The organism is Pseudokineococcus lusitanus, from assembly GCF_003751265.1.
In the GTDB taxonomy this organism is placed as follows: domain Bacteria; phylum Actinomycetota; class Actinomycetes; order Actinomycetales; family Quadrisphaeraceae; genus Pseudokineococcus; species Pseudokineococcus lusitanus.
The window spans coordinates 57,672-155,133 of record NZ_RJKN01000009.1; the positions used below are offsets into that span (position 1 = coordinate 57,672).

Here is a 97,462-nt window from a genome sequence, read left to right on the forward strand (position 1 = left end):
CCTGGGCGGCGCCCGTCGTGATGGTGTCGACGTTCTGCATCTGCTCGTTCACCTGCGTGACGGCCGTGGTCGTCTCGGTGATGAGCGGACGGGTGTCGTCGGAGAGGCGGCGCACGGCGGCGCCCGCCTCGTCGAGGACCTTGCCGAGCTTGAGCAGCGGCACCGCGAGCAACGTCACGAGCACCACGAACGCGACCGCGGCGATGAGGCCCGCGATGTCTCCTCCGGTCATACCGGTCCCTCCAGGTCGGTCCGCGCGGACCCGGGGCGGCGCCGGTCCCCGACGTGCGCGGGGTCCGCGGCGGCCGCCGGCGGTGCGCGGGCACGGCGATCTCCGCCCCGCTGCCGAGGCGCGGCGCGACCCTACCGCGCGGCACCGCCGGGGCGGCCGGAGCCGGGCACGACCCGCGGCACGACCCACGGCACGACGGGGCCCGGGCGGGACGTGGTCCCGCCCGGGCCGGCGCCGGGCGCGTGCTGCGTCGTCGGGGACGTCAGCGCGAGTAGTACTCGACGACCTTCGAGACGTCGCAGGTCACGGGCACCTCGTCGCGGACCGACGGGCGCAGGACCTCGACGCGCAGGTCGGCGATCTCCACGCGCAGGTACGGCGGGACGGCCGGCAGGACGTCGCGGTGCGCGCCGGCGGCGGCCACCTGGAAGGGCGGCAGGGCGCGGCTGCGCGGGGCGATCTCGACGACCTGCCCCGGGCGGACGCGGTACGACGGCTTGTCGACGCGCTGCCCGTCGACGACGACGTGCTGGTGGGACACGACCTGGCGGGCCTGCGCCACGGTGCGGGCGAGGCCCGCGCGCAGCACGACGGCGTCGAGGCGGCTCTCCAGCAGCTGGACGAGGACGTCGCCCGTGCGCTCCGGGTGGCGCTTGGCCTCGTCGACGGCGCGGCGCAGCTGCGCCTCGCGGATGCCGTACTGGGCGCGGAGCAGCTGCTTCTCGCGCAGGCGCAGCGCGTAGTCGCTCTCGGTGCGACGTCGCGCCCGGCCGTGCTCGCCCGGCGGGTAGGGGCGCTTCTCGAAGTGCGCGACGGCCTTGGGCGTGAGCGCCATGCCGAGGCGGCGCGAGAGGCGCACCTGCTTGCGCGAGCGGGTGCTTGACGGGGTGGACGACACGGGCTGGCTCCTGGGGTCGGGTGCTGCGGCGGGCGGTGGTCGGGCGGGGCGCCCGGTCGGCCCGGACGGTTCCTCGACGCAAGACCTTAGGCTAGCCTTCCCTCCCATGACCACCACCGCCCCCGGGGCCGCCGTCGTCGCCGCCACCGCGCTGTCCGGCTGCGGCGCGGCCACGCTGACGGCCGCCGAGACCGGCGAGGCCGTCCCCGTCGTGCACGCCCGGACCGCGGCCGGGGTCGTCGTGCTGCTGGCGAGCCGCGAGGGCGTCGAGGCGCTGGGGCTCGACCCGGACGGCTGGGGCGGGACGGCGGACGACGCCGTCGCCGAGCTGTCGGTCGTCGTCGAGGCACCGCTGCCGGACCTCACGGTCCCGCGGGCGCACGTCGTCGTGCAGGGCTGGGTGTCGCTCCTGCCGCACGAGCGCCTCGTCGAGGCGGTCGGCGCTGTCTGCGCGCTGGGCGACCTCGCCGAGCTGCGCGGCCAGTGGCCCGACGGCCGCCTCCTGCTCCTCGACCCGGCCGCGGCGCGGCTGCACTGGGCCGAGGGCTGCGCCGAGCTGCCCGTCGAGGACCTCGTGGCCGCGACGGCGGACCCGGTGACGCTGCGCGAGGCCGAGGTGCTCGCCCGGGTCGAGGCCGAGCTGGGCGACCGGCTCGTCGACCTCGTCCGCGCCATGGGCCACGCCCACCCGGCGCCGGGCGCCCGCCCCTCCGCGGAGGACGCCTCGCGCGACCTCGGCTCCGTCGTCGAGGTCCGCTGCGTCGGGGCCGACCGCACGGGCATGGTGCTGCGGTGCCGCAGCGAGCGGCCGTGGGTCGCCGTGGCCGACGGCTGCGGCGGCCGCCGCGACGGCGCCGCCTGCGCCCCCGGCTGCGAGGCCTCGACGACGGCGACGCTGCGCCTGCTCTTCCCCTCCCCCGTCGCCGACGCGGCCGCCGCCGTCGACGCGCTGGCGCTCCTCGTCGTCGGCGCCACCTCGGGTGCCGCGGCCTGCTGCCCCTACGCGCCGGGCCGCCGTTCCTGACGACCGGGACCGACGCGAGCAGGCGTCTGCTCGCGCTCCCGGCACCCGGAGAGCGCGAACAGGCGCCTGTTCGCCGTCACGGCCCCCCGGAGGGCGCGAACAGGCGCCTGTTCGTCGTCACGGGCCCCCGCGGGGCGCGGACAGACGCCTGCTCGTCGCCGGTGACCCCGGCTCAGGGCCGGGCACGGCCGTCCAGCACCGCGCGCAGGCGCTCCAGCCGCGCGCCGATCTCCCGCTCCGCGCCCCGGTCCGTCGGCTCGTAGTAGCGGCGGCCGGCCAGCGTGTCCGGCAGGTACTGCTGCGGCGCCACCCCGTGCGGCGCGTCGTGGGCGTACACGTACCCGACGCCGTGGCCCAGCCGCGCCGAGCCGGCGTAGTGCCCGTCGCGCAGGTGCGCGGGGACGACGCCCGCCCTCCCGGCCCGCACGTCGGCGACCGCGGCGTCCACGCCGAGGTAGGCGGCGTTGGACTTCGGCGCCGTCGCCAGGTGGACGACGGCCTGCGCCAGGGTGATCCGCGCCTCCGGCATGCCGAGGAGCTGGACCGCCTGGGCCGCGGCGACGGCCGTCTGCAGCGCCGTCGGGTCGGCCATGCCGACGTCCTCGCTCGCGGCCACGAGCACCCGCCGGGCGATGAAGCGCGGGTCCTCCCCCGCCTCGAGCATCCGCGCCAGGTAGTGCAGCGCGGCGTCGGCGTCGGACCCGCGCATCGACTTGATGAAGGCGCTGATGACGTCGTAGTGCTGGTCGCCGTCCTTGTCGTAGCGCAGCACCGCCGCCTCGAGCGCCCGCTCGGCGTGGTCGAGACGGACGGGCACGGGGGCGTCGTCGTCGAGGCCCGCCTCCCACGCGTCGGCCGCGGCCGCACCGGCGGCCGCCTCGAGCGCCGTCAGCGCGCGCCGGGCGTCCCCGCCCGCCAGCCGGACCAGGTGCTCGAGCGCGTCGTCGTCGAGGGCGACCTCCCCGGCGAGCCCGCGCTCGTCCTCCAGCGCCCGGCGCAGGAGGGCCCGGACGTCCTCGGGCTCCAGCGGCTGCAGCGTGAGGAGCAGCGAGCGCGACAGCAGCGGGCTGATGACGCTGAAGGACGGGTTCTCGGTCGTCGCCGCCACGAGGACGACGAGCCCGTTCTCCACGCCGGGCAGGAGCGTGTCCTGCTGGGCCTTGGTGAAGCGGTGGATCTCGTCGAGGAAGAGGACGGTGCGGCGCCGGTGGAGGTCGCGCCGCTCGCGCGCGACGTCCATGACCCGACGGACGTCCTTGACCCCCGCCGTGATCGCCGACAGCTCTTCGAACGCGCCGCCGCTCGCGCGCGAGACCACGTGCGCGAGCGTCGTCTTCCCGGTACCGGGCGGGCCCCAGAGGACGACGGACGACGGCGCCGCGCGCGTCACCCGCCGCGGCCCGCCCCCCGCGGCCCCGGGCACCGCCTCGGCGAGCGAGTCGACGAGGCGCCGGAGCGGCGAGCCGCCCCGCAGCAGGTGCTGCTGGCCGACGACCTCGTCGAGGTCCCGCGGGCGCATGCGGACGGCCAGCGGCGGCCGCGCGCCGCCCCCGCCCGGCGCCCCCGCCGGGGCGCCGTCGTCGTCCCCGCCGAAGAGGTCCGGCCCGCTGCCCAGCACGGGCCCAGGCTAGGTGCCCCCGCACCTCGGCCGGGATCCCGTCCGGACCGCCCCGGCGGACCTGCACGACCCGTCCGTCGGCGTCGGCCGAGGCGTCCGACCAGGGCGACCGCCCGGGCCCACGGACGGGTGCAGGTCGGCCCGCGCCCCGCCCTACGGTCGGACGATGACCGACCAGCCCTCGACCTTCCGCCGCGTCATGGTCTTCCTCGGCCTGGCCTACGACCCGGCGGCAGAGCCGCGGGGTGCCCGAGGGCCGTCCCGGTACAGCGTCGGGACCTCGGTCTCCCGTCGCCTCGACGAGGACCTCGACGAGCTGAGGGCCCGGGTCGAGGAGCTGGAACGACGGCTCGGCGGCTGACCGCGAGCCGGTACCGGGCCGCCGCGGGCCGGGTGCGAGCATCGGCGGCGTGCTGCGCCCGACCCTCCCGGACGACCCGTTCCTGCGGTGGCACCTCTCCCCCGACGCGGTCCACGCCACGTGGGTGCGCGGCGGGGCCACGGGGGTGCTCGCCGACCGGCGGCGCGGGCGCTCGCTCGTCGTCGTCGGGGACCCGGGCGACGCCGCGGACCTCGTCGCCGAGGTGCTCGAGGAGGCGGCCCCGCAGGTGACGACGCTCGTGCGGGGCACCCTCGACGTCCTGCGGGAGCGCGCGCCGGGCGTCGCCGCGCGGCTCGTCGGCGGCGACGACTGGGACTTCTTCTGGACGGGCGCCGCACCGCCGGAGCCCGTCCCGGGCGAGGAGGACGTCGCCCGGCTCGCGGTCGGCGGGGCCTCTGGCTGCGGCGCCGACGACGCCGCGGTCGGCGCGCTCCTCGCCGTCGCCAGCGACCGCCCGTCGGCCCGCCCCGGTGACGCCCACGCCGGACGCTGGTGGGGCGTCCGCGGCACCTGCGGGCTGCTCGCCTGCGTGGCCGCGACGACGGAGGACGGCGGGCCGGCGCCGCACCTCGCCGCGCTGGCCACCCACCCGCGCCACCGGGGCCGGGGCCTCGGCGGGGCGGTGACGGCGGCGGCCACCCGCGACCTCCTCGCCACCCACCCCGTCGTCACGCTCGGCATGTACGCCGACAACGTCCGCGCCCGCCGCGTCTACGAGCGGTTGGGCTGGCGCTGCTCGCACCGCTTCAGCTCGCGCCTCGTCCGCGGCGCCCGGCGGGCCCCGGTACCGGGCTCGCCGCGCCCGGCCTGACGGCGCGGACGTACGGTCGGGAGGTGACGTCCCCGGCAGAGCCCGCCCCCCTCTCCGCCTCCCCCGCCCCGGTCGACGCGACCGAGCTGCTCCTCGACCCCGTCCCGCCCGCCGACCTGCCGACGACCCTCGGTGCCCTGCGGGCGTCGGGCCACGTGCTGCGCGGCGTCCGCGAGGAGATGCGCGAGAACCTCCTCGCCGCCATGCGCGCCGGCACGACCGCCTCGGAGCGCTTCCCGGGCGTCGTCGGGTACGAGGACACGGTGCTGCCCGAGGTCGAGCGGGCGCTGCTCGCCGGCCACGACCTCGTGCTGCTCGGCGAGCGCGGCCAGGGCAAGACCCGCCTCGCCCGCACGCTCGTCGCGCTGCTCGACGAGTGGACGCCCGTCGTCGCCGGCAGCGAGCTCCACGACCACCCCTACGCGCCCGTCTCGGCCCGCGCCCGCGCGCTGGCGGCCGAGCACGGCGACGACCTCGAGGTCGGCTGGCTGCACCGCAGCTCGCGGTACACGGAGAAGCTGGCGACGCCGGACACGAGCGTCGGCGACCTCGTCGGCGACGTCGACCCCGTGAAGGTCGCGCAGGGCCGCAGCCTCGGGGACCCGGAGACCATCCACTTCGGGCTCGTCCCCCGCGCCCACCGCGGCATCTTCGTCGTCAACGAGCTGCCCGACCTCGCCGAGCGCATCCAGGTCGCCCTGCTCAACGTGCTGGAGGAGAGGGACATCCAGGTCCGCGGGTACGCGCTGCGCCTGCCGCTGGACCTTCTCGTCGTCGCCACGGCCAACCCCGAGGACTACACCAACCGCGGGCGGATCATCACGCCGCTCAAGGACCGCTTCGGGGCCGAGGTCCGCACGCACTACCCGCTCGACGTCGAGGCGGAGGTGGCGCTCGTCCGCCAGGAGGCGGCGCTGGCGGCCGAGCTGCCCGACGTCCTGCTCGAGGTCCTCGTCCGCTTCACCCGGGCGCTGCGCGAGTCGCCCGCCGTCGACCAGCGCTCGGGCGTCTCGGCCCGCTTCGCCGTCGCGGCGGCGGAGACGACGGCGGCCGCGGCCCTGCGCCGCTCGGCGCTCGTCGGGGAGAGCCCCGCCGTCGCCCGCGTCGGGGACACGACGTCGGTCGTCACCACGCTGCGCGGCAAGGTCGAGTTCGAGGCCGGCGAGGAGGGGCGCGAGCACGACGTCCTCGAGCACCTGCGGCGCACCGCCGTCGCGGAGGTCTTCCGGCGGCGCACCCGCGGGCTCGACCTGTCCGGCATCACCGCGGTGGTCGCCGAGGGCGCCACGGTGGAGACGGGCGAGCTCGTCCCGTCCGCCGACGTCCTCGCGTCGGTCGGCACCGTGCCGGGCCTCGCCCAGGTGCTCACCGCCTTCGGCTTCGGCGACGAGCCGAGCGCCCCCCAGGCGGCCTCCGCGGTCGAGCTCGTGCTCGAGGGGCTGCACCTGCTGCGCCGCCTCGGCAAGGAGGTCGTCGACGCGCCCGGCGGCGCCCGCACGCTCTACGGCGGCTGACGCCGCTCCCACCGCTCCCGCACCGCCGCACCACCGGAGGTCGTCATGGCCCGCTTCTCCTACGGCGCCTGGGCCGGCGGGCCCGACCCGCTGGCCGGACCGCTCGACGTGCGCGCCGCCGTCGACGCCCTCGGCCGCGAGGTCATGGAGGGCCGCAGCGTCCGCGAGGCCCTGCGCGACCTCCTCGAGCGGGGCGCCGACGGCCGCCGCGGCCTGCGCGACCTCGCCGCCCGGGCGGCGCGGCGGCAGAAGGAGCTCCGGCGCTCGGGCGACCTCGCGGGACCGCTCCGCCGGGCGCGCGAGCAGCTCGCCGCCGCGCTGGACGCCGAGCGCGAGGCCCTGGCCATGGACGACGACCAGGGGGCGCGCGACCGCGAGCAGCGCCTCGACGACCTCCCCCGGGACACCGCCGAGGCGGTCCGCGAGCTCGAGGACGACGCGTGGCGCAGCCCCGCCGCGGAGGCGCTGTACCGCGAGGTGCGCGAGCAGCTGCGCGACGACGTCCTCGGCGCCCAGTTCGCCGGGCTCCGCGACGCCCTGGCCGCGGCCCGCGAGGCGCGCCGCGCGGCCGCCGAGGGCGGGGACGCCGACGGCGCGCGCGCGGAGCAGGCCGCCGCCATGGCGGCGACGAAGGACATGCTCGCCGACCTCAACGCGCTGCTGTCCGCGCACGCCCGCGGCGAGGACACGGACGCGCAGTTCCGGGACTTCATGGACCGCCACGGCGAGGTCTTCGGCGACGACCGGCCGGGGACGGTCGAGGAGCTCGTCGACGAGCTGGCGCGCCGGCAGGCGGCGACCGCCCGGATGCTCGCGTCGCTGTCGCCCCAGCAGCGCGCCGAGCTGTCCGACCTCATGGCCGACGCCCTCGGCGACGCCGGGCTCGAGGCCGAGATGGCGGCGCTCGCCGACAGCCTGCAGGCGCTGCGCCCCGGCCTGGACCGCACCTCCCGCGAGCGCTTCCGCGGCGGGCAGCCGATGTCGGTCGGCGAGGGCACCGACGCGCTGGCCGAGCTGGCCGACCTCGACGACGTCGGGCAGTCCCTGGGCCAGGACTACCCCGGCGCGACCCTCGACGACGTCGACGTCGAGGCCGTGGAGCGCCAGCTGGGCGCGGGCGCGGCGGCGGACGTGAGGGCGCTGCAGCAGCTCGACGCCGAGCTCCGCCGCCAGGGCTGGCTGGCCCGGGACGGGGCCGACGGCCTGTCCCTCACCCCGAAGGCGCTGCGCCGCCTGGGCCAGACGGCGCTCGACGCCGTCTTCTCCCGCCTGCGCGGCGGGGACCGCGGCGGCCACGACGACCGCTCGGCCGGCGCGGCGGGAGAGGCGACCGGCAGCTGGCGCGAGTGGCAGTTCGGCGACGAGCAGCCGCTCGACGCCGTCCGCACCGTCCAGCGGGCGGTCCTGCGGACGGCCGGCGAGCAGCAGACGACCCGGTCCGGGGCCGTCGCGCTGGAGGTCGAGGACTTCGCCGTCGTCGAGACCGAGCGCCGTACGGCGGCCGCGGTCGCGCTCTGCGTCGACCTGTCCTTCTCGATGGTGCAGGAGGGCCGCTGGGCGCCGATGAAGCAGACGGCGCTCGCGCTCGCCCACCTGCTCGCCACGCGCTACCCGGCGGACCAGCTGCAGGTCATCGGCTTCGGCCGCACGGCCGTCGAGCTGACGACGGCCGAGCTGGCCGCCGTCGAGCCGTCCGGCGTGCAGGGCACCAACCTCCAGCACGCCCTCGCCCTGGCCCGGCGGCACGTGGCGCGCCACCCCGGCCTCGACCCGGTCGTCCTCGTCGTCACCGACGGCGAGCCGACGGCGCACCTCGAGGACGGCGAGGCGGTCTTCTGGTGGCCGTCGCTGCCGGAGACCGTCGAGGCGACCGTCCGCGAGGTCGACGCGCTGACCCGGATGCGGACGCCGATCAGCACCTTCGTCCTCGGCGACGACCCGGGCCTGCGCCGCTTCGTCGACGCCCTCGCCCGCCGCAACGGCGGCCGGGTGCTGGCGCCGTCGGCGGACCGGCTCGGGGAGTACGTCGTCAGCGACTACCTGGCCTCCCGCGCCGGGGGCCGCTGACGCCGGTCAGCGCGAGAGGTCGTCGCGCCAGGCCAGCCACTCGCGCAGCGGGCCGAGGTCGAAGTCGGGCCCGCCGGTGCCCACGGTGAAGAGGGTCACGCCGGCTCCGAGCAGCGCGTCGCCCGACGCAGCCGGGTCGCCCTCGACGCCCGCCGACCGCTCGACCTCGCGGGGGTCGCGGCCGAGGTCGCGGCAGTAGCCGTCGAGGACCTCGCCCTTGCGGGCGACCGTCGCGGGGTCGCCGAAGGAGTGCCAGATGTCGGCGTGACGGGCGACCAGCGGCAGCGTCTTCTTCTCGCCGCCGCCGCCGATCATCACGGGGATGTCCCGCAGCGGTGCCGGGTTGAGGGCCGCCCAGCGGGCCTCGATGCGCGGCATCGCCGTCGCGAGGTCGGCGATCCGCCCCCCTGCGGTGCCGAACTCGAAGCCGTACTCGTCGTAGTCGCGCTGGAACCACCCGGAGCCGATGCCGAGGAGCAGCCGGCCGTCGCTGACGTGGTCGACCGTCCGCGCCATGTCGGCCAGCAGGTCGGGGTTCCGGTAGGAGTTGCAGCTGACGAGCGCGCCGATCTCCACGCGCTCGGTGGCCTCGGCCCAAGCGCCGAGCATCGTCCAGCACTCGAAGTGCTTGCCGTCGGGCTCGCCGTACAGCGGGAAGAAGTGGTCCCAGTTCATGACGAGGTCGACGCCGGCCTCCTCCGCGGCCGCGACGGCCCGGCGGATCTGCGGGTAGTCGGCGTGCTGCGGCTGGACCTGCACGCCGATGCGCACGGGACGGCTGGGCGGGGGGACGGCGTCGTCGCTCACGCGGCCGACAGTACGAGCGCCGGGACGACGACGGGGCGGCCGGACGCCGACGGACGTGCCGTCGTCGTGCCGCCGCCCCGTCGGGGACCTGTCAGCTGGTGCCGCCGCGCTCCGGCGCCGTCGGGGACGCCGCCCCCGGGGCCGGCTCGGGACGCGCGTCGACGCCGGCCTCCTTGCGCTGCTGCGCCGTGATGGGCGCCGGCGCCGCGGTCAGCGGGTCGTAGCCGCCGCCGCTCTTGGGGAAGGCGATGACCTCGCGGATCGAGTCGGCGCCGGCGAGCAGCGCGACGATCCGGTCCCAGCCGAAGGCGATGCCGCCGTGCGGCGGGGCGCCGTAGGCGAAGGCGTCGAGGAGGAAGCCGAACTTGACGCGCGCGTCCTCCTCGGCGAGGCCCATCACCGCGAAGACCCGCTCCTGCACCTCGCGGGTGTGGATGCGGATCGAGCCGCCGCCGATCTCGTTGCCGTTGCAGACGATGTCGTAGGCCTGCGACAGGGCCGCGCCCGGGTCGGACTCGAAGCGGTCGCGCCACTCCGGCGTCGGGGCCGTGAAGGCGTGGTGCACCGCGGTCCAGGCGCCGGCGCCCACGGCGACGTCGCCGGACGCCGTGGCGTCGTCGGCCGGCTCGAACAGCGGCGCGTCGACGACCCAGACGAAGGCCCAGGCCTGCTCGTCGACGAGGCCGCAGCGACGGCCCACCTCGAGGCGGGCCGCGCCGAGCAGGCCCCGGGCCGACGTCGCCGGGCCCGCCGCGAAGAACACGCAGTCGCCGGGGACGGCGCCGACGTGCGCGGCGAGCCCGGCGCGCTCGTCCTCGGAGATGTTCTTGGCCACCGGCCCGCGGAGCTCGCCGTCCTCGCCGACGAGCACGTACGCCAGACCGCGGTGACCGCGCTGCTTGGCCCAGTCCTGCCACGCGTCGAGCTGCTTGCGCGGCTGCGAGGCGCCGCCGGGCATGACGACGGCGCCGACGTAGGGCGCCTGGAAGACCTTGAAGGGGGTGCCGGAGAAGTAGTCCGTGCAGTCGACGAGCTCCTGCCCGAAGCGCAGGTCCGGCTTGTCGCTGCCGTACCGCGCCATGGCGTCGGCGTAGGTCATGCGAGCGATCGGGCCGGAGATCTCGTGGCCGATCAACCGCCACAGGGCCGTCAGCACCTCCTCGGCGAGGGCGATGACGTCGTCGGCGTCGACGAAGCTCATCTCGACGTCGAGCTGGGTGAACTCCGGCTGCCGGTCGGCGCGGAAGTCCTCGTCCCGGTAGCAGCGGGCGATCTGGTAGTACCGCTCGACCCCACCCACCATGAGCAGCTGCTTGAACAGCTGCGGGCTCTGCGGCAGCGCGTACCAGGAGCCCGGCGCGAGGCGGGCGGGCACGAGGAAGTCGCGGGCGCCCTCGGGCGTCGAGCGGGTGAGGGTCGGCGTCTCGACCTCGGTGAAGGCATGGCCGTCGAGGACGCCGCGGGCGGCGCGGTTGACGGCGCTGCGGAGGCGCAGCGCGGCGGCCGGGCCGGAGCGGCGCAGGTCGAGGTAGCGGTGCTTGAGCCGGACCTCCTCGCCCACCTCGCCGGCGCCGGACGCCTCGACGGGGAAGGGCAGCGGGTCGGCGGTCGCGAGGACGGTGAGAGCCGTCGCGAGCACCTCCACCTCGCCGGTCGGCAGGTCGGGGTTCTCGTTGCCCTCGGGGCGACGTCGGACCTGCCCCGTGACCTGGACGACGTACTCGCTGCGCAGGTCGTGGGCGCCGGAGGAGTCGAGCAGCTCGTCGCGCACGACGACCTGGACGACGCCGGAGACGTCGCGCAGGTCGAGGAAGGCCACGCCGCCGTGGTCGCGGCGCCGGGCCACCCAGCCCGCCAGCACGACGGTGGGGTCCTCGGCGGCGGAGTGGTCGGCGCGCAGGCTGCCGGCCTCGTGGGTGCGCAGCACGGGGTGCGGTCCTCTCGTCGGGGGTCCGCCCGCGGCGGGCGGACGGCCCGGCGATCCTACGGGCGCGCCGCCGCCCGGCCCCGACGGCGACCGCCCCGGTCGCGGGCGGGGCGCCCGGCTCCGACGATGGCGCGGCAGGCCGGGCCCGACCCGGCCACCGAGCGAGAGGAGCGGCCGTGAGCGACCGCGGAGTCATCGACCCCTACGAGCACCTGCCGCAGGTGCCGTCCTTCACCGTCACGAGCGAGGACGTCGCGGAGGGCGAGCGCCTGCACGACCGGCACGCCAGCGGCGCCTTCGGCGTCGAGGGCGGCGAGGACGTGTCGCCGCAGCTGTCCTGGGAGGGCGCCCCCGAGGGCACGAAGAGCTTCGCCGTCACCGTCTACGACCCGGACGCGCCGACGGCGTCCGGCTTCTGGCACTGGGCCGTGGCCGACCTGCCCGCCACGACGACGTCGCTCCCCCGCGGTGCCGCGACGGGCGGGCTGCCCGACGGCGCCGTCCAGCTCCGCAACGACGGGGGCTTCGCGGGCTTCGTCGGGGCCGCCCCGCCGCCCGGCCACCGGACCCACCACTACTGGGTCGTCGTCCACGCCGTCGACGTCGAGAGCCTCGGCCTCGACGCCGACGCCCCGCCGGCGCAGCTGGGCTTCAACCTCTTCCCGCACACGCTCGCCCGCGCGACGCTCGTCGCGACGTACGACCGCCCCGCCTGACCGCCTGACCCGCCCCCCTTCCGACTTCGCTGCCGACGTCGTCGGACGCGGCCCTCCCCGGCCGACTTCGCTGCCGAAGTCGTGGGAAGGGGCGCCCGACGGCCGACGTCGGCAGCGAAGTCGTGGACGGAGGTGCTCTCCGACGTCGGCCGAGTTGCGGTGAACTCGGAACGCTTTCGGACAGGTGTTCGACGGACGGAGTAACCTTCGTCCATGGTGCTGACGACGCAGCCCTCGCTGCTCGACCTCGGTGACGACGCCGACGACGCTCCCGCCTGGTCGCTCGGCGCGGTCGCCGACGGGCTCGAGCGGCACGTGCTCGCGCAGGGCGCCTGGGTCGACGTCCGTCGTGGCTGGCTGCGTGGGTCCGACGGCATCCTCGCCACCCTCCTCGCCGAGGTGCCCTGGCGGGCCGAGCGCCGGCAGATGTACGAGCGCGAGGTCGACGTGCCGCGCCTCCTCCGCTTCTACGGCGAGGAGGAGGTCCTCCCGCACGCCTGCCTGGCGGCCGCCCGCGACGCCCTCTCGGCGCACTACGCCGACGACCTGGCGGCGGCCGGGCCGCTGCGGACGGCAGGCCTGTGCCTCTACCGGGACGGGCGCGACGGCGTCGCCTGGCACGGGGACCGCACCGGCCGCAGCCGGCGCGAGGACACGGTCGTCGCCATCGTCTCCTTCGGCGCCCCGCGTCCCCTCCTGCTGCGCCCGGCGGGCGGCGGCCCGACCGTGCTGCGGGTGCCGGTGGGCCACGGCGACCTGCTCGTCATGGGCGGCTCCTGCCAGCGGACGTGGGAGCACGCGGTGCCGAAGACGACGCAGCCCGTCGGCCCGCGCGTCAGCGTCCAGCTGCGGCAGCGCGGCGTCCGCTGAGCGCGACCGGTCCCGACCTCGGAGCCCCGGACGTCGGGGCCCCGGACGTCAGAGCCCCAGCGCCAGCTGGTCCCCCGCCGCCGCCGGGACGGACGCCGGCCGCGGCGCCCGTGACGTCGGCATGCTGCCCGTGGGGAAGGACGCGCCACCGCCGTCGTCGACGACCTCGTCCGGCCGGCGCAGCGCCCCGCCGCGGCCCGCGAGCCCGTGGCGCTCGAGCACCGGCGCGAGCCGCTCGTGGAGCCACGCCCGGTAGGCGGCCGGGACGTACGCGCCGCGCCCGTAGAGGTCGCGGTAGCGAGCCACCAGCGCCGGGTGCTCGCGCGCCAGCCAGGCCAGGAACCACTCCCGCGCCCCCGGCCGCAGGTGCAGCGGCACGACGGTGACGCCCGTCGCCCCGGCCGCGGCGACCCGGCCGACGGCCTCGTCGAGGTGCTCCTCGCCGTCGGTCAGCCAGGGGAGGACGGGCGCCACGAAGACGCCGCACGGCAGCCCGGCCGCCCGCACCCGGCGGACGAGCTCGAGCCGGGCGTGCGGCGAGGGGGTGCCCGGCTCCAGCGCCGCGTGCAGGCGCTCGTCCCACACCGCCAGCGAGACGCCGACGCCGACCGGGACCTCGCGGGACGCCGCCGCCAGCTGCGGCAGGTCGCGCACGAGCATCGTGCCCTTGGTGAGCACCGAGAAGGGCGTCCCGGAGCCGGCGAGCGCGGCGACGACGCCGGGCATGAGCGCGTAGCGCCCCTCCGCCCGCTGGTACGGGTCGGTCCCGGTGCCGAGCGCGACGTGCTCCCGCGCCCACGAGGGCCGCGCGAGCTCGCGGCGCAGCACCTGCGCCACGTCGGTCTTGACGACGACCTCGCGGTCGAAGCCCTCGCCCGTGTCGAGGTCGAGCCACGCGTGGGTGCCGCGGGCGAAGCAGTACACGCAGGCGTGGCTGCAGCCGCGGTACGGGTTGACCGTCCACCGGAACGGCATCGAGGAGTCCGCCGGCACGGCGTTGAGGACGCTCCGCGCCCGCACCTCGTGGAACGTCATGCCGGCGAAGGCCGGCGGCCGGACCGTCCGCTGCAGGCCGGGGATCGACGCGGCGAGGGCGCCCGCCGGGCCGAGACCGGGCAGGGCGCCGTCGTCGGCCGCCGTCGTCTGGCCGCTCCACCGCACGAGGGTATCGAACGCCTGTTCGACGGCGCCTGTCAACCCCGTGGCCCGGTCGGTCGGGATCAGGCGGGCGCGTCGCCCTCCCACCGCACCGAGGGCCGCAGGTCCTCGGCCGGCGGTGCCCACGTCGCCGGGTCGGCCGCCACCTGCTCGCCGGAGCGGATGTCCTTGACCTCGTGCGTGCCGTCCTCCTGGACGAACCACACGAAGGGCACCGAGCGCCGGTCCGCGTGCTTGATCTGCTTGCCGAAGCGGGCCGCCGTCGGCGCGATCTCCGTGGCCACGCCCCGGGCGCGCAGCGCCGCCGCGACCGCGGCCGACGCCGGCCGGTGCTCCTCGTCCGCCACGGCGACGAGGACGGCGGTGGGCGTCGGGCGGGACGCCCGCAGCAGCCCGCGCTGGAGCAGCGGCACGAGGAGGCGCGTGACGCCCAGGGAGATCCCGACGCCCGGGTACGTCGTCCGGCCGTCGTCGGCCAGGGCGTCGTAGCGGCCGCCGGAGGACACCGAGCCGAGGTGCTCGAAGCCGGTCATGCGGGACTCGTAGACCGTGCCCGTGTAGTAGTCGAGCCCCCGGGTGATCGACAGGTCCGCGACGACGCGGAAGCGGTCCTCGCCGACGCCGCCGGCGCGCGCCTGGTCGGTCACCCCCGTGACGACGGCGGCGAGCTCGTCGAGCCCCTGCTCGAGCAGGTCGTCGCGGACGCCCAGCCCGCGGACCGCCGCGACAAAGCCGGTGCCGGCCTGCCGGTCGGCCGTGAGGGCCGCCAGGCGCAGGGCCGCGTCGGCCTCCCGCTCCCCCAGGCCGACGGCGCCCACGAGCGACGCCCGGACCCGCTCCGGCCCGACCTTGTCGAGCTTGTCGACCTCGCGCATGACCGCGGCCGTGTCCTCCACGCCGAGGCCCCGGTAGAAGCCCTCGACGAGCCGCCGGTTGTTGACCTGCAGGACGAGCGGCGGCAGCGGCAGGCCCGCGAGGACGTCGGCGAGGACGAGGGGCACCTCCACCTCGTGGTGCGGCGCCAGCGCCCCCGCGTCGACGACGTCGACGTCGGCCTGGCGGAACTCGCGGAAGCGCCCCTCCTGGGGGCGCTCCCCGCGCCACACCTTCTGCACCTGGTACCGGCGGAAGGGGAAGAGCAGCTTCCCGGCGTTCTCGAGGACGTACCGGGCGAAGGGCACGGTGAGGTCGTAGTGGAGCGCGAGGACGTCGTCGGCCAGCGCCCCCTCGGCGCCCTCCCCCGTCGCCGTGCCGGCCGTCATCTCCGCGAGGCGCCGGACGGCGTAGACCTCCTTGTCGATCTCGCCCTTGCGCAGCAGCACCGAGAGCGGCTCGACGGCGCGGGTCTCGACGTGGGCGAAGCCGTGCCGCGCCGCGACGTCGCGGAGCACCTGGAGGAGGTGGTCCTCGACGACCTGCTCGCCCGGCAGCAGCTCGGGGTAGCCGGACAGGGGGCGGGGCGTGCGGGCGGCCATCAGCGGGGCTCCGTGTCGTCGTCGTCGGTGGTGCGGGCGGGCCGGGCGGCGGCCTGCAGGAGGTAGGGGTTGGTGCGGCGCTCGTGCGCCACCGTCGTCGCGGGGCCGTGGCCGGGGACGACGAGCGCGTCGTCGGGCAGGGCCAGGACGACGTCGCGCAGCGTGCGAGCCATGAGGGCGCCGTCGCCACCGGGCAGGTCGGTCCGGCCGACGGAGCCGGCGAAGAGGACGTCGCCGGCCAGCACCGTCGTCGTCAGGCCCGCCGGGAGCCGCCCCGTCCCGTCGGGGAGCCCCCCGGCCGCCACGGAGGCGGCGTCGGGGACGTCGTCGACGACGTAGAGGGTCGAGCCCTCGGTGTGGCCCGGGGCGTGGACGGCGCGCAGGCGCAGGTCGCCCGCGACCACCTCGTCGCCGTCGGCGAGCCGCCGGACCCGCTCCGGCGGGGTCCAGGCGACCGGGCCGACCGAGGCGAGCAGCGCGGCCCGCAGCTGCGGCCCGAGACCGCCGACCGGGTCCTCGAGCCGGTACGCGTCGTCGGCGTGGAGGACGACCTCGCACCCGTGCTCGCGCGCGAGCTCGGCGGCCTCGCCCACGTGGTCGAGGTGCCCGTGGGTGACGAGGACGGCGACGGGACGCAGCCGCAGGTCCGCCAGCAGGGGGCGCAGACGGTCGAGGACGCCGAGGCCGGGGTCCACGACGACGCACGGGGCGGGGTCCCCGGACGGCGCACCGGGCCCGCCGGACGGCGTCCCGGCGGCGAGGACCGTGGTGTTGGTGCCGAGCACGGCGGCGGGGTCGGTCCGGAGGAGCACCGGGCGAGCCTACTGACAGCCGTGTGCCGCATAGACTCCGCGACGGTCCGCCGCGGGCGCCGCCCCCGACGCCCCAGGCGCGGGTCGGTCACCGCGGGCAGCGAAGGAGCACCCGGGAGGTCGAGCGGTGGCGACCGGCAAGCGCGAGCGCGACGAGGAGCGGCGGCGGCGTGCCGCCGAGCTGCGGCGCCGTCAGGAGCAGGAGGCCGCCCGGCAGCGCCGGAAGCGCCTGCTGCTGGCGGTGGGCGGCGGTGTCCTCGCCGTGGCGCTCGTCGTCCTCGTGGCGGTGACCGTCACGGGCGGCGACGACGACGAGCAGGCGGCGTCCCCCACGCCGTCCGCGTCCGCGCTCCCCTCCTCGAGCCCCTCTGCCGTGCCCGCGGACAACCCGTGCCCGGTGCCGGAGCAGGACGCCGTGACGGACCCGCCGTCCTTCGACGCCGCCCCCGAGCCCGGGTCGAGCGACGCGACGTCGGCCGTCATCGCCACGTCGTGCGGCGACATCACCGTGGAGCTGTACCCGGCCGAGGCGCCCCAGGCGGTCGCGAGCTTCGACTTCCTCGCCGGCGAGGGCTACTTCGACGGCACCGCGTGCCACCGCCTCGTCACGTCCGGCATCTACGTCCTCCAGTGCGGCGACCCGACGGCGACCGGCACGGGCGGTCCCGGCTACACCTTCGGGCCCGTCGAGAACGCGCCGGCGGACGACCTCTACCCCGCCGGCACCCTCGCCATGGCCCGCGTGGGCGGCGACGGGGACAGCAACGGCAGCCAGTTCTTCCTCGTCTACGAGGACTCGCCCATCCCGAGCGACGAGGCCGGCGGCTACACCGTCTTCGGCCGCGTGACGGAAGGGCTCGACATCGTGCAGACCATCGCCGAGGGCGGCAACGCCGCCGACGGGACCGCTCCCGCGCGTCCCATCAGCATCGAGGGAGTGACGACCCAGTGAGCGAGCCCGCAGGCCGCCCCGAGGACGAGGCCACCACGGCCACCGAGCCCACCGAGCCCACCGGGCCCGGGACGACGGAGGAGGAGCCCGTGACGACGACGGCCGACGCCACGCCCGACGCGACGCCCGGCGACGACGCCGCGGCCGCGCCGACGGAGCCCGCCACCACGCCGGCGGAGGTCGACGCCGCCGCGGCGGCGGACGGCGGCACGGGGAGCCCCGAGGCGGCCGAGGCCGCGGCGGGGCACGACACGCCCGCGGCCCCCACCGAGGACGCCTCCGCGGCGCCCACCGAGGGCGTCACCGCGCCGTCGGCCGGCCCGACCGACGAGGCCGCGACGGCGGACGCGGCACCGGCCGACGGGGTCGCGGACGCACCCGCCGGGACGGACGCCGCACCGACCGCCGACGGGACCGCCGACGGGACCACCGAGGGCGCCACCGAGGGCGCCACCGAGGGCGCCACCGAGGGCGCCACCGAGGGCGCCACCGAGGGCGCCACCGAGGGCGCCACCGCCGCGACCCCGGGCACCGCTCCCCGCCCGGCGCCCGGGCCGCGGCCCACGCCCGGCCGTGGCGCCCCCCGCCCCACGCCCGCGAGCACCGGTCCCGGCCGTCCGGCGCCGGGCCCGCGCGGGCCCGGCCGGCCGGGCGCGGCGCGCCCCGGCCGCCGGCGGGACGAGGAGCAGGGCGCGCCCGCCGTCACGGCGGAGCACGCCCCCGAGGACACCGCCCGCTGGGGCCGGGTCGACGCCGACGGCGTCGTCCACGTGACGACGCCGGACGGCGAGCGGGTCGTCGGCTCCTACCCCGACGTGCCGGCCGACCAGGCGCTCGCCTACTTCGGCCGCCGCTTCGCCGACCTCGTCGCGCAGGCCGACCTCGTCGAGCAGCGCCTCGCCGTCCCGGACGCGCCCGTCGGCGAGCTCCGCTCCGCCCTCGCCAAGGTCGGGCGTGCCGTCACGGACGCGACCGCCGTCGGCGACCTCGCGGCGCTCGGCGCCCGCGTCGAGGAGCTGGGGCAGCGCGTCACGCAGCGCGAGCGGGAGGCGAACATCGCCCGCGAGGAGGCGCGCACCGAGGTGCGCGCCCGCCGCGTCGCGCTGGTCGAGGAGGCCGAGGCGCTGGGCGAGGCCGACCCCGCGGGCGTGCAGTGGAAGTCGTCGGGCGAGCGGCTGCGCGCCATCTTCGAGGAGTGGCGCGAGCAGCAGCGCGCCGCCGGCACCGCCCGCCTGCCCAAGGGCGAGGAGGACGAGCTCTGGCGGCGCCTCAAGCACGCGCGCAACCGCTTCGAGCGCCACCGCCGGCACCACTTCGCCGAGCTCGACAGCCGTCACGGCGAGGCCAAGGCCGTCAAGGAGGGGCTCATCGCCGAGGCCGAGGCGCTGTCCTCCTCCCGCGAGTGGGGCCCGACGTCGACGGCGTACCGCCAGCTCATGGACCGCTGGAAGGCGGCCCCGCGGGCGGCGCGCAAGGACGACGACGCCCTCTGGACCCGCTTCCGGGCGGCCCAGGACGTCTTCTTCGCCGCGCGCGACGAGAAGGACGCCGAGCAGGACGGCGCCGAGCGGGAGAACCTCGTCGTCAAGGAGGCCCTCCTCGTCGAGGCCGAGGCCCTGCTGCCCGTCAAGGACCCGCGGGCCGCGACGGCGTCGCTGCGCGACATCCAGGACCGGTGGGAGGCCGCCGGGCGCGTCCCGCGGGCCGACCTCGGCCGGGTGGAGAAGCGGCTGCGCGACGTCGAGCAGGCCATCCGCGACGCCGACTCCGAGCGGTGGCGCCGCACCAACCCGGAGGGGCGCGCCCGCACGGACAGCGCGCTCGGCCAGCTGCAGTCGTCCATCACGGCGCTCGAGGGCGAGCTGGAGCAGGCCCGCGCGGGCGGCGACCAGCGCGCCGTCCGCCGGGCGGAGGAGGCCCTCGAGGCCCGTCGCGCCTGGCTCGAGCAGGTCCAGCGCGCCGCCGCCGACTTCGGCGGCTGACGCCCGACCACCGCACGGCCCCGGGGCCGTCGTCGCCGTCGAGGGGTGGGGACGACGGCCCCGCGGCGTCCCGGGGCACGCCACCCTGGGGGCGTGACGACGACCACCGCCCCGCCGCCGCCCGACGTCGGGACGGACCCGCTCAGGCGGGTGTGGACGGCGACGCACGCGACCCGCGGCGAGCTGGCGGCCCTCGTGGCCGAGGGGCTGCTCGTCCCCGCCCTGCCCGGCGTGTGGCTGCCGGCCGACCTCGTCCGCTGCCGCACCGCCCGGGCGGCCGCCGTGGCCGCGCTCCTGCGCACCGCCGGGGTCGGGACGACGACGGCCGGCCGGTCGGCCGTCGTGGCCGGGGCCGCGGCGGCGTGGGTGCACGGCTGCGCACGGGCGCCGCGCCGCGTCGACGTCCTCGTGCCCCGCGGCACGGGCGCGCGGGACGTCGGGCCGCACGTGCGGCTCCAGCGCGTGGCGGACCCGGTGGCCGGCGCCGTCCTCGTGGGCACGGCGGACGGCCCGCCGCTGGCGCTCACCGGACGCCGGCGGACCGCCGACGACCTGCGCGCCGCCGGCGCGGGACGCGTCTGCGCCGACCTCCGCGCCTGGCTGGCCGCGGAGGGCGCACTGCCTCCGCTCCCCCGTCAGCCCTCGGCGGAGCCCGTGGGCTGCTCGGCGCGGCCGCCCGCCCGGTAGACGTCGAAGACCCCGTCGACCCGGCGCACCGCGCCCAGCACGTGGTCGAGGTGGCTGGGGTCGCCCATCTCGAAGGTGAACTTCGACAGGGCCACGCGGTCGCGCGACGTCGTCACCGACGCCGAGAGGATGTTGACGTGGTTGTCCGACAGGACCCGCGTGATGTCCGAGAGGAGCCGGGCGCGGTCGAGGGCCTCCACCTGGATCTGGACGAGGAAGACGCTGTCGGTGCCGACCGACCACTCCACCTCGACGACGCGCTCCGGCTCGTTCATGAGCCCGGCGACGTTGCCGCAGTCGCGCCGGTGCACGGAGACGCCGTGCCCGCGGGTGACGAAGCCGATGACCGGGTCGCGCGGGACCGGGGTGCAGCAGCGGGCCACCTTCACCCACACGTCGTCGACGCCCTTGACGACGACGCCCGGGTCGCCGGAGCGCCGGCGCGGGGCCGTCCGGGTCAGCGGCACGACCGCCTCGGCGAGGTCCTCCTCGGCGCCGCCCTCGCCGCCGAGGGCGGCGACGAGCTTCTGCACCACCGAGGCGGCCGAGACGTGCCCGTCCCCGACGGCCGCGTAGAGCGCCGAGACGTCGGGGTGGTGGAGGTCACGGGCGACCGCGACGAGGGAGTCGTGCGACATGAGGCGCTGGATGGGCAGGTGCTGCTTGCGCATCGCCTTGGCGATGGCGTCCTTGCCCTGCTCGATGGCCTCCTCGCGGCGCTCCTTGGAGAACCACTGCTTGATCTTGCTGCGCGCCCGCGGGCTGCGGACGAAGGTCATCCAGTCGCGGCTGGGCCCGGCGCCCTCGACGCGCGAGGTGAAGACCTCGACGACGTCGCCGTTGTCGAGCTCGGACTCCAGCGGGACGAGGCGCCCGTTGACCCGCGCTCCCATGGTGCGGTGCCCGACGTCGGTGTGGACGGCGTAGGCGAAGTCGACGGGCGTCGAGCCGGCGGGCAGCGCGATGGCGTCGCCCTTGGGCGTGAAGACGTAGACCTCGGCGGCGTTGATCTCGAAGCGCAGCGACTCGAGGAACTCCCCCGGGTCGGCCGTCTCCTTCTGCCAGTCGAGGAGCTGCCGCAGCCACGCCATGTCGGTGCCGTTGCTGCTGCCGCCGGGCAGCGAGCCCTTGGCGCCGGTGTCGGCCGGGTCGCCCCCGCTGCGCCCGGCGTCCTTGTACTTCCAGTGCGCCGCGACGCCGAGCTCCGCTCGACGGTGCATGAGGTGCGTCCGGATCTGGATCTCGACGGGCCGGCCGTTGGGGCCGATGACCGTCGTGTGGAGCGACTGGTACATGTTGAACTTCGGCATGGCGATGTAGTCCTTGAAACGCCCGGGGACGGGCGTCCAGCGCGCGTGCAGCGCGCCCAGGACGGCGTAGCAGTCGCGGACCGTGTCGACGAGCACCCGGACGCCGACGAGGTCGTAGATGTCGGCGAACTCGCGGCCCCGCACGATCATCTTCTGGTACACGGAGTAGTAGTGCTTCGGCCGGCCCGTGACGGTGGCGCGCACCTTGGCCTGCCGGAGGTCGGCGGCCACCTGGTCGCGGACGACGGCGAGGTACTCCTCGCGCGCGGGCGCCTGGGCGGCGACGAGCCGCACGATCTCCTCGTACACCCCGGGGTAGAGGGTGGCGAAGGAGAGGTCCTCGAGCTCCCACTTGATGGTGTTCATGCCGAGGCGGTGGGCCAGCGGCGCGTAGATCTCGAGCGTCTCGCGGGCCTTCTTCTCGGCGGAGGCGGCGGAGACGTACTTCCACGTCCGGGCGTTGTGGAGCCGGTCGGCCAGCTTGATGACGAGGACGCGGATGTCGCGCGCCATCGCGACGACCATCTTGCGCACCGTCTCGGCCTGGGCCGCGTCGCCGTACTGGACCTTGTCGAGCTTGGTGACGCCGTCGACGAGCATCGCCACCTCGTCGCCGAACTCCGAGCGCAGCTGGGCGAGCGAGTAGGCGGTGTCCTCGACGGTGTCGTGGAGCAGCGCCGCGGCCAGCGTGGGGGCGGTCATCCCCAGGTCGGCGAGGATCGTCGTCACGGCGACGGGGTGGGTGATGTACGCGTCGCCGCTCTTGCGACGCTGCCCGCGGTGGCAGCGCTCGGCCACGACGTAGGCCCGCTCCACCATCGCGGTGTCGGCCTTGGGGTGGTTGGAACGGAGGCTGCGCAGCAGCGGCTCGAGCACCGGCGAGGTCGTCGACGGGCGCGAGCCGAGGCGGGCCAGGCGTGCTCGCAGGCCGCCCGCACCGCCGTCGTCGCCCCGCGCCGGGACCTGCTCGGGCTCGGGCCCGGTGGTCGTGCCCACCGCACCCGGGGTCTGCTCGGCCACGAGCACCTCCTCCACGCACCGGCCGGTGGGACGCCCCACGGACCGCTCCCCGCGAGGGTACGTCGTCCCGGGCGGCCGGCGCGGGGCGCACGCCGGGCCGGGCACGCGCGGTGCCCGGCCCGGCGTCGTCACGCCCGCGTCAGCCCGCGGCGTCGGCCTCGAAGACCTCGGTGCGGAAGGCCTGCTCCGGGCGCTCCTCGGCCACCTCGAGCACGACCGTCGCGGTGTGCTCGCGCCCGAAGCGGTCGGTCGCCCGCACCGTGACGGGGAGCGGGCCCACCGGCAGGTCGGCCGGCAGGGGCGCCCGCCACAGGTGGGACGTCCGGTCGGCGACGTTGCGGCCCGGCTGCGCCGGCCCGGGCCCGAACTGCGTGCCGCGGTAGAGCTGGTACCCCTGGGCGTCCTCGTCGCCCGAGGTGCTCTCGAAGCCGTGGCGCGCCACCTGCAGCTGCCGCGTCGCGGCCCACGGGTCGGCCCAGGCGGCGCCGGCGCGGACCTTCTCGCCCCGCGCCTGCTGCGTCCGCTCGGCCTCGACCGGCTCGCGGTCGCCGACCTGCACCGTGACGCGCGAGCTCGTGGCACCCGGCCCAGAGGTTGGTCACGACCCAGCTGTCGCCCTGCAGGTCGTCCCGGTCGACGAGCCGTCGGTCCCCGAGGTCGTTCGCGTTGACGGGCGGGGGCGTGCGGCCGCCCGCCTCGGCGCTGCGCCGCCAGTCGTCGAGGGTGCGGAACCAGCGTCGCCACGTCGGGCTGCTCACCGAGACGGACATCTGGTCGGCCTCGTCGCGGCCCACCCCGAGGAAGGTGTGCTGGTGCTCGGTGCCCTCGAGGTCGAGCGCGAGGTAGCCCGGGACGACGCCGTCGCGCTGCAGCGCCATCGGCAGGCCGTCGGCGTCGAGGTCGCCGGAGTACCAGTCACCGCTGACGGCGCCGGCCACGTAGTGGGGGAAGGGGAGCTCCCGGACGCCGACGGCCCGTCGCCAGCCGGCGAAGGAGTCGCCCGGCTCGAGCACCTCGAGGCTGTGGGTGTGGCCGGACAGGGCCATCGCCGGACGCCCCTCGAGCAGCGCGTATAGGTCGAGGACGTCGTCCGTCTGGTGCTGCGTCGACGTCGCGTCGGCGACCGAGACGAGCGGGATGTGCGTCGCCACGACGACGAGGTGGTCCTCGGGCACCTGCGCGAGGTCGGCCTCCAGCCAGGCCAGCTGCTCCTCGCCGATGACGCCGTTGTACGTCGGCCGGTTCTCGGGGTCGGCGCAGTGCGGACGCGTGCCGTCCGCGTCGTCCTCCTCGGGCGTGCAGGGGTAGCGCACGTTGTTGAGCCCGACGACGTGCACCCGCCCGATGTCGGTGGACCAGTACTCCGGGCCCATCTCGCGCTTGTAGGTGTCGAAGGCGTGGTCCGGGTCCGTCGCGTCGAAGTCGATGTCGTGGTTGCCGGGGACCGAGCGGACCGGGACGTCGAGGACGCCCATGGTCTGCTTGATGCGCGGGTACAGGCCGAGGTCGTCGCCCGCGACGTCGCCCAGCATGAGGACGCCGCAGGCGCCGACGTCGTCGCGCTCGACGAGGTCCCGCACCGCGCCGTCGCGGGCGTGGCCCACCTCGGCCCCGGAGTAGGTCTGGACGTCGCCGAGGACGGCGCAGCGGAAGGCCTCGTCCGCGGCCGGCTCGGCCTCGCTCCGCGCGATGGGGAAGTTGACCGCGGTGGGGACCGGGCCGGTCGGCTCGAGCCCGCCGTAGCGCAGCGGGGGCGAGCCGGCCGGCAGGTGGTGGTAGTGGAACTGCGGCAGGCCGTCGGCGTCGACGGGCACGTCCCAGCCGGCCGGCTTGGTGACGAAGGCCGTCATGCCGTCCCGCACGGGCAGCTCGTAGCGACCGTCGGCGTCGGTGACGACGACGTCGAGCCCGTTGGAGACGGTGACGCCGGCGACGCCCTCCTCGTCGCGCGCCTGCCGCGAGTCGCGGTCGACGTCGTCGAAGACCGTGCCGCGCAGCACGTCCGCGGCAGCGGTGCCCACGTCGCGGACCACCTCGACGCCGCCGACGTAGGCGGTGGTGGACCCGGCCGCCCGCTGCACGGCCGGGGACGTCTCCCGCGCGACGGCCCGCTGCGCGACCGTGGTCGGCGCCGCGGCGACGTCCGCGGCGTCCTGCGGCCCGTCCTGCGGGACGAGGACGGAGCCCAGCAGCGCCGCCCCCAGGGTGGACGCGGCGCCCACGCGCCACCACCCTCCCCGGGCGGTACGGCGGACGAGGTCGTGGACCATGGCGGGCTCCTCGGGTCGACGGCGCCACGGCCCGGGCGGGCGGGACGTCCGAGACGTCCCTTTCGCGGCATGCGCCAGCCCACAGGAGGGGCGGTGAGGAGCGGGTGGACCGGAGGTGTCGGTCACGTGCCGGGCAGACGGCGGACCGGTACCGGCGCCGCGGGCGGCGGCGGACGGTCAGAGCCGGAGCAGGCTCCGGACGTCCCGGCCGTGCTCCTCGAGGCGGGCCCGTCCGGGGAGGGCCGCCAGCTCGAGGAGGAAGGCCACGGAGGCGACCTCTCCCCCGGCGCGCTCGACGAGCCGGCAGGCCGCGTCCGCGGTGCCGCCCGTGGCGAGCACGTCGTCGCAGACGACGACCCGGGCGCCGGCGGGGAGCGCGTCGGCGTGCAGCTCCACCGTCGCGGTGCCGTACTCCAGCGCGTACTCCTCGGCGAGGACCTCGCGCGGCAGGCGGCCCGCCTTGCGGACCGGCACGAAGCCCGCACCGGCGGCCACGGCGACCGCCGCCCCGAGGACGAAGCCGCGCGCCTCGACACCGGCGACGTACTCGGTGCCCGCGGGCAGGGCGGCGGCCATGCCCTCGACCGCCGCGCGCAGGGCGCCGGCGTCGCCGAGCAGCGGGGTGATGTCCCGGAAGGTGACACCGGGGACGGGGTGGTCGGGGACCGCCCGGAGCAGCGGCAGGAGCCGGTCCTCCAGGAGCCCCGCCGGGGCCGGGGCGGCGTCAGCCACGGTCGTCCGCGCCCGGGCGCGGGACCCGGGTGGAGCCACCGCTGCTCGCGGCGACGGGCTCGACGGGCTCACGGCCCTCCGCCTCGGCCGCCCGGTGCTCGGCCACGAGGGCGTCGTGCGCCGTCACCGTGCCGTCGCGGCCCTTGAGGAACGCCAGGAAGGCGGGCGCCACGAAGAGCGACGAGTAGGCGCCGACGATCGTGCCGACGAAGAGCGCCAGCGAGACGTCGCGGAGCGTGCCCGCCCCGAGCAGGAGGGCACCGATGAAGAGGATCGCCGCGATGGGGAGCACGGCGACGACGGACGTGTTGATCGACCGGACGACCGTCTGGTTGACGGCGAGGTTGACCTGCTCGAGGTAGGTCCGCGTGCGCCCCTCGAGCACCCCCGACGTCTGCTCCCTCACCTTGTCGAAGACGACGACGGTGTCGTAGAGGGAGAAGCCGAGGATGGTGAGGAAGCCGATGACCGACGCCGGCGTGACCTCGAAGCCGACGAGGGCGTAGATGCCCACCGTCAGCGCGAGGTCGTGCACGAGCGCCACCATCGCGGCCCCGGCCATGGCGACGTCGCGGAAGTAGACGGTGATGACGAGCGTGACGATGCCGAGGAAGATCGCGAGGCCGATGAGGGCCTGCCGCGTGATGTCCGCGCCCCACGTCGGGCCGACGAAGGACGACGTGACGTCGGAGCGGTCGACGCCGTAGGCCTCCGCGAGGGCGTCGCCGACGTCGTTGGTCTGGTCGTCGTCGAGCCGCTCGGTCTGCACGCGGACGCTGCTCCCGCCGATGGTCGTCACGACCGGGGGCTCGGCGTCGGGGACGACCTCGGCGACGGCGTCGCGCGCCGGCTGCTCCTCCGTCGTCGCGGTGCCGGAGATCCGGTACTCGGAGCCGCCGCGGAACTCGATGCCGGGGTTGAGGCCCTTGATCGCGACGACGAGGACGCTGGCCACGACGAGGATCACGCCGAGGGCGAGCAGCCGGCGCCAGCGCCGGACGAAGTCGAAGGACGTCTTCCCCGTGTAGAGGTCGTTGCCGAGGGCGGCGAAGCTACGCACGGGTCAGCGCTCCGGGGTCGTCGTGGGGCCGGTCGGGCCGGTCGTGCCGTCAGGGGTGCCACCGGGGTCGTCGGTCCGGTCGTCGGCGCGCTCGTCGACGGCGATCCCGCCGTCGCTCGTCCGCGTGGCCTCCGCCTCGCGGGCCGCCCGGGCCTCCGCGGCACGGCGCTCGGCGATGGTGAGACGCTTCGGCGCGCCCGAGGCGGACGGGTCGTCCGGGCCGCCGGTGACGACGTCGGACCCCTCGCTGCTCGGCGCGGGCCGGTCGTCCGTCCCCGGCGCGATCTCCCGGCCGGACGACGGCCCCCGCAGCCGGCCGCGGCCGGCGTAGGCGGCGACGGTCGCCCCGAGGTGCTCGGCGTCGAAGCCCGACAGCTTGTGGCCCTCGCCGAAGAAACGGGTGCGCGCCAGCAGGCTCATCACCGGGTGCGTGAAGAGCATGACGACCAGGAGGTCGATGATCGTCGTGAGCCCCAGGGTGAAGGCGAAGCCGCGGACGCCGCCGACGGCGAGGACGTAGAGGATGACGGCGGCCAGCAGCTGGATGACGTCGGCGATGATGATCGTCCGCCGGGCCCGGGCCCAGCCGGTCTGCACCGCGGCGACGACGGACCGGCCCTCGCGCACCTCGTCCCGGACGCGTTCGAAGTAGACGATGAACGAGTCCGCCGTGACGCCGATCGAGATGATGAGGCCCGCGACGCCGGGCAGGCTCAGGCGGTAGCCCGAGGTCCAGCTGAGCAGGAGGATCGCCCCGTAGGACAGCAGCGCCGCGACGACGAGGCTGCCGACCGTGACGAGGCCGAGCGCCCGGTACTGCGACAGCGAGTAGAGGACGACGAGCCCGAGGCCGATGAGGCCGGCGAGGATGCCCCGCTCGAGCTGCTCGACGCCGAGGGTCGCGGAGATCTGGCTCTCGGTCTGCACCTCGAACGACACGGGCAGGGACCCGAACCGCAGCTGGTTGGCCAGGGCCTCCGTCGTCGTCCGGGTGAAGGTGCCGGAGCCGCCGTCGCTGATCTGCGCGGTGCCTCCCGTGATGGGCTGGGCGACGCTGGGCGCCGAGATGACGAGGCCGTCGAGGACGACGCCGAACTGGTTCTGCGGCGGCGGGAGCTGGCTGATGCGGCTCGTGATGTCGGCGAAGGTCTGCCCGCCGGCGTTCGTGAAGTCGAGGGTGACGACCCAGCCGCCCGTCGTGAAGCCCTGGGAGTTGGTCTCCTGCGCCGACGTCGAGCCGGTGATGTCCGAGCCGGCCAGCTCCACCGGGCCGAGGACGTACTTGGCCTCGCCCGTCTGGTCGCAGGTGACGAGGACGGCGTCGTCGGCGGTCTGGACGCCGCCGGCCCGGTTGGCCGGGTCGGTGCAGTCGAGGGCCGCGAACTGCTCCGCGACCTCCGGGGTGATCTGGGCGAGGTCGCTGCCCGTCCCCGTGGAGGGGTCGGCGGGCGCCGTCGGCAGGTCCGTCGGCAGGTCGGTGGGCGCGTCGGTCGAGCCCTCGGTCGGGGCGCCCGTCGTCGCGGGCGCGGGCTCGGCCGTCGGGACGGCCGGCGTCGCGGCCGCGAGGGCGGCGGGGACCCGGCTGCCGGAGGTCGACTCCGGGGTGGGCTCGGGGGCGGGCGTCTCGGTCGCGGGGGCCTCGGTCGCGGGGGCCTCGGTCGCGGGGGCCTCGGTCGCGGGGGCCTCGGTCGCCGGGGCCTCCGTCGCCGGGGCGTCGGTGGGCGCCTCCGTGGCGGGGGTCTCGACCGGCTGGCCGTCCTCGCCGAGGGGGGCGCCCGTGGTCGGGTCGACCGGCCCGGGCGCACCGACGGTGAGGACAGGCCGGAAGGTCATCTGCGCCGACTGGCGGATGAGCTCGAGGGTCGCCTGCTGCTCCGTCGGGTCGCCGGGGAGCTCGACGAGGATGTTCTGCTCGCCGAGACGCCCGACGGTGGCCTCGGAGATGCCGCTGCCGTCGACGCGCTGGCGGATGATCTCCACCGCGTCGTCGATGGCCTCGGGGGCGACGGTGCCCTCCTGCCCCGGCTGCGCCACCGGCGTGAGGATGACCTCGGTGCCGCCGGCGAGGTCGAGCGCGAGGCCGGGCGTCCACGACGCGTCGGAGAAGCGCGTGCCGGCGGCGACGGCGCCGAACATCACGGCGAGGATCGCGCCCAGGGCGACGAGGGTGCGGATCGAGCTGGTGCGGGTGCTGGCTGCCACGGGGGTCGTCCTCCGGGAGGCGGGAGGTGGCGCTGCCCGCCCCTCCCGGTGAGGTGTCGGGTCAGGAGGAGCGGGGCGTCCCGTCGGGGCGCTCGTCGGTGACGACGTGCTCATCGGCCACCTCGGCGTCCTCGGGGTCGGCCACGGGCTCGACCGTGCGGGCGATGGCCTGGCGCAGCCACCAGGTGCTGACGCCGGGGGCCACCTCGATCTCGACGCGGTCGTCGGTGACCTGCGTGACGACGCCGAACTGGCCCGACGCGGTCATGACCTCGCGGCCCGGGGCGATCTCCGCCTGCATCTGGGCGACGGCCTTGCGCTGCTTGCTGCCCCGGAAGGCGATGAGCAGCAGCGGCACGAGGAGCAGGAGCAGGATCAGCGAGTCCACGGGTGCGGGCCTCCGGTCGTCGGGGCACGACCCCCGCCGGGGGCAGGGGGCGTGCGGCGCGGGGTCCCGCGCGGGCGGTCGTCAGGGCGCCCCGGAGGGCCCGGACGGACCGGGCACCGGTGCGCCGCGCGGCGTCACTCTAACGGGACAGGCCGGGCGTCCCGGGACGTCCGGCGGCCCGCCCGTCGCGCCCGGGCGGCTCCTCCCCGGCCCCGTCGTCGGCCGCCGCGCCGGGCAGCCCCGGCAGCACGGCCTGCCCGGCCACAGCCGTCGGCGGCGGGACGAGGCCGAGGTGCTCCCAGGCCGCGGGCGTGGCGACGCGCCCGCGGGGGGTGCGGCCGAGCAGTCCCTCCCGGACGAGGAAGGGCTCGGCGAGGGTCTCGACGGTGTCGGGCTCCTCCCCCACCGCCACGGCGAGGGTCGACAGCCCGACCGGGCCGCCGCCGAAGCGGCGGCACAGCGCGAGCAGCACCGCGCGGTCGAGGCGGTCGAGGCCGAGCTCGTCGACCTCGTAGACGGCCAGGGCCGCGCGGGCCGCCGCGAGGTCCACGACGCCGGTGCCCCGCACCTGCGACCAGTCGCGCACGCGGCGCAGCAGCCGGTTGGCGATGCGCGGGGTGCCGCGGGAGCGCCCGGCGACCTCGGCGCCGCCGTCCGCCGTCAGCTCGACGCCGAGCAGCGCGGCGGAGCGCCGCAGCACCCGCTCCAGCTCGTCCGGCGCGTAGAAGTCCAGGTGGCCGGTGAAGCCGAAGCGGTCCCGCAGCGGTGCGGGCAGCAGCCCGGCCCGCGTCGTGGCGCCGACGAGGGTGAAGGGCGGCAGCGGCAGGGGGATGGCCGTGGCGCCCGCCCCCTTGCCGACGACGACGTCGACCCGGAAGTCCTCCATGGCGACGTAGAGCATCTCCTCGGCCGGGCGCGCCATCCGGTGCACCTCGTCGACGAAGAGGACCTCGCCCTCCTCGAGGGAGGACAGGACGGCCGCCAGGTCGCCGGCGTGCTGGATGGCGGGCCCGCTCGTGATCCGCAGGGGCCGGCCGAGCTCCGCGGCGACGATCATCGCCAGCGTCGTCTTCCCGAGACCGGGCGGCCCGGACAGCAGGACGTGGTCCGGCGCGCGGCCGCGGCGCAGCGCCGCCTCGAGGACGAGCGACAGCTGCTCCCGGACGACGCGCTGGCCGACGAAGTCCTCGAGCGAGGTGGGCCGCAGCGCCGCCTCGGCCGCGCGGTCGTCGAGGTCCGCGCCCGCCCCGACGAGCCGGCCGTCGTCCCCGCCGACGGCACGTCCCGCGAGCGCGGCCTCCTCGGCGGCCGTGGGGGCGGCCGCGATGTCCAGCTCGTGCGAGCCGTCGCCGGCCCGACCTCCGGGCCCGCCGCTCACCGGCCCCGCCCGAGGTGCCGCAGCGCGTCGCGCAGGACGCCCGCGACGTCGCGCGTCTCGACCTCGCCGTCGGCCGGCTGCACGGCGGCGACGGCGTCGGCGGCCGCGCGCGCCGACCAGCCGAGCCCCACGAGCGCCTCGACGACGGGCCCGCCGCCGGCCTCGGCGGCGGGCAGCGGCACGGTGGCCGGCGCGACGGGGGCGTCGCCCCGCGGCGGGCCGAGCCGGTCGCCGAGCTCGAGGACGAGCCGCTGCGCCCCCTTGCGCCCGATGCCGGGCACCCGGCACAGCGCGACGAGGTCCTCCCCCGCGACCGCGGCGCGCAGGCCGTCGGGGTCGTGGACCGCGAGCATGGCCAGGGCCAGCCGCGGGCCCACGCCGGTGACCGTCTGGAGCATCTCGAAGACGGACCGCTCGTCGTCGTCGGCGAAGCCGTAGAGCGTGAGGGAGTCCTCGCGAACCACCATGGAGGTCGCCAGCTCGGCGTCCTGCCCCTCGCGGAGCCCCGCGAGGACGGCCGGCGTCGCGTGGACGAGCAGGCCGACGCCGCCCGTGACGAGCACGGCGGCGTCGAGGCGGACGGCGGCGACACGGCCGCGCACGGAGGCGATCACGGGGCTCCCCCTGGGGGCCGGGCGGGCGGCGGGCGCCGATCCGCCGGCGTCGTCGGACGGGTGTTCGAGCCGAAGGCTAGAGGGCGGGTCCGACTCCGGGCGGCAGGGCGGCGCCCTGGCGCGTCGGGCGCCGCGCGGCGGCCTCGGCGGCCGCCCACGCGCGCTGGGCCGCCGTCGGGCCCCCGGCCGCGGCGGCGGGCACGGGGGCGCCGCCTCGCCACAGGTGGCACAGGGCCAGGGCCAGGGCGTCGGCGGCGTCCGCAGGACGCGGCCGCTCGGCGAGGCCGAGGATCCGCGTGACCATCGTCGTCACCTGCTCCTTGCCGGCCCGGCCGGAGCCGGTGACGGCGGCCTTCACCTCGCTCGGCGTGTGCATCCCCACCGGGACGCCCGCGCGGGCCGCCGCCAGGAGCGCGACGCCGGACGCCTGGGCCGTGCCCATGACGGTGCTGACGTCGTGCCGGCTGAAGACCCGCTCGACCGCCACGGCGTCCGGGCGGTACCGCTCGACCGCGGCCTCGAGCTCCACGGACAGCGCGAGCAGCCGCTCCGCGAGCGGCGCGTCGACGGGGGTGCGGACGACGAGGACGTCGACGAGCTCGGCCCGCCGCCCGGGCCGGCTGTCCAGGACGCCGACGCCGCAGCGGGTCAGCCCCGGGTCCACCCCCAGCACGCGCACGGCCCCACGGTCGCAGCCGGGGCCGCCGCCCGGCCGCAGGCGCGCGGGGCGGCGACGGGGCCCGGGACGACGACGGCCGCCGCCCCGAGGGGGGCGGCGGCCGTGGTCGTGGTCCGTCGGGCGGGTCAGCCGACCTGCTCGAGCACCTCGTCGCTGGCGTCGAAGTTGGCGTAGACGTTCTGGACGTCGTCGCTGTCCTCGAGCGCGTCGATGAGGCGGATGACCTTCTCGGCGCCCTCGACGTCGACCTCGACCTGCATCGAGGGCACGAACTGCGCCTCGGCGGAGTCGTAGTCGATGCCCGCCTCCTGCAGCGCGGTGCGCACCGCGACGAGGTCGGTGGCCTCGCTGACGACCTCGTAGACGTCGCCCACGGCGTTGACCTCCTCGGCGCCCGCGTCGAGGACGGCGACGAGGACGTCGTCCTCCTCCAGGCCCTCGGCGGGCACGGTGACGACGCCCTTGCGGGAGAAGAGGTACGAGACGCTGCCCGGGTCCGCCATGGCGCCGCCGTTGCGGGTGAAGGCGACCCGGACGTCCGACGCCGCACGGTTGCGGTTGTCGGTGAGGCACTCGACGAGGACGGCGATCCCGCCCGGGCCGTAGCCCTCGTACATGATCGTCTGGTAGTCGACCCCGCCGCCGTCGGCACCGGAGCCGCGCTTCACCGCGCGGTCGATGTTCTCGTTGGGCACCGAGCTCTTCTTGGCCTTCTGGATGGCGTCGAAGAGCGTCGGGTTGCCGGCGGGGTCCCCGCCGCCCGTGCGCGCGGCCACCTCGACGTTCTTGACGAGCTTCGCGAAGAGCTTGCTCCGCTTGGCGTCGACGACGGCCTTCTTGTGCTTCGTGGTGGCCCACTTGGAGTGGCCGGACATGCGGTGACCTCCTGCGCGTGGGGCCCGCCGGCCGTCCGCCGGGGACCGTGCCGCGGGCCCGGGGCGCCGGTGGCGCCCTCAGGCCGTGCGGACGACCTCGGCGAAGAGCCGGTGCACCCGGGTGTCCCCGGTGATCTCCGGGTGGAACGACGTCGCGAGCAGGTTCCCCGCCCGCACCGCGACGACCTTACCGGCGGCGGGCCCCGTGCCCACCCGTCCCAGCACCTCGACCCCGGCGCCGACCTCCTCGACCCACGGGGCGCGGATGAAGACGGCGTGGACGGGACCGGTGTCCTCGGGGCCCGGCGCCTCCCACCCGCGGTCGCTGACGCCGGCCACCTCGAGGTCGGTCTCGAAGGAGTCCACCTGCCGGCCGAAGGCGTTGCGGCGGACGGTCACGTCGAGGCCGCCGAGCGTCTGCTGGTCGGCGGTGCCGTCGAGCAGCCGGTCCGCGAGGAGGATCATCCCGGCGCAGGAGCCGTAGACGGGCAGGCCCTCGGCGATGCGGGCCACGAGCGGCTCGCGCAGGTCGAAGGCGCGGAGCAGCTTGTCGATGACGGTCGACTCCCCGCCCGGCAGCACGAGCCCGTCGACCGCGGCGAGCTCGGCCGGCCGGCGGACGAGGACGGCGCGCGTCCCGGCGGCCGTCAGGGCCGCCAGGTGCTCGCGGGTGTCGCCCTGCAGGCCCAGGACGCCGACGACGGGGGACGCGCTCACGTGACGCGAGGCTACGGCGCCCCGGGCGTGCGACGCTCCGCCGCATGAGACCGGCCGGCCCCGCCCCCTCGGACGACGACGGCCCGGCGGCCGCGGCGCCCCTGCTCGCCCGCGCCCACGAGCTCGACGAGGCCGAGCCCCTGCGGCACCTCCCGGGGCGGTACCTGCTGCCCGAGGGGCTGCTCTACCTCGACGGCAACTCCCTCGGCGCGCTGCCCGCGGGCGTGCCCGACGCGGTGGCCGACGCCGTCCGGCGCCAGTGGGGGGAGGGGCTCGTCGCCTCGTGGAACACCGAGGGCTGGTGGGACGCGCCCCAGCGGGTGGGCGACGCCGTCGGCCGCCTCGTCGGGGCCGCCCCCGGCCAGGTCGTCGTCGGCGACTCGACGTCGGTCCAGCTCTTCCAGTGCTACGTCGCGGCCGCGCGGATGCGGCCGGGCCGGCGCGTCGTCGTCGCCGACCCGGACGCCTTCCCCACCGACCTCCACCTGCTCTCCTCAGCGGCCCGCCTCGCCGACCTCGAGGTGGTGCCCGCGCGGCCGCACGAGGTGCCCGCCGTGCTGGCGGCCCGCGGCGGGGAGGTGGCGCTGCTGGCCCTCGCGGAGGTCGACTACCGGACCGGCGAGCGCTGCGACGTGGCCGCCCTCACCGCCGCCGCCCACGAGGTGGGCGCCCTGGCCCTGTGGGACCTCGCGCACTCGGTGGGCGCGACGGACGTCGACCTCGACGCCGCCGGGGCGGACCTCGCGGTCGGCTGCACGTACAAGCACCTGTCCGGCGGGCCGGGCGCCCCGGCCTGGGTCTACGTCGCGGCCCGCCACCAGCGGGACGTCGACCCCCCGCTGACCGGCTGGCACGGGCACGCGGACCCCTTCGCCATGGACGGCCGCTACGTGCCCGCCGACGACGTCCGCCGGATGCGGGTCGGCACGCCGCCCGTCCTGTCCCTCCTCGCGCTCGAGGCGGCGCTGGGGACCCTCGACGACGTCACCGCCGCGCAGCTGCGGGCGCGGTCGACGTCGCTCGTCGGGCTCCTCGTCGAGGCGCTGACGGCGCTCGTGCCGGAGCTGCCGCTCGCCGGCCCGGCCGACCCCGCCCGGCTCGGCGGCCACGTGGCCGTCCGCTCGCCCGACGCGTGGGGCGTCGTCCGGGCGCTCGCGGCGCGCGGCGTCGTCGGCGACTTCCGGGCGCCCGACCTCGTCCGGCTCGGCGTCGCGGCCACGACGACGACGCACGCCGACGTCGTCGGCGCCGCTCTCGCCCTGCGCGCGGTCCTCGACGCGGACGAGCACCGCGGCGCCGAGCACGCCGTCCGCTCGACGGTCACGTGAGCGCCGAACCCGCCGGGTCCGGGGCCGGTCGCACCGTCCTCGTCACCGGCGCCACCTCGGGCATCGGCTGGTACGCCGCCCGCGACCTCGCCGCGGCCGGCGCCCGCGTCCTCCTCGGGGCGCGCGACGCCGACCGCGGCCGCCGGGCGGCGGACGCCGTCCGCGCCCGGGTGCCCGGCGCGGACGTCGCCGTGGTCGTGCTCGACCTCGCCGACCTGCGCTCGGTCGTGCGCGGGGCGGCGGAGGTCGCGGACGCGGGGCCGTTGCACGCGGTCCTCGCCAACGCGGGCGTCACGGGCACGGACGGCCGCCGCACGAGCCCGCAGGGGCACGAGCTGATGCTCGCGACCAACCACCTCGGCCACGCGGCGCTCGTCGGGCTGCTGCTGCCGGCCCTCGTCGACGGCGGCCGCGGCTCGACGGAGGCCGGCCACGGCCCCGCCCGGGTCGTCGGCGCCGGCAGCATCGCCCACCGCTTCGTGCGCCCGCCGGCGGACGAGGACGGCTGGCAGTCGCGCGAGGACTTCGCCTCCTTCCGGGCCTACTGCCGCTCCAAGCTGGCCGTCCTCCTCCACGCCGCCGAGCTCGACCGACGGCTGTCGGCGGCGGGCCTGCCGGTCCGCGCCCTGGCCTTCTCCCCCGGCTTCGCCGTCGACCTGCTCGACACCGCCGACCCGCAGCCGCTCGCCCGCGGCGGCCCGCCGGGACCGCTCGTCCGGCGGGCGCTCGGGCCCCCGGCCCGCCTCCTGCGGCGGGCGGACCTCCTGCAGGGCAAGGCGGACGGCGCCCGGCCGGCCGTGGCCGCCGTCCTCGGGCCCTCCGCCACCCGCCCGTCCGGGGGCGCCGCCGTCGCGCACGTCGGCCCGCGGGGCCCCGCGGCCCTCGCCGGCCTCCCGGCGGTCCTGCCGACCGCGACCACGGTGGCCGACCGGGCTGCGGCGCAGCGGCTCTGGGACCTCACGGACGCCCTGGTCCGGCCCGTGACGGGCGCCGGACCGGGGCCGGCGGACGCTCCCGCGGGTAGCGTCGGCCCATGACCAGCGGTGGGCTCACGGTCGGCTACGCGGCGATGCTCGAGCAGCTGACGCCGTCGGACGCGGTGGCCCTCACGGCCCACGCCGAGGAGCACGGCTTCTCGGGGTGCATGGCCGGCGACCACTTCGCGCCGTGGGTGCCCCAGCAGGGGCAGGCCGCGAGCATCTGGCCCGTCCTCGCCGCCGTCGGCGAGCGCACGCGCGGCGACTTCGGCTCCGGCGTCGTCGCCCCGGGGTGGCGCTGGCACCCGGCCGTCGTCGCCCAGGCGTCGGCCACGCTCGCGGCGATGTACCCCGGGCGGCACTGGCTGGGCCTCGGGGCGGGCGAGGCGCTCAACGAGCACGTCGTCGCGCCGTACTGGCCCGAGGGCGGGGAGCGCTCCGCGCGGCTGTTCGAGGCGGTCGACCTCATGATCCGGCTCTTCGAGGCGTCCGCCGCCGGCAAGGACACGCGCTTCGAGGGCACCTACTACCGCCACGAGACGACGCGGCTCTGGACGATGCCGGAGCAGCGGCCCGACGTCCTCGTGGCGACGGCGGGCCCCCTCAACGCGGCCCGGACCGGCCGGCACGCCGACGGGATCATCACCGTCGGGGCGCCGGTCGAGAAGGTCGAGGGCCTCCTCGCCCGCTTCGACGAGGGCGCCCGCGCAGCCGGCAAGGACCCGGCGACGATGCCGAAGGTGCTGCAGCTGCACCTGTCGTGGGCGCCGACGCACGAGGAGGCGGTGCGGAACGCGCTCGTGGAGTGGCCGAACGGGGGCATGGCGTTCCCCAAGGCCGACATCCGCTCGCCGCACGACTTCGCGGCGATGGCGCGGCTCGTGCGCGAGGAGGACTTCGCCGGCCGGATGGTCATCTCCGAGGACCCCGACGTGCACCGCGCCGCGATCCAGCGCTACGTCGACCTCGGGTTCGACCGCGTGTACCTCCACGACGTCGGCCGCGACCAGCGGCGCTTCCTCGAGGTCTTCGGCCGGGACGTCCTGCCGGCCCTGCACCGCTGAGGGGACCGGGCCGGCGGGACGGCCTCAGGCGTCGCCGCAGCCGCTGAGCTCCAGGCCCCGCTCCCCCGACGCCACCACCTCGCCCTGCCCGGCCCGCGCGTCCGCCCACGGGCCGAGCCCTGCCAGCAGCGCGTCGCGCCCGGCCGCCTCGTCGAGGAGGACGCGGACGGCGACGCAGACCCGCGCCGGGTCGTCGGGGTCGGTCCAGGCGGTCCACGCGTCGCCCGTCCACGCGTCGGTAACGACGTCGGCGGGGTCGAAGGCGTACCCGCCCTCCTCCCCCGTCCCCACCAGCGGCAGCAGGGTCAGGCCGAGCAGCCCGAGACCGCCCGTGCCGAGCGCCTCGGCGCCGTCCGGCACCGGCGGGGCCTCGACGGCCGCGGCCGGCTCGAGCCCCGTCGCCGCTCCCGGGTCCGGCACCGCCGCCAGCACCTGCTCCGTCGTCGTCAGCGGGGCGGCCAGCAGCGCGTCGACGGCCTCCGGCCCCTCCTCCGCGACCGCCTCGACCGGCAGGTACCCGTAGTCGTAGGGGAAGAAGGCGAGCGCGTCGGCGAGGGGGTCCCGGGCGCCGTCGTCGGGCGGGGCCTGCGCCGCGTCCGCCTCCAGCGCGGCGTCGTAGGCCGCCCGGCCGTCGGCGTCGAGCGCGTCGTACCAGGCCCAGGCGACCCGCTCGGCGCTGCCCTCGACGACGGCGACCTCCGCCGTCCACTGCTCCGGCGTCCGCGGCGCGTCGAGCCGGGCGTCGAGGTCGACCTGCTGGTCGTCGAGGGCGTGCGTCAGCTCGTGGACGAGCACGCGCTCGACGAGCGGCGTCCACTCCTGCCCGCGCAGGAGCACCGACCCGTCGGTGCCGTCGTAGAAGCCGACGACGTCGGCGTCGCCCGCCTCCGCCGCGGCCCGGAACGCGGCGGCCGACGGCGTGAGCCCCAGCGCGGCGTAGGCCTCGGCGCGGCCGCCCCCGGGGTCGTCGAGACCGGGCGGCCCGTCGACGAGCTCGCCGCCGGTGCCCCCGTCGGCGTCGGCGCCCTCGCCGCCCGCGTCCGTGCCCTCGAGGGCCGCGGCGAACGCGGCGTCGTCGAGCGCCTCGACCGGCACCTCCTCGCGCCACGCGACGCCGCGCTCGCGGGCCACGAGCTCGCGCAGGCGCGGCAGCTCGTCGGGCAGCGCCTCCGCGACGGTGCGGCCCCCGGCGCCGGCGCCGGCGGCCCCCTCCTCGGTGGGCGCGCCGGCCGTCCCGCGCAGCTCCGCGGCGAGACCGGCACCGGCGGAGCCGCCGACGACGAGGCCGACGCCCAGACCGGTGCAGCCGCCCAGGACGAGGCCGACGCCGAGGCCGCCCGCGACGAGGGGCCAGACGCGGCGCCGGGGCGCGACGGGCGACGCGGCGACGCCCGCGGCGCGGTCGTCGTCGGGCAGCCGGGGGTCCTCAGGCGTCGTCGCCCTCACGCCGGTCCTCCTCGTCCCAGGCGCGGGTGCGCTCGGCGGCGGCCTCGAGCGCGCGGGTCGCCTCCTCCCGGGTCTCGTAGGGACCCATGAGCGTGCGGCCCAGGCTCTGCGGCCCGTGCTCCACCTCGCCCGTCTGCACGTTGTAGAACCACGCGGTCCGCTCGTCGGCCATGGGGCCATGGTGCCCCGGCGGGACGCCGGGCGGGCGGAGCCCGGGCCGTCGGCGTCCCCGCCCGCCGTGCGCGGGGATCAGCGGCGGCGCACCGCCCGGCGAGGCTCGTCGCTGCGGCGCCCCAGCTCCGCGACAGGGCCGGTGATCCGCCGGGCGCCGCGCAGGGCCTGCCAGGAGCTCTCGTGGGCGGTCGTCGCCGTGGGGTCCAGCCGGGGGTCGACGACGAGGCCCTTGTCGCCGCCGGACCGGATGTAGTGGAAGTCCACCTGCACCCGCTCGGGCGTCACGTCGAGGACGGCGAAGCCGTGGCCGATGCCCTCGAGGTGACGCACCCACGGGTTGCGCGCCTGGAAGGCCGCCGTCGTGCGCGCCGCCGCGGCCGCGGAGCCGAGGACCTCCTTGAACCCGTTGCTCGTCACCGAGGGGCAGACCATCTCCACGCCGGCCGAGCGACCGTCCGCCGCGTAGGTGGCGGGGTCGACGGGCAGGTCGACGGCCCACGAGGAGTGGATGTCGCCCGTGAGGACGACGGCGTCCGTCGACGCGGCGGCCATGGACGTGAGCAGCCGGGCCTGGTCGGCCTGGTAGCCGTCCCACTGGTCGGCGTTGAAGACCACCGGGGCGGTGCTGCCGGGCGCGTAGACCGGCGCGAGGACCGTCTGGTTGCCCACGAGGTGCCAGGCCTTGGTGCTGCCGGCCAGGGCGTCGACGAGCCAGTCCATCTGCTCCGGCTCGGGCAGGTGCCGCGACGGGTCGGCGAGGGCCGGGTTGGGCGCGCCCCCCACGGTGGCGGGGACCTGCTGCGAGCGGTTCTGCCGCGTCTCGACGACCGACAGGTCGGCGAGGTCGCCGAAGGAGAAGCGGCGGAAGAACTGGGTGCCGCGGTGGGCCGCGGGCTGCCAGCCCGCGGGCTCGCGGATCGGCATCCACTCCACGTACGCCTGGAGGGCGCGGTCCCGCCGCTCGAGGAAGTCGCCCTCGGCCCGCACGCCCTCCGGCTCGCCCGGCCCCGTGTACGGCGTGCCGGGGTCGTCCTGCTCCTCGTGGTTCTCCGCGCCCGTGGCGTACGCGTCGTTGGTGATCTCGTGGTCGTCGAAGATGACGACCCAGGGGTGCCGCGCGTGCGCGGCCATGGCGTCGGGGTCCGCCTTGTAGAGCGCGTGCCGCACCCGGTAGTCCTCGAGCGACACCATCTCGACCGCGGGCCGGTGGTCGCGCACGCCCACGAGCTCCGGGGGCCCGTAGCGGTCGCCGGACCCGGGGACGCCCGGCTGCGCGGGCGTGTTGCCGTACTCGTAGACGTAGTCGCCGAGGTGCAGGACGAGGTCGAGGTCGTCCCGGGCGGCGATGCCGCGGTAGGCGGTGAAGTAGCCGCCCGTGTAGTTGCTGCACGAGGCGAAGGCCAGCCGCAGGGCGTGGGTCGTCCCGGGCTCGTCCGGCGAGGTGCGCGTGCGGCCCACCGGCGAGACGGCTCGCCGGACGCGGAAGCGGTACCAGTACTCCGTGTAGGGCTCGAGGCCGTCGACGACGACCTTGACGGTGTGGTCCCGGCTCGCGTCGGTCCGCGTGGTGCCGCGGCGGACGACGTGCCGGAAGGCCTCGTCGGCGGCGACCTCCCAGACGACGTCGCGGGCTGGGCCGCGACCGCTGCCCGGGACCGCGTACGGCACCGGCGTGACGCGGGTCCACAGCAGCACCTCCGTGGCGGTCGGGTCGCCGCTCGCCACGCCGAAGCCGAACACCCCTCCACGCGAGGTGATGTCGCCGACCGCGGCCCGGGCGTCGGTCGTGGGGAGCCCCACGAGGCCGGCGGCGGCCCCGCCGAGCAGGACTCCCCGCCGTGACAGGTCGGGGCCCGTCCGGGCCGGGGCGGACGGGGCCGTGGGCAGCGCTGCGGTCACGTCCGAGGACGCTCGTCCGCCCCGACGTCCGCCGGGCGTCGCCGCGGTGAACGCCGGACGGCGGGCTCGCCACGGGTCGGGGCCGCGTGCCGGGCGGACGTCCGGCGGGTGACCGCGCCGCCCGACGGCGGACGGTGCTTGACTGCCGCCATGGCCGTCCCGACCACCGCGCCGCGCGGCGTGCTGCGACCCGGCACCGTCTCCCCGCGCCGTCCCGTGCCGGCGTCCGTGCCCCGCCCCGAGTACGTCGGCCGCCCGGAGCCCGCGCCGTCCACCGAGCCCGAGGTCAAGGACGCCGCCACCGTCGAGCGGATGCGGGTCGCCTGCCGGCTGGCCGCGCAGGCGCTCGCGGAGGTCGGGCGGCACGCCGTGCCGGGCGCGACCACCGACGACCTCGACGCCGTCGGGCACGAGTTCCTCATCGGCCACGGCGCCTACCCGTCGACGCTCGGCTACCGCGGCTTCCCGAAGTCGTTGTGCACGAGCGTCAACGAGGTGGTGTGCCACGGCATCCCCGACTCGACGGTGCTGGCCGACGGCGACCTCGTCAACGTCGACGTCACGGCGTACGTCGTCGTCGACGGCGTCGGGGTGCACGGCGACACGAACGCCACCTTCTGCGTCGGCGAGGTCGACGAGGAGTCTCGGCTGCTCGTCGAGCGCACCGAGGCGGCGACGCTCCGCGGCATCCGCGCCGCCGTCGCCGGCCGCGAGATCAACGTGGTCGGCCGCGTCGTCGAGTCCTACGCCCGGCGCTTCGGCTACGGGGTCGTGCGCGAGTACACCGGGCACGGCATCGGCACGTCCTTCCACTCCGGCCTCGTGGTGCCCCACTACGACGCCGCCCCGCTGCACGACGAGACCATCGAGGTGGGCATGACCTTCACCGTCGAGCCGATGCTGTGCCTGGGCTCCCCCGACAACGAGCTGTGGGACGACGGGTGGACCGTCGTCACGACCGACCGACGGCGCAGCGCCCAGTTCGAGCACACGGTGCTCGTGACCGAGGCCGGCCCCGAGATCCTCACGCTGCCGTGACCGCCACGACGGGCCACGAGGGCCTCCCCGCGCTGAGCGGCCGGGCGCTCGGCATCGACATCGGCGGCTCGGGCATCAAGGGCGCCCCCGTCGACCTGGCGGCCGGCGAGTTCGCCGAGGACCGCGTGCGGGAGGCGACCCCGCAGCCGTCCACCCCGGGCGCGGTCGCCGACGTCGTCGCCGGCATCGCGGCGCGCTGGCCCGAGGGCCCGCTCGGCGTGACCTTCCCGGCGGTCATCAAGCGCGGGGTCGCGCACACCGCGGCCAACGTCGACAAGGCGTGGATCGGCACCGACGTCGCCGAGCTGCTCCGGACGCTGACCGGCCGCTCGGTGCACGTCGTCAACGACGCCGACGCCGCCGGCGTCGCCGAGGCCCGCTACGGCGCGGCGAAGGGCGTCCAGGGGGTCGTCGTCGTCCTGACGCTCGGCACGGGCATCGGCACGGCGCTGCTCCACGACGGCGTCCTCGTGCCGAACACCGAGCTGGGGCACCTCGAGGTCGACGGCCACGACGCCGAGACGAAGGCCTCCGACGCCGCCCGGGACCGCGAGGACCTGTCCTGGAAGGACTGGGCCAAGCGGCTCCAGCGCTACCTCGAGACGGTCGAGGCGCTCCTGCAGCCGGACCTCCTCGTCGTCGGCGGCGGCGTCAGCAAGAAGAGCGAGAAGTTCCTGCCGCTGCTGGACCTGCGGACGCCGGTGGTGCCCGCCGGCCTGCTCAACTCGGCCGGCATCGTCGGAGCGGCGGCGCTGGCGGCGGAGGCGGCTGCGGCGGAGGGCGCCTCGGCCGGCTGACAGACCCCCTGACGACGAGAGGCCCCCACCGGTCGGTGGGGGCCTCTCGTCGTCGCGGGACGTGCTCCGGAGGTCAGGCGCGGGGCTCGCCCGTCGTCACGTCGTCCAGCGGGACGCGGACCAGACGGCTGCGCCGCAGCCACGGCGGCAGGAGCGCCACCGAGAGCAGCGCGAGGCCGTCGGCGTCGGTGGGCAGCTCGGCGTCGGGCTCCGGTGCGGGCTCGGCAGACGGCGGGGTCGACGGCTCGGCGCTGGGCTCGGGCTCGGCCGGGGTCGAGGGCTCGTCGGTCGGCTCGGGCTGGGCCGGGGTGGACGGCTCGTCGGTCGGCTCGGGCTGGGCCGGGGTCGTCGGCTCGTCGGTCGGCTCGGGCTGGGCCGGGGTCGTCGGCTCGTCGGTCGGCTCGGGCTGGGCCGGGGTCGTCGGCTCGTCGGTCGGCTCGGGCTCGGCCGGGGTGGACGGCTCCGGCGCCGGGGTCTCGACGGGCGGGGCAGGAGGTGTCGCGACCGGGGGCTGCTCGGCCGGGGGCTGCTCGGCCGGCGGCTTCTCCGTCGGGGGATCCACGACGACCGGGGGCTCCTCGGCCGGCGGCTCCTCGGCCGGCGGCTTCTCCGTCGGGGGATCCACGACGACCGGGGGCTCCTCCGTCGGCGGGTCCACGACGACCGGGGGCTCCTCCGTCGGCGGGTCCACGACGACCGGGGGCTCCTCCACAGGCGGCTCGACGACCGGGGGCTCCTCCACGGGCGGCTCGACGACCGGGGGCTCCTCCACGGGCGGCTCGACGACCGGCGGCTCCTCCACGGGCGGCTCGACGACCGGCGGCTCCTCCACGGGCGGCTCGACGACCGGCGGCTCCTCCACGGGCGGCTCGACGACCGGCGGCTGCTCGGGCGTGACCACCGGGGTGGTGGGCTCGGCGACCGGCGGCACCGGGTCCGCGACCGGCACGACCGGCTTGTCCGTCAGAGGCCGGTCGCCCGCGCCGGGCGGCACCGGCGCGAGGAGGTCGCTCTGGGAGCCGCTCGCGTAGTAGCTCTGGATGTCGAGGGGCGTGTCGGGACGTCCGGTGGCCCAGCGGGCCTTCTCGCCGTCGGAGCCGCCCGGCGCCGCCGAGGGCGCGAGCACCGACGCGGCGGTGGGCTGGGGGCGCGGGACGCCGTCCTCGGAGGCGAGCAGCGCGGTGTCGACGTAGACCATGCCGCCGGTCGCGGAGGCGACGGCGCCGTGGCCGGCGGCGACGAGGAGCACGATGCCGGCGCCGACGGTGACGACCTCGGCGGGGTTGCGACGACGGGCGCGTCCTGCGGCCATGCGTCTCGCCTCCCCTCGCCCCCGAGCTGCCCGGGTGGCGGGCTCGACGGATCGAGAGTAGCCCGGCGACGTCCGCGGGACCGAGGGTTCCGGGAGGCCGACGCGCCGCCCGGGCGGCTCCCTCACCCGTTCGGCGCACCTCCCGGTGGCGCCGGTGGTCGCCCCGGGCGGTCCCGGGGCGACCCGGCGTCGTGCCTGCTCAGGCGCCCTGCGACCCCGTCGCCGGCGGCGCCGCCTCGAGGTGGACGGCCTTGAGCGACGTCAGCTCCCCGAGCAGGTCCGGGCCGAAGCCCCTCCCCTGCCCGCTGGCCCGGCGCGGGTCGGCCGAGCCCCCGGGCGCCCCGCCGAAGACGGCGTTCACCTTGACCGTCCCCACCTCCAGCGTCTCCGCGGCCTCGAGGGCGTGCGCCGTGCTGGGCGTCAGCACCGTCGCCGCGAGGCCGTACGCCCCCGCGTCGGCCAGCGCGAGGCCCTCGGCGAAGGAGGGCACGCGCGTCACGGCGGCCACGGGCCCGAAGGTCTCCTCCGTCATGACCGCCATGTCGGCCGTGCAGCCGTCGAGCACGGTCGCCGGGTAGAAGGAGCCCGGCCCGTCCGGCCGCGCCCCGCCCGCGAGGACCCGTGCGCCGGCGGCCACCGCCGCGTCCACGTGCTGCTCGACGACGGCGCGCTGCCGCTCGTCGACGAGCGGGCCGAGACCGGTGCCCGGGTCGGCCGGGTCGCCGCAGCGCAGGCCGTCGGCGAGCGCGACGAGCTCGGCGAGGACGGCGTCGGCGACGTCCTCGTGGACGTAGACCCGCTCGACCGCGGTGCACAGCTGACCGGTGTTGGTGAAGGCACCGGTGGCGACCTGCTGCGCCGCCCACGCGGGGTCGACGCCCGCGTCGACGACGAGCGGGTCCTTGCCGCCGTTCTCGAGGAGGACGCGGGCCCCGCGGGCCCCGGCCGCCGCGGCGATCCGACGACCCGTCGCGGTGCTCCCCACGTGCGCGACGACGTGGACGCGCTCGTCGGCCACGAGGGCCGCGCCGGTCTCCCCGTCCCCGACGAGCACCTGCAGCACGCCCTCCGGCAGCGCCTCGGCGATGCGCCGGCCCAGCTCGAGACCCGCCCTGGCGGAGCGCTCGGACGGCTTGTGCACGACCGTGTTGCCGGTGACGAGCGCCGCCGCCAGCAGGCCCGCGGCCGCCGGGTAGGGGTCGTTCCACGGGGTCAGGACGGCGACGACGCCCCGCGGCTCCCGGCGGACGACGTCGACCGCGTCGACGGACCCGCCGAGGGAGCGGCCGGTGTCGAGGACGCCGGTGACGGCGGCCTCCTCGAGCAGCTCCGCCGCCACCTCCGCCGACGCCCGGGCCTGGCCGAGCAGGCGACCGGTGGTGCGCTGCAGCAGCGCCCCCAGCTCGTCGGCGTCGGCCCGGACGGCCGCGGCCGCGGCCCGCAGCGCGGCGGCACGGGCCGACGGCGCGGTCCGGCGCCAGGCGGCGCGGGCGGCCGACGCACCGGCCACGGCGGCCTCGACCTCGTCGGCCCCCGCGAGCCGCAGGGTCCCGGCGGCCTCCCCCGTCGTCGGGTCGACGACGTCGAGCGTCCGGTCCCCGCGCGCCGCGACGGCCCGTCCGCCGAGCACGTGCGTCGACGTCCCGGCCGGCCCGGCGGCGTCGCCGCCCGTCGTGCCGGGGGTGGCGACGGGGACGGCCGGTGCGGGCAGGGCGGGCTCGGGCGCCGAGGAGGAGGTCACGGGAGGCTGTTCTACCCGGTCGTCCCCCGGGGGCGCCCGTCGCCCGGGGCGCCGCGGGCCCCTGCGCGCCCGGTGGTCGGGGCCGTCGGTGCCGCACGGTAGGAAGTGCCCCATGCGCGTCCTCGGCGTCAACGCCGTCTTCCACGACCCCGCCGCCGCCCTCGTCGTCGACGGCCGCGTCGTCGCCGCCGCCGAGGAGGAGCGCTTCTCCCGGCGCAAGCACGGCAAGCGGCCCGTCCCCTTCTCGGCGTGGGAGCTCCCCGAGCACGCCATGCGCTGGTGCCTCGAGGAGGCCGGGCTCACGCCCGCCGACCTCGACGCCGTCGCGTACTCCTACGACGCCTCCTTCTGCCGCCCGGCGGAGGAGATGGGGCTGCAGGACCCGTGGGACCACCTGCGCACCACGTACGCCGAGAAGGCCGCCGGCTTCCTCGCGACGGCGCTGCCGGGCCTGGACCGCGACAAGGTCGTCATGGTCCGCCACCACGTGGCCCACGCCGCCTCCGCCGGCCTCGCCGTCGCGGGCGACTCGAGCGTCCTCGTGCTCGACGGGCGCGGCGAGCGCGGCTCCCACCTGGCGGGCCGGTACGTCGGCGGCCGCCTCGAGACGCTCGTGACGACCGACCTGCCCGACTCGGTGGGCCTCGTCTACGAGTCGCTCACGGACCACCTCGGCTTCCTCCGCTCGAGCGACGAGTTCAAGGTCATGGCCCTCGCCTCCTACGGCGAGCCGCGCTTCGCCGACGCGCTGCGGCCCTCGCTGCACGCGACGGGCGACGGCTCCTTCGTCGCCCGCGAGCCCGACTGGGAGCGCTTCGCGCCGCGGCGGGTCGACGACGGCACGTGGGGGGGCGCCCACGCCGACCTCGCCGCGTCGGTCCAGCTGCTCGTCGAGGAGCTGCTCGTCGACCTCGCCACGTGGCTGCACGGGCAGACGGGCGACCGGGTCCTCACGATGGCCGGCGGCATCGCCCTCAACTGCGTCGCCAACAGCCGGGTGTGGCGCGAGTCGCCCTTCGAGGAGGTCTGGGTCCAGCCCGCCTCCGGCGACTCCGGGACCGCCCTGGGCGCGGCCCTGCAGGTCACCGCGGACGCCGGCGTGGCCGTCGAGCCCATGCCGGGCGCCGACCTCGGCCGCTCCTGGTCCGACGAGGAGCTGGCGGCCTGGCTGCGGACGGCGCGCGTCCCCTTCACGACGCCGGACGACCTCGCGGGCGAGGTGGCCGACGTCCTCGCCGCCGACGGGGTCGTCGCGTGGTTCGACGGCCGGGCCGAGTTCGGCCCCCGCGCCCTCGGCCGCCGCTCGCTCATGGCGCACCCCGGCAAGGCGGAGAACCTCGAGCGCCTCAACGACGTCAAGGGGCGCGAGCAGTTCCGCCCCGTCGCGCCGATGGTCCTCGCCGACCGGGCCGAGGAGATCTTCGCCGACGGGCCGTTCCCGAGCCCGTACATGCTCTTCGTCCACCGCGTGCGCGACGAGTGGAAGGAGCGGCTGCCCACCGTCACCCACGTCGACGGGACGGCCCGCATCCAGACGGTCGACGCGGGGCGGACCCCCCGCGTGGCCGCGCTGCTGGAGGCCTTCGCCGAGCGCACCGGCCTGCCCGTCGTCGTCAACACGAGCCTCAACACCGCCGGCCGCCCCATGGTCGACGACCCGCGCGACGCCCTCGAGCTGTTCGGCTCGGCCCCCGTGGACGTGCTCGTGCTCGGCCCCCACCTCGTGCGTCGCGCGGACGCCTTCTCCGCCGCGTGACGACGGCGCCCCCGGCGGGCGCCGGCACGCCGGCGGCCGTCGTCCACGACGTCGTCGTCCCGAGCATCGGGCGGCCCAGCCTGCTGGCCCTCCTGCGCAGCCTCGCCGCGCAGGAGGGGCCGGCCCCGGCCGAGGTGGTCGTCGTCGACGACCGGCGCGACGTGACCGAGGACGGCGCCCTCGAGGCCGAGCTGCTGGACGCCCTCGGCGGCGGCGGCGCCCTGCCGTGGCGGCTGCGGGTCGTCCGCAGCCGCGGCGGCGGGCCCGCGGCCGCCCGCAACCTCGGCTGGCAGGTCACCGCCTCGCCGTGGGTGGCCTTCCTCGACGACGACGTGCTGCTGCCGGCCGGCTGGTCCCGCGGGCTGGCCGCCGACCTCGCCGCGGCGGGCCCGGACGTGGGCGGCAGCCAGGGCCGCCTCGACGTCCCCCTGCCCGCGGGCCGTCGCCCCACCGACTGGGAGCGCGGCACCAAGGGCCTCGAGACCGCCGCCTGGGCCACCGCCGACATGGCCTACCGCCGCGCCGCCCTCGAGGCCGTCGCCGGCTTCGACGAGCGCTTCCCGCGGGCCTACCGCGAGGACGCCGACGTCGCGCTGCGGGTCCGCCGCGCCGGGTGGCGGCTCGTGCGGGGCAGCCGCACGACGACGCACCCGGTGCGCCCGGCCGACCCCTGGGTGAGCCTGCGCGTCCAGGCGGGCAACCGCGACGACGCGACGATGCGGGCGCTGCACGGCCCGCGGTGGCGCGAGGTGGCCGAGGTCCCGCGCGGCCGCCTCCGGTGGCACGTGGCCACCTGCGCGGCAGCGGCTCTCGGGCTGGCCGGTGCCGTCGCCGGCCGACCGCGCCTCGCGGCCGCCGGCGTCGCGGGCTGGGCCGCCCTCACGGCCGACTTCGCCCGTCGCCGCATCGCCCCCGGGCCCCGGACCGCGGCCGAGGTGCGCGCCATGCTCGCCACGAGCGTGGCCATCCCGCCGGCCGCGCTCCGGCACCGCCTCGTCGGGACCCGCCGCGTGCGCGGCGGGCTGCCGTCCTGGCCGCCGCCCGTCGAGGCGGTGCTCTTCGACCGCGACGGCACGCTCGTCCACGACGTGCCCTACAACGGCGACCCCGCGCTCGTGGCCCCGGTCGACGGCGCCGCGGAGGTCGTCGCCGCGCTGCGGCGCGCGGGCGTGCTCGTCGGCGTCGTCTCCAACCAGTCGGGCGTCGCGCGCGGCCTGCTCACCCGCGCCCAGGTGGACGCCGTCAACGCGGCCGTGGACCGCGCCGTCGGGCCCTTCGCCACGTGGCAGGTCTGCCCGCACGGCCCGGAGGACGGCTGCCGCTGCCGCAAGCCCGGGCCGGGCATGGTCGAGGCCGCCGCCGCGGCGCTCGGCGTCCCGCCGGCGGCGTGCGCGGTCGTCGGGGACATCGGTGCCGACGTCGGCGCCGCCCGCGCCGCCGGCGCCCGCTCCGTCCTCGTCCCCACCCCGGTCACCCGTCGCCGCGAGGTCGAGGACGCGCCGCTCGTCGCCGACGACCTGGCCGGGGCGGTGCGCCTGCTGCTGCCCGGGGTCCTGTGACGGCCCCCGCGGCGCCGCGCGGCCGGGTGCTCGCCGTCCGGCTCGACAGCGACGGCGACGTCCTGCTCACGGGTCCCGCCGTCCGCGCGCTCGGGACGGGCGCCGACGGGCGGCCGCGCGAGGTGGACCTGCTCGTCTCGCCCGACGGCCGCGGCGCGGCGGCGCTGCTGCCCGGGGTGGCGCAGGTGCACGTCGTCCGCGTGCCCTGGAGCGGGTACCGCCCCCCGCCGCTCGACCTCGCCGCGGTCGAGGAGCTGCTGGCCTGGCTGCGCGGGCGCGCGCACGAGGAGGTCGTCGTCGTGACGTCCTTCCACCAGAGCCCCCTGCCGATGGCCCTGCTCGCCCGGATGGCCGGCGCGCCGCGCGTCGTCGGGACGAGCGAGGACTACCCGGGCTCGCTGCTCGACGTGCGGCACCGCCGCGGCGGCGGCGCGGACGGCAGCGGCGGCGGGCACGAGGTGCTCGCCGCGCTGGACCTCGTGGCCGCCACCGGCCGCGCGGTGGACGCCGACGACCCCGCGACCACGCGGCTCGCGGTCCGCGACGACCTCGTCGACGCCGCGGCCGCCGCGCTGCCGGCCGACCTCGCCGCGCTCGAGGCGCCGGAGGGGCGGCGGCGGCTCGTCGTCGTCCACCCGGGCGCCTCGGTCCCCGCCCGCGCGCCGTCGCCCGCGGTGGCCGGCGAGGCCGTCGCGGCCCTCGTCGCCGACGGGTGGGACGTCGTCGTCACGGGCTCGCCGGGCGAGCGGGCGCTCGTCGCCGACGTCGTCGCGCACGCGGCCGACGCCCCGGCACCCGCTGCGGGTCGGGCCGGCGCGGCGACCGGCCGGCTCGTCGACGCGGCCGGCCGCACCGACCTCGCCGGGCTCGCGGCGCTCCTGCGGGCCGCGCGCGCCGTCGTCGTCGGCAACACCGGCCCGGCCCACCTCGCCGCGGCCGTGGGGACGCCGGTCGTGTCCCTCTTCTCCCCCGTCGTGCCCGCCGAGCGCTGGGCGCCCTGGGGCGTGCCGGTGGCGCTGCTGGGCGACCAGGCGGCGCCGTGCGCCCTCTCGCGGGCCCGCGAGTGCCCGGTCGAGGGCCACCCCTGCCTCGCGCTGCGCGGTGGCACGGTCGTGGAGGCCCTACGGTCTGTGGTCGGCGCGGCCCCGTGAGGGCCCGTCGACCGCGCCCGACCTGCCCAGCCCCCCGCAGGTCCGGCGCGTGCACGGCCGGCCCGGGTGGTGGAGAAGACGCTCCCCGCGGACGGCTCACCGCGATGGGTGCCCCGAGCAGCCGCCGCGGGCCCGGAGGTCTGCAGAGACGAGGGGAGGACGCATGAGGGTCCTGCTGTGGCACGTGCACGGCTCCTGGACGACGTCGTTCGTCCAGGGCGACCACACGTACCTGCTGCCCGTCCTGCCCGACCGCGGGCCGGACGGCCGCGGGCGCGCGCGCACGTGGGACTGGCCGGCTGCCGCGCTCGAGGTCACGCCCGAGCAGCTCGCGGCGGACCCGCCGGACGTCGTCGTCCTCCAGCGCGCGCACGAGGCCGACCTGCTCCTCGCCTGGACCGGCCTGCGCGCCGGCGTCGACGTGCCCGTCGTGCACCTCGAGCACGACGCCCCCACGCAGCACGCCGCCCGCAGCCGCCAGCGCGCGGCCGACGGGCCGGACCTCGTCGTCCACGTCACCGCCTACAACGCGCTCATGTGGGACAACGGGTCGGCGCCGACGACGGTCGTCGAGCACGCCGTCGTCGACCCGGGGCCGCTGGCCACGGGCACGCGGGAGAGCCTCGGCGTCGTCGTCAACGAGCCGGTGCGGCGCGAGCGCGTGGCGGGCACGGACGTCGTCCTCGACCTGGCCCGCGACCTGCCCGTCGAGGTCTACGGCATGGGCATGCCCGCGCTGGCCGCGCTGGCCGCCGAGCGGGGGGTCCCCGTCGGCGGCGGGGCCGGCCCCGCGGGGCTGCTGGGCCTGCACGACGACGTCCCCCAGGCCGCCATGCACGCCCGGCTCGGCGAGCACCGCGCCTACCTCCACCCGTACCGGTGGACGAGCCTGGGGCTCGCCCTGGTCGAGGCCATGACCATCGGCCTGCCGGTCCTCGCCGTCGCGAGCACCGCGGCGGCCGACGCGGTCCCGCCCGCCGGCGGGGTCGTCTCGGCGGACCCCCGCGTGCTCGCCGACGCCGCCCGCCGCTGGCTCGTCGACCCGGCCGCGGCCCGCGAGGCCGGCGCCGCCGCCCGCGAGCACGCGCTGTCCCGGTTCGGGCTGGCCCGGTTCCTCGCCGACTGGGACGAGGTCCTCGACGCCGTCGTCGCCGGCGACCTGCCCCGCGCCGTCCGCCGCCGCACGGGGGTCGCCGCGTGAGGGTGGCGATGGTCTCGGAGCACGCGAGCCCGCTCGCCGCGCTCGGCGGCGTCGACGCCGGCGGGCAGAACGTCCACGTCGCCCACCTGGCGACGGCGCTGGCCGCCCGCGGCCACGAGGTCACCGTCTACACGCGGCGCGACGCGGTCGACCTGCCCGAGCGGGTGCGGCTGGCCGACGGCGTGGACGTCGTCCACGTCGACGCCGGCCCGCCGACCGAGGTGCCCAAGGACGCGCTGCTGCCGCACATGGAGGCCTTCGGGCGGGAGCTCGCCGCCCACCTCCTCGAGCACCCGGCGGACCTCCTCCACGCGCACTTCTGGATGAGCGGCGTCGCCGCGCGCCAGGCCGCCCGCTCCGTCGGTCTCCCGCTCGTCATCACCTTCCACGCCCTCGGCTCGGTCAAGCGGCGTCACCAGGGCGCGGACGACACGAGCCCGCCCTCGCGCGTGGCGGTCGAGGCCGGCCTCGTGGCCGACGTCGACGCCGTCCTGGCCACGTGCACCGACGAGGTGCGCGAGCTGGTGGGCTCCGAGGGCCGCGACGGGCTCGGCGCCGACGGGGCGGCCGTGCACGTCGTGCCCTGCGGCGTGGACGTCGCCCGCTTCACGCCCGAGGGCCCGGTGGGCGGTCCGCCGCGGCGGATGCCGCACCGCGTCGTCGTCGTCGGGCGCCTCGTCGAGCGCAAGGGCGTCGAGGACGTCGTGCGCGCCCTCGCGCTGGCGCCCGGCTCGGCGCTCGGCCGCACCGAGCTGGTCGTCGCGGGCGGGCCGCCCGCCGACCACCTGGCCATCGACGCCGAGGCGCAGCGGCTGCTCGCCGTCGCCGAGGAGGTCGGCGTGGCCGACCGGGTCCACCTGCTCGGCCGGGCCGACCACGGCGACCTGCCGGCGCTGCTGCGCAGCGCGGACGTCGTCGTCGCCGCCCCCTGGTACGAGCCCTTCGGCATCGTCCCGCTCGAGGCGATGGCCTGCGGCCGTCCCGTCGTCGGGTCGGCCGTCGGCGGGCTGCTCGACACGGTCGAGGACGGGGTGACGGGGGTCCTCGTGCCCCCGCGCGACCCCGTCGCCCTGGCCGCGGCCCTGGCCCCGCTGCTCGACGACCCGGCGCGCCGGCAGGCCTGGGGCCGTGCCGCCCGGGAGCGCGCCGTCGCCCACTACGGCTGGCCCGAGGTGGCCGCCCGCACCGAGGACGTCTACGCGGGCGTCCTCGCCCGCACGAGGCTGGAGGCCCTGTGACCGACGCCCCGCAGCACCCGCGCCCCGCCGACCCGCTCGTGCCGACGGACCCGGCCTCCGCCGCGGCCGCCGCGCCCTGGCTCGACGGCCACGTCGACGAGCTCGTCGCCGCCCTCGGCCGCCTGCGGCCGAGCGCGGCCGTCCTCCACCGCTGGGGCGCCGAGCTCGCCGGCGTCCTCGCCGGCGGGGGCCGCCTGCTCGCGGCCGGCAACGGCGGCAGCGCCGCCGAGGCGCAGCACCTCACCGCCGAGCTCGTCGGCCGCTTCGTCGACGAGCGGCGCCCGCTGTCGGCCATCGCGCTGCACGCGGACACCTCGAGCGTCACCGCCATCGGCAACGACTACGGCGAGCGGGAGGTCTTCGCCCGCCAGGTGCAGGCGCACGGCCGGCCCGGCGACGTCGTCGTCCTCCTGTCCACCTCGGGCCGCAGCCCCAACGTCCTCGAGGCGGCCGCCCGCGCCCGCGCCGGCGGGATGCGCGTGTGGGCCCTCACCGGCCCGCTGCCCAACCCGCTGGCCGAGCTGGCGGACGAGGTCGTCGGCGTCGACGCGCCGTCGACCTCGGGCGTCCAGGAGGGGCACCTCGTGCTCGTCCACGCCCTCTGCGCGGGCGTCGACACCGCGCTGGCCGCCGCGGACGCCGGCGGGCCCGTCCCCGCGGACGCCCCGGACGCCCCGGACGCCCCGGACGCGGCCGCCACGGGCACGACGCCCGACGGGCCCGTGGTCGTCGAGCCGTCCGACGACGCCCCGTCGGTCCGTCGCGGCGGCCGCCGCCGGCGGGTCGTCGTCGTCGGCGACGTGGTGCTGGACCGCGACCTCGAGGGGGTCGTGGAGCGGGTGGCGCCGGACGCGCCCGTGCCCGTCGTCGACCTCCGCCGCACGACCGAGAGCCCCGGCGGCGCCGGCCTCACCGCGCTGCTCGTGGCCTCGGGCCGGGCGGGCGGGGCGAGCCCCACGGCCGACGACGTCGAGGTCGTCCTCGTCGCCCCGGTCGGCGACGACGAGGACGGCGGCCGGCTGCGGGCCGCCCTCGTCGAGGGCACGGGCGACGGCGAGGGCCTCCGCCTGGTCGCCCTCCCCCACACCGGTCTGACCCGGACGAAGACCCGCGTCCGCGCGGCGGGGCAGTCCCTCGTCCGCGTGGACTCGGGCGGGCCGGGCACGCCCTCGGCGCCGGACCTCGACGAGCTGCGCGCGGTCCTGGCGTCCGCCGACGTCGTCCTCGTGTCCGACTACGGTGCGGGCACGACCCACGACCCCGGCGTCCGCGCGCTGCTCGGCGCGGCCGCCGCGTCCGTCCCCGTGGTGTGGGACCCGCACCCGCGCGGCGGCGAGCCCGTCCACGGCTGCGCCCTCGTCACGCCCAACCTCTCCGAGGCGGCCCGCGTCCTCGGCGGCGCCCCCCGGCCCGACGACGGCGCCGGCGCGCTCGCGCGCCGCTGGGCCGCGCGCGGCGTCGTCGTGACCGTCGGCGAGCGGGGCGCCTTCCTCGGCCTGCCGGGGACCGAGCCGCTCTACGTGCCCGCGCCCGTCGTCGCCGGCGGCGACCCGTGCGGCGCCGGCGACCGCTTCGCCGCCACGGCGGCGCTGGCCCTCGCCCGCGGCGCCGTCCTGCCCGAGGCCGTCGTCGAGGCCGTCGAGGACGCCTCCGCCTGGGTCGCGGGCGGCGGGGCCGCCGGCTGGCGGTCGCGCCGCGCCGCGGGCGCCCGTCCGGCACCGTCCGCCCCCGTCACCGCCCCGACGGCGACCGGCGGCGGCGACCCCGCCGAGCCGGCGCGCGCCGCCGACGTGGCCGGGCTCCTGGCCCGGGTGCGCGCCGCCGGCGGCACCGTCGTGGCCACGGGGGGCTGCTTCGACGTCCTCCATGCCGGGCACGTGGCGTGCCTCCAGGCGGCCCGCCGCCTCGGTGACGCCCTCGTCGTCCTCGTGAACTCCGACGCCTCCGTGCGCCGGCTCAAGGGCGAGGGCCGTCCGGTCCAGGCCCAGGCCGACCGGGTCCGGGTCCTGCAGGCGCTCGAGGCCGTCGACGCCGTCGCCGTCTTCGACGAGGACGACCCGCGCGAGGCGCTGCGCGTCCTGCAGCCCGACGTCTGGGCCAAGGGCGGCGACTACGGCGCGGCCGGCGCCGTCATGCCGGAGGCCCCCCTCGTCCAGGGGTGGGGCGGGCGGGTCGTCCTGCTGCCCTACCTCGACGGCCGTTCGACCACCGAGATCCTCCGTCGCGGGGCCCCCGCGACGGTCCCCGCCGAGCAGGAGAACCCGTGAGCAGCAGCACCACCGACCAGCCCACCACCGCCGGGGGGCAGGAGGCCGCCGTCGCGCTGCCGACCGGCCCCGCCGTGGGCCCCGAGGGCGGCATGGCCGGCCAGCGGGAGATCGGCACCGTCTACGTGACCGGCGGCTCGTCGGGCCTCGGCGCGGCCGTGGTCGAGGTCGTCCGCGCCCTCGGCGGCACCGCCGCGGTCATCGACCGCGCCGCCCCGGCGGCCGACGTCCCCCACGCCCTCGCGGACGTCTCGGACGCCGCCGCCGTGGAGCGCGCCGTCGCCGAGCTCGTCGAGCAGGTCGGCCCGCCCACCGCCGTCGTCACGGCCGCGGGCACGGACGCCGTCGGGCGCCTCGAGGACGTCCCGGCCGACCGGTGGGCGCAGGTCGTGGGCGTCAACCTCATCGGCACCGCGGCCGCCGTCCGCGCCTGCCTGCCGCACCTCAAGGCCGCGCGCGGCGTCGTCGTCACGGTGTCCAGCTCGCTGGGCCTGCGGGCCGCCAGCGATGCGAGCGCCTACTGCGCCAGCAAGTTCGGCGTCGTCGGGTTCACCCGCGCGCTGCAGCTGGAGCTCGCGGGCGAGGTGGGCGTGACGATGCTCGTCCCCGCCGGCATGCGCACCCACTTCTTCGACGGCCGCACCGAGCAGTACCGGCCGGGACCGGACGCCGACCTCATGGACCCGCGCGTCGTCGCCCACTCGGTCGTGCACGCGCTGCGGCAGCCCGTCGGCACCGAGGTGCGCGAGATGGTCGTCACCGTCTCGACCGAGCCCTCCTGGCCGTAGGCCGTGCGGACGGTCCCCCCGTCGCCCGAGGACGACCCCGGCACCCGTGCCGGGGTCGTCCTCGCGCTGCGCGCGCTCGGGCTGGGTGACGCCCTCACCGGGGTCCCGGCGCTGCGCGGCCTCCGGCGGGCCTTCCCCGGCGCGCACCTCGTCCTCGCCGGGCCCTCGGGACCCGGGGGGCTGCTGCGGCGCCGGGGGGTCGTCGACGACGTCCTGCCGGTCGACGGGGTGGCGGCGATCGCCGAGGACGCCGTCGTCGCCGCGGCGCACGAGCACCCTGCCGTGCTGCCGCCGGGCTGGCCGGTGGTCGCCGCGGTCAACCTCCACGGCCGCGGCCCGCAGAGCGCCCTCGCGCTGCGCGGGCTGCTCGACGAGCGCGGCGCCGACGGGGCCAGGCTCCTCGGGCACGCCTGCCCCGCCGCCGGTCTCGACGGCCCGGCCTGGTCGGACGACGTCGCCGAGGTCGAGCGGTGGGCCTCGCTCGTGCGGGCGACGACGGGCGCGCCCTGCGGGCCGGAGGACCTGCGGCTCGACGCCGCGGCGTGGCCGACGCCCCTGGCGCCCGAGCGGACGGCGCCGGGACCGGCGGAGGCGGCCCGCCCCGGACGCACCGTCGTCCTGCACCCGGGGGCCGCGTCGGGCTCCCGCCGCTGGCCGGCGTCGTGCTGGACGGCGCTCGCGGCGGCGCTCGTGGCGGGCGGGCGCGACGTCGTCCTCACCGGCTCGGCGGCCGAGGCGGACGTCACGGCCGAGGTGGCGGTGCGCGCCCGCGCCGTCGTGGCGCGCTCGGGCCCGACGTCGTGCGTGGTCGTCGACACCGCGGGCCGCTGCGACCTCGAGCAGCTGGCCGGGCTCCTCGCCGGCGCCCGCGCCCTCGTGTGCGGCGACACCGGGGTGGCCCACCTCGCCACGGCGCTCGCGACGCCGTCGGTCCTGCTCTTCGGGCCGACGAGCCCGGCGGCGTGGGGCCCCGCCGTCGACCACCACCTCCACCCGGTGCTGTGGCCCGCGCCCTCGGCGGCGTACCGCGGCGACCCGCACGGTGCCGCGGTCGACCCGGTGCTGGCCCGGACCACCGTCGACGACGTCCTCGGCGCCCTCGCCGCCCTGCCGGCCCGCCGCGCGGCCTGAGGTGGACGACGCCGTCCTGCCGCCCCCGCTCGCCACGACGACGCTGCCGGCGCGGACGCCGCTGCACGTCGGGCAGCTGTTCGGCCACCTCGCCGCCACGGCGGTGCCGGGCGTGGAGAGGTGGGTGCCCGCGCCGGGCGGCGGCGCCCTCGTCCGCACGCTGGCGCTGCCGGGCGGCCCGGCCGTCGTCGCCGCGCACGCCCCGGCGGGCGACGACGCCCCCGGCGGCGTCCGCCTCGACCTCCTCGGGGGCGACCCGGCGGACCTCGACGCCGCGGCCCGGGTGGTCCGGTGGTGGCTGGACCTCGACGCCGACCCGGGCGCCGTCGACGCCGTCCTCGCCGCGGACGGCGCCCTGGCGCCCCTCGTCGCCGCGGTCCCCGGCCGGCGGGTGCCGCGGGCCTGCGGGGCGGCGGAGTCCGCCGTGCGGACGGTCCTCGGCCAGCAGGTGAGCACCGCCGCCGCCCGCACGCACACCGCCCGCCTCGTGGCCCGCCACGGCGAGCCCCTGCCCGTCCCGGTCGCCGGGGCGACGCACCTCTTCCCCACCCCGGAGCGCCTCGCGGCCCTCACGGCCGAGGAGCTCGCGCTCCCCCACGCCCGACGCCGCACCCTCCTCGGCGTCGTGGCCGCGCTGCGCGAGGGCCTCCTCGACGTCCCCGTCGGCCGCCTCGACCCCGGCGCCCGGGCCGAGCACCTCGCCGCCCTCCTCGCGCTGCCCGGCGTCGGCCCCTGGACGGCGTCGACCGTGGCCCTGCGCGCCCTCGGCGACGACGACGCCTTCCTGCCCTCCGACCTCGGCGCCGTCGCCGGCGCCCGCGCGCTCGGCCTCGCCGACGACGCCCGCGCCCTCGAGCGCCGCTCCGCGGTCTGGTCCCCCGTCCGCGGCTACGCCCTCCAGCACCTCTGGGGCGCGGTCCCCCACGCCATCAACGCCCTCCCCGCCTGACCCGCCGCCCCCCTCTCTCGGCACCTGGGCGCCCATCTGCCCACCCCGGTCCCCTCACCCGGCACGTGGGCGCCCATCTGCCCACCCCGGTCCCCTGACCCGGCACGTGGGCGCCCATCTGCCCATCCCGGCGCCCTCACCCGGCACGTGGGCGCCCATCTGCCCACCCCGGCGCCCTCACCCGGCACGTGGGCGCCCATCTGCCCACCCCGAGCCCCTCACCCGGCACGTGGGCGCCCTCCTGCCCGTCGGTGCGCTGGGAGGGCGGACGGGGCGGGGCGCGGCGAGCATGGGGGGCGTGGACGAGGACCACCGCGCACACCTCCTGGCGCGCTACCGCGAGCTCGTGCTCGACCGGCTCCCCGCGCGCGGGCGGGCGGAGGGGTGGGCGGTGCAGGTCGACCACTGCGTCGGCCGGGTCGTCCTCGACAACACCCTCGGCGGGGCCTGGCGCGAGGTGCTGCCCGCCGGCCGCGGCGCCGCGTTCACCCGGCTGCCCCCGGAGGCGCTCGAGCGGGCCGTGGCGCTCGCCGAGCGCATGGACGCCGAGGGCGCGCCGCTCGTCGCCGAGCTCGACGCCCGCAGCCTCGCGTGGCGCGGGAAGCCGCCGAAGCGGACCCGCGGCGCGGCCTGACGCGGCCGACGGCGCCGCCCGGCCCAGGATGGGCGGGTGCACCCCGCCGACGACGACCTGCCCGCCTCCCTCGGCCCCGTCCGCTCCCGCCGTCCGCTCGGCGGGGGCGACGTCGGTGCCGCCGAGGAGGTGCGGCTCGCGGACGGACGCCGGGTCTTCGTCAAGCGGTACGCCCGCGAGGGCGGCGAGGAGATGGTGGCCTCGGAGGCGGCGGGGCTGCGGTGGCTCGACGAGGTCGACGGCGCCCCGCCCGTCCCCGCGGTCGTCGCCGCCGAGGGACGGGTGCTCGTGCTGGAGATGCTCGACGTCACCGGCGGCTCCTCGCTGGACGCCGCCGGCGAGGAGCTCCTGGGCCGAGGCCTCGCCGCGCTGCACGCCGCGGGCGCGGAGGCCTTCGGCGCCGTGCCGCCCGGTGCGTCGCCCGCGCTGGGCTCGCGCCGGCTGCCCGTCACCCCCACGTCGTCGTGGGCGTCCTTCTGGGGCGGCCAGCGCGTGCTCCCCCACGCCCGGGCCGCCGCCGACCGGGGGCACCTGTCCCGCGCCGACCTCGCCGCCGTCGAGGAGGCCGTCGACCGCGCCGAGGAGCTCATGGGCCCGCCCGAGCCGCCCGCGCGCTGCCACGGCGATCTGTGGTGGGGCAACGTCGTGCGCACGGCCGACGGCCGCCCCTGGCTGCTCGACCCGTCCGCCCACGGCGGCCACCGCGAGGCCGACCTGGCGCTCCTCGAGCTCTTCGGCGGGCTCCCCGCCCGCGTCGTCGCCGCCTACGAGGAGGTGACGCCGCTCGCGGACGGGTGGCGGGACCGCGTCGGCCTCCACCAGCTCCCGCCGCTGCTGAGCCACGCCGTGCGCTTCGGCGGCTCCTACGGCCCCGCCGCCGGCGCCGCGGCCAGGACCGCGCTGTGAGCGGGCGTCCGTCCGCCGCGATGTGGGCGGTGCTCGTCGTGGCGGTCCTCGCCCTCGCGACGGGTCTCGTCCTGGCCGCCACGGGGAGCTCGTGGGGGCTCCTGCTCGGCCTGCTGGGGGCCGCGGTGCTCGTCGCGCAGGGCGAGGTGGACCGGCGTCGCCGACGTCAGGCCCCGCCGCCGACGCCCGAGGACCTCCGGGACCTGCCCGCGGTGCTGGCCGCCTCCGGGCGGACGGCCGCGGTCCGGGAGCTGCGGGGCCGGCGCCCCGACCTGTCGCTCGGGGACGCCGTGCGCGCCGTCGACGGTCTCGACGAGCCCGAGGAGGGCGTCGCCCCCGGACGCTGAGGCCGGGGACGACGACGGGCGCCGCCCCGGCAGGGACGGCGCCCGTCGGGCGTGCGCGGGTCAGCGGGTCGGCGGGACCGCCCGGCCGGCACCGGGCACGACGGCGTCCCGGAACCACGCCACGGTGCGGGCCAGGCCGTCCGCCCAGTCGACCTCGGGCTTCCAGCCCAGCGCGGCCGCCGCGAGCGTCGTGTCGGGCCGGCGCACCTGCGGGTCGTCCACCGGCCGCCCGACGTGCTCGACCACCGACGACGACCCGGTGGCCGCGATGACGTCCTCGGCGATCTGCCGGACCGTCAGCTCCGTCGGGTTGCCGATGTTGACCGGCCCGGCGTGGTCGGACGCCGCGAGGGCGAGGATGCCGCGCACGAGGTCGTCGACGTAGCAGACCGAGCGGGTCTGCTGCCCGTCGCCGGCCACGGTGAGCGGCTCGCCCGCCAGCGCCTGCCGGATGAAGGTCGGGATGGCCCGGCCGTCGTGCGGGCGCATCCGCGGGCCGAAGGTGTTGAAGATGCGGACGATGCCCGTGTCGACGCCGTGCGTCTGCCGGTACGCCGTCGTCAGCGCCTCGGCGTACCGCTTGGCCTCGTCGTAGACGCCGCGGGGCCCGACGGGGTTGACGTGGCCCCAGTAGTCCTCGGGCTGCGGGTGCACCTGCGGGTCGCCGTAGACCTCCGACGTCGAGGCCAGGACGAGCCGGGCGCCCTTGTCCTTGGCGAGCCCGAGGGCGTGCATGGTGCCGATCGAGCCGACCTTCAGCGTCTCGATCGGCAGCTTGAGGTAGTCCACCGGGGACGCGGGCGACGCGAAGTGCAGGACGAGGTCCACGTCACCGGGGACGTGGACGTAGTCGGTGATGTCGCAGCGCACGAGCCGCAGCCCGGGGTGCTCGGACAGGTGCGCGAGGTTCTGCGGCGTCCCGGTGAGGAAGCTGTCGAGGCCGACGACCTCGGTGCCGCGGGCCAGGAGCTCCTCGACGAGGTGGCTGCCGAGGAAGCCGGCGGCGCCGGTGACGACGGCCCGCCGCGGCGGGTCGGCCCGCCCGGGGGCGGTGGGGAGGGGTGCTGCGGTGCTCACGGGCGGGCCGGCGCCTCAGGCCTGGTCGGAGAAGGCGGAGCTGACGCCGCTCGGGCCCTCGTACTCGCGGTCGGGGATGCCGCGGAGCGCCTCGAGCACGTCGTCGGGCGCGCCGCTGTCCTCGGCCTTCTTGACGATGGCGTCCTTGCCGGCCGGGTAGTCGATGCCGGACAGGTGCTTCTGGAGCTCGATGGGGTTCGGGCGGTTCGCCATGGTGTCCTCCGGTGCTCGTGCTGGATGCCTGCGGTACGGCGGTGTCCCTGCGGTGCGGCGGGCCCCGCGGGGGCGGCCCGGCCACGGGCGGCCCGGGTGCAGGGGGCCGGCCGCGCGCCACTCTGCCGTCTCCCCCCGGCAGCCGCGCGGCGGGTGCCCGCTAGCGTCCCCGCCGTGCCCGTCGAGCCCCCGTCCTCCCGCCCCGAGACCGCCGCAGGCCCCGCGCCGTCGGCGGGACGTCCTCTCGCGGAGCGCGTCACCGTCGTCGTCGTGAGCAAGGACCGCCGCGACGAGCTGCTGGCCAGCCTGCGCCGCCACGAGGCGCCCGTCGTCCTCGTCGACAACGGCAGCAGCGACGGCACCGTCGAGGCCGTGCGGCGCGAGCTGCCGCACGTCGACGTCGTCGCCCTGCCGGCCAACCGGGGCGCCGCCGCGCGCACGCTCGGCGTCGAGCGGGCCCGCACCCCCTACGTCGCCTTCGCCGACGACGACTCCTGGTGGGCGCCGGGCATGCTCGCCCGCGTCGCCGACCTCTTCGACGCGAGCCCCCGCCTCGCGCTCGTCAACGCGCGCATCCTCGTCGGCCCGGAGGAGCGCCTCGACGGCATCTGCGAGGTCATGGCGCGCTCGGCGCTCGGCACGGACGACGACCTCCCCGGCCCGTCGCTCCTCGGCTTCGTCGCCTGCGCCGCCGCCGTCCGCCGGGACGCCTTCCTCAAGGTGGGCGGCTTCGACGACGTGGTGTTCTTCCCCGGCGAGGAGGAGCGCGTGGCCTACGACCTCGCGGCGGCGGGGCACGGCCTCGCGTACGTCGACGACGTCGTCATCCACCACCACCCCTCCCCCCGGCGCGACGTCCGCGACGAGCGCGCCGTCAAGGTCGCGCGCGCGGCGTTCCTCACGGCGGTCATGCGCCGCCCGTGGCCGCACGTGGCGGGCTCCCTCGTCCGCACCGCCCGGCAGCGGCCCCGCGCCCTCTGGCGCGCGCGCACGTCGGTGCCCGCGGCCCTGCGGCAGCGTCGCGTCAACCCGCCCGCGGTCGAGGCGGGGCTGAAGGTCCTCGTCGAGGCCGGCTGAGCCTCAGCCGAGCACGGGCGGACGGCCGGCGAGCGGTCCGTCGGCCGCGGGCAGCCGACCGGCCCCCTGCAGCAGCACCGTCACGTCGTCACCGGGCACCGGACCGCCGACGAGCGCCTCGACGGTCGCCCGGCCCAGCGCCAGTGCCCCCGGCGGCACCGGGTGCTCGACGAGCAGGTCGAGCTGGTGGACGGCGTGCTCGACGGCCCACGTGGCGAGGAAGTCGCCGAGGAGCAGCACCTGCCCCTGCCAGGCCCGCGGGCCGTCGGGCGCCGAGGCCACGCCCCGCAGCACCGCCGCGCCGACGTCGTGGAGCTGGGCCACGGCGGCCGAGGGCCGCCCGTACGCGGACGTCCGCCGCCGCTGGGCGGTGATCTCGGCCACCGGGTCCTCGTCGGCCGCCGCGGCGGAGAAGGCCCGCCAGTACGTGGCCGCGTCGACCGTCGGGGCGTCGTCGACCGGGGACACGAGCCCGGCGAGGACCTCGTGCCACCCGCCGAGCACGTGGACGACGACGTCGAGCCGCGTCCACCCGTGGCACCGCGAGGCGCCGAGGAGCGCCATCTCGTCGAGCCCGTCGACGGCGGCGAGGAAGGCCTCGACCCCCGCGACGAGCGCGGGCCGGGCGACGTCGACCGTCACGGCGAGAGCCATGGGCGGACCGTAGCCGCGCGGTCCGTCTGGGTGACCTCGCTGGGGACGCCCACGCAGGGCGACCCGGGCGGCATCCTGGGCGGGTGGACGACGTCGCAGCCCGCCCGACCGGCGCCGCCGGGCTCCCTCCCCTGCCGCCGGCGCCCCCGCCGGTGAGGGTGGCCGGCGTCGTCATGTCCGGCCTGCTGCTGCTCGTCCTGGGCGGTCTCCTGGGCGGGTACGACCTTCTCGCCGTGGAGGACTCGCCGGGTCGGGCCTTCGTCGCGGTGCTCCTCCTGGTGGTCGGCGCCGCCATGGCCGGCCTGGGGCTGTACGTCCTCCTCCGTCGCCTCGACACCGTGCTCATCGCGCGGCTGCCGGAGCCCCCTGTCGACCCCGGGACGTCGTCGACGCCCTGACCGGAGCCGTCAGCGGTCCGACGCCCCGCGCTCGTCGGCGTCGTCCCAGCCGAAGAGCAGCCGCTCGACGACGGCCCGCGCCCGCCGCGTCCGCCGGCGGTGCTCGTCGTCGAGCGCCCCCGCGGAGCCCGCGGGCATGCCGAGGAGGCGGGCCACGCCCTCGAGGTCGTCGACGTCGGTCGGGACGACGTCGGTCGGCCGTCCGCTCCACAGGACGAGCGCAGCCCGCACCCGCGAGCACCACCGCCAGGCGTCGTCGAGGACCTCGGCGTCCTCGGCGCCCACGAGGCCCGCCTCCCGCGCCGCGGCCAGCGCCCCGAGCGTCGAGGTGGTGCGCAACGACCGCACGGCACCGGCGTGCTGCAGCTGGAGGAGCTGGACCGTCCACTCGACGTCGCTGATGCCGCCCGGACCGAGCTTGACGTGCCGCCGCGGGTCGACGCCGCGCGGCAGCCGCTCGGCCTCGACGCGCGCCTTCGTCGTCCGCACCTGCCGGACCTGCGCGTCGTCCAGCCCGTCGGCCGGGTAGCGCACGCCCTCGACGAGCGCCGTGAAGGCCGCGCCCAGCTCGGGGTCGCCCGCCACCGGCTCCGCCCGCAGCAGCGCCTGCGCCTCCCAGACGTCCGACCACCGCCGGTAGTACGTGGCGAAGGACGACAGCGAGCGGGACAGCGGGCCCTGGCGGCCCTCGGGCCGCAGCGCGGCGTCGACCTCGAGCGGCGGCTCGGGACCCAGCCCCTTGAGCAGCCGCTGCACCTCCGTGGCCACGGCGACGGCGACGCCCTGGGCGTCCGCCTCGGAGGCCCCCTCCCGCGGCTCGTGGACGAAGAGCACGTCCGCGTCGCTCGCGTACGTCAGCTCGTGCCCGCCGAGGCGGCCCATGCCGACGACCGCCATCCGCACGGGGAGCGGCTCCCCCACGCGCGCCGCGACCGAGCGCAGCGCGGCCGCGAGCCCGCCCTGCAGCACGGCCTGCGTCGCGGCGGTGAGCGCGTGGCCGACGCCCTCGAGGTCGAGGACCCCCGAGAGGTCGCCCACGGCCGTCCTCGTCATCTCGCGACGACGCACCGCGCGCGCCGCCATCGCGGCGCCGACCGGGTCCCGGTGGCGGGCGACGACGGCGCCGACCTCGGCCCGCAGCTGCGCGGCCGGCCGCGGCACGAGCTCGCTGTCCCCCTCGAGCCAGCGGGCCGCCTCCGGGGCCTGGAGCAGCAGGTCGGCCGCGAGCCGGCTGCCCGTGAGGAGGTTGGCCAGCCGCTCGGCGGCGACGCCGTCGTCCCGGAGCATCTGGAGGTACCAGTGGGTGCCGCCGAGCGACTCCGAGAGCCGGCGGAAGGACAGCAGGCCCGCGTCGGGGTCCGCGCCGTCGGCGAACCAGCCGAGGAGGACGGGCAGCAGCTGGCGCTGGATGGCCGCCCGCCGGCTCACCCCGCCGGACAGCGCCTCGAGGTGCCGCATGGCGCCCGCGGGGTCGCGGTAGCCGAGGGCCTGCAGGCGGGCCCTCGCGGCCTCCGGCGACAGCCTTGCGTCCTCGGTCGACAGCCGGGCGACGGCGCCCAGCAGCGGCCGGTAGAAGAGGCGCTCGTGGAGGCGCCGGACACGGGCCCTCGTCTCCTGCCAGCGCTCCTCGAGCGCCGCGGTGCCGTCGAGCCCGGCGGCCCGGGCCAGTCGGCGCAGGTCGTCCTCGGCCGTCGGCAGGACGTGGGTGCGCGTCAGGCGGGCCAGCTGGATGCGGTGCTCGAGCACCCGCAGCCAGCGGTACCCGCGCTCCAGGGCCCCCGCGTCCGCGCGGCTGACGTAGCCGTAGGCCGCCAGCGCGTCGAGCGCGGCCAGCGTCGTGCCGCTGCGCAGGTGCGGGTCCGACCGGCCGTGGACGAGCTGCAGCAGCTGCACGCTGAACTCGACGTCGCGCAGCCCGCCCGGGCCGAGCTTCAGCTGCCGCCCGGCCTCCTTGGCGGGCACGTGCGCCTCGACCCGGCGCCGCATCGCCTGGACGGTGCCGACGAAGCCGGTCCGGCCGGCGGCGGTCCACACCGCGGGACGGACGGCGTCGAGGTAGGCCGCGCCGACCTCGGCGTCGCCGGCGACGACGCGGGCCTTGAGCAGGGCCTGGAACTCCCACGTCTCGGCCCAGCGCTCGTAGTAGGCCCGGTGGCTGTCGACCGTCCGCACGAGCGGCCCCGCCCCGCCCTCCGGCCGCAGGGCCGTGTCGACCGGCCAGAGCGTGCCCTCGGCCGAGTACCCGGAGCAGTACGTGGCCAGGAGGCGGGCGAGCTTCTCGCCGACCGCCAGCGCGCGGTCCACCTCGACGCCCTCGGCGGGCTCGACGACGTGGACGACGTCGACGTCGCTGACGTAGTTGAGCTCGCGGCCGCCGCACTTGCCCATGCCGAGGACGGCGAGCCGGGCGGCGGACGCGTCCTCGCCCACGTCGCGCCGGGCCAGGGCCAGGGCCGTCTCCAGCGCCGCCGCGGCGAGGTCCGCCAGCTCGGCGCCGACGTCGCCGACGCGCCGCTCGGGCACCGGGTCGGCGAGGTCGCGGCCCGCGAGCGAGAGGACCCGGCGGCGGTAGGCGCGGCGCAGGTCGTCGCCCGTGGCGTCCTCGGCGGCGACGGGGGCGGCGTCGGCCGGGTCGGCCCCCACCCCGCGCAGCAGCTCGGCGCGCAGGCGGCCCGGCGGCACGGGCTCGTCGGGCTCGTGCAGGACGGCCGCGTCGCCGGGGTGCCGCACGAGGCCGTCGGCCAGCGCGGCGGACGCGCCGAGCACCGCGACGAGACGCTCGCGCGCAGGACCCTCCCCCACGAGGACCTCGACGGCCGGGGAGCCGTCGTGCTCGGCCAGGCGCGCGACGGCGCGCAGGGCGGCGTCGGGGTCCGCGGCGCGCGCGAGGAGGCCGACGAGGCGGTCCACGCCCTCGTCGCCGAGGCGCCGCGCCAGCGCGGCGGTCCCGGGCTCGGCCAGGAGCCGCTGCGCCGCGGCCGGGTCCGCGAAGCCGCGCCGGGCGAGCAGCCCGGTCGGGACGGCGGGCGCCGTCATCGCCGCCCCCCGGACGCGTCGCGCGCGTCCCGCACGACGGCGACGAACGCCGCGGCCAGCCGGTCCGCCGCCGCGGCCAGCCCCGGTGCGGCGGCGTCGACCTCGGCCACGAGCGCGTCGGCGTCGAGCCCCTGGGACGCCACGTCGGCCCGCCCCTCCGGCGTCCGCCACCAGCCGTCGACGACGGCCGCGCCGGCCTCGGGGTGGTGCTGCAGCCCCCAGGCGGGGCCGACCCGGAAGACCTGCACGACACCGTCCCCCGCCGCCACGGCGGGGTCGCCGCCGCGGGAGCGGGCCAGGACCCTGCCCCCGGGGGGCACCGCGAGCACGGCGTCCTCGTGCGACTGCACGACCCGCCACGCCCCGCCGCCGGGCGGGCGGGCCGCGCCCACCAGCGGGTCGTCGTCGGCGCCCGGCTCGACGTCGACGGCCAGCAGCCCCGTCTCCGGGCCGCCGGGGCACCGGCCCGTCCGCCCTCCCGTGGCCGCCGCGAGGAGCTGGGCCCCGAGGCAGACGCCGAGGGCGGGCGTGCCGTCGTCGACGCAGGCGGCCAGGAGCGCGCGCACCGCCGGGAGCCACGGCCAGCGCGTGTCGTCGCCGGCACCGGCCGTCCCGCCGAGGACGACGAGGGCGTCGTGGGCCGCCGGCGGACGGCCGGGTCCCCGCCGGCCGAGGGCGGCGGGCAGCGGCACCCCGAGGTCCGGCCGCACGACGTCGACGACGGCGCCCGCCCGCAGGAGGGCGGGCAGCAGCATCCCCGGGGGGCAGCACTCCTCGTGCTGGACGACGAGCACGCGGGGGGCGGGCCCCCCGACCCCGTCGGACGTCACAGCCAGGGCAGGAAGCGCTGCAGCTCGAAGGGGGTGACCTGGGCGCGGTAGTCCACCCACTCCGCCCTCTTGTTGCGCAGGACGAACTCGAACATGCTCTCCCCCAGCGTCTCCGCGACGAGCTCGCTCGCCTCGGTGAGCGCGATGGCGTGGTCGAGGCTGGCGGGCAGCTGCTCGATGCCCATGGCGCGACGCTCGGAGGACGTGAGGCGCGTGACGTCGTCCTCGGCCTCGTCGGGCAGCTCGTAGCCCTCCTCGACGCCCTTGAGCCCCGCCGCGAGGAGGACGGCCAGCGCCAGGTAGGGGTTGGCCGCCGAGTCGATGCCCCGGTACTCCACCCGCGCCGACTGCGCCTTGCCCGGCTTGTAGCGCGGCACGCGGACGAGGCCCGAGCGGTTGTTGTGGCCCCACGCGATGTCCGAGGGCGCCTCGGAGCCGCCCCAGAGCCGCTTGTAGCTGTTGACGAACTGGCTCGTGACGAGCGACGTCTCCTTCGCGTGCCGCAGCAGCCCGGCGATGAACTGCCGCGCCGTCGTGCTGAGCTCGTACTGCGCGCCCGGCTCGTGGAAGGCGTTGCGGTCGCCCTCGAAGAGCGACAGGTGGGTGTGCATGCCGCTGCCGGGCTGGTCCGCGAGGGGCTTCGGCATGAAGGACGCGAAGGCGCCGTGCTGCAGGGCCACCTCCTTGACGACCGTGCGGAAGGTGACGATGTTGTCGGCGGTCGTCAGCGCGTCCGCGTAGCGCAGGTCGATCTCGTTCTGGCCCGGGCCGGCCTCGTGGTGGCTGAACTCCACGGAGATGCCCATCGCCTCGAGCATGGAGATCGCGTCACGCCGGAAGTCCTGGCCGGCGCCGCCGGGGACGTTGTCGAAGTACCCCATCGTGTCGACGGGGACGGGCGGGTGGACCGCCACGCCGGGCCGCCGGCCGTCGCCGACGCTGTCGGCCGGGCTGCCCTCGAAGAGGTAGAACTCGATCTCGGGGTGCGTGTAGAAGGTGAAGCCCTTCTCCGCGGCCCGGGAGAGCACCCGCTTGAGCACGTTGCGCGAGTCGGCCATCGCCGGCTCGCCGTCCGGGGTGAGGACGTCGCAGAACATCCGGGCGACGCCCCCGCTGCGGGGGTCGCCGCGCCACGGCAGGACCTGGAAGGTCGACGGGTCGGGCCGGGCGATCATGTCGGCCTCGGAGACGCGGGCGAGCCCCTCGATCGAGCTGCCGTCGAAGCCGATGCCCTCGGCGAAGGCGCCCTCGAGCTCGGCCGGGGCGATGGCCACGGACTTCAGCCCGCCCAGCACGTCGGCGAACCACAGCCGCACGAAGCGGATGTCCCGCTCCTCGATCGTCCGGAGGACGAACTCCTGCTGGCGGTCCATGGGTCCCCTTCCACCGAGCGGGCGACGCGCGGGTCCCGCGCGTCGTCGTGCGCCGCGTGCGTCCGTCCGGGCGCCGGGCGGCGGCCGGCGCGCCGTCATCCTGCCAGCGGCGGCGCCGGTCCCGCGGCACGGCGTCCGGCCCGCGTCGCCGCCGCGCCGCCGCGCCGGGCCCGACCTACCGTCCGGAGGTGAGCGACGACCGGGCCGGGCGGCCCGCCACGCAGGACCCCACCCCCACCTCCTCCCCCGGCCGCACCGTCCCCGCCGGCGACCGCGGTGACGACGCACCGGACCCGCGGCGCTGGAAGGCCCTCGCGGTCTGCCTCGTCTCCGGCTTCATGACGCTGCTGGACGTCTCGATCGTCAACGTGGCGCTGCCCTCGGTCCGTGCCGACCTCGACGCCAGCGGCAGCGACCTCCAGTGGGTCCTCTCGGGCTACGTCCTCGCCTTCGGGCTCGCGCTCGTCCCGGCGGGGCGTCTCGGCGACGCCCGCGGCCGGCGGAAGGTCTTCGTGGCCGGGCTCGTCGTCTTCACGCTCGGGAGCCTGCTGTGCGGGCTCGCGCCCTCGGCGGGGGCGCTGCTCGCGGCCCGGCTGCTCCAGGGCGTCGGCGGCGGCATGCTCCAGCCGCAGGTGGCCGCCTTCATCCAGTCGCTCTTCCGGGGGCCGGAGCGCGGCCGCGCCTTCGGTCTCCTCGGCACCTCCATCGGCGTCTCGACCGCCGTGGGACCGCTGCTCGGCGGGCTGCTGCTCACCGCGGACCCGGACCCGTGGGCGTGGCGGCTGGTCTTCCTCGTCAACCTCCCTGTGGGCGTCCTCGGCCTCGTCCTCGCGCTGCGGTGGCTGCCCGCCGACCGGCCCGCCACCGGGCCCGACCGGCGGCGCGCGGACCTGGACGGCGTGGGCGTCCTCCTCCTGGCCGGCGCCCTCGTGGCCCTCCTCCTCCCGCTGCTCGAGCAGCCCTCCTCGGTCGTCGGCTGGCTGCTGTGGCCGCTGGCCGTGGGCCTCGGCGTCGCCTTCGTCGCCTGGGAGCGCGCCCGGACCCGGCGCGGCCGCGACGCCGTCGTCGACCTCGGCCTCTTCACCGGTGCCCGGGGCCCGGGCTACCGCAACGGCGTCCTCGTCGGCCTCGTGTACTTCAGCGGCTTCACGACGGTCTTCTTCGTCCTGTCGATCTACCTGCAGGACGGCCTGGGCATGACGCCGCTCCAGGCCGGCCTGACCCAGACGCCCTTCGCCGTGGGCGGGGCGGTGACCCCCGTGCTGGCCGGCCGCCTCGTGGACCGGTGGGGGCGCCGCCTCGTCGTGGGGGGCCTCCTCGTCGCCGTCGTCGGGCTCGCCGCGACCCTCGTCGTCGTGGCGGTGGCCGCGGGCTCGACGTCGCCGGGCACCCTGGGCCTCCTCCTCGCGCTGCCCCTGCTGGTCGCCGGCTCGGGCAGCGGGGCGGTCATCTCCCCCAACACGACGATGACGCTCTCGACCGTGGCGCCGGAGCGCTCCGGGTCCGCCAGCGGCGTCCTCCAGACGAGCCAGCGCATCGGCTCGGCCGTCGGGATCGCGGTCGTGGGCGCGGTCTTCTTCGGCGTGGCCGGGGGCGGTGCGGGAGCCGGCGGGGGCGGTGGGGGCGCCGGCGGCGGGGACCTCGCGGCCGGGCTGCTGGCCGGGCTGGCGGTGGCCACCGGTCTCGTCGCGCTGAGCCTCGTCCCGGCGCTCGTGGACCTGCGCGCCCAGCACCGGGCCGCGGCACGGGCGGCCCGGTGAGCCCTGGCTACGCTCGCCGCATGCCCTCGTTGCGACTGGCCCTGGCCCAGGTCGACACCACGGTGGGCGACCTCGACGGCAACGCGGCGCTCGTCCGGCGGGCCGCCGCCGACGCCGCCGCGGCGGGCGCGGACCTCCTCGTCCTGCCCGAGCTGGCGCTGACGGGCTACCCCGTCGAGGACCTCGCCCTCCGCCGCTCCTTCGTCGACGCCTCCCGCGACGCCCTCCACCGCCTCGCCGAGGACCTCGCGGCCGACGGCCACGGCGACCTCCCCGTCCTCGTCGGCTACGTCGACCGGGCCGAGGGCGCCCTGGCCGACGGCGTCGGCCCCTCCGGCCGGGGCCACCGCGAGGGCGGGCCCGAGGCCGCCGGCGGCGGCGACGAGGCACCGGGCGTGCCGAAGGGCCTGCCGCAGAACTGCGCCGCGCTCCTCCACGGGGGACGCCGGGTCGGCCGCTACGCCAAGCACCACCTGCCCAACTACGGCGTCTTCGACGAGTTCCGCGTGTTCGTGCCGGGCCGCGACCTCCTCGTCGCCCGCGTCCGCGGGGTCGACGTGGCCGTCGCGGTCTGCGAGGACCTCTGGCAGGACGGCGGCCCGGTCGCCGCGGCGCGGGAGGCCGACGCCGAGCTCCTCGTCGTCCTCAACGCCTCGCCCTACGAGCGCGCGAAGGACGACACCCGCCTCGCCCTGTGCCGCCACCGCGCGGCGCAGGCGGGCGCCGTGCTCGCGTACGTCAACGCCGTCGGGGGCCAGGACGACCTCGTCTTCGACGGGGGCTCGCTCGTCGTCGGCGAGGACGGCGCCGTCCTCGCCCGGGGCGAGTCCTTCGCCGAGCAGCTGCTCGTCGTCGACCTCGAGCTGCCCGAGGGCGCGGCGGAGCCCGCCGACGTCCCCGGCGTGACCCGCGTCGAGGTGTCGTCGGACCCGGCACCGGCCCGCGAGCCGGTGCGGGCCCCCCTGGCCGAGCCGCTCGACGACATGGCCGAGCTCTGGGCCGCCCTGGTCCTCGGGCTCGGCGACTACGCCCGCAAGAACGGCTTCTCCCAGGTGCTCTTCGGGCTCTCGGGCGGCATCGACTCGGCCGTCTGCGCGGCGCTCGCCGTGGACGCCCTCGGGCCCGGCGGCATGGTCGGCGTCTCCATGCCGAGCGGGTACTCGACCGCCCACTCCCGCACCGACGCCGACGACCTCGCCGAGCGCCTGGGCATCGACTACCGGCTCCACCCCATCGCGCCGATGGTCGACGCCTTCCTCGCGAACGTGCCGATGAGCGGCGTCGCGGAGGAGAACCTGCAGGCCCGCGTGCGCGGGACGCTGCTCATGGGCATCTCGAACTCCGAGGGGCAGCTCGTGCTGGCCACCTCGAACAAGAGCGAGCTGTCCGTCGGCTACTCGACGATCTACGGCGACTCCGTCGGCGGCTTCGCGCCGCTGAAGGACGTCGCCAAGACGGACGTGTGGCGCCTGGCCCGCTGGCGGAACGCCGCCGCGGAGGCCCGCGGCGAGCGGCCGCCCATCCCCGAGGCGTCCATCACCAAGGCGCCGTCGGCCGAGCTGCGCCCGGACCAGACGGACCAGGACTCCCTGCCCGAGTACGACGTCCTCGACGCGCTGCTCGAGGACTACGTGGTCCGCGCCATGGGTCGCTCCGAGCTGCTCGAGGCCGGGCACGCCCTCGCGGACGTCGAGCGCGTCGTCGGCCTCGTCGACCGGGCCGAGTGGAAGCGCCGCCAGGGCGCCCCGGGCCCGAAGACGACGGCCGTCGCCTTCGGCCGCGACCGGCGCCTGCCCATCACGACCCACTGGCGCGAGGAGGACGAGTGAGCGAGCAGCAGGCCCCCTACGGCGGGGCACCGACGACGGGGACGACCGGGACGGCGCCGGGCTCGGCGCGCACCCCCCGCGTGGTCCGCACGACGACGCTGCAGCGCTGGAAGGACGAGGGCCGCCGCTGGGCGATGCTCACGGCCTACGACGCGCTGACGGCCTCGGTCCTCGACGAGGCCGGCGTGCCCGTCCTCCTCGTCGGCGACTCGGCCGGCACCACCGTCCTCGGGCAACCCTCGACCATCGCCGTGACGGTCGAGGAGATGCTCGTCCTGACCCGCGCGGTCGTGCGGGGGACGCAGCGGGCCCTCGTCGTCGCCGACCTCCCCTTCGGCAGCTACCAGCAGGGGCCGGCGCAGGCGCTGGCCACCGGCGTCCGCATGCTCAAGGAGGGCGGCGCCGCGGCCGTCAAGCTCGAGGGCGGCACGGCGGTCGCCCCGGCGGTCCGGGCCCTCGTCGACGCCGGTGTGCCGGTCATGGGGCACGTCGGCTTCACCCCGCAGTCCGAGCACGCGCTCGGCGGCTACCGGGTGCAGGGGCGGGGCGAGAGCGCCGACCGCCTCGTGGCGGACGCCCTCGCCGTGCAGGACGCGGGCGCCTTCGCCGTCGTCGTCGAGATGGTGCCGTCGGCGGTCGCGGCCCGGCTGGCCCGGGAGCTGCGGGTGCCCGTCGTCGGCATCGGCGCGGGGCCGGGGACGGACGCGCAGGTCCTCGTCGTCACGGACATGGCCGGGCTCGGGGGCGGGCGCTCCCCCCGCTTCGTCCGCCGCTACGCCGACCTGCGCGGCGAGCTCGCCCGGGCCGCGACCGCCTACGTCGCCGACGTCGAGGAGGGCACCTTCCCCGCGGCGGAGCACGAGTTCGAGGACTGAGCGACCCGGCGGGCGCGCACGCCCGGCAGTAGAGGGAGGTGGTCGGCCGTGGACGGACGCGGCGTCACGGGGGTCGGCGTCGTCGGCGCGGGCACGATCTCCGAGCAGTACCTGGCCAACCTCGCCGCCTACCCCGACGTCGAGGTGCGGTCCGTCGCCGACCTCGACGTCGACCGGGCCGCCGCGCAGGCCGCCGCGCACGGCGTCCCGCACGCCGGCGGGGTGGACGAGCTGCTGGCGCGGGAGGACGTCGACGTGGTCGTCGACCTGACGGTGCCGGCCGCGCACGTCGAGGTCGGGCTGCGGGTCCTCGACGCCGGCAAGCACCTGTGGAGCGAGAAGCCCCTGGCCACGGACCGGGACGGCGCGGCCGCCCTGCTGGCGCGGGCCCGCTCCCGGGGGCTGCGGTGCGCGTGCGCCCCGGACACCGTGCTGGGCGCCGGCGTGCAGAACGCCCTCCGCCTCGTCGCCGCGGGCGACGTCGGACGGCCGCTCACGGCCACGGCCGTCTTCCAGACCCCCGGCCCGGAGTCCTGGCACCCGAGCCCCGAGTTCCTCTACGGGTCGGGCGGCGGGCCCCTCATGGACATGGGGCCGTACTACGTCACGGCGCTCGTCCACCTCCTCGGACCGGTCGAGCGGGTCACCGCGGTCGCCTCGACCTCCCGTCGGCGGCGGACCGTGGCCACCGGCCCGCGCGCCGGCACGTCCTTCGACGTGACGGTCCCGAGCCACCACGCCGCCCTCGTCGAGTTCGAGGGCGGCGGGTCCGCCCAGTGCACCTTCTCGTTCGAGCACGCGCGGGCGCGGACGGGCCTGCTCGAGCTGAACGGGACCGCGGGGACCGTCGCGCTGCCGGACGTCAACCGCTTCGACGGACCCACCCTCCTGTGGCGCGAGGGCTCCGCCGAGCCCGAGGAGCTCCTGCCGCCGGACGTGCCCGGAGGCCGGGGCATCGGCGTCGTCGACCTCGTGCGCTCGCTGCGCGCCGGGCGTCCCGAGGTCGCGTCCGGCGACCTCGCCGCGCACGTCCTCGACGTCCTGCTCGCCGTGGCCGAGTCGGCCGAGGCGCGGGTGCCCGTGGACGTCCGCTCCACGGCCGACGTGCCCCCGCCGCTCGACGCGGGATGGGACCCGACGCGACGGGGCGGGTGAGCGCCGGCCACGCCCCGGCGGGAGGTCGTCGGACCCCGCTGCGTGAGAGGCCTCTCACCCGCGTCTCATGCTCGCGCGGCGCCCGGCTGGTCACACTGCCGTCATGAGCCGACGTCTCCTCGTCCCCGCGCTGGCGGTCGTCACCGTCCTCGGCGCGGGCATCGCCATCGCGGAGGTCATCCCGGGCGTGTCCGGGCCGCCCGTGCTCGGTGGCCCCGTCGTCGCGGGCCAGGAGGTGCCCGGGGCCGTCGAGCCGTCGGCACCCGCGCCGTCGCCGTCCACGCCGTCGCCGACCACGCCCCCCACCGACCCGGCCCCCTCGCCCTCCCCCACGCCGACCGAGCCCCCCGCGGCACCCTCGCCCCCGCCGGAGCCCGAGCCCGTCCCGCCCGCGGCGGAGCCGTCGCCGCCGGCGCCCGAGCCCGAGCCGACCCGCGAGGCCCCCGTGGTGGTGCCCCCCGCACCGCCGGTCGAGTACGACGACTCCGACGACAGGGACGACGACGCGGACGACGACAGGGACGACACGGACGACACGGACGACGACTCGTCGGGCTCCGGCTCCGGCGGCTCGGACGACGACTCCGACGACGGTGACGACGACGCGGACGACGATGGCCGCTGAGACCTCCCGTCGCCGACTGCCCTCCCTCGGGGTCGCCGGCCGGCTCGTCGTCGCCGTCGTGGCGGCAGCCGCGCTCGGCATGCTCGTCGCCGGCCTCGTCGCGCTGTGGGTCCAGGAGCGGGTCGTGGAGCGCCGGGTGGACGCCTCGCTGGTCCAGGAGGTCGAGGAGCTCCGAGCCGCCGCGGCGGGCCGGCAGGACGGTGACCTCGTGTACTCCGACGTCACAGAGCTCCTGTCGGACGTGCTGCGTCAGAACGTCCCCGACTCCGGCGAGGGCAACATGGTCCTCGTCGACGGGGAGATCGCCCTCCTGCCCGGGGGCCAGCGGACCCTGCGGCTGGAGGAGCTCCCCGAGCTCCAGCGGCGGGTGGCCGGCCTGGCGGCCGCCGACGACCCCGTGATCGGCTCCCTCGTCGCCGACGTCGACGGCACCCCCACCGACCTGCGCTACGTCGCCGTCCCCGTCAGCGTCCCCGGCGACGCCCGGACCGGCGTCCTCGTCACCGCCGTCGACGTCGACGCCGCCCGCGCGCAGGTGCGCAGCGGCGCGGCCGCCTACCTGCTGGCGTCCCTCGCGGCGCTCGCCATCGTCGCGCTCGTGGGCAGCGCCGTCGCCGGCCGGCTCCTGCGCCCGCTGCAGCTGCTGTCCGACACCGCCCGTCGGCTCACCGAGGAGGACCTCTCGCAGCGCATCCCGGTGCGCGGCCACGACGAGGTCTCCGCGCTGACCCGCACCGTCAACGGCATGCTCGAGCGCCTCGAGCGGGCCTTCGTCGGCCAGCGCCAGCTCCTCGACGACGTCGGCCACGAGCTGCGGACGCCGCTCACCGTCGTACGCGGGCACGTCGAGCTCATGGACCCGGAGGACCCGGCGGACGTCCGCGAGACGCAGGAGCTCGCGCTCGACGAGCTCGACCGCATGCACCGGCTCGTCGACGACCTCGTCCTCCTCGCGCAGTCCCAGCGGCCCGACTTCCTGCGCTGGGGCGTCGTCGACGTCGACCAGGTCGTCGAGCGCACGCTCGACCGGGTGCGGGCGCTGGGGGACCGGCGCTGGCGGCTGGACGCCACGAGCGGTGTCAGCGTCCCGGGCGACAGCCAGCGGCTCGTGCAGGCGCTCATGCAGCTCACCTCGAACGCCGTGCGGCACACGGGGCCCGACGACGAGGTGGCGCTCGGCGCGGCCGTCGAGGGCGACGTCGTCCGCCTGTGGGTGCGCGACACCGGGCCCGGTGTCGCGGAGGCCGACAAGGAGCGGATCTTCGCCCGCGCGCAGCAGGGGCAGGCGCTCGCGCCGCGCCCGGCCGCCCGCGACGGGGAGACGGAGGCCGCCGCGCACGAGGGCTCCGGTCTGGGGCTCGCCATCGTCACCGCCATCGCGGAGGCGCACGGCGGCCGGGTCACGCTGTCGAGCACCGCGGGGGCGGGCGCGGTCTTCGCCGTCGAGCTGCCGCTGCCCCGCACCGCGGAGCCGGCGGCGGACGCCGACGACGTGGACGACACCGACGGGGCGGGCGAGGGGGACGCGCCGGCCGCCGCCGGGCCCGCGACCGCCACCCCGCCCTACGGTCTCCCCGTGACCAGCCCCGGGCCCTCGAGCCGTGACGCCGTGACGGGCCCCGTCCCCACGCCCTCGGGGCGGGAGCGCCGGTGAGCGTCGTCCTCGTCGCCGAGGACGAGCCGCGCATCGCGTCCTTCGTCGCCAAGGGGCTGCGCGCCGCCGGCTACACGCCGCTCGTCGTGGGCGACGGCGCGTCGGCGCTCGACCACGCGCTCGACGGCGACGTGGCGCTGGTCGTCCTCGACATCGGCCTGCCGGTGATGGACGGCTTCGAGGTGCTGCGACGCCTGCGCGAGCGCGGGAGCACCGTGCCGGTCGTCGTCCTCACCGCCCGGGGCTCGCTCGACGACACGGTGGCCGGCCTCGAGGGCGGGGCGGACGACTACATGGCCAAGCCCTTCCGCTTCGAGGAGCTCCTCGCGCGGATCCGCCTGCGCCTGCGCGAGTCCCGTCCGGAACCGGCCACGACGTTGCGGGCGGGCGACCTCGAGCTCGACCTGCGCACCCGTCGGCTGTCCGTCGGCGGCGGCGAGGGCAAGGAGCTGTCGGCCCGGGAGTTCGGGCTCGCCGAGACCTTCCTGCGCCACCCGGGGCAGGTCCTCACCCGCGAGCAGCTCCTCTCGCGGGTCTGGGGCTACGACTTCGACCCGGGCTCGAACGTCGTCGACGTCTACGTCGGCTACCTGCGGCGCAAGCTCGGCCCGGGACGCCTCGCCACGGTGCGCGGCATGGGCTACCGGCTGGACCCGCAGGGCTGACGGCGTGGGGGCACGGGGCCGGGACGGCCGGAGGACGGGGACGGCCCTCGTCGTCGGCCTCCTCCTCGTGCCGACCGCCTGCAGCGACGGCGTCCCCGGGCCGTCGTCGGGACCGGGCACCGCCGTGCCGGACCCGGGCGCCGACCTGGTCGTCGAGGTGCTGCAGCCGCGGTCGGCGGTCGCCGCCGGCGGCATGGTGCTGCGGGTCGTCCCCACGGGGACGACGCCGCTCGTCGTCCGCGGCGCCGCCCTCACGGGTGGGCCGCTCGTCGACGGCGCCCGCTGGGAGGCCGACGACGGCCCCCGTCGCGTCCGCCCCGGCCGCGCGCTGCAGCTGGACCTCGGCTCCCCCGCCACCGGCTGCCCCGCGGCGTCGGCGGGCCCGGTGGTGGCCCACCTCGAGGTCGGCGGCGAGGGCTCCGACGACGCGGTGACCGTCGACCTCGTGCCCGGTGACCCGCACGACCTGCTCGCCCGGACGGCCGCCACCGCGTGCCGGGCGGAGGAGGTCGCGGCCGTCGCCGCCGTGCGGCTCGACGCGGTCGAGCCGCCGGCCGCCGCAGAGGACCCCGCCGTCGTCGTCGTCCGCGTCGACCCGGAGCCCGACGGCCGCGGCACGCTCGACGTCCGGGCCGTCGGGAGCACGCCGCTGGTGTCGCCCGTCGGGCCGGACGGCCGTCCGGCGACGACGGCGCCGGTGGGTGCCCGCGTCGCCGCCGGCGACGAGCCACTGCTGCTCCGTGTCCCCGTCGTGCCCACGCGGTGCGACGCGCACGCGCTCGCCGAGGACAAGGTGGGGACGCTCGTCCCCCTCGAGGTCGCGGTGGACGACGGCCCCGCCGGCCGGCTGCTCCTGCCCGTCACGCCGGACGTCGCGGCCGACCTCGTCGGGTGGGTGGCGCGGCGCTGCGGGCTCGCGGGCTGACCCGGCGGGCGCCGGGCGTCGTCCTGACGCGCCGTCCGCTGCGCCGGCCCCCATGATCGTGGTCGTGGAGCCTCCGCCGCGCGCGACCCGGGACGCCCGGTGAGCAGCGGCACGCCCGGGGCCGTCACCCTCGAGGAGGGCGGCAGCCTGCTGCGGCTCGTCGGCGAGGTGGACCTCGACGTCGTCCAGCGGCTCCCGGCGGGGACCCGTGACGCCCTCGCCGACGTGCGGGTCGCGGACGTCGGCGGGCTGACCTTCCTCGACTCGACCGGCATGCACCTCCTCGTCGTCGCGGCCGTGGCCGCGCGGGGCCGCGGCGAGCGGCTGCGCCTGCGGGGCACGACGACGTCGACCGCGGAGCTCGTCCGCCTCGTGGGCCTCGAGGACATGTTCGAGAGCGAGCCCGCCGCCGACGCCTGACGACCTCGGCCCGACGGGCTGTGCCGTCCGGCTGACAGGCCGGCCACCCCTGCCCGAGGCTGCCCTCGTGACCTGGAGCAGCACCGACGCCCGCGTCCGGCGCCCGTGGGTCGCGGCGGCGGCGGCGCTCGTCGCGGCGGTCCTCCTCGCCCCCGTCGGCGGCTGGTCGGGCTGCGCGGGCGGGGCGGGCGGCTGCGTCGGGCGGACGCGCCTGCTCGTCGGCCCGGACGTCCCGACGTCGTGGCACGCCCCCGTGCTCGTCGTCGGTGCGCTCGCGGCCGGCGCCGGGGCCTGGTTGCTGCTCACCGTGGTGGCCCGCCGGGCCGCCCGCCGCGAGGGTCGGTGACCGGGACGGCCGACCCGGGGAACCGTCGACCCGCCGGCCCGCGTCGCAGCGGCATGCGACGGCGGGGCTACGGCGTGACGGCGGTGCTGGTGCTGACGACCGGGTGCGGGACGCTCCCTGCCGCGGACGTCGGCCCGCCCGGCTCCCCCGCCCCCGGCGGGACCGACCGCCCCGACGTCGTGGTGACCACCGGTCAGCCGGTGACGGTGCTCGACGACGGCGACGGTCCGGAGGCCTGCCTGGGCGCCGTCATGACCTCCCTCCCGCCGCAGTGCGGGGGCACCCCCCTCGTCGGGTGGGAGTGGGCCGACCACGACGGGCAGTACGAGACGCAGGCCGGGGTGCGGTGGGGCGGCTTCCTCCTCACCGGCCCCTTCGACGGGACCCGCCTCACGGTCGCGGAGGCCGTGCCCGCCGCCGCGTGGACGGGGACGCCCCCGCCCCCGCCGACGTGGGACTTCTCCCCGCCGTGCCCCGTCCCGCCCGGCGGGTGGTCGACGGAGCGGATGCCGCTCTTCGCGGAGGACGTCGTCTTCCGGGCGGCCGAGGCCCGCCCGGACTACGCCGGCGGCTGGGTCGACGAGCGCGAGTCGTACGACCCACCGCCCGGGGAACCGGCCGCGGACGCCCCGGAGCCGCAGGTGCTCCCGCCGGTCGTCACCATCAGGGTCACGGGGGACCCGGCCGCGGCCGAGGCCGAGCTGCGCGAGGTGTGGGACGGCCCGCTGTGCGTGACGTCGGCCGAGCGGACGGAGGCCGAGCTGTCCGCCGTGCAGGCGTCGCTCTCGGAGGACCTCGGGGACGGGCTCCTGCTGGCCGCGAGCGACGTCCTCACCGGCACGGTCGAGGCCACGGTGACCTTCGACGACGGCACGCTCCAGGCGGCCCTCGACGAGCGGCACGGCGAGGGCGTCGTCCGGCTCACCTCGGCGCTCCTCCCGGTCGGCTGACGCCGCACCGCCCCTCCTCCTCGAGGAGGAGGGGCGCTCCCCGGTTCGTCCCGGCGGAGGTGCCGGGCCCCCGAGCCGCGTCCATAGCGTCGCCGCGAGGGCACGAGAGGTGCTCCGCGAGCGGAGGAGACGACGTGATCGAGGTGCAGGCGCTGACCAAGCGCTACGGGACGACGACGGCGGTGGACGGGCTGTCCTTCACCGCCCGCCCGGGGGCGGTGACCGGCTTCCTCGGCCCCAACGGGGCGGGCAAGTCGACGACGATGCGGGTGGCCGTGGGCCTCGAGCGGCCGACGGCCGGCGGGGTCCTCGTCGACGGCCACCGCTACGCGGACCTCGCGGCGCCGGTCCGGTCGCTCGGGGCGATGCTCGACGCGCGGGCGGTCCACCCCGGGCTCACGGCACGTCGCCACCTGCGGGCGCTGGCCCGCACGCACGGCATCCCCCGCGCGCGGGTCGACGAGGTGGTCGGCCTCACCGGTCTGGAGGACGTCGCCGGGCGGCGCGTCCGCACCTTCTCGCTCGGCACGGGGCAACGGCTCGGCATCGCCGCGGCTCTGCTGGGCGACCCGGCGACCCTCCTGCTCGACGAGCCGATCAACGGGCTCGACGCGGACGGCGTCCTGTGGGTCCGCGGCCTGGTCCGGCGGATGGCGGCGGAGGGCCGCACCGTCCTGCTGTCGTCCCACCTCATGCACGAGCTCGCGCTCGTCGCCGACCGGGTGGTCGTCGTCGGCCGGGGACGGCTGCTCGCCGACACGACCCTCGACGAGCTCATGTCCCGTTCCGGTGGTGGCGGTCTCGTGACGGTCCGGTCCTCCGCGCCCTCGGTGCTGGCCGCCGCGCTGCTCTCCGGCGGCGCGCAGGTCGACGACGGCGGCGACGGGTCGCTCCACGTCCGGGGCGTCACCGGGGAGGAGGTCGGCGCGGTCGCCGCCCACGCCGGCGTCCCCCTCCTCGAGCTGGCCACCCGGGCCGGCTCCCTCGAGCAGGCCTACCTGACGCTCACCGCCGACGCGGTGGAGCACCGCTCGTCCAACGGGCGTCCCGTCGCCGGGGCCACCCGGTGAGCGCCGGCACGACCACCGTTCCGGGGCCCGCGCTGTCCACCCCCGGGCGGTACCGCGACGCCGGCCCGACGGCGCGGCGCGTCGTCGCCGCCGAGTGGGCCCGGACCACGGGCCTGCGCTCCACCGCGGTCCTCGCCCTGGCGGCCGCGGGGTGCTCCGGCGTCCTCACCGCCCTCTTCGCCGGGTCCGCCGCCGGCGACCCCGGCTTCGACCCGACCCGGCACCTGACGGAGGCGGCGCCGCTCACGGCCGTCCTCCTGCTCGTGCTGGGCGTCCGGCTCGGCACGGCCGACTTCCGCACCGGGGCCTTCCGGACGACGTACGTCGCCGTCCCGCGCCGCCTCCTCGTCCTGGCCGCCCAGGTCGTCGTCACGGCGGCGCTCGCCGGCCTGGTCGCCGTCGCCGCCGTCGGGGCGGCCGTGGTGGGCGTCCTGCCCGCCGGGGCCTCGCGGGGGATGCTCCCCGACCTCCTCGGCGACGGCATGCCCCGGGAGCTGGCCGCCTCCGCCGTGCACCTCGTCGCCATGGCCCTGCTCGGGCTCGGCGTGGGCGCCCTGGTCCGCCGTGCCGTCCCCGCCCTGGTGGCCGTCCTGGGGGCCGTGCTGGTCGCCCCCCTGCTCCTCGGTGTAGCCGCGGACCTCGCGTCCGACCCCCTTGCCGAGTCCCGGGAGCCGGCGGGGCAGGTCGAGGAGCAGCCCCTGGCGCTCACGCCCGTCGACGCCGGCGCACGGCTCGCCGAGGCCGCCGCCGGGAGCGCGACGGAGCCCGGCGACCTGCTCGGCCCGGCGGGCGTGCTGGCCGCCTGGGTGGTCCTGCCGCTGGTCGGCGCCGCGGTCCGGCTGCGGCGGTCCGACCTGTGCTGACGTCGGCCCCGACCGGCCCGGGCCGTGCCGGTGGGACGGACGGGCAGCCGGTCGCCGCGGTCACGCCCCTCCGCGTGCTCGCCTCCGAGGCGACGAAGCTGGTCGGCGCGGTGTGGTGGCCCTGGCTGCTCGGCGGCACCGTCGTCGTCACCGTGGCGGTCACCCTCGTGCTCGCGTCGTTCGTGCGACCGGAGGAGGGCGTCCCCGCGGCGCAGGTGCTCACCGCCGGCCACCCGGTGCTCGCGCTCGGCCTCCTGGGCCTCGGGGTCCTCGTGGGAGCCGGGGACTTCACCACCGGCGCCGCGACGTCGACGTACCTGGCCGTGCCCCGCCGTCTGCCCGTCCTCGGCGCCCAGGCCGTCCTCACCACCGGCGCAGCCGTCCTCACCGGGTCGCTCGCCGCCGCGGGCGCGGCCGTCGTCACCGACGGCGCCCGGGCCCGCGCCCTGCCCGGCGCACTGCCCGGCCCCGACCACCTGACGACCGTCGGGGCCGGCGTGGGTCTCGTGCTGCACGGGACGGGGCTCGCCCTCCTGGCCCTGGGCCTGGCCGTGCTCGTCCGCCGCCCCGGGCCGGCGCTCGTCGGGCCGGTCGTCCTGCTGCTGCTCGTGGACCCGCTGCTCGCGGCGGGCGCGGGACCGGTGACCGACGTCGTCCGGGGGCTGCTGCCGGCCGCCGGGACCGCGATGCTCACGGAGGCCGGGCCGCCCGTCGGGCCGCTGCGCGGCGGGCTCGTCCTCGCCGGCTGGGTGGCCGTCGTCACGGCTGCGGCGGCGTGGCGGCTGCGCACCCGGGACGTCACCTGATGTCGACCCGCCGGGGCCCCGACCGCCGGTGGGAGACTCGTGCCGTGGCGCAGCGGGTCGTCGGTCGGAGCCGGCAGGTGGTCCCGTCACCCCCCGTCCACCCCGCCGCGGCGGACGCGACCAGCACCGACCACGCGCCCGTCCGACGGTCGACGGCTCCCGCCCGGCTGGTGCGGGAGCACCCGTGGGTCGCCTCGGCGGCCGTGGCCGCGTCGGTCCTCGTCGTGGGCCTGCTCACCTCCGTCGTCGCCGACGGCACGGTCTTCGGCGCCACGGCGCTGGGGCTCCTCCGGGCCGACGGCCCGGTCGCCGGGCTCGCCGTCCCGGTGTGGCTCGCGGGTGCGGGAGCCGGCGCCGTCGTGCTCGCGGCCCGGCACGTCCGGCCGCTGACGGTGACGGTGACCCTCGCCGCGCTGGCCGTGCTGTCGCTCGCCCTGGGCGGGGTCCTCGGCGTGCTCGGGCTGTGCCTCGCGTGGTCCCTGCGGGCGGTCGCGAGCCAGCGCACCACCCGGACCGCGGTGGTCACCGCGGTCGTCGTCCTCCTCGTCGTCACGACCGCAGCCGTGCGGTGGCAGGTGCTCGGGCTGGCGGAGGTGGTCGCCTGGGGCGGTGCGGGCCCGCTCGCCAGCATCGGCGGTCCCCCGGTGCAGGACCTCGAGGTCCCCGACTTCTCCGCGGCCCGCCGGACGTGGACCGTCCTGCTCCTCGCCGTGCTGCTGGCGCTCGGCGTGGCGTCGGGCGAGGTGGTGAAGGACCGCCGCCGGCACGCCCGGGCCGTCGCCGAGCGCTGGGCGGCGCTGGCCCGCGAGCGCGACACGGGGGCGGCGCTGGCCCGCCAGTCCGAGCGGGCCCGCATCGCCCGGGAGATGCACGACGTCGTCGCGCACAACGTGTCGGTCATGGTGGCCCTGTCCGACGGCGCGCTGGCGGCCCTCTCCCGCGCGCCGGACCGCTCGCGGGAGGCCATGGCCGAGGTGTCGCGGACGGGTCGCGAGGCCATCGCCGACATGCGGAGCGTGCTCGGGGCGCTGCACGGCGACGACGACCGCGACCCGCTCGACGCCTCGACCGCCCCGACGAGCACCGACCTCCGCGCGACGGTCGAGCGCTTCCGCGCCGCGGGCCTCGACGTCGGCGCCGAGGGGCTCGGGACGCCGCTGCCCTCGGACACGGCCGCACGGCTCGCGGTGGTCCGCATCGTCGGCGAGGCCCTCACCAACGTCCTGCGACACGCCCCCGGGGCCCGGACCACCGTGCGGGCCCACCGGGACGCGACGACGCTGCGCGTCGAGGTGGTCTCGACCGCCGGCACCCGGGCCGCCGACGCCACGGGCAGCCGCCGCGGCGTCGTCGGCATGCAGGAGCGGGCCGCCCTCCTGGGCGGCCGGCTCGACGTCGGCCCGCTCGCGGACGGCGGCTGGGCGGTGCGCCTGACGCTGCCGACGTCGCCGGCGGCCCTGACCACCCCCGCACCGGCCGAGGAGCGCCCGTCGTGACCACCGTCCTGCTCGTCGACGACCAGGCGCTGCTGCGCACCGGGTTCCGCATGGTCCTCGAGGCCGAGGACGACCTCGAGGTCGTCGGCGAGGCCGCTGACGGGGCCGTGGCCCTGCGGCAGGTCGCCGCGCTGGCCCCGGACGTGGTCGTCATGGACGTCCGCATGCCCGGGATGGACGGCATCGAGGCGACCGCCCGCGTCGTCGCCGAGCACCCGGGCTCGAAGGTGCTGGTGCTCACCACCTTCGACGTCGACGACCACGCCTTCGCCGCCCTCCGGGCCGGGGCGAGCGGCTTCCTCCTCAAGAGCGCCGAGCCCGGGGAGCTCGTCGACGCCGTCCGGACCGTCGCCGCCGGCAGCTCCGTGGTCGCGCCCCGGCTCGTGCGGCGGATGCTCGACCTCTTCGCCTCCCGGCTGCCCGCTCCCGGCGACCACCCGCGGGAGGGCCTCGCGCCCGCGCTGCGGGCCCTCACGCCACGCGAGCTCGACGTCGTGCGCTGCGTGGCGTCCGGCCTGTCGAACGCCGAGATCGCCGAGCAGCTCGTCCTCTCGACGACGACGGTGAAGACCCACGTCGGGAACGTGCTGACGAAGCTCGGTCTGCGGGACCGGGTCCAGGTCGTCATCGCCGCGTACGAGCACGGCGTCGTCGGCACCGACCGGTCGTGACCGTCGTCGGCCCCGGGGAACCGTCCGGGGGCGGGCGGCGTCGCAGGGGCATGCGGAGGCGCGTGGTCGGGGCGGTCGCGGCAGGTCTGGTGCTCGCCGGGTGCGGTCAGCCGCCGCCCGGGGCGGCACCGGGGACGACGGACGAGGCACCGACGAGCGCGGCCGCGCCCGCCGGCGCCCTCACCACCCGCTCCCCCGCCACGGTCCTCGACGCCGGCGACGGCGCGCAGGTCTGCCTGGGCGGCGTGATGGAGTCGATGCCCCCGCAGTGCCGGGGCGTGCCGCTGGCGGGGTGGGACTGGGCCGACCACGAGGGCGCGTACGAGGAGGCGGGAGCGGTCCGCTGGGGCGACTTCACGGTCACGGGCACCTTCGACGGCACGACCCTCACCGTCACCGACGCGCTCCCCGGCGCCCTGGGGACCGGCACCGGCGACGTGCCCCGGCGGGACGTCGGGCCACCGTGCCCCGAGCCCGCCGGCGGGTGGGCCGACGACCCCCTGCCCCTCGTCGCCCACGAGGAGGTCCTCGCGGCGGCCCGGGCACGGGCCGACTACGCGGGCGGATGGGTGACGCACCGCGACCCGCGCCCGGCCGAGGAGATCGACCAGCTGCTCGCGGACGACCCCGAGGCCGGGCTCGTCCCACCGGTCGTCACCATTAGGGTCACCGGCGACCCCGCCGCCGCCGAGGCCGACCTCCGGCCGCTGTGGGACGGCCCGCTGTGCGTCACCACCGCCGAGCGCACGGAGGCGGAGCTCGTCGACATCCAGACGGAGGTCAACGCGGTCGACGGCATGCTCGGCTCGAGCCAGGACACCCTCACCGGCACGGTCGACCTCCAGGTCGTCCACGACGACGGGACCCTGCAGGCCGAGCTCGACGAGCGGTACGGCGCCGGGGTCGTGCGGGTCGAGTCCGCCCTCGTCCCGCTCTCCTGACCCGCCGGCCCGCTCAGACCGCGCGCCGCGCCGCGGTCGCCGGCTCGAGGCGACCGAGCTCGGGCGACGCGACGACCTGGATCACCAGCAGCCGGACGGCGACGAGGACCGCGGCGAGCAGGAGTCCCCCGCCGACGACCGGCAGCCCGTCGTAGCCGATGGACGCGCCGGCCGGTCCCGTCACCACGAGCCCCATGACGCCACCGGCGAGGACGGGGACGGCGAGGACGCCGGGGACGAGGGCCAGCAGGCCGCCCGTCACGAGCAGCCCGAGACCCACGGCGGCGCAGCGGCGCCGGGGGCGGCCGCCCGTCCCGGCCGCCGTCAGGAGCAAGGGGGCCGCGGCGAGCACCAGGACGGCGCCCATGACCCACAGGCCGCTTCGGACCTGCCAGGACGACCCGGTCGGCTCCATCAGCACCGCCGCCGCCGCGAGCGGCAGGGCGACCGCGCCCACCACGCCCGCCGGGCCGCGGGCCGTCAGGAGCGACGCGACGACGACCGCCCCCGTCAGGGCGAGCGCGGTGACGACCTCCGACGTCGCGAGGTCGGCCGGGACCCACGGGCCGTAGCGGGCCGAGCCCGTGCCCTGCAGCACGAGCACCGGGAGCGTCCCCGCCCCCAGGGCGCCCGCCCCCACGACGTACCCGCGACCGCCCGGGGCGTGGCCCCGTGCGCCGGGCGCCCGGGACGCCGTCAGCCCGCCCGCCGCGCCGGCGGCCCCCACCACCAGCAGCAGGGCGACGGCGGCGAGGAGGACGGGACCACCGTCCACCGCCCGTCCCAGCGTCGCGTTCGCGACGGCCGCCGCCACCACCACGCCCGCCGACGCCCGGGAGGCCGCCTGCCGCGGGAGCCGGGAGCACACCAGTGCCGTCCCGGCCGCGACGACGACCAGCGCGGCCAGCCGCGCGTCGTGCGCCAGCAGCGCCAGCTCGCCGTCGCCGGGCGTCTCCTCGGTGGACGCCCCCGCCCGCGCCCGGACCTCGCCGGCGTGGACGGCCGCTGCCGAGATCGCGGCGAGCGCCCAGGCGACGGCCCCCGCCCCCACGACCGCGAGCCCGGCGACGACGGCGGCACGACCTCGGGTGTCCACGGCGCGAGTCTGGACGAGGACCGCGCCCCGCGAGGGCCGTTCGCCGGAGCACACCCGACGACGCCGACCCCCGACCTCCCCGCCGGAACACCGACACACCTTTGTCGCCGGGGCCCCCTCAGGCTCGCCGCATGACCCAGGACACCAGCCCCGCCCCCACCACCGCCCGCTCGTCGCTGGACCGGTGGCTGACGATGTGGAACGGCGACGGCGCCCTCGCCCTGCAGCTGTGCGCCGACGACTTCCGCATCCACTTCGCCGTCACCGAGGCCGACGGCTCCACGCCCGCCGACGACATCCGCTCGGCCGAGGACTTCGCGCGGTACCTCGCCTGGTGGCACGGGCAGCACCCGGGCGTCGTCTTCACCGCCGTCGCCGACGCGGTCGACGGCGACCACGGCCGCCTCCTGTGGGACATGGAGGTCGGCGACCACGTCGTCGGGGGCGTCGACGTGCTCGACTTCGACCCCGACGGGCGGGTCCGCCGTGTCTGGTCCGTCGGCGGGCAGCGCAGCATGCGCAGCTGATGGACGTCCCGACCACCCCCGGCGAGGTCTCGGCGTGAAGCGAGCCGAACGGCAGTACGCCCTCGTCGACCTGCTCCGCGGAGCACGGCGACCGTGGTCCGCCGCTCGGCTCGCCGCCGAGTTCGGCGTCTCCACCCGCACCGTGGAGCGGGACATCGCGTCCCTGCAGGTGGCGGGGGTGCCGATCTACGCCGACCACGGCGCGACGGGCGGCTACTCGGTCCTGCGCGAGCACTCGCTGCCACCGCTCGCGCTGACGGCCGCGGAGTCGCTGGCCGTCCTGGCCGGTCTCGCGCTCCTCGAGTCCTCGCCCTACCGGCGGGCGGCCCGCCGCGCCCGCGACAAGGTCGCCGCCGTCATGGACGACGCGCACCACGCGCCCGTGCACGAGGTGCTCGGGCTCGTGCGGGTCGTCGACGCCGTGCCCCCTCCGGACGACGCCGCCCTCGTGGACCTCCTGCCGGAGGTCATCGCCGACCGCCGGGTCGTGCGGCTGACCTACCGCGGGGAGGACGGGGCGACCACGACGCGCGACGTCGAGACGATGGGACTCCTGCGGGCGGGGGACGCCTGGCTGCTCGCCGGGTGGTGCCGTCTCCGCGCGGCGGTGCGCGGCTTCCGCATCGAGCGGATCACCCGGCTCGAGGTCCTCGACGAGGTGCCGCCGGCCCGCGACCCGGCGCTGCTGGAGGCCGACCTCGCGCGGTGGCCGACCCGCCGCCTCGACCACGGGCACGACGCCGCGCGAGCGCCCCGCCGGCCGCCGGACGCGCCGCCGCGCTGACGGACGCGCGGCTCAGAACGCGGCCAGCCGCGCGTCCGGGTCGGGCGACGCGCGGTGGGCGGCGAGCAGGGCCGCCGCCCAGCTGGTCTCGGGCGCGCGACGGCCGTCGCGGAGCGCGGCGTCGACGACCACCCCGCTGAGGACCCGTTCGGCGTCGAGCCGGGGGTGGTCGGCCTCGGTGGCGCGCCGCAGGGCCGGGTCGACGAGGTCGTCGCCGAAGTCGGCGCGCACGCCCAGCCGCACGAGCCGCGTCAGCGGGCTCAGCCGCTCGGCGACGTGGGGGCTGGTGTGGACCGCGATCGCCGCCCACACCTGCTCGCGCCGCGAGGGCGCCCAGCCGTGCTCGGCGAGGAGCGCGACGGCCAGGTCCGCGCCCTGGACCTCGAACCGCTCGGGGCCGACGGCCAGGGCCGAGGCGCCCAGGTCGTGCAGCAGGCAGGCGTGCACGAGGGCGTCCCGGTCGACGTCCGCGCCGCTGCGGTCGGCGAGGTCGAGGGCGTAGCGCAGCGTCCGGGCGCTGTGGTGGGCGACGGCGGGGTGGCAGGCACCGCCGAGGAGGTCCAGCGCCGCCCGGCCGGCGGGGACGCGGTCGGCCACCTCGACCAGCCACCCCGCGGTCAGCGGCGGGTGCGGGGCCGCGGCGTCGTCCACGCCGTCAGTCTGCCCGGCGTCCCGGGACGCCGGTCGCGACCGCTCGGTCGGCGTCGGGCGGCGCCGGGCGTCCGCGCGGGCTGCGCGACGTCAGGCCGTCGGGGCGAGCGGCAGGGCCACCAGCCCCAGGACCGCGCAGGCGCCCAGGGTCCGCAGGACCGACCAGCGCAGCCTGAAGATCATCACGGCGGCCGCGACGGCGATGGCGACCTGCACCCACCGGACGGAGCCGAGCTCGGGCAGCTCCAGGTGCAGCGGCCCGGCGTCGAGCGTGGTCGTGGCGGCGAAGAGCGTGTGCAGGGCGAAGTAGACCGCCAGGTTCGCGATGACGCCGACGACGGCGGCGGTGATGCCCGTCAGCGCCGCTGACAGCGCCTGGTTGGCGCGCAGCCGCTCGACGTAGGGGGCGCCGAGCAGGACGAACATGAAGCAGGGCACGAAGGTCACCCAGGTCGTCAGCAGCGAGGCGAGGACCGCCGCCACCCAGGGGTCGAGGTCACCGGGGCTGCGGTAGGCGCCCAGGAACGCGACGAACTGCACGACCATGATGAGCGGCCCGGGCGTCGTCTCGGCGAGCGCCAGCCCGCGGACCATCTCCCCCGGCTGGAGCCACTGGTACCGCTCGACCGCCTGCTGCGCGACGAAGGCGAGCACGGCGTACGCCCCGCCGAAGGTCACGAGGGCCGTCCCCGAGAAGAAGAGGCCCTGCTGGGTCAGGGTGCTGCCGGCGCCGGTGAGCAGCGCGACGGCCACGACCGGCGCGGCCCACAGGACGAGGCTGACGAGCAGGACCTTGACCGCCCGGGCCGTGGAGGGCCGCTCGGTGCCCAGCACGTCGTCGGAGACGACCGGCGGGGGCCCGTCGTCCCCGCCGCCGTGCCCTCCGCCGGCGCCCGCCGGCACGTGCGGCGCCCACCGGCCCAGCGCCCAGCCGACCGCCGCGGCCAGGGCGACGACGAGGGGGAAGGGCGCGGAGAAGGCCGCGAGGGCGACGAAGGCGCCTACGGCGAGGCCCACGAGGGCCCGGTGCCCGAGCGCCCGTCCTCCCACCCGGATCACCGCCTGCACGACGATCGCGAGGACGGCCGGCGCCAGCCCGGCGAAGAGGGCCCCGACGACCGCGGTGTCGCCCGCGGCGGCGTAGAGGGCCGACAGGGCGAGGAGCGCGACGAGGCCCGGGAGGACGAAGAGCGTGCCGGCGACGAGGCCGCCGCGGGTGCCGTTGAGCAGCCAGCCCGTGTAGATCGCGAGCTGCTGCGCCTCCGGACCGGGCAGGAGCATGCAGTAGTTGAGCGCGTGCAGGAACCGCTTCTGCCCGATCCACCGCTTCTCGTCGACGAGGGTCCGCTGCATGACGGCGATCTGCCCCGCAGGACCGCCGAAGGTCTGCAGGGACACGGCGAACCACGTGCGCACGGCCTCCCCGAAGGGGACGAGGTCGCGGGCGCCGGAGGTCGCGGCGACCGGTCGACCTGCCGTCGACCGGCGTCGGTCGGCCGGCGGCTGCTCGTCCTGCCCTCCCGCGCCGGTCGTGGGGCCGGCGTCGCTCATGGTCGTCCTCGGGGGTCGGGTGGGCTCGTGCCCGGGCGGCCGGGACCGGCTGGCGCCCAGGGGGTCGACCGGATGCAACCACGCCGCCCGCGCCCGGTCCACAGCGCGGAGCGACGCCCGGCAAAAGTCCGCCGCCACGAGCAACCTTTCGACGGTCCGATCCGTCTTCTTCCCACGTGACGACGGGACCGGCCGGCAGCGCCGCCGAGGACGACGTCGACGACCTCGGCCCGCACTGGCGCGGTGGGTGGACGGGGTCGCGGCCCGAGCAGTTCACCCGGTTCGTCCAGGACGCCGAGCCGGCCCTCTGGCGGCTGGCGTGGCTCCTGACGGGCGACCGGCACCGTGCCGAGGACCTCGTGCAGCAGACGCTCGTGCGCACCTACGTCGCCTGGCCCCGGGCCCGGGACGGCGACCCGATGGCGTACGCGCGGCGGGTCCTCGTCAACGCCCGCACCGACTTCCTGCGCAAGCACTCCCGCGAGCTCCTCGTCGACCAGCACGACCACGACGCCCACGCCCCGCGCGCCGGACGACCGGTGCCGACCCAGGAGGTCGCCGACCGGGACGTCCTGGTCCGCGCCCTCCGGCAGCTCAGCCCGCGACGACGACGGGTCGTCGTCCTGCGCTACCTGCTCGACCTGTCCGAGCGTGAGGTCGCCGACGACCTCGGCGTCTCGCTCGGCACCGTGAAGTCCACGGCCGCCCGCGGTCTCGCCCAGCTGCGCGTCCTCCTCGAGGCCCCGCCCGGCGACGACCACCTGACCCCCACCGCCACCGACCGCACGGAGGCCCCGCGATGACTCCGGACGACGACCTCGTCGAGCACCTGCGCCACCTGTCCCGCTCCACCCCGCCGTCGACCGTCGACCGCGACGAGGTGCTGCGCCGCGGCCGACGGCGTCGGGGCACCCGCGCCGGCGGGGTCGGCGTGGCGGTCGTCGCCGCCGTCGTCGCGTCGGGCGTCGGTGTGCACGCGCTCGTCACGCCCGCGCCGCAGCGCGTCCCGTTGGCCGACGTGGAGACCGCGGCGCCGACGCCGACGGCGCCGGACCCCGACGCAGTCGTCTTCGACGAGGAGAACACGGTCGTCATCGAGCCGCTGGACGCGTACCGGTGGTCGGACCAGGAGCTGGTGATCCCCCTCGTCGCACAGGCGCACCACACGCGCCGCTGCCTGTCGGCTGCCCGCGTCGTCGACCCTCCGGCCGGCCCGGACAGCGACCCGGTGCCCCTCCTCCCGCGGGACGGCTACAACACCTTCGGCCTGTGGAGCCCCGCTCAGGTCGACGGCACCGACTACGGCTCCCGGATGATCGAGACCGGCGACATGACTTTCCGCGAGAAGCCGGGCGTCGACGCCGTCGAGCTCGCAGCCGTCGACATGCGGTGCGCCGCCGAGGCGGCCGATCTGGACCTGGTCTACGACGCCGACGAGGTCGACGCGCTGGTGCCCCGGCCTGACGGCGTCACCTGGGCCGGGTACACGGACGACGGCCGCGCGATCATCGAGCAGTGGGCGGAGTGCGTCCGCTCCGCCGGCGTGCCGATGGCCGACGACGCCGATCGGGCCGTCCTGGTCCCTGACGGCGTCGAGACGGCGGACCCCGTGCAGCGTCGCCGCATCGCCGCCGCCGACCTCGGGTGCAAAGAGCGGCTCGGCACCGTCGAGGCTTTCGCCGAGGTCGTGGTCCGCGAGCAAAAGGCGTACATCGGGGAGGCCCGCGACTACCTCGAGGCGAAAGCGCAGGTCCAGGAGCGGGTGCTGGCGGCGTCCGTGGCCTACCTCGAGCGCGAGGGCGTGGAGGTCCCGCCGTTGCCGTGAGCGCCTCGCGCGCAACGCAGCCCGGCACGCGTGGCTGACGTCGCGCCCGTGCCCGTGGACGGTGACGAGGGGCGTCCACGGCCGCGGGCGCGACGTGAGCCCCGGGGGGAGGGCTCGATCGGACGACCTGGGGGGAGGTCGGATGAAGGAGTGGGGGGTCTTCTGGGTAGTGGCGCGCGTGGTCACCGTCCTGGCGTTCGTGACGTGGTTGCTCGTCGCGGCGCCGGAGTAAGGGCCGACGGCGGTCCCCGACGTGCAGCCCCGCACCGGCCGGTGCGGGGCCGCCCGTCGGGCCGGGTCGGGTCGGGCCTACCGCCGCTGGGCGGCCATCCACTGCCAGATGGGCGTGCCGTCCGCCGTCGTCGGGTCGTTGCGTCCGACGTAGACCCACGACCAGTGCCCGTCGTACATGACGCCGTCGTAGGTGACGTCGGGGTAGGCGCTGAGCAGCGCCCCGTCGATCCGCTGCGCCATGTAGAGGCCGTTGGGCTCGTACGGCACCGTGGCGTCGTTCTCGGCGTGGACGACCCACGTCGGCGTCCCGCTCATCGCGTCGAGCTCGTCGTCGGTGAGGACGACCGAGCCGCCGTAGTCGCGGACCGCGGCGATCGGGACGTCGGCGGCGAAGAAGTCGGGGTTGTCCGCGACGAGCTGCGCCGTCATGTAGCCGCCGTTGGAGGCGCCGACGACGTAGATCCGGTCGGTGTCGATGCGGTTCTCGGCGACCACCTCGTCGATGAGGCCCTTGAGCTGCGCGGAGTAGCCGCGGGCCGGGTCGTTGAGCCAGAAGTCGGGCGCCTGGGGGGCGAGGACGTACGCCCCCTTGAACACCTGCTGCGCCTCCGGCGTGACGAAGCCGACGGCGCCGCGGTTGGCCTGCAGCGCGAGGTCGTTGTCGTAGGAGCCCTCCCAGCCGCCCTCTCCCCCGCCGTGCAACCAGATGACGAGGGGTCGCTCGCCGCGCCGGGGCGGCGAGAAGAGCCGGTAGGCGAGCCCGTTGGCCTCCCCGTCGGTGAAGGCGTCGACCTCGGGGTCGACGAGCTCGCCCTGCTCGAGGGCCGAGAAGGTGAAGTCGCGGCCTCGCACCGTGAGGGGCTGCTCCTGCGTGACCGTGTACTCGAGGTCGAGCTCGACGTTGCGGCCGACGCCGGCGGCGTAGCCGAGCGTCCCGGCGCCGGGCGTGCCGAAGCCGTCCGCGAGGTCGATGACGATGCGGCCCCGCGACTCCAGCCGCACGTCGACGACCTCCCGCTCCACGTCCTCGAAGGTGCCGAAGACCGGGCCCTCCAGCGCGGGGAACGGGTTGGAGCCGCTCGCCGTGACGCGGAAGGTGTCCTCGGACAGGCCGCCCGGGGAGAGCCCGAGGCGACGCGCGTCGACGGTCAGGGACACCACCTGCTGCCCGCCGTCCTGGACCTCCGCGTCGAGGGTGAAGACCGCCGTCGTGCCCCGGGCGCGAGGCGTGTCCGCCTGGGCCGGCAGGGCGGTCAGGGTCAGCGCCAGCGGGACCGCGACCGCGGCCAGCAGGGTGAGAGGTCTGGTCATTGGGGGGCTCCTCGACGTCGTCGTCGCCGCGGACGGCCACGTCGTCGTCCACGGGGCGTCGCGGGTGCGACGGGGCGCCCACCCTGCACCCCCGGCCGACGGAAGGGTGGGGTCGGTCGGGCAGCCCCCGGCCCGGACGGCGAGCGGGAGGAGCCGCGGGGTCTCCTGGGATGCCTCGGACGGTCGTCCGGACCTCACCCTCTCGGCCCACGGAGGGCCGACGTGGTCGTGCGCGCGTCCTAGGGTGCGCGCGTGACCGGCGCCCAGGACTGCCGGTGAGGACCCGGGCCCGCTCCCGCGCGCTCGCCGCGGCGACGTCGGCGCTGCTCCTCGTCCTCGCGGGGTGCACCGCGGACGCGCCCGTCCCCGAGGCGGACGTCGTCGACCTGCTGCAGCAGGACTGGCAGCACGTGCCGGGGGTGACCGCCGGTGACGACGGGCTCCGCGTCACGGCCACCGGGCGGAGCGTCCTCGGTCCCGACGGCGAGGCGCGGCAGGCGGACCCGCCGCTCGACCTGGCCGGCACCCACCTCGTGGTCGAGGGCGACGTCGAGCTCACCGCGCTCCTCACCGACGTCACCGCCGACGCGACGTGGGCCCTCTACGACCGCCCGCCGGTGGTCGCCGACGAGTTCCGCCTCGAGCCGGCCGGCCTGCGGCTGACCCTCCGCGGCGACGACCTCGAGGTCGCCGTCTTCGACGGCTCGCTCCCCGAGGACGTCACCGACCCCCAGCCGGTGCACGAGGAGGACGTGACGCTCGCCGACCCGGAGGCCGAGCTGTCGGTCCGCCGGTCCGGTGACGACCTCGAGGTGCTGAGCGGCGGGGAGACGGTGTCCTCGACGCCGCTCGGTCGCGTCCTCGGCTCGGGGGAGCTCTGGCTGGGGCTGTCGAGCGACGAGGGCTCCTTCGGGGTCGGCTCCCTCACCGCCACCGCGGGCGACGGAGGCACCGTCGCCCCCGCCGGCCCGGCGTTCGCGGCGGCCGAGCCGTCGGAGACGGGCCTGCAGGCCCTCGCCGCCCGCACCCGTCCCGACTTCCGCGTCGGGGCCGCCGTGGCCCTCGGTCCGCTCGCCGCGGACGAGGAGTACGCGCAGGCTCTGGTCGGCGACGTCGGCGCTCTCACCCCGGAGAACGCGATGAAGGCGCAGTACCTCTCGCCCCGCCGCGGCGTCTACACCTTCGAGGAGGCCGACGCGCTCCTCGCGGCGGCGGAGAGCAAGGGCATGGCCGTCCACGGGCACACCATCGCCTTCAGCGAGGCGATGCCCGGCTGGATGCAGGAGCTGCCCACCGGGACCGCGGAGGAGCGCCGCGACACCGCCGACGCCCTGCTCGAGTACCTCGCCACCGTGGTGTCCCACTTCCGGGGGCGGCTGGCCTCGCTCGACGTCGTCAACGAGCCCTTCGACGTCGACCAGGGCACCGACCTGCAGGAGAACGTCTGGTACCGGGCCTTCGGGCCGGACTACCCGGTGGTGGTCTCCCGTGCCGTCCACGAGGCCGACCCCGACGTCCGCCAGTTCGTCAACGAGAACGGGGCCGACGTGCCGGGGCCGCGGCAGGACGCCCTGCTCGCGCTCGTCCGGCGCACGAACGCGCTGGGGGGTCACGTCGACGGGGTCGGCCTCCAGGCCCACGTCTACGACCTGACGACCGACGCGATCTCCGCCGAGGACCTGGCGGCCACGCTCGACACCTTCGGGGCGTCCGGGCTCGACGTCCGCATCTCGGAGAACGACGTCACGGACGCCGAGGGGCCGGACGCCCAGGCGGAGCAGTACGCGGTGGTGCTGGCCACCTGCCTGGGCTCGCCGGTCTGCGTCGGCTGGACGACCTGGGGCGTGGACGACCGCTACGACTGGTACGTCGACGAGGACGGCGCCCCGCAGCAGGGCCACGACCTGCTCCACGACGACGGGGAGCCGACGCCTGCCTACGAGGCGGTGCGGCGGGCGCTCGGCGGCTGACCACGGGGCACCGCCCCGGTCCGGCGGGTCCCGGCAGGTGAACTTTACTGTTTGGTAGGTAGCGTCGACGGCATGACGACGACCCCTCCCCCGTCGGTGGCCCGCCGGTGGTCCCTGCTGGTGACCGTGGCGACCGGGCTGCTGCTCATCACGCTGGACAACTCGATCCTCTACACGGCGCTGCCCACCCTGACCGCCGAGCTCGGGGCGTCCGCGTCGCAGTCGCTGTGGATCATCAACGCCTACCCGCTCGTCATGGCCGGGCTGCTGCTGGGCGCCGGCAGCCTGGGCGACCGTGTCGGCCACCGGCGTCTCTTCCTCGTCGGGCTGACGGTGTTCGGCCTGGCCTCCCTGGGCGCGGCGTTCGCGCCGTCGCCGGTCGCACTGGTCGCCGCACGCGCCCTCCTGGCCGTCGGGGCGGCGTCGATGATGCCCGCGACGCTGGCCCTCATACGGCTGACCTTCCACGACGAGCGGGAGCGGAACCTGGCCGTGGCGGTGTGGGGCAGCATCGCGGTGGTCGGCGCGGCGCTCGGCCCTGTCGTCGGCGGGCTGCTGCTGTCGCAGTTCTGGTGGGGCTCGGTCTTCCTCGTCAACGTGCCCGTCGTCGCGGTGGCGCTGGTCGGCGGCGTGGTCCTGGCGCCGCGCGACGCCCCCGACCCGTCGACGCGCTGGGACCTGCTGTCGTCGGTGCAGGTGATGGTCGGCCTGGTGGGCCTCGTCGTGGCGGTGAAGGAGGTCGCGACCGTCGACCGGTCCGCCGTCGTCGTCCTCGTCGCCCTGGTGGTCAGCGCTGCCGGGCTCGTCGCCTTCGTCCGTCGGCAGCGACGGCTGACCTACCCGCTGCTCGACGTCGCGATCTTCGCCAACCCTCGCTTCAGCGCCGGCGTCGTGGCCGCCGGGGCGGCCCTGTTCACCATCGCCGGCGTGCAGCTGGTGACCACCCAGCGCTTCCAGCTCGTCGAGGGCCTCACCCCGCTGGAGGCCGGTCTGCTCGTGGCGTGCCTGGCGGTCGGGACCCTGCCGACCGCCGCCCTGGCCGGCGCCCGCGGCCACCGGATCGGGCTCCTCCCGCTCGTCAGCGGTGGCCTGGCGGTGGCCGGCGTCGGCGCGCTGGTGTGCCTGGCGGTGGCCGACCGGGGCGTGCTGTGGCTGGGCGGGGGCCTCCTGCTCGTGGGGGCCGGGCTCGGTGCCGTCATGGCGCTGGCGTCGGCGACCATCATCAACAACGCCCCCGCTCGCCGGGCCGGGATGGCCTCCTCCGTCGAGGAGGTGTCCTACGAGCTGGGGAGCCTGACCGCGGTGGCGGTGCTGGGGTCGTTGCTCACCGCCGTCGCCGGCGGCTCCACGGGTGCGGCGCTGACCGAGGCGGCGCCCGCCGACGTCGCCACGGGCTTCACCGCCGCCGTGGCCGTGACCGCCGCGGTCGTGCTCGCCGGGGCCGTCGTCACCGCGGTCCTGCTCCGGCGCCCCGCCGTCCCGGTGGACGAGGCACCCCGGGCGGGTGAGCGGGCACCGGTGGGCGAGGATGCCCGCCGTGCGTGAGAGCCGACGTCAGGCCGTCCTCGTCGCGGCGGTGGCCGTCGTCGAGCGCGACGGCGTCCGCGGCCTGACCCTCGACGCCGTCGCCGCCGAGACCGGCATGACGAAACCCGGTCTGCTCTACCACTTCCCCACGCGGGAGCACCTCCTGGCCGCCGTCCAGGAGCACGTCGCCCGCACCTGGGACGACGACATGGCCGACCTGGCCGGCGGCCGCCCCGAGGACGTCACCGCCCGGGCCCGCCAGGCCGCCTACGTCCGCCTGTGCGCCGCCGGCACCACCCGCGCGGAGCTCCTCCTGGTCCTGGAGAGCCTGTCCGAGCCGGGCGCGCACCCGCCGTGGGCGGCGGCGGTGGAGCGCTGGGCGCCGACCCCGGCCGAGGACGCCGACGACGACGAGGTCCGCGCCTTCCTCGCCCGCCTGGCGGCCGACGGCCTGTGGATGCACGAGGCCTCCTCCGGCTCACCGCTGCCGGCGGGCCTGCGCCGTCGGCTGGTCGAGGCGCTCGAGGCCGTGCCGCTCCCCGACCGGGCAGCCTGCGGTCCGCCCGCACGCGGGGCCGGGGCGTCGCCTGAGCCCCGCAGGCCTTGAGGGGGCACGACCCGCTCTGCTGAGGTGGTCGGGACGGCCGGCCCACCGACGCCGCCGCCCCGCCGACCGGAGGAGCTGACGACGGCGGACAGCCCGACGACGACCGACGAGTACCTGGAAGGGCTCGAGCCCCCCGCCCGTGCTGAGCTGCAGAGGATCCGCGCCCTCGTCCTCACGGTCGTGCCCGGCGTCACCGAGTCGATCAGCTACCGCATGCCGACGATGACCTACCGAGGGCGCGCCCTGGTGCACGTCACGGCGTCGAAGAAGCACCTGAGCCTGCACCCGTCGCCGTGGTCGATCGAGGAGCACGCGGACCGGCTGGCCGGCTACGACACCACCGCGCACGTCGTCCGCTTCACCCCCGCCACCGCACTGCCGACCGACCTCCTCGAGGACCTCGTCCGCCACCACGTCCGGCAGATCGACGACGACCGGCACCGAGCCGGGCCGGCGGGCTCGGCGACCGGGGACCTGCTGCGGCCCGCCGTCGGTGGACGGCCTCACCGCCTCGACGACATGTGACCCACGTCACAGAGATCGCGCGTGACGACCGCCCGCGGACCGCGTCTGACCTCGTGTACGTGACCGGCGCAGGGCCGGTCACCCCCGACGGAAGGACCGCCATGAGCCAGCAGACCGCCGCCACCACCCCCCGCGACGCCAAGGGCGCCACGGGCACGGCGCTGCAGACCACGCAGGGCACCACCTCGATCGCCGACCAGGTCGTCTCCAAGATCGCCGGCATCGCCACCCGCGAGGTCTCCGGCGTCCACGGCCTCGGCGGCGG

Annotated in this window: 89 protein-coding genes and 1 pseudogene (1 of these 90 running past the window's edge); 55 read left to right on the forward strand and 35 right to left on the reverse strand. The window is 77.7% G+C overall.

Annotated features, from left to right (window positions below; translation table 11 throughout):
• Positions 1-232, reverse strand: the 5' portion of a protein-coding gene (locus tag EDC03_RS15395) for a DUF948 domain-containing protein (protein WP_123381148.1). It extends 125 nt beyond the left edge of the window; only the first 232 of its 357 coding nucleotides appear in the window; it begins with the start codon at positions 230-232; the stop codon falls past the left edge of the window.
• Positions 233-494: 262 nt separating this feature from the next.
• Positions 495-1,130, reverse strand: a complete 636-nt coding sequence (gene rpsD / locus EDC03_RS15400) for a 30S ribosomal protein S4 (protein ID WP_241967218.1) — start codon at positions 1,128-1,130, stop codon at positions 495-497.
• A gap of 106 nt (positions 1,131-1,236) precedes the next feature.
• Between rpsD and EDC03_RS17710 the strand changes: the two genes are divergently transcribed.
• Positions 1,237-2,154 (forward strand): hypothetical protein, encoded by a 918-nt coding sequence (locus EDC03_RS17710; RefSeq protein WP_158674333.1) that lies wholly within the window; start codon positions 1,237-1,239, stop codon positions 2,152-2,154.
• A gap of 172 nt (positions 2,155-2,326) precedes the next feature.
• On the opposite strand, the gene EDC03_RS15410 is transcribed toward EDC03_RS17710, so the two are convergent.
• Entirely contained in the window at positions 2,327-3,772 is a 1,446-nt protein-coding gene (locus EDC03_RS15410; protein WP_241967219.1) for a replication-associated recombination protein A, read from the reverse strand.
• A 166-nt stretch (positions 3,773-3,938) separates the two neighbouring features.
• Between EDC03_RS15410 and EDC03_RS17405 the strand changes: the two genes are divergently transcribed.
• The 4 genes from EDC03_RS17405 (at position 3,939) to EDC03_RS15430 (ending at position 8,546) form a co-directional block, all read left to right on the forward strand.
• Positions 3,939-4,133: a hypothetical protein gene (locus EDC03_RS17405; RefSeq protein ID WP_148058110.1), complete on the forward strand. Its 195-nt coding sequence runs from the start codon at positions 3,939-3,941 to the stop codon at positions 4,131-4,133.
• A 49-nt stretch (positions 4,134-4,182) separates the two neighbouring features.
• Positions 4,183-4,965, forward strand: a complete 783-nt coding sequence (locus tag EDC03_RS15420; protein WP_123381150.1) for a GNAT family N-acetyltransferase — start codon at positions 4,183-4,185, stop codon at positions 4,963-4,965.
• An 86-nt stretch (positions 4,966-5,051) separates the two neighbouring features.
• The gene (locus tag EDC03_RS15425; RefSeq protein WP_422393834.1) at positions 5,052-6,479 is read left to right on the forward strand and encodes a sigma 54-interacting transcriptional regulator; all 1,428 of its coding nucleotides are present in this window, start codon (positions 5,052-5,054) and stop codon (positions 6,477-6,479) included.
• Between the two features lie 45 nt (positions 6,480-6,524).
• Positions 6,525-8,546, forward strand: a complete 2,022-nt coding sequence (locus EDC03_RS15430) for a VWA domain-containing protein (RefSeq protein WP_123381151.1) — start codon at positions 6,525-6,527, stop codon at positions 8,544-8,546.
• Positions 8,547-8,552: 6 nt separating this feature from the next.
• Here the strand turns inward: EDC03_RS15430 and EDC03_RS15435 are convergent, their stop codons facing one another.
• Both EDC03_RS15435 and aspS read right to left on the reverse strand, forming a co-directional pair.
• The gene (locus tag EDC03_RS15435; RefSeq protein WP_123381152.1) at positions 8,553-9,353 is read right to left on the reverse strand and encodes an LLM class F420-dependent oxidoreductase; all 801 of its coding nucleotides are present in this window, start codon (positions 9,351-9,353) and stop codon (positions 8,553-8,555) included.
• A 91-nt stretch (positions 9,354-9,444) separates the two neighbouring features.
• Entirely contained in the window at positions 9,445-11,280 is a 1,836-nt protein-coding gene (aspS, locus tag EDC03_RS15440; RefSeq protein WP_123381153.1) for an aspartate--tRNA ligase, read from the reverse strand.
• A 176-nt stretch (positions 11,281-11,456) separates the two neighbouring features.
• Between aspS and EDC03_RS15445 the strand changes: the two genes are divergently transcribed.
• Together EDC03_RS15445 and EDC03_RS15450 are read left to right on the forward strand one after the other, a co-directional pair.
• Positions 11,457-11,996 (forward strand): YbhB/YbcL family Raf kinase inhibitor-like protein, encoded by a 540-nt coding sequence (locus tag EDC03_RS15445; RefSeq protein WP_123381154.1) that lies wholly within the window; start codon positions 11,457-11,459, stop codon positions 11,994-11,996.
• A gap of 213 nt (positions 11,997-12,209) precedes the next feature.
• The gene (locus EDC03_RS15450) at positions 12,210-12,866 is read left to right on the forward strand and encodes an alpha-ketoglutarate-dependent dioxygenase AlkB (RefSeq protein WP_123381155.1); all 657 of its coding nucleotides are present in this window, start codon (positions 12,210-12,212) and stop codon (positions 12,864-12,866) included.
• A gap of 48 nt (positions 12,867-12,914) precedes the next feature.
• Here the strand turns inward: EDC03_RS15450 and EDC03_RS15455 are convergent, their stop codons facing one another.
• Genes EDC03_RS15455 through EDC03_RS15465 form a run of 3 tightly spaced genes read right to left on the reverse strand, consistent with a single transcriptional unit; the run spans position 12,915 to position 16,311 of the window.
• A complete protein-coding gene (locus EDC03_RS15455; protein ID WP_123381156.1) occupies positions 12,915-14,027 on the reverse strand; it encodes an Rv2578c family radical SAM protein in 1,113 nt (370 codons plus the stop codon).
• Between the two features lie 59 nt (positions 14,028-14,086).
• Positions 14,087-15,499, reverse strand: coding sequence for a histidine--tRNA ligase (gene hisS, locus EDC03_RS15460; RefSeq protein ID WP_123381157.1), 1,413 nt, complete (start codon positions 15,497-15,499; stop codon positions 14,087-14,089).
• Complete coding sequence (locus EDC03_RS15465) at positions 15,499-16,311, reverse strand: MBL fold metallo-hydrolase (RefSeq protein ID WP_123381158.1); 813 nt, start codon at positions 16,309-16,311, stop codon at positions 15,499-15,501. Before EDC03_RS15465 ends, hisS begins: the two co-directional genes overlap by 1 nt.
• A 127-nt stretch (positions 16,312-16,438) precedes the next feature.
• Between EDC03_RS15465 and EDC03_RS15470 the strand changes: the two genes are divergently transcribed.
• From EDC03_RS15470 to EDC03_RS15480, 3 genes are all read left to right on the forward strand, one after another.
• Entirely contained in the window at positions 16,439-17,263 is an 825-nt protein-coding gene (locus EDC03_RS15470; protein WP_123381159.1) for a peptidylprolyl isomerase, read from the forward strand.
• Positions 17,260-19,245, forward strand: a complete 1,986-nt coding sequence (locus tag EDC03_RS18285) for a DUF349 domain-containing protein (RefSeq protein ID WP_123381160.1) — start codon at positions 17,260-17,262, stop codon at positions 19,243-19,245. The genes EDC03_RS15470 and EDC03_RS18285 overlap by 4 nt, the downstream gene beginning before the upstream one ends.
• Positions 19,246-19,338: 93 nt before the next feature.
• Positions 19,339-19,932: a hypothetical protein gene (locus EDC03_RS15480; RefSeq protein WP_123381161.1), complete on the forward strand. Its 594-nt coding sequence runs from the start codon at positions 19,339-19,341 to the stop codon at positions 19,930-19,932.
• Here EDC03_RS15480 and EDC03_RS15485 read toward each other — a convergent pair.
• The 12 genes and pseudogenes from EDC03_RS15485 to pdxT form a co-directional block, all read right to left on the reverse strand.
• A complete protein-coding gene (locus EDC03_RS15485; protein WP_422393835.1) occupies positions 19,881-22,169 on the reverse strand; it encodes a RelA/SpoT family protein in 2,289 nt (762 codons plus the stop codon). The two genes, EDC03_RS15480 and EDC03_RS15485, sit on opposite strands and share 52 nt — an antisense overlap.
• 232 nt (positions 22,170-22,401) lie before the next feature.
• Positions 22,402-22,821, reverse strand: coding sequence for a calcineurin-like phosphoesterase C-terminal domain-containing protein (locus EDC03_RS18630; protein WP_479685172.1), 420 nt, complete (start codon positions 22,819-22,821; stop codon positions 22,402-22,404).
• Between the two features lie 76 nt (positions 22,822-22,897).
• Positions 22,898-24,532, reverse strand: a pseudogene (locus EDC03_RS15490) (calcineurin-like phosphoesterase C-terminal domain-containing protein); the annotation flags it as partial.
• A 177-nt stretch (positions 24,533-24,709) separates the two neighbouring features.
• Positions 24,710-25,264, reverse strand: a complete 555-nt coding sequence (locus EDC03_RS15495) for an adenine phosphoribosyltransferase (RefSeq protein WP_123381163.1) — start codon at positions 25,262-25,264, stop codon at positions 24,710-24,712.
• Positions 25,257-26,324 (reverse strand): protein translocase subunit SecF, encoded by a 1,068-nt coding sequence (secF, locus tag EDC03_RS15500; protein WP_123381164.1) that lies wholly within the window; start codon positions 26,322-26,324, stop codon positions 25,257-25,259. Before secF ends, EDC03_RS15495 begins: the two co-directional genes overlap by 8 nt.
• A gap of 3 nt (positions 26,325-26,327) precedes the next feature.
• Positions 26,328-28,526 (reverse strand): protein translocase subunit SecD, encoded by a 2,199-nt coding sequence (gene secD / locus EDC03_RS15505; RefSeq protein WP_123381165.1) that lies wholly within the window; start codon positions 28,524-28,526, stop codon positions 26,328-26,330.
• 61 nt (positions 28,527-28,587) lie between these two features.
• Positions 28,588-28,914 (reverse strand): preprotein translocase subunit YajC, encoded by a 327-nt coding sequence (yajC, locus tag EDC03_RS15510; RefSeq protein WP_123381166.1) that lies wholly within the window; start codon positions 28,912-28,914, stop codon positions 28,588-28,590.
• 139 nt (positions 28,915-29,053) lie between these two features.
• On the reverse strand, positions 29,054-30,121 hold the full coding sequence (gene ruvB, locus EDC03_RS15515; protein ID WP_241967223.1) for a Holliday junction branch migration DNA helicase RuvB: 1,068 nt from the start codon (positions 30,119-30,121) through the stop codon (positions 29,054-29,056).
• Positions 30,122-30,288: 167 nt separating this feature from the next.
• Entirely contained in the window at positions 30,289-30,906 is a 618-nt protein-coding gene (ruvA, locus tag EDC03_RS15520) for a Holliday junction branch migration protein RuvA (protein ID WP_123381167.1), read from the reverse strand.
• Positions 30,907-30,982: 76 nt separating this feature from the next.
• Positions 30,983-31,585: a crossover junction endodeoxyribonuclease RuvC gene (gene ruvC / locus EDC03_RS15525; protein WP_123381168.1), complete on the reverse strand. Its 603-nt coding sequence runs from the start codon at positions 31,583-31,585 to the stop codon at positions 30,983-30,985.
• A gap of 125 nt (positions 31,586-31,710) precedes the next feature.
• Complete coding sequence (locus EDC03_RS15530; protein ID WP_123381169.1) at positions 31,711-32,460, reverse strand: YebC/PmpR family DNA-binding transcriptional regulator; 750 nt, start codon at positions 32,458-32,460, stop codon at positions 31,711-31,713.
• A gap of 78 nt (positions 32,461-32,538) precedes the next feature.
• Positions 32,539-33,177 (reverse strand): pyridoxal 5'-phosphate synthase glutaminase subunit PdxT, encoded by a 639-nt coding sequence (gene pdxT / locus EDC03_RS15535; RefSeq protein ID WP_123381170.1) that lies wholly within the window; start codon positions 33,175-33,177, stop codon positions 32,539-32,541.
• Positions 33,178-33,221: 44 nt separating this feature from the next.
• On the opposite strand from pdxT, the gene EDC03_RS15540 reads away from it, so the two are divergent.
• The 3 genes from EDC03_RS15540 to EDC03_RS15550 are packed head-to-tail and all read left to right on the forward strand — an operon-like array spanning position 33,222 to position 36,546.
• Positions 33,222-34,505 carry a kynureninase gene (locus tag EDC03_RS15540; RefSeq protein ID WP_123381171.1) on the forward strand — a complete coding sequence of 428 codons (1,284 nt, stop codon included), beginning with the start codon at positions 33,222-33,224 and terminating at the stop codon, positions 34,503-34,505.
• Positions 34,502-35,542: an SDR family NAD(P)-dependent oxidoreductase gene (locus tag EDC03_RS15545; protein ID WP_123381172.1), complete on the forward strand. Its 1,041-nt coding sequence runs from the start codon at positions 34,502-34,504 to the stop codon at positions 35,540-35,542. Before EDC03_RS15540 ends, EDC03_RS15545 begins: the two co-directional genes overlap by 4 nt.
• Positions 35,539-36,546 carry a TIGR03557 family F420-dependent LLM class oxidoreductase gene (locus tag EDC03_RS15550; RefSeq protein ID WP_123381173.1) on the forward strand — a complete coding sequence of 336 codons (1,008 nt, stop codon included), beginning with the start codon at positions 35,539-35,541 and terminating at the stop codon, positions 36,544-36,546. Before EDC03_RS15545 ends, EDC03_RS15550 begins: the two co-directional genes overlap by 4 nt.
• Before the next feature lie 24 nt (positions 36,547-36,570).
• Here the strand turns inward: EDC03_RS15550 and EDC03_RS15555 are convergent, their stop codons facing one another.
• The 3 genes from EDC03_RS15555 to EDC03_RS15565 all read right to left on the reverse strand — a co-directional run bounded on the left by EDC03_RS15555 (position 36,571) and on the right by EDC03_RS15565 (position 40,065).
• Positions 36,571-37,992, reverse strand: coding sequence for a hypothetical protein (locus tag EDC03_RS15555; RefSeq protein WP_123381174.1), 1,422 nt, complete (start codon positions 37,990-37,992; stop codon positions 36,571-36,573).
• Entirely contained in the window at positions 37,973-38,164 is a 192-nt protein-coding gene (locus EDC03_RS15560) for a hypothetical protein (protein WP_123381175.1), read from the reverse strand. Before EDC03_RS15560 ends, EDC03_RS15555 begins: the two co-directional genes overlap by 20 nt.
• A gap of 77 nt (positions 38,165-38,241) precedes the next feature.
• Positions 38,242-40,065 (reverse strand): alkaline phosphatase D family protein, encoded by a 1,824-nt coding sequence (locus EDC03_RS15565; RefSeq protein WP_199720315.1) that lies wholly within the window; start codon positions 40,063-40,065, stop codon positions 38,242-38,244.
• 150 nt (positions 40,066-40,215) lie between these two features.
• Between EDC03_RS15565 and map the strand changes: the two genes are divergently transcribed.
• Together map and ppgK are read left to right on the forward strand one after the other, a co-directional pair.
• On the forward strand, positions 40,216-41,103 hold the full coding sequence (map, locus tag EDC03_RS15570; protein ID WP_123381176.1) for a type I methionyl aminopeptidase: 888 nt from the start codon (positions 40,216-40,218) through the stop codon (positions 41,101-41,103).
• Positions 41,100-41,900 carry a polyphosphate--glucose phosphotransferase gene (gene ppgK, locus EDC03_RS15575; protein ID WP_277872086.1) on the forward strand — a complete coding sequence of 267 codons (801 nt, stop codon included), beginning with the start codon at positions 41,100-41,102 and terminating at the stop codon, positions 41,898-41,900. The genes map and ppgK overlap by 4 nt, the downstream gene beginning before the upstream one ends.
• 73 nt (positions 41,901-41,973) lie before the next feature.
• Here the strand turns inward: ppgK and EDC03_RS17945 are convergent, their stop codons facing one another.
• Both EDC03_RS17945 and EDC03_RS15585 read right to left on the reverse strand, forming a co-directional pair.
• The gene (locus EDC03_RS17945) at positions 41,974-43,212 is read right to left on the reverse strand and encodes a hypothetical protein (RefSeq protein ID WP_199720316.1); all 1,239 of its coding nucleotides are present in this window, start codon (positions 43,210-43,212) and stop codon (positions 41,974-41,976) included.
• A gap of 199 nt (positions 43,213-43,411) precedes the next feature.
• The gene (locus tag EDC03_RS15585; RefSeq protein ID WP_422393836.1) at positions 43,412-44,842 is read right to left on the reverse strand and encodes an aldehyde dehydrogenase family protein; all 1,431 of its coding nucleotides are present in this window, start codon (positions 44,840-44,842) and stop codon (positions 43,412-43,414) included.
• A gap of 223 nt (positions 44,843-45,065) precedes the next feature.
• On the opposite strand from EDC03_RS15585, the gene EDC03_RS15590 reads away from it, so the two are divergent.
• From EDC03_RS15590 to EDC03_RS15650, 12 genes are all read left to right on the forward strand, one after another.
• Positions 45,066-46,709: a carbamoyltransferase family protein gene (locus EDC03_RS15590; protein ID WP_123381178.1), complete on the forward strand. Its 1,644-nt coding sequence runs from the start codon at positions 45,066-45,068 to the stop codon at positions 46,707-46,709.
• Positions 46,706-48,268, forward strand: a complete 1,563-nt coding sequence (locus EDC03_RS15595; protein ID WP_123381179.1) for an HAD-IIIA family hydrolase — start codon at positions 46,706-46,708, stop codon at positions 48,266-48,268. The genes EDC03_RS15590 and EDC03_RS15595 overlap by 4 nt, the downstream gene beginning before the upstream one ends.
• Positions 48,265-49,419, forward strand: coding sequence for a glycosyltransferase family 9 protein (locus EDC03_RS15600; RefSeq protein WP_123381180.1), 1,155 nt, complete (start codon positions 48,265-48,267; stop codon positions 49,417-49,419). Before EDC03_RS15595 ends, EDC03_RS15600 begins: the two co-directional genes overlap by 4 nt.
• Before the next feature lie 163 nt (positions 49,420-49,582).
• The gene (locus EDC03_RS15605) at positions 49,583-50,620 is read left to right on the forward strand and encodes a glycosyltransferase (protein WP_123381181.1); all 1,038 of its coding nucleotides are present in this window, start codon (positions 49,583-49,585) and stop codon (positions 50,618-50,620) included.
• A complete protein-coding gene (locus EDC03_RS15610; RefSeq protein WP_422393832.1) occupies positions 50,617-51,858 on the forward strand; it encodes a glycosyltransferase in 1,242 nt (413 codons plus the stop codon). Before EDC03_RS15605 ends, EDC03_RS15610 begins: the two co-directional genes overlap by 4 nt.
• Positions 51,855-54,125 (forward strand): PfkB family carbohydrate kinase, encoded by a 2,271-nt coding sequence (locus tag EDC03_RS15620; RefSeq protein WP_206749999.1) that lies wholly within the window; start codon positions 51,855-51,857, stop codon positions 54,123-54,125. The genes EDC03_RS15610 and EDC03_RS15620 overlap by 4 nt, the downstream gene beginning before the upstream one ends.
• A 92-nt stretch (positions 54,126-54,217) precedes the next feature.
• Entirely contained in the window at positions 54,218-54,913 is a 696-nt protein-coding gene (locus tag EDC03_RS15625; protein WP_123381238.1) for an SDR family oxidoreductase, read from the forward strand.
• A 3-nt stretch (positions 54,914-54,916) separates the two neighbouring features.
• Positions 54,917-56,044: a glycosyltransferase family 9 protein gene (locus EDC03_RS15630; RefSeq protein ID WP_123381183.1), complete on the forward strand. Its 1,128-nt coding sequence runs from the start codon at positions 54,917-54,919 to the stop codon at positions 56,042-56,044.
• A gap of 1 nt (position 56,045) precedes the next feature.
• Positions 56,046-56,993 (forward strand): DNA-3-methyladenine glycosylase family protein, encoded by a 948-nt coding sequence (locus tag EDC03_RS15635; protein WP_199720319.1) that lies wholly within the window; start codon positions 56,046-56,048, stop codon positions 56,991-56,993.
• Positions 56,994-57,291: 298 nt separating this feature from the next.
• On the forward strand, positions 57,292-57,627 hold the full coding sequence (locus tag EDC03_RS15640) for a hypothetical protein (RefSeq protein WP_241967221.1): 336 nt from the start codon (positions 57,292-57,294) through the stop codon (positions 57,625-57,627).
• A 36-nt stretch (positions 57,628-57,663) separates the two neighbouring features.
• Positions 57,664-58,533 carry a fructosamine kinase family protein gene (locus EDC03_RS15645; protein ID WP_123381185.1) on the forward strand — a complete coding sequence of 290 codons (870 nt, stop codon included), beginning with the start codon at positions 57,664-57,666 and terminating at the stop codon, positions 58,531-58,533.
• On the forward strand, positions 58,530-58,880 hold the full coding sequence (locus tag EDC03_RS15650; protein ID WP_123381186.1) for a hypothetical protein: 351 nt from the start codon (positions 58,530-58,532) through the stop codon (positions 58,878-58,880). The genes EDC03_RS15645 and EDC03_RS15650 overlap by 4 nt, the downstream gene beginning before the upstream one ends.
• Positions 58,881-58,940: 60 nt before the next feature.
• Here the strand turns inward: EDC03_RS15650 and EDC03_RS15655 are convergent, their stop codons facing one another.
• Together EDC03_RS15655 and EDC03_RS15660 are read right to left on the reverse strand one after the other, a co-directional pair.
• A complete protein-coding gene (locus EDC03_RS15655; protein WP_123381187.1) occupies positions 58,941-59,957 on the reverse strand; it encodes a UDP-glucuronic acid decarboxylase family protein in 1,017 nt (338 codons plus the stop codon).
• Positions 59,958-59,972: 15 nt separating this feature from the next.
• Entirely contained in the window at positions 59,973-60,170 is a 198-nt protein-coding gene (locus tag EDC03_RS15660; RefSeq protein ID WP_123381188.1) for a DUF2795 domain-containing protein, read from the reverse strand.
• Between the two features lie 174 nt (positions 60,171-60,344).
• Here EDC03_RS15660 and EDC03_RS15665 point away from each other — a divergent pair, with 174 nt between their 5' ends.
• Positions 60,345-61,247, forward strand: a complete 903-nt coding sequence (locus EDC03_RS15665; RefSeq protein WP_199720320.1) for a glycosyltransferase family 2 protein — start codon at positions 60,345-60,347, stop codon at positions 61,245-61,247.
• Positions 61,248-61,250: 3 nt separating this feature from the next.
• On the opposite strand, the gene EDC03_RS15670 is transcribed toward EDC03_RS15665, so the two are convergent.
• A complete protein-coding gene (locus EDC03_RS15670) occupies positions 61,251-61,901 on the reverse strand; it encodes a maleylpyruvate isomerase N-terminal domain-containing protein (protein WP_123381190.1) in 651 nt (216 codons plus the stop codon).
• 83 nt (positions 61,902-61,984) lie between these two features.
• Here EDC03_RS15670 and EDC03_RS15675 point away from each other — a divergent pair, with 83 nt between their 5' ends.
• On the forward strand, positions 61,985-62,299 hold the full coding sequence (locus EDC03_RS15675; protein ID WP_123381191.1) for a hypothetical protein: 315 nt from the start codon (positions 61,985-61,987) through the stop codon (positions 62,297-62,299).
• 9 nt (positions 62,300-62,308) lie between these two features.
• On the opposite strand, the gene EDC03_RS15680 is transcribed toward EDC03_RS15675, so the two are convergent.
• Genes EDC03_RS15680 through EDC03_RS15690 form a run of 3 tightly spaced genes read right to left on the reverse strand, consistent with a single transcriptional unit; the run spans position 62,309 to position 67,538 of the window.
• Positions 62,309-65,335 (reverse strand): bifunctional [glutamine synthetase] adenylyltransferase/[glutamine synthetase]-adenylyl-L-tyrosine phosphorylase, encoded by a 3,027-nt coding sequence (locus tag EDC03_RS15680; protein ID WP_123381192.1) that lies wholly within the window; start codon positions 65,333-65,335, stop codon positions 62,309-62,311.
• The gene (locus EDC03_RS15685; RefSeq protein WP_123381193.1) at positions 65,332-66,165 is read right to left on the reverse strand and encodes a type 1 glutamine amidotransferase; all 834 of its coding nucleotides are present in this window, start codon (positions 66,163-66,165) and stop codon (positions 65,332-65,334) included. The genes EDC03_RS15680 and EDC03_RS15685 overlap by 4 nt, the downstream gene beginning before the upstream one ends.
• Positions 66,162-67,538: a glutamine synthetase family protein gene (locus tag EDC03_RS15690; protein ID WP_123381194.1), complete on the reverse strand. Its 1,377-nt coding sequence runs from the start codon at positions 67,536-67,538 to the stop codon at positions 66,162-66,164. Before EDC03_RS15690 ends, EDC03_RS15685 begins: the two co-directional genes overlap by 4 nt.
• Before the next feature lie 188 nt (positions 67,539-67,726).
• Here EDC03_RS15690 and EDC03_RS15695 point away from each other — a divergent pair, with 188 nt between their 5' ends.
• The 17 genes from EDC03_RS15695 to EDC03_RS15775 all read left to right on the forward strand — a co-directional run bounded on the left by EDC03_RS15695 (position 67,727) and on the right by EDC03_RS15775 (position 84,589).
• A complete protein-coding gene (locus EDC03_RS15695; protein ID WP_241967222.1) occupies positions 67,727-69,298 on the forward strand; it encodes an MFS transporter in 1,572 nt (523 codons plus the stop codon).
• Positions 69,299-69,318: 20 nt separating this feature from the next.
• A complete protein-coding gene (locus EDC03_RS15700; RefSeq protein WP_123381195.1) occupies positions 69,319-71,127 on the forward strand; it encodes an NAD+ synthase in 1,809 nt (602 codons plus the stop codon).
• Positions 71,124-72,002 carry a 3-methyl-2-oxobutanoate hydroxymethyltransferase gene (gene panB, locus EDC03_RS15705; protein WP_199720321.1) on the forward strand — a complete coding sequence of 293 codons (879 nt, stop codon included), beginning with the start codon at positions 71,124-71,126 and terminating at the stop codon, positions 72,000-72,002. The genes EDC03_RS15700 and panB overlap by 4 nt, the downstream gene beginning before the upstream one ends.
• Positions 72,003-72,050: 48 nt before the next feature.
• A complete protein-coding gene (locus tag EDC03_RS15710; RefSeq protein ID WP_123381196.1) occupies positions 72,051-73,157 on the forward strand; it encodes a Gfo/Idh/MocA family protein in 1,107 nt (368 codons plus the stop codon).
• A 103-nt stretch (positions 73,158-73,260) separates the two neighbouring features.
• Positions 73,261-73,782: a hypothetical protein gene (locus tag EDC03_RS15715; protein WP_123381197.1), complete on the forward strand. Its 522-nt coding sequence runs from the start codon at positions 73,261-73,263 to the stop codon at positions 73,780-73,782.
• A complete protein-coding gene (locus EDC03_RS15720; protein ID WP_148058111.1) occupies positions 73,772-75,436 on the forward strand; it encodes a sensor histidine kinase in 1,665 nt (554 codons plus the stop codon). The genes EDC03_RS15715 and EDC03_RS15720 overlap by 11 nt, the downstream gene beginning before the upstream one ends.
• Positions 75,433-76,101: a response regulator transcription factor gene (locus EDC03_RS15725; protein WP_123381199.1), complete on the forward strand. Its 669-nt coding sequence runs from the start codon at positions 75,433-75,435 to the stop codon at positions 76,099-76,101. Before EDC03_RS15720 ends, EDC03_RS15725 begins: the two co-directional genes overlap by 4 nt.
• 4 nt (positions 76,102-76,105) lie before the next feature.
• The gene (locus EDC03_RS15730) at positions 76,106-77,026 is read left to right on the forward strand and encodes a hypothetical protein (protein ID WP_123381200.1); all 921 of its coding nucleotides are present in this window, start codon (positions 76,106-76,108) and stop codon (positions 77,024-77,026) included.
• Between the two features lie 99 nt (positions 77,027-77,125).
• On the forward strand, positions 77,126-77,446 hold the full coding sequence (locus EDC03_RS15735) for an STAS domain-containing protein (protein ID WP_123381201.1): 321 nt from the start codon (positions 77,126-77,128) through the stop codon (positions 77,444-77,446).
• A 67-nt stretch (positions 77,447-77,513) separates the two neighbouring features.
• Positions 77,514-77,792: a hypothetical protein gene (locus EDC03_RS15740; RefSeq protein WP_123381202.1), complete on the forward strand. Its 279-nt coding sequence runs from the start codon at positions 77,514-77,516 to the stop codon at positions 77,790-77,792.
• A 74-nt stretch (positions 77,793-77,866) separates the two neighbouring features.
• Positions 77,867-78,742: a hypothetical protein gene (locus tag EDC03_RS15745; RefSeq protein WP_148058112.1), complete on the forward strand. Its 876-nt coding sequence runs from the start codon at positions 77,867-77,869 to the stop codon at positions 78,740-78,742.
• A gap of 134 nt (positions 78,743-78,876) precedes the next feature.
• The gene (locus EDC03_RS15750; protein ID WP_123381204.1) at positions 78,877-79,812 is read left to right on the forward strand and encodes an ABC transporter ATP-binding protein; all 936 of its coding nucleotides are present in this window, start codon (positions 78,877-78,879) and stop codon (positions 79,810-79,812) included.
• On the forward strand, positions 79,809-80,675 hold the full coding sequence (locus EDC03_RS15755; protein WP_123381205.1) for a hypothetical protein: 867 nt from the start codon (positions 79,809-79,811) through the stop codon (positions 80,673-80,675). The genes EDC03_RS15750 and EDC03_RS15755 overlap by 4 nt, the downstream gene beginning before the upstream one ends.
• 74 nt (positions 80,676-80,749) lie before the next feature.
• Entirely contained in the window at positions 80,750-81,481 is a 732-nt protein-coding gene (locus tag EDC03_RS15760) for a hypothetical protein (protein ID WP_148058113.1), read from the forward strand.
• A gap of 77 nt (positions 81,482-81,558) precedes the next feature.
• Positions 81,559-82,977: a sensor histidine kinase gene (locus EDC03_RS15765; RefSeq protein ID WP_158674334.1), complete on the forward strand. Its 1,419-nt coding sequence runs from the start codon at positions 81,559-81,561 to the stop codon at positions 82,975-82,977.
• On the forward strand, positions 82,974-83,648 hold the full coding sequence (locus EDC03_RS15770; RefSeq protein WP_123381208.1) for a response regulator: 675 nt from the start codon (positions 82,974-82,976) through the stop codon (positions 83,646-83,648). The genes EDC03_RS15765 and EDC03_RS15770 overlap by 4 nt, the downstream gene beginning before the upstream one ends.
• 62 nt (positions 83,649-83,710) lie before the next feature.
• Positions 83,711-84,589: a hypothetical protein gene (locus tag EDC03_RS15775; RefSeq protein WP_123381209.1), complete on the forward strand. Its 879-nt coding sequence runs from the start codon at positions 83,711-83,713 to the stop codon at positions 84,587-84,589.
• A gap of 13 nt (positions 84,590-84,602) precedes the next feature.
• On the opposite strand, the gene EDC03_RS15780 is transcribed toward EDC03_RS15775, so the two are convergent.
• Complete coding sequence (locus EDC03_RS15780; RefSeq protein WP_148058114.1) at positions 84,603-85,685, reverse strand: hypothetical protein; 1,083 nt, start codon at positions 85,683-85,685, stop codon at positions 84,603-84,605.
• 131 nt (positions 85,686-85,816) lie between these two features.
• On the opposite strand from EDC03_RS15780, the gene EDC03_RS15785 reads away from it, so the two are divergent.
• Together EDC03_RS15785 and EDC03_RS15790 are read left to right on the forward strand one after the other, a co-directional pair.
• Positions 85,817-86,212, forward strand: coding sequence for a nuclear transport factor 2 family protein (locus EDC03_RS15785; protein ID WP_123381211.1), 396 nt, complete (start codon positions 85,817-85,819; stop codon positions 86,210-86,212).
• A 34-nt stretch (positions 86,213-86,246) separates the two neighbouring features.
• On the forward strand, positions 86,247-86,996 hold the full coding sequence (locus tag EDC03_RS15790) for a helix-turn-helix transcriptional regulator (RefSeq protein WP_123381212.1): 750 nt from the start codon (positions 86,247-86,249) through the stop codon (positions 86,994-86,996).
• 12 nt (positions 86,997-87,008) lie between these two features.
• On the opposite strand, the gene EDC03_RS15795 is transcribed toward EDC03_RS15790, so the two are convergent.
• Together EDC03_RS15795 and chrA are read right to left on the reverse strand one after the other, a co-directional pair.
• On the reverse strand, positions 87,009-87,647 hold the full coding sequence (locus tag EDC03_RS15795) for an HD domain-containing protein (protein ID WP_123381213.1): 639 nt from the start codon (positions 87,645-87,647) through the stop codon (positions 87,009-87,011).
• Positions 87,648-87,737: 90 nt separating this feature from the next.
• A complete protein-coding gene (gene chrA, locus EDC03_RS15800) occupies positions 87,738-89,198 on the reverse strand; it encodes a chromate efflux transporter (RefSeq protein ID WP_123381214.1) in 1,461 nt (486 codons plus the stop codon).
• Positions 89,199-89,374: 176 nt separating this feature from the next.
• Between chrA and EDC03_RS15805 the strand changes: the two genes are divergently transcribed.
• Positions 89,375-90,001 carry a SigE family RNA polymerase sigma factor gene (locus tag EDC03_RS15805; protein ID WP_123381215.1) on the forward strand — a complete coding sequence of 209 codons (627 nt, stop codon included), beginning with the start codon at positions 89,375-89,377 and terminating at the stop codon, positions 89,999-90,001.
• Positions 89,998-91,023, forward strand: a complete 1,026-nt coding sequence (locus EDC03_RS15810; RefSeq protein WP_123381216.1) for a hypothetical protein — start codon at positions 89,998-90,000, stop codon at positions 91,021-91,023. Before EDC03_RS15805 ends, EDC03_RS15810 begins: the two co-directional genes overlap by 4 nt.
• Before the next feature lie 309 nt (positions 91,024-91,332).
• On the opposite strand, the gene EDC03_RS15815 is transcribed toward EDC03_RS15810, so the two are convergent.
• A complete protein-coding gene (locus EDC03_RS15815) occupies positions 91,333-92,568 on the reverse strand; it encodes a carboxylesterase family protein (RefSeq protein WP_123381217.1) in 1,236 nt (411 codons plus the stop codon).
• 275 nt (positions 92,569-92,843) lie between these two features.
• Here EDC03_RS15815 and EDC03_RS15820 point away from each other — a divergent pair, with 275 nt between their 5' ends.
• The 5 genes from EDC03_RS15820 to EDC03_RS18610 form a co-directional block, all read left to right on the forward strand.
• Positions 92,844-94,538, forward strand: a complete 1,695-nt coding sequence (locus EDC03_RS15820) for an endo-1,4-beta-xylanase (protein WP_199720322.1) — start codon at positions 92,844-92,846, stop codon at positions 94,536-94,538.
• Between the two features lie 72 nt (positions 94,539-94,610).
• Positions 94,611-96,083, forward strand: coding sequence for an MFS transporter (locus EDC03_RS15825; protein ID WP_123381219.1), 1,473 nt, complete (start codon positions 94,611-94,613; stop codon positions 96,081-96,083).
• Positions 96,076-96,672 carry a TetR family transcriptional regulator gene (locus EDC03_RS15830; RefSeq protein ID WP_123381242.1) on the forward strand — a complete coding sequence of 199 codons (597 nt, stop codon included), beginning with the start codon at positions 96,076-96,078 and terminating at the stop codon, positions 96,670-96,672. Before EDC03_RS15825 ends, EDC03_RS15830 begins: the two co-directional genes overlap by 8 nt.
• A gap of 24 nt (positions 96,673-96,696) precedes the next feature.
• Positions 96,697-97,197 carry an iron chaperone gene (locus EDC03_RS15835; protein ID WP_123381220.1) on the forward strand — a complete coding sequence of 167 codons (501 nt, stop codon included), beginning with the start codon at positions 96,697-96,699 and terminating at the stop codon, positions 97,195-97,197.
• Between the two features lie 101 nt (positions 97,198-97,298).
• On the forward strand, positions 97,299-97,462 hold a 164-nt coding region (locus tag EDC03_RS18610), incomplete at its 3' end, for an Asp23/Gls24 family envelope stress response protein (RefSeq protein ID WP_148058115.1).

Excerpts from the sequence above, each read along its gene's own strand:
- EDC03_RS15550 (WP_123381173.1), top strand. The coding sequence starts at position 35,539 with ATGACCAGCGGTGGGCTCACGGTCGGCTACGCGGCGATGCTCGAGCAG.
- EDC03_RS15560 (WP_123381175.1), bottom strand. The coding sequence starts at position 38,164 with ATGGCCGACGAGCGGACCGCGTGGTTCTACAACGTGCAGACGGGCGAG.
- EDC03_RS15810 (WP_123381216.1), top strand. The coding sequence starts at position 89,998 with ATGACTCCGGACGACGACCTCGTCGAGCACCTGCGCCACCTGTCCCGC.
- map (WP_123381176.1), top strand. The coding sequence starts at position 40,216 with ATGGCCGTCCCGACCACCGCGCCGCGCGGCGTGCTGCGACCCGGCACC.
- EDC03_RS15430 (WP_123381151.1), top strand. The coding sequence starts at position 6,525 with ATGGCCCGCTTCTCCTACGGCGCCTGGGCCGGCGGGCCCGACCCGCTG.
- EDC03_RS15625 (WP_123381238.1), top strand. The coding sequence starts at position 54,218 with ATGGCCGGCCAGCGGGAGATCGGCACCGTCTACGTGACCGGCGGCTCG.
- EDC03_RS15785 (WP_123381211.1), top strand. The coding sequence starts at position 85,817 with ATGACCCAGGACACCAGCCCCGCCCCCACCACCGCCCGCTCGTCGCTG.
- EDC03_RS15690 (WP_123381194.1), bottom strand. The coding sequence starts at position 67,538 with ATGGACCGCCAGCAGGAGTTCGTCCTCCGGACGATCGAGGAGCGGGAC.
- EDC03_RS15605 (WP_123381181.1), top strand. The coding sequence starts at position 49,583 with ATGAGGGTCCTGCTGTGGCACGTGCACGGCTCCTGGACGACGTCGTTC.
- EDC03_RS15660 (WP_123381188.1), bottom strand. The coding sequence starts at position 60,170 with ATGGCGAACCGCCCGAACCCCATCGAGCTCCAGAAGCACCTGTCCGGC.
- EDC03_RS15590 (WP_123381178.1), top strand. The coding sequence starts at position 45,066 with ATGCGCGTCCTCGGCGTCAACGCCGTCTTCCACGACCCCGCCGCCGCC.
- EDC03_RS15450 (WP_123381155.1), top strand. The coding sequence starts at position 12,210 with ATGGTGCTGACGACGCAGCCCTCGCTGCTCGACCTCGGTGACGACGCC.
- EDC03_RS15680 (WP_123381192.1), bottom strand. The coding sequence starts at position 65,335 with ATGACGGCGCCCGCCGTCCCGACCGGGCTGCTCGCCCGGCGCGGCTTC.
- EDC03_RS15540 (WP_123381171.1), top strand. The coding sequence starts at position 33,222 with ATGAGACCGGCCGGCCCCGCCCCCTCGGACGACGACGGCCCGGCGGCC.
- EDC03_RS17710 (WP_158674333.1), top strand. The coding sequence starts at position 1,237 with ATGACCACCACCGCCCCCGGGGCCGCCGTCGTCGCCGCCACCGCGCTG.
- EDC03_RS17945 (WP_199720316.1), bottom strand. The coding sequence starts at position 43,212 with ATGGCCGCAGGACGCGCCCGTCGTCGCAACCCCGCCGAGGTCGTCACC.
- EDC03_RS15530 (WP_123381169.1), bottom strand. The coding sequence starts at position 32,460 with ATGTCCGGCCACTCCAAGTGGGCCACCACGAAGCACAAGAAGGCCGTC.
- EDC03_RS17405 (WP_148058110.1), top strand. The coding sequence starts at position 3,939 with ATGACCGACCAGCCCTCGACCTTCCGCCGCGTCATGGTCTTCCTCGGC.
- chrA (WP_123381214.1), bottom strand. The coding sequence starts at position 89,198 with ATGAGCGACGCCGGCCCCACGACCGGCGCGGGAGGGCAGGACGAGCAG.
- EDC03_RS15715 (WP_123381197.1), top strand. The coding sequence starts at position 73,261 with ATGAGCCGACGTCTCCTCGTCCCCGCGCTGGCGGTCGTCACCGTCCTC.
- EDC03_RS15720 (WP_148058111.1), top strand. The coding sequence starts at position 73,772 with ATGGCCGCTGAGACCTCCCGTCGCCGACTGCCCTCCCTCGGGGTCGCC.
- EDC03_RS15700 (WP_123381195.1), top strand. The coding sequence starts at position 69,319 with ATGCCCTCGTTGCGACTGGCCCTGGCCCAGGTCGACACCACGGTGGGC.
- EDC03_RS15670 (WP_123381190.1), bottom strand. The coding sequence starts at position 61,901 with ATGGCTCTCGCCGTGACGGTCGACGTCGCCCGGCCCGCGCTCGTCGCG.
- EDC03_RS15815 (WP_123381217.1), bottom strand. The coding sequence starts at position 92,568 with ATGACCAGACCTCTCACCCTGCTGGCCGCGGTCGCGGTCCCGCTGGCG.
- hisS (WP_123381157.1), bottom strand. The coding sequence starts at position 15,499 with ATGGCCGCCCGCACGCCCCGCCCCCTGTCCGGCTACCCCGAGCTGCTG.
- EDC03_RS15825 (WP_123381219.1), top strand. The coding sequence starts at position 94,611 with ATGACGACGACCCCTCCCCCGTCGGTGGCCCGCCGGTGGTCCCTGCTG.